The following is a 115,343-nucleotide window of genomic DNA, read 5'->3' as shown; positions in this document are numbered from 1 at the left end:
TTCGCCGACTACCCGCTCTGGATCGCCGACTACCGCGGCAACGACGAACCCGAGGTCCCCGGCGGCTGGTCCACCTGGACCTTCTGGCAGACCACCGACAGCGGCACCATCCCCGGCATCTACGGACGCACCGATCTGAACGTATACAGCGGAGCACAGGGCGATTTCGCGGCATACGCGAACATGTCCGGCGGCACCGGCAGCGGCTAGGTAATGGCGGACCGCTACCCGCCCAGTCGAGTAGCGGTCCACCGGCACCGGCTAGACGCCGATGCGGCCGTTGGCCTTCCATACCACCGCGACCGCGGGCCGCGGCTGGGCGTCGCCGCCGTCGGGCCAGTGCGACAGCGGCTTCTCCGGGGTCGCGTCGTCGGCTTCGCCGGGATGCTGCACGCACACGATGACGCGGTTCTCGGTGACGATGGGCCCGCAGGTCTCCGCGCCGCGCGGAACGGTGAGGAACTGCTTGGTCTGGCCGCGGTTCGGGCCGTCGAGCACCACCGAGAACAGGCCGTCGTTGCTCTTGAGCGCATTGCCGTCGGTGGAGATCCACAAGTTGCCGTACACGTCGAAGGCCAGGTTGTCCGGGCAGGAGATCGGGCTCACCTTGGTCTTGTCGTAGCCGCCGAAGTAGGTGTCGGCGGCGGCGGGATCACCGCAGACCAGCAGCAGCGACCAGGTGAAGTCGGTGCCCGCGTGGTTGTCGTCGATCTCGAGGATCTGCCCGTTCTTGTTCAGCTTGCGCGGGTTGGCCTCGTCCGCGCCGGCGACCTTCTCGTCCTTGCCGCGATTGTCGTTGTTGGTCAGCGCGACGTAGACCTTGCCGGTGTAGGGGTTGGCCTCGAAATCCTCCGGGCGGTCCATCTTGGTGGCGCCGACCTTGTCGGCGGCCAGCCGGGTGAACACCGCGACCTCCTCGGCGGACATGCCCTCGACCAGCGACTTGCCCTTGCCGTCGGCGCCGGTCTCCAGCAGCGGGATCCAGGTGCCCTTGCCGGTGAAGCCCTTGTCGGAGGGGACCGCGCCGGAGCCGTCGATCTTGTCCGGGTGGTCACCGGTCAGCTTGGCGACGTAGAGCGTGCCCGCGTCCAGGATGGTCATGTTGTGGCGCATGCTGGCCGGACCCGTGCCGGACTGGATCTTGCGCGAGGAGACGAACTTGTACATGTAGTCGAACCGCTCGTCGTCGCCGGTATAGGAGACGACCTCGCCGTTCTTGGTCACGTAGATGGTCGCGCCCTCGTGCTTGAGCCTGCCCATCGCGGAATGCTTCACCGGAGTGGAGTTGGGATCCCACGGATCGATCTCGACGACGTAGCCGAAGCGGTTGGCCTCGTTGGGCTCCACCGTCATGTCGAAGCGCTTGTCGGTGCGCTCCCACTGATTCGGGGTGCCGCCCTTGGCGAAACCGTAGCGCTTGATGCGCGGCTTGCCGTTCGGATCGCTGACCTTGTCGCCGTTGGCGAAGTAGCCGTTGAAATTTTCCTCACCGGAAAGCACCGTGCCCCAGGGGGTTACGCCGCCCGCGCAGTTGGCGATGGTGCCGCGCACCTTGGTGCCGCTCGGGTCGGCGGTGGTCTGGGTGAACATGCCGCCCGCGGCCGGGCCGGTGAGCAGGAATTCGGTGTCGGCGGTGATGCGGCGGTTGTACTTGCCGAATACCGGAGTCAGCTTGCCGCTGCCGGATTCGCCCTTCACCTCGATCACCGTCAGACCGTGCGCGGCCTTGGTGATGGCGATCTGCTCGTCGGTCGGCGCGTCCTTGTTGTAGCCGCGGAACATCTGCGGACCGGTGGTGTACTCGTGGTTCACCACCAGCAGAAAGGAATTCGGCTGACCCTCGATAGGCAGCAGCGCGGCGAAGTCGTTGTTGTAGCCGAACTGCTTGGCCTGGGCCGCTGCGGTCTGCTTGTCGAAGTCGAAGGCGGGCGCGTCGGCGAAAACCGGGTCGCCCCAGCGGATCACGACCGACTGCTGGTAGCCGTCGGGTATCACCAGCGCGTCGTCCTTGTTCGGCGCGACGGCGGTGAAGTCGGTTCCGGTGCCCGCGGCGCCCGCGGGGGTGTAGGTGGGAGTGACCGCGGTGGCCGATTCGTCGTCGTCACCGCAGGCGGCGAGCGCGCCGCCGACGCCGACCGCGAGCACCGCGGCGGCGCCGCCCTTGATCAGGCCGCGCCGGTTGAGGGAGTTGACGATATCGCCGAAGTAGGTGTTCTCCGAGGTGTTGGGAACCTCGTGGAAGCAGGCGTTGGCGCACTTGTATTCACAGGTCACCCCGGCACGACCGGACTGGCCGTCGTGCTTCACGAAGAGGGCGAGGGGTTTCGACATCACGATGACTCCCGGGTTCGGTCCGACGCGCCGCACGCTAAACGTCTCAGACGATCCACAGGATAAATACGGGTGAACGAATGACCAATTAGCTAACCCTAGGTTAGCTGGGCGGCTCGGACATACGAGAAAACCCGGCATCCGCACTGGTCGGACACCGGGTTCGGGTGGTGCTCTGTCGTCGGGGCTTGTCGATTCGAAGCGTCGGATGTCAGGCATTGACCGGCAGCGAGAGCACCACCTCGGTCTCGTTCTCGGGCAGGTAGTGCACCTGCACGATCCGGCCGACCTGGACATGTCCGACCGCGGTCGGCGGCAGGAACTTCTCCACGCGGGTCAGGAAAGTGCTGCCGTCCGGGCGGGTCACCGCGAGGGCGAGCTCGATCTTGGAATGTCCGTCGCGGATCTCGCCGGGCACCGTGAGTGCCTGCACCACCGCCTGCGCCCGGATGCCGCGTTCGGCGATGTCGAGTTTGGCGGCGGTCGTGAAGCCCTTGCGGATCATGGATTCGTTCATCGCCCGCTGCGCCTCGGCGCCGTCGCCCGACAGGTCGACCTCGACCTTGTCGGTGCGCCCCGGCAGGTATCGAACCGGCAGCACCACACCCGGGCGCAGCAGGGCGAGCTCGGTCAGCGGCACGATCATGCGGGCCGAGGACCGGAAGACCTTGCCGTCGGCGCCCTCGACACTGAATTCGATGTGCACCTGCGGCTGGTCGTTGAGGGTGACGCCGGTGTGCCGGAACGACCGCACGGTGCCGAGTCCCATTGCGCCGCCACGGAATTCACCGGTGTTGAGACCGGTCAGCGCGGGCAGGATGCCGTCGCCGGTGAATGCGAAGGCGATCGGGACGATGGTCAGCGCCATGATCGGGAGCGAGAGCTGCCAGCCGACCCAGCCCATGTAGTCGGGGAAGAAGTCGTCTTCGTAGGTGAGTCCGTTCCAGAGGTAGTAGCCGACGGCGAGTACGGCGAAGGCGACCGCGAGACCGCGCACGGTGTTCTTCATGATGGTCCTTCCACAGGTGTGCGGGGAGTTCGAGGATGGGGGTGAATGATCCGATCGCACTCGAATCCGCGCTCCGCGGCCCGGCCGGGAGCGCGGAATTCGAGGCGTGCGACATCAGCCGACGATGGTCGAGCAGGCGAAGGTGATGTCGAATTTGGAGGTGGACGGGCCCGCGAGCGGGTTGGTCAGGTCGGGAGTGCCGACGCCCTCGCCGGTCACCTTGAAGGTGTTGCCGTCCTTGACCAGCTTGGCCGAGCCGCCCGGCTGGCCGTTACCGTATCCGACCGCGTAGGGCAGGCCGTTGGAGCCGCCCTTGGAGCCCGCGATGCCGACCGCCTGGACCGTGTCGCCCACGATGGTGGCGCTCACGCTGAGCTGACCGTAGGTCGCGTTGCCGGTGTCGGTCAGCGCCAGCGCCAGCGTGCCGCCCTGCTTGGCGCAGGTGGTGTCGAACTTGGCTTCCAGCGCCTTGCCGTCGACCGAGGCGACCGACTTGCCGCCCGCGGGCGCCGAGGGACCCGCCGACGGTGCGGAGGTGGCCGGGCTCGGCGCCGAGCTCTTGCCCGAGTCGTCGCTGCATCCGGTGACGAACAGGGCGAGCGCGGCGGCGGTGGCGGCGACCGCGGTGGTGGCGAAGCGGGTGGTGTTGTTCATTTCGGTGTCCTTGTCTGTCGTGTTCGTTCGGCTCCTCGGTGGCGCCGTTGACACAAAGCTATGGACGACGATCGCCCTACCGATCCCAGGTTTCGGCGGAACTATTTCGCCGAAACTCCGTTAACCTGGTCGAATGCGACGACCGCGCGCCATGGTGCTCGATGAGGTGTGGCGCAGACTCGACGGTGTCGAAGCGCTCAGCGGACCCGCCGGAGGGCCGTTGCGCCGCACCGTGAAACTGCTGCTCGACCCGCTGGTGATCCGCCCGGTGCAGAATCCGAGCTGCGCGGGAACCATCCTCGGCGCCGACGGGGCGACCCTGCTCGCCACCCGCATCCACGCGAGCGCGGATGTGCTGCGCGCCACCGCCGCCTGGTTCACCTTGCTCAAACAGGTGCGAAGGGCGTTGCGGCTGACCGAGGGCAATCCGCAGGACCTGTACTTCCAGCGCTGTTTCGAACTCGCGACCACGAGGGGCGGACCCGATCCGGTGGCCGACCGCGCCGTCGCGGAGGAAACCCTGCGCGATATCCACGAATTCAGCGCGGGCCGCACCACCGCCGCGCTGCGGCGGCACCTCACCGACGAGGCGCGGGCGAACGAACTGGGCGCGCTCATCGAATTGGCTTGGCGCAGAAGGCCCGCGGCGGGCACCCCGAGCGGAACGCATACGGCCGCGCTCACCGAACTGCTCGACGCCGCCGCCGGCGCCCGCTGGGAGGGCGACGGCGGCGACGGTCAGCGGCGGTTCGACGAACTGGTGGCCGCGCACGCGGGCACCCACTCCGGTATCGCGCTGTGGCAGCGCGAATCCGGTCCAACCGCTCGCGAATTGGGGCTTACGGCGCATCCGCTGCCGCGGCAGCCCGCGCTCGGGGCGTCGGCGTCGACGGCGAATCTCGGTCTGCCCTTCGACCGGACCGTCTACGAACGGGTCTTCACCGTCCTACAGGGTTCCAGCGAACGCGCGGAACTGCCGCCGATCGCGGAACTGGTCACCACCGAGATCGCGCGCAGTTGCGCGCCGTGGGCGCTACTGGACGAATCGCTGCGTGTCACCGCGGCCGCGGGCGCCGCACTGGCCGAGGGACTCGCGCCGATCGGCGCGGCACCGCTCGGTCCGCGCGCGGTGCCCGACGGTCCCCGCCTCACCGCGGTCGACGGCGCACCCGTGCTCACCGCCGCGCGACCGGTCCGGCCCGCGGGCGGATTCGGCTCCGGGACCGAGACCCCCGCGCAGCGCGTCGTCAACGGCCGGTGGCAGCGCGAGGCGTACGTCCTGCAAGCGCGCCGCCTCGTCATCGACACGAATGCCGAACTCGCACCGGATAATCCGCTGGCCGTGATCGCCGCCGAACTGCGCACCCCCTGGCGGCCCTACCTGCGTCGGCTCTGGGTGCGGCTGCACGGGCGGGATGTGCGCGAGGCGGGGGTCTACGAACCGGACGAGCTGTGGGATCTGCTCGACGGGGTCGCCCGGTCGGTGATCCTCGACCACCGGACCAGGGTGAAGAACGCGCTCAGCGCGGACGCCGCGGCGATGGAACCGACCGAGAGGGCGGGCTGATGACCGAGATCCACATCGGGACGGCCGAGGCGACACTGGTGATCGCGCCGCCGGGCGCGCCGACCGTCCTTGATGACGCGTCCGGTGCCGAGGTACTGGTGCTCGAGGTGTCGGGTGGCCATCTGACCTGGAATCTGCTTGCCGCCGAGCGCATTCCGGCGGCGGTGCTGGACGACGCGGACGCGGCGGGCGACTGGTTGTGGGCCGTGTACGGCGAACGGGCCGCCGTCGCCGCGGCCGACCGGCGCGACGGCGACCATCCCGCCGAACCCGCGCTGCCCGACCTCCTCGGGCACGCCTGGCGGCTCGCCTACGCGCACTGGGCGGCGCGCTGGTGGCCCGCCTCGACCATCGACGGCATCGCCGCACTCGATCCGTACCTGCTGGAATCGGAGATCGCGGCACTCACCGAACAGTGCGACCTGCTGGTCGACGGCGCGGATGCCTCGGTGCCCGACCTGGGCGCGACGGTCGCCGCGGCGCGTCAGGAGGATTACGCGCTGGCCGCGAGCGGTGGGCGCGAAGGCTCCGGGCTGACGCTCGCCCGCGGTGTCGGGGGATGGGATTGGGCGAACTGCCCGCCGGGTCTGGTGGACGCCTCCGAACGCGCGGTGTCATGGGAGATGAGCCGGGAATTCGGGGCGACGCTGGTCACGGTGCGCGCGGCGGCGGCGCCGCGACTGGACGCGCCGGTGCCGCCGCATCTGCGTCCGCGCGCGGTGCTCGACGCGGACCGGCCGGACGCGCTCGCGGCCGAAATCGATCTGAGCCTGATCGGCGACACCTGGATCGGCGCGGCCACGGTGTCGACGGATTCCATCGCCACCGTCGACCTTCGGGTTCCAGGTGTCGGATCGCCCGAGGGCCGCGACGATGCCGGGACCAGACAGCGGATACGCGAGTTCGCCGCCGCACGGCTCGACCGCGCCGCCCGGGACCCCGGTACCGGATTCGATGCCCCGCTGTCGGCCGAGATCGCCGCCGCGACGGATACGGACTTCTGATGGGGTGCGCGCCATCCGGCGCGTCGTCACACCGTCGGCGGATCACCGTGGCGGCACGACGGCCGGAATCAGTTCCGCCGCGACGGAAACGGACCTCGAGTGAATGACGACGAAGCCCGCGCGATCCTGCTCGCCGGTGCCGAGGCATATCAGCGCGGCGAGGTCGCCGAAGCGCTGCGGATATTCGAGCACGCCGCGCGCACCGGCGATGGCGGGCTGCGGCAGAGCGCGCTCATCAATGCCGCGAGCATGGCCGACGAACTCGGCGAGCACGCCACCGCACTCGGCTGGTACCGGCAGGCGCTGGCCGAACTGCCCGAGGCCGCGGTGGAGAAGCGCGTCTCGGCGCTGATCAACTATTCGCAGGCGCTCCAGCACGTCGGCGATCTCGGGCAGGCGCAGGACGCGCTGGAACGAGCGCGGGAGCTGCTCGGCGGCGGCGAGGAGTTCGGGTCGCTGCGGGTGGCCTGTCTGCTGTCGCTGTGCGCGGTCGCCTTCCATCGCGGCCGCTGGACCCGCACCATCGAACTGGCGACCGAATCACTCGACGCCGCCGTGCGTTTCGCACCGCATCTGGCCGGACATCCGCTGTCGAACCTGGCGGGCGCCTACTTCGAGACCGGCAACCGTGATCTCGCCGTCGACTTCGCGCGACAAGCGCTCGCGGCCTTCGAATCGGCGCGGGACGCCAACGGCGTGGCCGAGACGCGACAGAATCTGGCGACCATGCTGCTGCGCATGAACCGCCCCGACGCGGCCGAACCCCTGTTGCGCGCGGCTCAGGAGTATTTCGAACGGGCCGGACTCGGTCACCGCGCCGGAATCGGCCGCAAGACCCTCGGCTTCCTCGCCGAAGGCCGCGGCGACCGCGCCGCCGCGGGCGACTGCTACAGCCGGGCGCACGAGTACTTCCGTTCCTCCGGCGCGGTTCTCGACGCCGCCGATGTCGAGGTCCGACTCGCGACACTCGCCTTCCACCGCGGCGACATCGCCCGCGGCGAGGAACTGCTCGCCACCGCCTTCCGCGCCTATGCCGAGCGCGGGCTCGGATTGCACTGCGCCCAAATCGATTTCTGGCACGCCGCACTGCTGGAGACCGTGGTCGACGCCGCGCCCGCACCGGACCCCGTCCTGCTGAGCGCCGCAACCGACCTCGCGGTGACGGCCGCGGTCGCCATCGACGCCGTCCGTCACACCTTCGGCAACGGCGGTCAGCGCGAACAATGGAACCGGGCCGTCGCCGATCCGGCCATGCGCCTTGCTTTCCGCTTCGCCTACCTCCGCGGGGACGCCGCCCTGCTCGTGGACCTGATCGAAACCCAATGCGCCGGTGCGACCTTGAACATCAGCGCGCCTGCCGACGACCGCGCGCCCGCGCGACTGCCCCTCGATCTGCTGGAACCGCCCGCCCCCGGCCCTCCCGAAGACGATGGCGTCGCGACCCTCATGGCGGGCACCGCGTCCCCGGCCGACCCGCGGGCAGGCGCGAACGCCCTGCAACTCGGCGCGGCGCTGGCCGAGGTGGTCGCGAGCGCGGGTCTGCCGGTCGCGCCGCCGCCGAGGCTCGCGGTCGGGTCGGACGGCCACATCGCCCTGGCCGCCTACATCACCGCCGCCGAACAGCGATACGGACGCGCGGTGCGCGACGACCTGGTGGTGACCGTATGACGGCGCGGCAGCCGACCGTGCTGGTGCGGATGGCGGACGCGGGCGATCTCTACATGTCGTGGCGCTGGGAGGGCGACACCGCACCGCCCGGCGCGGCCATGCTGCCGGGTGCGCCGATCGAGGAGGCGGTGCGCGCACTGGCCGAAGCACTGCCCGATCCGACCGCACCCGGCGGCGTCGAATACCCGCTCACCGCAGGGGCCTTCGCCGACGAGAAGTCCGAATATGCGTTGGCGCGACAGCTTTCACGCGCACTGCTGCCCGCGGCATTGGCCGAACAGCTCGCGGCCTGTTACCGGGACGGTATGCGACCGCTATTGCGTGTGCAGCCATCCCCACGGGTCGCGCAGGTGCCGTGGGAGATCATCGCGCCCGCACCGGACGTGCGGCTCATCGACATCGCCGATATCGGCCTGCTCGCCCCGTCGGGCATCGCGCACGCACCCGGGCGCACCGTCCGGCACTGGGAACGGGACCGGAATCTGCCGGTCGTGGCGGTTCTCGACCCTCGGATTCCGAGTTTTCGCGCCGACTCCGAGCTGGGTTCGGTACTCGGCCGCGTAACCGCTGCGACCCCGTTGACCGAGCGCGTAGCCGCCTACGCCGCCCAGCGGCGTCTCGTCCCCGCCGTCACCGAACCCACCGAGATCTTCCGCCGCACCGATGTGGACCGCGAATGGCTCGGCGCGGCACTGCGCGCGGGCGCGAGCCGGCTGCTCTACGTCGGCCACGTCACCGCGGCCGCTCTCGGTTCCGGTCGCAGCGAGAATGCCGCATTGCATCTGGCCTGCACCGCGGAATCCGCGGGCTTCGCCGAACCGCTGCGCGACCACCGCCCGTTCTCGGCCAAGGACCTGCTGCTCGGCACACACACCCGAGCCGACGATCCGATTCCCGGCAACCTACTGTGGCCGATCCCAGCCCGCGTCGCCCTTATCGCCTGCGAAAGCGGCGGCGACCTGCGCTTCTCCGAGGCGCTCGGCCTCACCGCGGCCATGCTCAACGGCGGCGCGGAACTGCTCACCGCCACCCGCTGGCCCCTGCCCACCGACCACGCCTTCCACCGCGTCGCGGGCGCCGACCCGACCGCGACGCCACTCACCGACGCGATCTGCGCCATCGACGCCGCGCACGAACTCCCCGACCCGCTCACCGCCCTCGCGGATTGGCAACGCACCCGCCTCGCCGCATGGCGCACCACCCCGGCCATCGAGAACTCGCCGGTCCTGTGGTCGGCCATAGCCACCGTCACCACGTGAGGTCGCGGCTCGGTCCCGGTGGGCGAGTGGTGCGACCGCAGCCCGCACCCGCGGGGCTCAGCCGGCAGTGGCCGGCTCAGTGTTCGTCGTAGTGACCTTCGTGTGCCGCGTGCCGGTGCCCGTCGTGGACGTAGTCGACATGGTCGCCGTGCGGGACCGCCACATGGCCGCATCCCTCACCGTGCACGTGATCGTGGGCGCCGTGTTCGGTGTGACCAGTCGGCTCGCACTCATCGAAATGACCGTCGTGGGCGCGGTGCAGATGGCCGTCGTGGACGTAGTCGACATGGTCGCCGTGCGGGACCGCGACATGGCCGCATTCGGCGCCGTGTACATGCGCGTGACCAGTGTGCTCGACGTGTGCTGTGGTCATCAGAAACCTTCTTCCATACCGATGGACAGGTGAATCTGTGAACATCAGACACATTAGCAGGGATGCATCAATGCAGGTAGCTGCCTATGTGCTCCGGGAATTCGGCCCGCGCGGTTGTCAGGCGATGCCCGCGACCGGTTCGGGGTTGAATTCGTCACGCCAGGCCACGGCCCGCTCGACCGCGCTCAGATCGTAGGCCGGACCGCTGACCCCCACCGTGAAGGTGGTGACGCCCGCCCGGACGAATTCGGCCGCCTGCCCGACGCCGGGCCACGGCACCGAACGCTCGATCCGCGCGTCGTCCGCGCCGATGGCGGCGCAGTGCTCGGCGAGCACCTTGTTCTTGTGCGCGAGGGTGTCCAGGTCGGAGAAGCTGTGCCAGATATCGGCGTACTCGGCGACCAGGCGCAGCGTCTTGCGTTCGCCGCCACCGCCGATCAGGATCGGAATCTTCCGCGTCGGAGGCGGATTCAGCGCTTTCAGCCGGGCGGCGATGCGGGCCATGCTCTCCTTCAGCAGCGCCAGTCGGGTGCCGGGCGTGCCGAATTCGTAGCCGTACTGGTCGTAGTCCTTGCGGAACCAGCCCGCGCCGATGCCGAGAATGAGCCGTCCGCCGCTGATGTGGTCGACCGTGCGCGCCATATCGGCGAGCAGATCGGGATTGCGGTAGCCGCCACCGGTGACCAGTGCGCCGATCTGCACCCGCTCGGTCTGTTCGGCGAAGGCGCCGAGCATGGTCCAGCATTCGAAATGCGCGCCCGCCGGATCGCCCGCGAGTGGATAGAAGTGGTCCCAGTTGAAGACGATGTCGACGCCCGCGTCCTCCGAGCGCAGCACCGCATCGCGGATGAGCCCGTAATCGGGCGCGTGCTGGGGCTGCAATTGAACTCCGATACGAACAGGACGGCTCATGCGGCGCTCCTCGTCACTCGGGCGGATTCCCCGACCGAGGCTACCGCCGCCCCGCGCGCCCGGCCCGGCGGCGCGGGTGCCGCAACAGGGTTCGTGCCTCGGCGCACGAGAACCGGGTCGTGCACGAGCGGACCGATCCGCTTAGCATGATCGCCACGAAACGCCCGGGTCACACTCAGCCGATGATCAGGTCCGCTCGATAGGCTCGCCGAGGTGAACGCGCACTCCGATCCCTCAGCCCGCGGCTCCCTCGACCGCGACGGCGCCGACGGCGACGCCACGGTCGGCGGCGCGCGCGATGCCCTCGTCGACGTGCCCGCCGACCTGGACGCGGTGACGACGACCGGTCACGAGGACGACCCGGCCGAGGCCGGGTTCACGCGCGCGGACGTCGAGTCGCTCTGGGCGGCGGTGCGCGCGTGGTATCGAATGGGGACCACGCCCGCCATTCAGATCTGTCTGCGCCGGGAGGGGCGGATCGTCCTGAATCGCGCCATCGGGCACGGCCGGGGGAACGGCCCGGCCGATCCGCCGGACGCGGAAAAGGTGCTCGCGACACCCGACACGCCGTTCTGCGGGTTCTCCACCGCCAAAGGCGTGACCGCCGCGATGATGGCGATGCTCATGGAGGACGGCGCGTTCGCGCCGGAAGATCCGGTCTGCCGCTACATCGCGGAGTTCGCCGCGAACGGCAAGCGACGCATCACCATCGGCGACGTGCTGTCGCATTCGGCAGGCGTTCCCTTCCTGAGCAAGCCCTACCGCGGATTCGACGTGATCGTCGACGAGGAACTCGCCGTCCGCGCGCTCGCGGATCTGGCGCCGAGCTGGCCACCCGGCCGATTCCGCGTGTACCACGCGCTGACCAGCGGATTGATCCTGCGGCTGCTGGTCGAGCGGGCCACCGGCACACGTCTGCGCGACCATCTGCGCGAACGGGTGCTCACGCCGCTGGGGTTCCGCTGGACGAACTTCGGCGTCGATCCGGCCGATGTCGACAAGGTGGTCCCGGGCGTGGCGACCGGCCCGCCGCCGTCGCGGATCTCGACCTTCCTGGCGCGCAAGGCGCTCGGCGGCGGCATGGGCCGCGCGGCCCGTTCGGACGCGGCCACCGCCGCCTTCCTCACCGCCGAGCTGCCGTCGGGCAATCTCGTCACCACCGCCGCCGAACTCTCCCGTTTCTACGAGATCCTCGCCCGCGGCGGCGAACTCGACGGCGTGCGGGTACTCGGCCCGGACGCGCTGCGCGCGGCCATCGGACCCGCGCCGTGGCTGCCCGGGGTCGCGGGACGGGTCAGCCGCGCGGGCTTCGAACTCGGCGGACGCGTCTCGAAATTCGGCCGTGACACCCGCGCCCACTTCGGGCGCAGTGGTCTCACCACCCAGTACGGCTGGGCCGACCCGCGCCGCGGACTCTCCGGCGCGATCCTCACCAGCGGCAAGTCCACCGTCGACACCGACCGCCCGTGGCGGCTGGTCTCGCAGATCTCCGAGACCGTGCCGGTGCTGGCTCCCCCGGCCCGGCGGTTCGATCCGTGATCGAGCGTTTAAGATCACCGACCAACCCTGTACTCGGATCGTCCGGCACGTTCCTGCCGGGATGGGATGTGGATTTGCCATGGCTACGGTGACCTTCGACGGCGCCACCCGGATCTACCCGGGCGCGACCGAACCCGCGGTCGACCAGTTGAATCTGGAGATCGACGACGGGGAATTCCTCGTCCTGGTCGGCCCTTCGGGCTGCGGGAAATCGACCTCGCTGCGAATGCTCGCCGGTCTGGAGGAGGTCAACGGCGGCCGCATCCTGATCGGCGCGAACGACGTGACCCACGCCGAGCCCAAGGCGCGCGATATCGCGATGGTGTTCCAGAACTACGCGCTATACCCGCATATGACGGTGGCCGAGAATATGGGCTTCGCGCTCAAACTCGCCAAGGTGGCCAAGGCCGAGAAGCAGCAGCGGGTGCTCGAGGCCGCCAGACTGCTCGATCTGGAACCGTATCTGGATCGCAAGCCCAAGGCGCTGTCCGGCGGTCAGCGTCAGCGGGTCGCCATGGGACGGGCGATCGTTCGGCAACCGCAGGTGTTCCTCATGGACGAGCCGCTGTCGAATCTGGACGCCAAACTGCGCGTGCAGACCCGCACCCAGATCGCCCAGTTGCAGCGGCGGCTCGGCACCACCACCGTCTACGTCACCCACGACCAGGTCGAGGCCATGACCATGGGCGACCGGGTGGCGGTGCTGCGCGACGGCCTGTTGCAGCAGTGCGCGGCCCCGCGCGATCTGTACCGCGACCCCGCCAACGCCTTCGTCGCCGGATTCATGGGGTCGCCCGCCATGAATATGTTCACCCTTCCGGTTGAGCACGGCACGGTCTCCCTCGGCGGTCACGCGCTGCCGGTGCCGCGTTCGGTGACCGCCTCGAGCGCGGGCACGGTCACCGTCGGCATCCGCCCGGAACATTTCGAGCTCAGCGATACCGCCGTCTCCGGTATCCGCATGGAGGTGGACGTGGTGGAGGAACTCGGTTCCGACGCCTACGTCTACGGCCGCGCGGCCACCGCGGGTTCGGCCCCCGGCGCGGGCGAAACCATTGTGGCGCGGGTGGATTGGCGCAAGCCCCCGGTTCGCGGTGCGGTCCTGCGCCTGAACACCACGGCCGAACGCGTCTACTTCTTCGACGCGAACGACGGCAGCAGGTTGAACTGACGCGAGCGCGGATCGGCGGCGCGCGCCGCCGATCCGCTACTCGCCGTTCTCGCGCGCCGCACGGCGAGCGCGCACGAACTCGTCGTTGCGACGCATACCGAGTTCTTCGAGCGTGATCTCGTGACCGGCCGCGCTGCGCACCTCGACGCGCACCGGCGCGCCGGTGGCCGCCTCGACCATCAGCAGCGGCGCCGGTCCGGGCTGGAGGTAGGTGTCGCCCCACTGCATGAGGGCCAGCACCGCGGGCAGCAGATCGCGGCCCATCTCGGTGAGCACGTATTCGTAGCGGGTGCGCTGCCCCTGCTCCCGGTACGGCTGTTTGGCGAGCAGCCCGGCGTCGGTGAGTTTGCGCAGTTGCGCGCTGGCCGCGGCGTCGGTGATGCCGACCCGCGATGCGAAGCCGTCGAAGCGGCGGGTGCCGTAGTAGGCCTCGCGCAGGATGAGGATCGCCGAGCGGGTGCCGATCAGGTCCATGGCCTTGGCGATGGAGCATTCGGAGGGCTTCCACGAACTCAGATCGGCCAGTGGCCCTTCCATCACGGCTGCCATGACGAACATCATAGCCATTTCTGGCTTGAGTCGATCATATTCAGGTGTTTGACTATAGATAGGTAGAGTCAGGGCGGATGGGCCCGGCTCGCTCCGAAAGGGAAGCACCATGAGAGACGCGGTGATCGTCGAGGCCGTACGCACCCCGATCGGCAAGGGCAAGCCCACCGGCGCCCTGCACGAGGTGCACGCCGTCGATCTGCTCGCCCACAGCCTGCGGGAGGTGGTGCGACGTCCGGGCGTCGACGCGGCACTCGTCGACGACGTGATCGGCGGCATCGTCACCCAGGTCGGCGAACAAGGCGCGAATATGACCCGGCGCGCGGCGCTGGCGGCGGGCTACCCGGAATCGGTGCCCGCCACCACCGTCGACCGGCAGTGCGGCAGCAGTCAGCAGGCCATCCACTTCGCCGCCCAGGGCGTCATCGCGGGGGCCTACGACATCGTGGTCGCCGCCGGCGTGGAATCGATGGGCCGGATTCCGATGGGCGCGAACATGTTCGGCGGCGACCTCGCCGGGGTCGGTTTCGCCGAACGCTATCCCGAAGGTCTGGTCTCCCAGGGCATCAGCGCCGAACTGATCGCCGCGCGCTGGGATCTGACCCGCACCCAACTCGACGAATTCGCCCTCGCCAGCCACGAGAAGGCCGCCTCGGCGACCAAGAACGGGTCCTTCGCCGCGGAACTCGCCCCGATCGCGGGTCTGGAGACCGACGAGGGCATCCGTGTCGGCTCCACCCTGGACACGCTCGGCGCACTCCGTCCCGCCTACTACGACGAGGCGATGGCCGCTCGCTTCCCCGAAATCGGCTGGCGGGTCACGGCCGCCACGGCCAGTCAGGTCAGCGACGGCAGCGCCGCGGTGCTCATCACCACCAGCGAGAAGGCCCGCGAACTCGGGCTGACCCCGCTGGCGCGACTGCACAGCTTCGCCGTCGCGGGCGACGACCCGCTGCTCATGCTAACCGCGGTCATCCCGGCGACCCGAAAGGTGTTGCGGCGGGCCGGACTCCAGCTCTCCGATATCGATCTGGTCGAGATCAACGAGGCGTTCGCGCCGGTCGTGCTTGCCTGGGCGCGCGACACCGGGGCCGATCTGTCCAAGGTCAATGTCAACGGCGGCGCCATCGCCCTCGGCCACCCGCTCGGCGCGTCCGGCGCGCGGCTGATGACCACGCTGGTGCACGCCATGCGCGAGCGCGGCGCGCGCTACGGTCTGCAAACCATGTGCGAGGCGGGCGGTCTGGCGAACGCAACCATCATCGAACGGCTGTGACGCACCGGAGGTACCCGCGGGCGGGTACCTCCCTCACACAGTGACCAGCACCAACGCCGCCAGCAGCCCCGCCAGATAGGATTCGGCCAGCACCGGCACGGCGACCAGCGGGGCCCACCCGACCGGTCGACGAGCCCGGACGCGGGACAGCACCCGCTCGACGGCGACCACCACCGACACGATCACCCCGAGACACGCGATCGCGTATGCGACGATCATCGACGCGTCGCCGTCGCGGTCGAGCAGTTCGTAGAGCGGGATGAGGGTGACCACGAATATCCCGGCCGACACCGCGAGCAGCGAAGCGACCGCGACACGCAGGATTTCGAGCGGCCCTCCCCGCGGATACCCCATGTATCGAGCATGACGCGAGATCCGGGCCGCGGCCACCCGTAGGCTGAGACCCGATGACCGCCGAAGGAACCGAACCCGTCGTCTACGCGATACCGCTGCGGACGCGCTTCCGCGGCATCACCGTGCGCGAGGGGATGCTCTTGCCCGGCCCGCTCGGCTGGGGCGAATTCTGTCCCTTCCCCGAATACGACGACCGCGAGGCCGCGGGCTGGCTGGCCACCGCCCGCGAACAGATCGGTGTCGGCTGGCCCGCGCCGGTGCGCGACCGCGTACCCGTCAACTGCACCGTGCCCGCCGTCGATCCGCGACGCGCGCACGCCATCGTCGTGGAGTCGGGCTGCCGCACCGCGAAGGTGAAGGTCGCCGACCATCCCGATTCGCTGGCGGAGGATTTGGCCAGGGTCGAGGCGGTCCGCGACGCACTCGGTCCGCGCGGCCGGGTCCGGGTCGACGCCAATGCCGTCTGGGACGTCGACACCGCGGTCGCGCACATCACCGAGATCGACCGCGCGGCGGGCGGATTGGAATACGTCGAGCAACCCTGCCGCACCATCGAGGAGTTGGCCGCGGTGCGCCGCAAGGTGGACGTGCGCGTCGCCGCCGACGAATCGATTCGCCGCGCCGAGGATCCGCTGCGCGTCGCGGTGGCGGGCGCCGCCGATATCGCGGTACTCAAGTGCACTCCCCTCGGCGGTGTGCGCAAGGCGCTGCGGGTCGCCGCGGCCGCCGGCCTGCCGTGCGTGGTCTCCTCCGCCTTGGAGACCGGCGTCGGCCTCGCCGCCCAGCTGGCTCTGGCAGGCGCGCTCCCCGAACTCGACTTCGCCTGTGGGCTCGGCACCACCGCCCTGTTCACCGGCGATATCGTCGCCCCGTCCCCCCGCCCGGTCGACGGCTACCTCCCCGTGCCGCGCACCCCACCTGTCCCCGACAGTGACATGCTCGAGCGTTACCGACACCCCGACCCGGCCCGGGTCGCCTGGTGGCACGCGCGCCTGGCCCGAGTCTCGGCGCTACTCGACGCAGGCTAATCGACGCCGGCTAGTCGGCGCTGCTATCCGAAGACGACGCCGCAGCCGTGCATGGTCGAGCGCAGCAGGAGTCCGGCCTCGGGTCCGATGACGCCTTCGACCAATTCCACGTAGCGCGTACAGAATTCGGGTCCGTGGGCGGCGAGGTCGCCGGCGGGCGCGAGGTGATGGGCCAATTCGTGCAGTATCACCAGTTCGCGCAGCGCCCAGGTGGTCGCGCCGGTGGGCGGCGGAACCGCGAGCACGCCGTCCTCGGGTTCGTAATGGGCCGCGGCGGTTCCGCGTCGCGCCCGGACCCGCACCGGTCGCGCGGCGCGCGGCCCGCTCGCGCGCACCCAATCCAGCGCCAAGACCTTGTCCACATAGACCTGCACCGAATCCACCGAGGCGAAGCGCCGTTCCACGGGCAGGGTGAGCCGCGAACCGTACAGATCCACGGTGCGCGCGGAACTCTCGTCGGCGCGGTCGAACATCGCGCGCACCAACTGTTCGGCGTCGTACACCCGCGCGCGCCGGCCGTCGCGCGCGCTCACGCGGGACCGCTCATCGGCCGTCGGTCACTTGTGCGCGGGCGGCGCCGAGTTCGGTGGACGGGCCGAGTCGCGCGGCGCGACCCGCGCGGTCACCCGCCCGCCGCGCACCGGCCGAATGTCCCGCCGACGCCTGCGGTCCGCGCCAGGTGCCGCGCGCCTGCGAGGTGCGCCGGTAGAAATCGGTGAGCGCCACCTCCTTGTCGCGCAGCGCCAACGCCGTCCCGGTCGCCGCCGCGGCCTGCGCGACGGCCTCGGCCTCGACCTCGGATTTCACCTCGGCGAGTCTGCGGCCGATCCGCGCGGCGAAGGCCATCTGGAAGTTGAGGCGGGCGGTCACCGGCGCGGCGGGCACCCGCACGCTGCGGCGCACCCGCCTACCCCATTCCGTCTTCTCGACCACCTTCTCCACGGTGGCCGTGCGGTACTGCCCGGATTTGATGTAGTGATCGGAGGCGCGCACCATCTGCACCAGCAGACTCGCGTACAGCGCCTCGCAGGTGTCGATATCGGATTCGAAACCGAAGGCGAACACCTGGGTCGAGGTCCGCGCGACATCGCAGCGAACGTCGTTGGCCGACGCTATCGCCACGAACAACTGCACGTAGGTGCGCAGCCCCTTCTTCCCGGGTTCGCCGATCGCGATCACCCGCTGCGTCGGCGTCGCCCGGCGCTCCCGTCCGGCGATGTGCGCGCGGGCCACCGCGAGATCGATCGAGGTCTTCGTCGCCAGACGCTGCGCGGCGGCCATGAACGCCTCGGCCTCGTGTTCGTTGTCGGTGGCCTCGGCCTTGCGCAGCAGCCCGCCGATCCGCGTGAGCATTCGATCGGGTACCGCATTCGGCGACGTCATCGACCCCAGCCTAATCTCGGCGGCCCGCCGCGGCGGCACCGGGATGGTTCGTGAAGCCCGCGTGAACGTGCCGTGTCTCACCATCGAAAGCGATACGTAATCGGGCGTGCCAGGTGAACACGATGTATCTTGCGTTGTGCACCGCAGGGTGTGCCGCTGCTCACGTCGTAAACCACTTGGAGTGTCCGCGATGGCTTTGAAGAAGGTGTCGTCCCTACGTTCGTCGCTCGTACCGCGAGCCGCGTTGGCGGCTGCGTCGGTGGCGCTGCTGACGGCGACGTTCACCAGTGCGTGCTCCAGCGACTCCGGCGGCAACCCGACCTCGCAGAACCTCACCGGCCGTGGCCCGATCACCTACGTCGAGGGCAAGGACACCACCGAGACGGGTGTGGTCAAACAGCTCATCGAACGCTGGAACGCGTCCCATCCCGACGAACAGGTGACATTCAAGGAGCAGTCGAACGACGCTTCGCAGCAGTACGACGACCTGGTCGAGCACATGAGCTCCAAGCAGGCCGGTTACGACGTGGTCGCGCTCGACGTGCCGTGGACCGCCGAATTCGCGGCCAAGGGCTGGATCCAGCCGCTCGAGGACGCCTTCTCGCTCGACACCTCGACGCTGCTGCCGCCGCCGGTGGCGAGCGCCACCTACAACAACACCCTCTACGCCGCGCCGCGCAACACCAACGGCGGACTGCTGTTCTACCGCAAGGATCTGGTGCCCGAGCCGCCGACGACGTGGGCGCAGATGCTGGGCCAGTGCCAGATCGCCAGGGACAACAACATCGGCTGCTACGCGGGCCAGTTCGCGCCGTACGAGGGTCTGACGGTGAACACCTCCGAGGTGATCAACGCCTTCGGCGGCAGCTTCGTGGGCCCCGACGGCAAGACGCCGACGGTGAACAGCCCGCAGGCGAAGGCCGGGCTGAACACGCTGGTCAACGGGTTCAAGACCGGCGACATCCCGGCCGAGGCCATCACCTTCAAGGAGCCCGAATCCGGCAACGCGTTCGCACAGGGCAAGCTCATGTTCCTGCGCTCGTGGCCGTCCACCTTCGGTGACGTCGGCTCGGAATCCTCGGCGGTCAAGGACAAGTTCGGCGTCGCCCCGCTGCCGGGCGAAACCGGTGTCGGCGCCTCGACGCTCGGTGGATACAACGCCGCGATCAGCGCCTTCTCCAAGAACAAGGCCACCGCGCTTGATTTCCTGCGCTTCCTGATCAGCGAGGACGCCCAGCACATCGTCGCCTCGGGCGCGCTGCCCTCGGTGCGCGCCTCGATGTACGACGATCCGGCGCTCATCGCGAAGATGCCGTACCTGCCCGCGCTCAAGGATTCGATCGCCAGTGCCGTGCCGCGCCCGGTGACGCCGTTCTACACCGCGGTGTCCAAGGCCATCCAGGACAACGCCTACGCCGCGCTGAAGGGCAACAAGTCCGTCGACGACGCGATCGCCGGGATGCAAAAGGGTATCGAGACCGCCGGATCGTAACCGCGGTTTGTGGACCAGCGGACCCGACCAACCCGTAGGAGTGAGATAACGGTGTCGGATCCTTCGGGAACGGCTACACGCGTGCCGGACGACGAATTCCTTCCGCGCCGACGCGGATTCGGCGAGCGCGTGGCGTCGGAGATGCGCAAATCGGCCAAGGCGTGGATGTTCGTCGCGCCCGTGCTGATCACGCTGGCGATCATCATCGGATATCCGGTGGTGCGGGCGGTGTGGATGTCCTTCCGCAAGGACTCGGGACTCGACCGGTCCACCGGCATGTTCGTCGAGGGCGGCAGCGCCGGGTTCAGCAACTACACCCACTGGCTGCTGCAACAGTGCCAAGCGGGCGGGCAGACGATCTCCTGTCCGACGGGCAATCTGGGTTCGCAGTTCTGGATGGCCGTCGGCGTCACGCTGTTCTTCACCGTGGTCACGGTCGCCCTCGAGGCCACCATCGGCCTCGGTATGGCGGTGGTGATGGGCAAGACCTTCCGTGGCCGGGCGCTGCTGCGGGCCGCGGTGCTGATCCCGTGGGCCATTCCGACCGCGGTGACAGCGCGGTTGTGGGAGTTCATGTTCCAGTACGACGGCGTGGTCAACCGCGTGTTCGGCACCCACATACTGTGGACCGCCGACGAATGGCCGTCGCGAATCGCGGTGATCACGGCCGATGTCTGGAAGACGACACCGTTCATGGCACTGCTGCTGCTCGCGGGTCTCCAGGTGATTCCGGCGGATGTGTACGAGGCCGCCAGGGTCGACGGCGCGTCGGCCTGGCAGCGCTTCACGCACATCACGCTGCCGCTGCTGAAGCCCGCGCTGCTGGTCGCCGTGCTGTTCCGCACCATGGACGCGCTGCGCATGTACGATCTGCCCGCGATCATGACCCTGGGCAACCCGTCCACCCGCACGATGTCGATCCTGGTGGTCGACCAGGTCCGCCAGGGGCCAAACAGCGCCGCCGCGCTGTCCACCATCACCTTCCTGCTGATCTTCGCCGTCGCCTTCGTGCTGGTGAAGATCCTCGGCGCCAACGCGGTACGGACACAGGAAGAACAGCGGGAGGCGCACTGATGACCGCCACGACGACGACGAAGCCGCGGCCGCGCCAGACGTCCGCGCAGCCGGTGCCATGGACCAAGCGGCTCGGCACCGTACGCCTCTACCTCGGCGCGCTGATCGTGCTGGTATGGGGGCTCGCGCCGTTCTACTGGATGGCCGTCACCGCACTGCGCGATCCCGATTACACCTTCGACAACACGCCGTGGCCGACCCACGTCACGTTCGAGAACTTCCGCAATGCCTTCGACACCAGTCGCGGCAACGATTTCGGCAAGGCGCTGATCAACAGCCTCGTCATCGGTTCGATCACCACGGCGCTCGCCCTTGTGCTCGGCATCTTCGCCGCATACGCGCTGGCCCGGCTCACCTTCAAAGGTCAGTACGTGGTGGCCGGACTGATCCTGAGCGCGTCCATGTTCCCGGTGGTGGTGCTGGTCACCCCGCTGTTCCAGCTGTTCACCAATCTCGGGTGGATCGGCCGATACCAGGCGATGATCATTCCGAACATCTCCTTCGTACTGCCCATGACGGTCTACATCCTGGCCTCGTTCTTCGCCGAATTGCCCTGGGAACTCGAAGAAGCCGCGCGCATCGACGGCGCGACCAAGATGCAGGCCTTCCGGCTGGTCATGCTGCCGCTGGCCGCGCCTGCGGTGTTCACCACCGCGATCCTGGCCTTCATCGCCGCGGTCAACGAATATCTGCTGGCCCGGCTGCTCTCCAGCGGTTCGACCGAACCGGTGACCGTCGCCATCGCGCGGTTCTCGGGTAACAATCCGCTGGTGCAGCCGTACGCGGCGATCATGGCGGCGGGCACGATCGTGACGATTCCGCTGGTCGTCATGGTTCTGGTGTTCCAGCGCCGGATCATCTCCGGTCTCACCGCGGGCGGCGTCAAGAGCTGATACTCCCCGTCGATCGGGGGTATCCGCCGGTCGAATACTCCGCCGGACACCGCTACGCGAGTAGAGTCCGGTCCACGGCTCGATGGTCACGTCTCGTGCGTCCGGCACGGTTGGCCGGTCGGACGTGTGTTCGACGCAGGTGGGGTTCGACCGAAGCTCCGAGAGGAGACAGACCGTGCGCTCGTTCGGCAAGCGACGCGATGGCAAGGGCAAACCCGAGACCGCTCCCTATGCCACGATCGCGGGGTGGAAACCGCGCGCCACACCCGAGACCGACGCCCGGGACACCGCGGGCGCCGAAGACGCGATTCGAACCGGTTCGGACGGAAGCGGTTACGGCGGCGGCGCGCCGGGGATGGACGAACGCGACGGCAAGCGTCCCCGCTCCCCCCGCGCCGCGGGAGGCCCGCCCGCGGTCCGGCTCGGTCCCGAGACGGAAGCCGAACGCCGGGAACGCAAGCGCCGCAACCGCGGTCAACGACTACGCAGGCTGGTCCTCGCCCTGTTCATCCTGTTCGTCGCGCTGCCGTCACTGCTGTTCGTCCTGGTCTACTGGAGCGCCGAGATCCCCGATCCCTCGGCCGTTCAGACCGATCGGACCGCCACCATCCTGGCCTCGGACGGGTCCACCGTCATCGCGAAGGTCGTTCCGCCGGAAGGCAATCAGATTTTCGTTCCACTCGCGGAGGTACCCGTCACGGTCCGCGACGCGGTACTGTCGGCCGAGGACCGCGACTTCTACACCAACCCCGGATACTCGACGTCGGGATTCCTGCGCGCGGTCCGCGACAACATGCTCGGCAAGGACGACGCGGGCGGCGGATCGACCATAACCCAGCAGTACGTGAAGAACGCCTTCCTCGGCTCCGAACGCACAGTCACCCGCAAGACGCGCGAATTGATCATCGCGGCCAAGATGGCGCGGCAGTGGAGCAAGGACGACATCCTCGCCGCCTACCTCAACACCGTCTACTACGGCCGCGGCGCGTACGGAATCGCCGCCGCGGCACGCGCCTATTTCGGCAAACCGACCACCGAATTGACCCTCGCCGAGGGCGCGGTGCTCGCCGCCGTACTTCGCACTCCGTCGATCCTCGACCCCGAAACCCATCTGCCCCAGCTGCGGGAGCGCTGGCGCTACGTCCTCGACGGCATGATCGACATGGGCGTGCTGGCTCCCGGCGACCGCGACGCGACGATGTTCCCGGATATCGTGCCCGCCACCGACATCCCCGACAACAGCGAGTCACGCGGACCCGAGGGTCTGATCCGCACCCAGGTACTGCGCGAACTGCGGGAATACGGAATCGGCGAACGGGATCTGAAAACCGGTGCGTTGCAGATCACGACGACCATCGACGCCAGGGCGCAGCAGGCGGCACTCGACGCGATCGCGGGCAGGCTCGGCCCGCAACCCGACCAACTGCGAGCCGCGATCGTCTCCATCGACCCGCGCTCGGGTGCCGTGCGCGCCTACTACGGCGGCGCGGACGGGCTCGGCTACGACTTCGCCCAGGCCCCGCTGCAAACCGGGTCCGCCTTCAAGGTGTTCGCCGCCATAGCCGCCCAGCAGCAGAGCATTCCGCTGTCCAGGGTCCTGGACAGCGCGCCGGTCACCGACCGGGGCACGACGATCACCAATGTCGACGGCGAGTCCTGCGGTAAGTGCTCGATGGCCGAAGCGTTGAAACGATCGCTGAACACCAGCTTCTACCGGCTCACCATGTCGATGTTCGACGGGCCGCAGGCCATCGCCGACGCCGCGCACCAAGCGGGCATACCCGAGGAGATCCCGGGCGTCGCGGGTAAATCCCTCACCGAGGACGGCGGCGCCCCGCTCAATGGAATCGTGCTCGGCCAGTATCTGGTCCGCCCCATCGATATGGCCTCGGCATACGCCACCATCGCCGATTCCGGGGTATACCGACAGCCGTATTTCGTCCAGCGCGTCGTCACCGGCGACGGACGCGTACTCCTCGATCGCGGTGAACCGCAAGTCGGGCGTCAACTGCCGCCGGGCAAGCAGCGCATCTCGCGCACGATCGCCCAGAACACCGTCGCGGCCATGCTCCCCATCGCCGCCTACTCCAACGGCCACGCCCTCGCGGGCGGACGCCCCTCCGGCGCGAAGACCGGCACCACCCAGCTCGGCGAGACCGCGCTGAACAAGGACGCCTGGATGATCGGCTTCACCCCCTCGCTGTCGACCGCGGTGTGGATCGGCACCGAACATCCCCAGGCCATTCGCACCGCCCGCGGCGCCGACATCTACGGTTCCGGCCTGCCGTCCGATATCTGGAAACAGGTCATGGACGACGCGCTCGACGGCACCCCCGTCGAGCAGTTCCCCGCGCCCGGCACCGGCACGGGCGGCGGCACCGGTCCGGGCATCGGCCCCGGCGGCGGGAACGCACCCGCCCCCACCTCGCGGGCGCCCTCCGGCGGCCCGTACGACATCCTCAATCCGCCGCAGACCACCGGGTCGAAACCGCCCACGACCAGCGCTCCGAGCCCGGGCCCTTCGACAACGGTCGAGATATTCCCCGGTCTGAGCGTCCCGGTACCCCGTTGATGGCCTCAGCGCGCCATCTAGTGTCGATCTTGTGACCTACGACGCCACCGGGGAACGCACGACATGGCAGCATCGTTTTGCCAGAGTGGGCGTGTCGGCGCGAAGCGTTTCGGGCCGATGCCGAGACTCGGGCGACGATGCGGGAGGATGTGCGCTCGAGCGACGACAACGCGGCGAGCGTCACGGGCCCGCCCGCGACCGTCGGAGGCGCTGAGCCTGCGCGGCCACGAGGCGCGGCAGCGCCGCACAGTGGAAGACAGACTAGACATAGGGGCTACGCCGGTGGATTTCAATGTCGTTGACCAACCCGAGACGCTGGTGGCGGGCACGGTTCTGCGCAGCCCCGCGCTCGCGGTCGAAGGTCCGCGCCGCGCCAAGGTCGAGGAGGCGTGGAAACACACCCTCGCCCGCCGCCTACCCGGCCCGCCGACCACCGCGTACGTCGATCACGCACCGGAAATCAATTCGTACCTGACCCACATCGTCGGCTACCGCTGCCGCAACCTCGACGACCTGCTGCCCGGCGACGTCCTGGCCCGAGTCCCCGCGGGCCGCTTCGCCCGTTTCACGGCCAGCGGCGACAACCTCGGCGACACCATCGTCAGCATCTGGCGCGCGGTGTGGGACGCCGAGGCGGCAGGCAGGATCACCAGGTCCTACACCGGCGACTGGGAGCACTATCCTGACTCCCGAACGGTGGAGGTCTTCGTGGCGCTGGCGGACGAACCGAGCGACGGGTAGGAACGGACTGTGGACTTCGAGATCGTCACATTGGACGAATGCCTGGTCGCCGGACTCACCATCCCCCTGTCGGGCCGAGAGGTGGCCGCCCGCGATCTCGACCTGGTGAATTTCACCTGGGATCGCTACCTGGCCAGGGAGAAGAACGTACCAAGGGTCGCGGCCTACATAGGCCAGAACGACCACGCCGTAGCCGTACTCGGATACGGAATCGAAGGTATGGATGAATTGGACGCTGGCGACGTCCTCACCAGAATCCCCCAGGGCCGCTACGCGAAATTCGTAGTCTCCGACAAGCCCTACGACCTCCTGCGCACAGCCTGGGCCCAGGTAGCGAAAGCCGAGAGCGCCGGAATAATCACCCGCTCCCACACCGCCGAATTGGAACGCTACACCGGCCCCACCTCGGTAGAGGTCTACGTCTCCCTGGACTGACCCCCAAGCACCCCAAGCCCGCACCTCCCCCACACGCACCACCGGGGTCCTCCCACCCCCACCGCGAATACCCAAACAAGTCACGCAACCACCAAACCCACCCCCACCCCGCCCAGAGCGCAGCGAACCCGCAGGGAACCCCGAAACTTACGACCGACCGTTCGCGAGACCCAAAGGGCCGCGAACCCCGCCGTGCCGGAGGCACGGCCAGAGATACAGTTCGCGGCCGTCTCGCGTCCGAGCGGTCGAGACAATGCGACGAAGGAGCAAGTATCGGCCGCCCGGACGCGAGACCCAAAGGGCCGCGAACTCCGCCGTGCCGGAGGCACGGCCAGAGATTCAGCCGATGATGAACTCCTCGAGCTGAGTCCGAGCGACATCGTCCGGCAACTGCTGCGGCGGCGACTTCATCAGATACGCCGAAGCCGGAAGCACCGGCCCGCCGATCCCGCGATCCAGCGCGATCTTCGCCGCCCGAACCGCGTCGATGATGATGCCCGCCGAGTTCGGCGAATCCCACACCTCGAGTTTGTATTCCAGGTTCAGCGGCACGTCACCGAACGCACGTCCTTCCAGGCGCACGTAGGCCCATTTCCGGTCGTCGAGCCAGCCGACGTGGTCCGAAGGACCGATGTGCACGTCGTTGGCGCCGAGTTCCTTCTTGAGGTTGCTGGTGACGGCCTGGGTCTTGGAGATCTTCTTCGATTCCAGCCGCTCCCGTTCGAGCATGTTCTTGAAGTCCATGTTGCCGCCGACGTTGAGCTGCATGGTGCGGTCGAGTTGCACGCCGCGGTCCTCGAACAGTTTGGCCATGACCCGGTGGGTGATGGTCGCGCCGACCTGGCTCTTGATGTCGTCGCCGACGATGGGGATGCCCGCGTCGGTGAACTTCTTCGCCCACACCGGGTCGGAGGCGATGAAGACCGGCAGGGCGTTGACGAAGGCGACGCCCGCGTCGATGGCGCACTGCGCGTAGAACTTGTCGGCCTCTTCCGATCCCACCGGCAGGTAGGAGACGAGCACGTCGGCCTTCGCGTCTTTCAGCACCTTGACGACGTCGACCGGCTCGGCTTCGGACAGCTCGATGGTCTGCGCGTAGTACTTGCCGATGCCGTCGAGGGTGGGGCCGCGCTGTACGACGACGTCGCACGGCGGCACGTCGGAGATCTTGATGGTGTTGTTCTCACTGGCGAATATGGCCTCGCCGAGGTCGAAGCCGACCTTCTTGGCGTCCACGTCGAACGCGGCGACGAATTTGACGTCGCGGATGTGGTACGGGCCGAATTTGACGTGCATGAGGCCGGGGACGGTGGAGTTCTCGTCCGCGTCCTGGTAGTACTGCACGCCTTGGACCAGTGAGGAGGCGCAGTTTCCCACGCCGACGATGGCCACGCGCACTTCGGTGGCGCTATCAGCCTGCTTGCTGTCAGCTGCGTTCAATTCACCGCTCATGGCCGATGTTTCCTTCTTTCTGTGGTGCCGCCTTCGTTGACTGCTCCGCGGCAATCAACTCGTTGAGCCAGCGCACTTCGCGCTCGCTTGATTCCAGACCGAGCTGGTGGAGCTGGCGGGTGTAGCGGTCCAGCGAGCCGCTGGCTCGTTTGATCGCTTCCCGCAACCCCTCTCGACGTTCTTCGACTTGCCTGCGCCTGCCTTCCAGAATCCGCATCCGCGCCTCGGCGGGGGTGCGGCTGAAGAACGCCAAGTGGACGCCGAAGCCGTCGTCGGTGTAGTTCTGCGGTCCGGTGTCGGCGATCAGTTCGTGGAACCGTTCACGTCCGACCGGGGTCAGCTGGTAGACCCGTCGGGCACGGCGGGTGACCGCGCCCTCGGGGTGCTCCTCGGCGATCAGTCCGTCCGCCTGCATACGACGCAGGGTGGGATAGAGCGACCCGTAGGAGAAGGCCCGAAACGCCCCGAGCAGGCCGGTCAGCCGCTTGCGCAGCTCGTACCCGTGCATGGGCGATTCGAGGAGCAGCCCGAGTATTGCCAGCTCGAGCACCGGGCTTCACCCCCTGACATATCTACAGACCTAACCAATGGATGCAATACCAAACTATATCGCGCCGATACATCTGTACATGCCGAGGCCCCGCGGCGGACGCCGGACGCCGCGCGTCGGGGGGTCGGCTCTACTCGTGCGGCGGACGCACGTCGAGGATCTCGCCGCCGAAGGTGACGGTCATGAATCCGTTGTCCTGCGCCTCGTTCTGCACATAGATCCGCACGTAGGGCGACGGGTCCTTGGTCGATCCCGGGGGAAACTCGAACTTGATGTAGTTGATCTGCCCGTTGGGCACCTTCAGCGACTGGACGGCACCCGCCAGCAGTCGGGCGAACAGAAGTCTGTCGATCGTCCCGAAATCGAAGGTGGGGGTGCTCGGCTTGCGCGCGGATTCCGAACCGAAGGTGCTGAAATCGCCGTCGTAGTGGTAATACTGCGACTTCACCGGATTGCCGGGAGTGCGGTGATAGACCGCGTAACCCGGGTAGACGGTGAGATCGTCGGCGACCGTGTCGCCGTATTCGGCGCGATAGCTGTCGATGAACTGGGCCAGGCCGGCTCCGGTGGTCAACGTCGGCAGCGACGCCCGTGCCGTGTGATCGGTCGCGGCACGGCCGACACAGCCCGCGCCCGCGCCGAGCAGCGCCGCGACCAGCAGTATCGAAACCGGGACCCACCAGCGCCTGGTGCGGAGCGGCCCGCCGCGCACCACCGGGGTGTCCACCATGTCGCCGGGGATCTGGAGGTCGCCGACGAGTCGGTCCAGCTCGGCGAAGGACGCGGCGCGCATGGCCGATTCGGTGCGTGCCGCGTGTTCACCGGCGGTGAGCTGACCGTCGGCGAGCGCGGCGTCGAGCAAACCGCAGACATCGGCGCGGTCGCTGTCGCGGGCCCGTAGCCGGGATGTGGACGAGGCCATCACGGCCGCACCTCCGTGACCTTCAGCACCTCGCCGGTCGGCGCCAGCAGGACTTCGCCGTACTGCTGGCGCTCATTGCGCACGGTGATCTCCACGGTCGGAACACCCTTCTGCGACCCGAAATCCGAGACCTCGAAAGAGAAGGATGAGACCGTGCCCTCCGGGACCTTGGTGAGCGCGGGCGCGTTGGCGGCGACCGCGGCGATGGCCGCGAAATCGGCGGTGGCCAGGTCGAAGGCGACCGTGTCCGACCGCCGCGTCGACAGCGCCGGGCCGCTCGCGCGCTGGAATCCGCCGCGATAGTCGTAGCCGACCGACCATTGCGCGCCGTCGGGCGCGATCCGCTTCAGCGAGGCGTAGGTATCGAAGGCCCGCAGTTCGTCGACGAGGGTGTCGCCGAATTTCGCGCGGTAGCGCTCCCGGAACACCGTCATGCCCTCGGCGGTGGTGAGCTTCGGGGTCGCGATCACCAGCGGCTCCACGACCGACAGGTCCGCTGTCGGGGCGCTCGCCCGCGCGGGTTCGGCATCGTCGGGTCCGGTCAGCGCGTATGTCCCGGTGGTCGCCAGTACCGCGATCGCGACGACGACGGCGGCGAAGAACTGGCGCCGATGCGAGCGCGGAGGACGCGGCGGCGGTGCCGCATCGGCGCGTCGTTGCAGGTCGGATACCAGTTCGGCCAGATCGCCGATGGTGCGCGCCTCGGCGGCGAGTTCGGTGAGCGCCCGGTGTTCGTCCTCGGTGAGCTGTCCGTCGGCGCGCGCGGCGTCGAGTGCGCGTACCGTCTCGGCGCGATCGGTGTCGCGGGCGCGGGTGTGATCGGGATAACCGCCGGAGAATCGGCGGCGGTTGAGCGGATTCCGCGTCCGGGCGGCGCGCTGGCCGGTGAGATCCTTTACCGCTGTTGGCGATTGCAGGTCCGAAATCAGACCATCCAGTTCGCCCAGTGTCTTGGCGGTATCCGCCTTCGCGGTTCGATCGTGGTATTCGTCCGCGCCGAGCTGACCCTCCGCGTACGCGGCGTCCAGCACAGCGGACACATTCGCGCGGTCTAGGTCACGCGCTCGCATGCGCCCGGAAGCCGTGGTGGACACAGCAGAATCCTAGACGGAGAACGACCCGAACGCGCCACGCCGCAGCGCACTCAATCGGTCACCGCTACTCTGGTTCTCGTGCGAATTCAGCGGCAGGTTGTCGACTATGCGCTCCGGCGCAAGTCGCTGCTGGCCGACGTCTACGCGGGCCGGGTCGATGTCGCCGAGGTATGTGACGCCAATCCCTACCTCCTACGCGCGGCGAAGTTCCACGGCCGGGGGAGCGAGGTCACGTGCCCTATCTGCCGGAAGGAGCAGTTGACCCTCGTATCCTGGGTCTACGGCGATGGGCTCGGCGCGATGGCGGGATCGGCTCGCACACCGGAGGAACTGGCCCGCCTCGCCGAGACTCGCGAGGAGTTCTCGGTGCACGTCGTCGAGGTATGCCGGACCTGTAGCTGGAACCATCTGGTGCAGTCCTATGTACTCGGCTCGACGCCCGCACCCCCGCGGCGCGCCAGAGCGAACCGGCGTACCGCCGCCGAATGATCTGCCCGTCCGATGACACGCGGAGCCACGACGTGTCCGCGGCGGCGTACACGGCCGCACCGCGAAACGTTGTCCGATACGAGTTATGGAGATCTTGTCAGTGAATTCGCCCTACGAGACTTCCCCCTACGGCGATGAACCGCGCGGTGGCCGTGCTCAGCGAAGTTCACATCCGGGTCCCGATCCGTATCCCGATCAGCGGCAGGCGCCGCCGCCTGGCTACCGTCCGCCGCCGCCCGGCGCACCGCGCCAGGGCGGCAGGCCCGGCGGTCCCGGCGGTCCCGGCGGTCCCCAAGGGGGGCCGCCGCCGCATACCGGGGGTCAGCCGCGCGGGCCGCAGCCGCCGCAGCGCCAAGGACCGCCGCAGCAGCGTCCGCCCCAGGGCCGCCCGCAGCAGCCCCCCGGCGCGCAGGGCACCCAGCGCATCGCCCGACCCGGTCAGAATCCGCCGCCGGGCGAACGGCGTGCGGGCGCGCTGAGCGAGGCGGTCGCCGATCGCGACCGGCGCACCGGTCCGAATACCGGATCGCGACCGGTCGCGGGCGGTCGCCCGGCCACCGGCTCAGGAGCCGCTGTCGATGACCGTCCGGGCGTCCGCCGCGCCAACGGCGCCCAGACCGGTGAGCGCAGGGCCGCCGCCGCGGGCGGTCCGCCCTCGGGTCCGCCGCGCCGCGGCGCGGGCAATGGCAGCGGACCGGGCGGTCCCGGTAGACGCGGTCCGGCACAGAAGCGGAAGTTCCCGTGGAAGATCGTCCGCCGGACCCTCTACGTGCTGACGGCACTGGCCATCGTGCTGCCGAGCACGATCTTCCTGATCGCGTACAGCACGGTTTCGGTGCCCCAGCCGGGCGATCTGAAAACCAATCAGGTCGCGATGATCTACGCCAGCGACGGCACAAGCGTCATCTCCAAGGTCGTCCCGCCGCAGGGCAACCGCACCGACGTCACGATCGAGCAGATCCCGCCGCATGTCCGCAATGCCGTGATCGCCGCCGAGGACCGCGACTTCTACACCAACCCCGGCTTCTCCATCACCGGCTTCATGCGCGCGGCCCGCGACAACGTCCTCGGCCGCGAGAGCGCGGGCGGTGGTTCGACCATTACCCAGCAGTACGTGAAGAACGCGCTCGTCGGTGACGAACGCTCGCTCACCCGCAAGATGCGCGAACTGGTGATCTCGGCCAAGATGGCGCGGCAGTGGAGCAAGGACGAGATCCTCGCCGCCTACCTGAACACCATCTACTTCGGCCGCGGCGCCTACGGCATCGACGCCGCGTCCAAGGCGTACTTCGGCAAGCCGGTGCAGGATCTGAGCGTGGCCGAGGGCGCGGTGCTCGCCGCCACCATCCAGCTGCCCTCGCTGCTCGACCCCGAGAAGAACCCCGAAGGCGCCAAGACCCGCTGGGGCTACGTCCTCGACGGCATGGTCGACGGCGGCAACCTCAAGGCCACCGAGCGACAGGGCATGCAGTATCCGGCGGTGCAGCCCGGGGCGGCGACCCAGGACAAGACGCTCGACGCGGGCCCCGAGGGTCTGGTCAAGACTCAGGTACTCAGGGAGCTGTCCTCCGCGGGCATCAGCGAACAGCAGCTCAACACCGCCGGATTGCAGATCACCACCACCATCGATCCGAAGGCGCAGCAGGCCGCCGTTGACGCCGCGACCTCCAAGATGCAGGGCGAACCGGAGCAGTTGCGCACCGCGGTGGTGTCGATCGACCCGCGCACCGGTGCGGTGCGCGCCTACTACGGTGGCAGCGACGGCCAGGGCTACGACTTCGCCAACGCGGGTCTGCAAACCGGTTCGTCGTTCAAGGTGATCGGTCTGGCCGCGAACCTCGAACAGGGCGTGCCGCTGTCGCAGATGTACGACAGCTCCCCGATCACGGTGAACGGCATCAAGATCACCAACGTCGAGGGCGAACAGTGCGGTACCTGCACCATCGCCGAGGCATTGAAGCGGTCGCTGAACACCAGCTTCTACCGCATGCAGCTGGATATGGGCAACGGTCCGCAGAAGATCGCGGACATGGGTCACAAGCTGGGCATTCCTGAGGAGATCCCGGGGGTGGGCCGCACGCTGACCGAACCCGACGGCTCCGGTCCCAACAACGGCATCGTGCTCGGCCAGTACCAGGCGCGCCCGCTGGATATGGCTTCGGCCTACGCCACACTCGCGGCTTCGGGTGTGTACCACGCGCCGCACTTCGTGCAGCGGGTCGTGACCGCCGACGGCCAAGTGCTGCTCGACCGCGGCGATGTCGCGGGTGAACAGCGCGTCTCCGCCGCCGTCGCCGACAACGCGACCGCCGCCATGAAGCCGATCGCGGGCTATTCGCGCAATCACGGACTCGCGGGCGGACGGGAATCGGCCGCCAAGACCGGCACCGCCCAGCTCGGCGACACCGGTGAGAACAAGGACGCTTGGATGGTCGGTTACACGCCGTCGCTGTCGACCGCGGTATGGGTCGGGTCCGTCGACAACTCGGCGCTGCGCAACTACGGCGGCGCGATGATCTACGGTTCCAGCCTGCCCTCCGACATCTGGAAGGCGACCATGGACGGCGCGCTGTCGGGCACGCCGAACGAGACCTTCCCGAAGCCCGCGCCGATCAAGGGCCAGTCGGGCGTTCCCGAGTGGACCGCGCCCTACACCCCGCCGGAGACCACCGCGCCGTCGTTCGTGCCGCCGGTGGTGGTCACCACGACCCAGGTCGAGGTGTTCCCCGGTTTCCGCATTCCGATGCCGGGCGTGCAGCCGAATCCGCAGTCGCAGCAACAGCAGCCGCAGCAGCGGGAGAACGAGCCGGGTCCGCTGCCGGGTCAGCCGATCGCGCCGAGCAGCGGCGCGCAGCCGACCACCCGGCCCAACTCCGGCAATGCGAACAGCAACAGCGAAGGCGAATCCAACTACGGTCGCGTGCCATCGACCCGCTGATCGCCCGAGCACTCCCGCGGCCCCGGGCCCTTCGGACCGGGGCCGCGGCGTCTCCGCCCTCGCCGGATGATCGCCCGCCAACGTGCTCCGCGCCCGCACCGCCGGAAACGGTAGCCTCGGGTCCGTGAGCGATCAGCGACTGGTGGACGAGCGGGCGGAGGCTCTCGCACCGCACACCGGCGGGGGGCAGACCGATGGACCGCGATACGTGTCGCCCGAGCCGCTCGCGGCCGATCTGCGTTCGGCCGACGAACGTGACAAGCCGAGTCGCACCGATCAGCTGACCTCGGAATTGTGCACGGTCGTCGGCGGTCCGGTCGGCGATCACGCGCTCATCGGACGTGTCCGTTTCTGGACACCCCTGCGGGTGTTGTTCGTGTTCGCGCTGATCTTCCTTGCCCTCGGTTGGGCCGGTAAGGCGGGCTGTATCCAGCAGACCCCCGGCGCGGACGGGCGGCCGACGCTGGACTGGCACAACGGCAGGCAGTACATCGCCATGTGCTACTCCGACACGGTCCCGCTCTACGGGGCGGAGCGGCTCGACGAGGGCGCGTTCCCGTACAAGAAGTCGTGGGTCGAGGACACTTCCGACGGGGGGACCGAGACCAGGTACATGGAATATCCGGTGCTGTCGGGCCTGTACCAGTACCTCGGTATGCAGATCGCCAAGACCTGGGACGCCTCGCCGCTGCCCGGCGCCTTGCAGGTGGTCATCTATTTCAATGTGATCGCCGTCGGTCTGGCGCTGGCCTGGCTGGTGACCGTGTGGGCGTCGGCGATGCTGTCCGGTCGCCGGATCTGGGACGCCGCGCTGATCGCCTGTTCTCCGCTGGTGCTGGTGCACGCGTTCACCAATTTCGACGCCATCGCCACCGCGTTCGCCGCGACCGGTCTGCTCGCGTGGTCGCGCAGGCGTCCCGCGCTGGCCGGTCTGCTGCTCGGCCTCGGCGGCGCGGCGAAACTGTATCCGCTGCTGCTGCTCGGCCCGATCGTGGTGCTGTGCCTGCGCACCGACTCGATGCGCGGCGGCCCGGCTCTGTTCGCGCGTCTGCGCGCCGACGAGACCTTCGCCGATCGCCTGCGGGGGCTGCCCGCCTCGATCCGCCGACTGAGCGAGCGCCCGCTTGGCGCGGCGGCGGTCGCGGTGGGTTCCGCGGTGGGCACCTGGGTGTTGGTGAACGCGCCGATCGCCGTCCTCTATCCCGATGGCTGGCGCGAATTCTTCCGACTCAACACCACCCGCCACGCCGATCCGGATTCGATCTACAACGTGATCACCTCGTTCACCGGATGGCAGGGTTTCGACGGCTATCTGGTGCACGGCGAACCGCCCACCATCCTGAACGCGGTGTCGCTGCTGTTGTTCATGGCGGCCTGCCTGCTCATCGCCTACATCGGCCTGACCGCGCCGCGCCGACCCCGTTTGGCCCAACTCTGCTTCCTGCTGATCGCGGCCTTCCTGCTGACCAACAAGGTGTGGAGCCCCCAGTATTCGCTGTGGCTGGTCCCGCTCGCCGTCCTCGCCCTACCCCAACGCCGAATCCTGTTGGCCTGGATGACGATCGACGCCCTGGTCTGGGTTCCGCGCATGTTCTACTACCTCGGCACCGACCGCAAGGGCCTGCCCGAACAGTGGTTCACCGGCACGGTCATCCTGCGCGACTTGGCCGTAATCGCCCTCTGCGCTCTCGTGATTCGCCAGATCTACCGTCCCGGCGAAGACCTCGTCCGCCACGACTACGCGGACGACCCGATAGGCGGCGTCCTCGACCGCGGCCCCGACCCCGACCGTCCCTGGCTCCCGGAACCTTTGCGCCCCCGCAGATCCCGCGTCGGCGCGGTCCGCGGCGGCTTGTCGGGGTGGGGGCGGTGATATCGGACGGTTATCGGTAACCCTGTTCTCCAACGGGACCGACCGGGTGGCATGATTTCGAGGAATGCTTGTCCCGGAAGGAAATTCGTGAACGTTCAGCCGGCCGCACGTGGTGTTGTGAAGTGGTTCAACATTGCCCGCGGCTTCGGTTTCATCACCATCGACAACGGGCACGACATCTTCGTGCACTCCTCCGCGATTCCGCAGAACCGGCGGGTCGACGACCTACCGGCGCTGTTCCCGGGGGAGCGAGTCGAATTCACCATCGGTCCCGGCTCGGTGGACCGCCTCCAGGCCAACGACATCCGCTTACTCCAATCGGGGGGCTGACTCAACGCCCTTCGGGTGCCCGCCCTCGCGGACCCTCCGCCAGAACCGCACGGGCCTCGGCGATGTGCGCGCCGAGGTCGCCGCCATCGGCCAGCGATGCCTCGAATCCGGCGAAGAACGCCGCCAACCCACGGGACTCGCGCGCGACGCGAGTCCGGCCGCGCGCCTGCTGTGGCGCACGATCGCGAAGGCCATGTTGCCGCTCCCCGGCGTCAACACTCCCGAGCGCTCCGGCGCGGATCTCGCGCGACTGGTCACCGATCCGGCGCTGGAATCCACCACGGGGCGTCATTTCGTCGGTCGGGCGGACCGCCCGTCCTCGGCTGCCTCCTACGACCGCACCACCCAACGCGAACTCTTCGAGGACAGCGCGGAACTTCTCTCGGAACTGCGCCGCCGGTCAACGGAGCAGACGGGCGCGGCGTTCGGGGTCGAGGGGCAGTAGGTCCAGTTCGAGTTGCCAGGCGCTGCCTGTCCACGGGTCGAAAAGGGGAGTGTCCTCGACCGTGGGCAGGTGCCGACAGGATTGGGACAGTGTCGCCACCGTGCTGTCGGCGGATTCGGACTCGTCGGTGCCGACGATGACCATGGACAGGCCGATGAGGTCGCCGCGAGTGATGAGGGAGCCGATGCGCAGCGCGTCGGAGGCCTGGTATCCGTGCGGGAAGTCCGCCGCGAGCAGCACGCGGTGCATATCAGGCGGTACGAAATTGCCGCTACTGTAGGCGATTTCGGCGATTTCCGCAGCGTCTACCAGTGCTTGCAGGCGCGGGGAGATGTCGGCGTGGTCGGTGACCACGGGGCCGTTGAGCACCGCGCCGAGCGGGGCGAGGAGACTCGTGAAAGCGCCGGTGAGATCGATGACGTCCATGCGGGTGCGGCGTGCCGGATCGGCGACGAGCAGCCGGGCCAGCAATGCGCCGACGACCGGGACGACCGCGGCGGATGTGTCGGTGTCGATCCACAATGGCCTGGTCATCGGCACCGGCACGCAGTACGGCACCCGCAGCGGTCCGCGTTCGACCGCGTACAGCTCGCCGAGGCGGATACCGTCGCTCGGGCGCGGCGGACCGTCCCACGCGGGGGAATTCCACGAAGCGAGCGCGGCGGGCAGTTTGCGATCGGAATCGGCGAGTTCGCGCATGAGATGTTCCGAGTCGCGCCGGTGGTTGCTTTCCGCGGTGGCGATCAATTCTTCACTGCGCCTTTGGGCTTCGCGGCGCGCGGCCTCGGCGGCGGGAGTGTTGCGGGTCGCCGGATCGGCGACCGATGCCGACAGTTCGTTGTCGAGCCGGTCGGCGGCGTAGTCGCGCGCGGAGATCAGGGCGGCAGCGGATCGGGCGGCGTCCTCGAAGATCATCCACAGCCGTTCCAGACCGTGCGCCACCTCCACCGGTGCGGCCTGGGCGTGCGCGCCCCGCTGCGGACCGGAGATGGTGTCGCGCCCGTGGTCGGGCGGGGGGTCGGTCGCGCCGTCGACCTCGACGCCGTGCGCGGCCAGCAGCACCGCGAGTCCGCCCGCGTAGCCCTGGCCGACCGCGCGCACCTTCCAGTCCGGCCCGCGCCGGTATACCTCGAGGCAGATGAGCGCGGTCTCCCCGTCGGTCGGCGAGACCGCGAATTCGACCGTATCCCTGCCGCTTTCGCTCAGCGATACGGTGACCCGCCCGAGTCCGGCATCCGCGGGAGCGCCGACGACCAGCAGTACCGCCTTGGCGTCGGCGCGCACCCGGTCGAGGGCGATCTCCACCCGGTCCCCGAGTAGCGCCACCCCCGACGTCGAAGGCCGGTCGGCGCACACGTGATCCGCGACGTCGCGGACCCGCAGATTGTCGCCGACGACCAGGGCCGACACCTCGAACGCGGTGTCGGCCCGCGCGCTGAACCCGATCACGTCCCCGGTCAGCGGTGTGTTCTGACCGGCCTTCAACTGCATCACGTGCTCAAGCCTGCCGTGCGGACTCAGTTCGCGAGAAACCGGCCCAACTGCGGAATCGCCTCTCCGGGATGTTTGGCCTGGAATCCCTCACCGATCGCCTGGAGTTTCCAGTCGCCGCCGACCCGGAAGACCTTGGCCATCGCCATCGCGGTGAACGGCATGCCGCCCGCGAGCGTGTAGCGGGCGAGTTCGCCGTTGTTGGAGCCGTCGACCAAGCGGCAGAACGCATTCTTCACTTGTTCGAAGGTGTGGCCCTTGTAGGAGGTGACGATGAAGATCAGCGAGGTGATGTGCGCGGGGATACGGGTCAGGTCGACCAGGATCACCTCGTCGTCGCCGTCGCCCTCGCCGGTGAGGTTGTCGCCCTGGTGGCGCACCGAACCGTCCTTGGAGGACAACTGGCCGTAGTAGGCGTAGTCGGCCGGATTCATATCGGCGAACATGATCACCGACGCGTCGAGGTCGATATCGACGGTGCGGTTGCCGAACATGCCCCTTGACTGCACGGGATCCCAGCCGAGACCCATCTTGACGAAGGTCAGCGCGGTGCCGCCCTCCTTGCGCAGCGTGACCCGCTGTCCCTTCTGCAAACTGACCGGGCGGTCCTTGCTCAGGCTGACCTCACCGGTCGGCTGCGCGGCGGGCTGCGGCGGCGGGTAGCCCGCACCCGACGCGGGCGGTGGCGGGTAGCCGCCCGCACCCTGCGGCGGGTAGCCCGGACCGGGCGGCGGCGGATACGACCCGGTGGCCGCCACGTACTGCGGGGCCTGCTGCTGGACCGGCGGCACCTGCTGCGGCGCCGGGGGCTGCTGCGGCGGTTGCTGCTGCGGCGGTTGCTGCTGCGCGGGAGACTGATCGACGGTCACACCGTGATCGGTGACCAGCGCGGCGAAACCACCCGCGTACCCTTGGCCGACCGCGCGCACCTTCCAGGCGCCCTGGCGCCGGTACAGTTCCAGCGCGATCACGATCGACTCGTTGCTCAACCCCTCGATCTGGTACTCGTACAACCGGTTACCGGCCGCGTCGGAGACGACCGCGGTCGGCGGCTGGAACTGCCCGAAGCTGCTCGACGCGTCGTCGAGGGTGATCACGGCGCGGATCTGGTCGATCTCGGCGGGCACCGCGTCCAGCGACACCGCCAGCGAGGCGGACTGACCCGCGGGCCCCGGCTGCAACCGCACGCCCGGACCGCTGGGTTGATTGAAGAAGACGAAGTCCGCGTCGGATCGCACCTTCCCCCGCTCGGTCACCAGCAGCGCGGACAGATCCGCCGGTGCCGTGAGCTGGACGGAGATCACCAGATTATTGGAGTCCAACGGGCCGTTCTGGCCTTTGGCGAGTGTTGCGGACAAGATCGACCCTTCGCTTGTCGGTGCTTTCGCTTGCCACTTTACGAGAAACGGGCTGCCCGCGACCGCAGTAAACGCCGCGTACGACACCGACTCGAGGCGATCGATCGGCTACTGTGACCGCACACGAGAGAGCTCGGGGATACGCTCGCGGCGTCCCTCGCGATCTTCGGGGTGCGGGAACCCCCGCGGCACAGGGTTGGAAAGTGGTCGACGATGGCCACATTCCCGGACTAGACAGCAGGCAGAACTCCCCCATGGCGCAACTGTTCGAACAGTCGAAGAAGGTGATCGAGGCGCACCTCGCCGGAACCAGTGTCCGCGCGATCTCCGGCTCGATGATCGCCTACGAAGGAAATGTCCAGTTCAAGTCGGCGGGCTTCGGCGGCGGCGACGGCGTGATCGCCGGTCTCAAGCGCCGGGCCACCGGCGAGAAGTTGTCGCTGATGGAATGCGGCGGCAACGGCAGGGTCTTCTTCGCGGTGAACGGCCAGAACGTCACCGTGGTCAACCTGAACGGCGACACGCTCCAGGTCGAGTCGCAGCAATTGCTCGCCTTCGCCGGGAATCTGCGCACCGACGTGCGATTCGCCGGCCTGCGCGGCGCGTCCACCGGCGCGGGACTGTTCACCACGACGGTGTCGGGTCAGGGTCAGGTAGCGCTGCTGTCGGCGGGCGGGCCGCTCATCCACCTCGAGGTGTCGCCGCAGTACCCGCTGATCGTGGACCCGGACGCGTTCGTCGCGGCGCAAGGCAACCTCCAGCAGTCCTTCGTCACCGACGTGTCGTGGCGTTCGCTCGTCGGTCAGGACGCGGGCGAGGCGTTCTCGCTGCGCTGGGACGGTCAGGGCGTCGTGTTGATCCAGCCGGCGGAACGGTAGGGAACGGGTCGATGTTCGAGAAAGTCAACGGCAAGGTCGTCAAGGTCGATGTCGGTATGGCGGGCGGCGTGGTCGCCCGCAACGGCGCGATGCTGTTCTACACCGGCGACATCTCCTTCTCGCCGCATCAGATTCCGGGTGCGCAGGGCATGGGCGGCATGGGCGGCGGCATGATGCGCATGGCGGGCCGCATGATGGCAGGCGAGCACGAGCGCACCATGTTGGCCCAGGGCAATGGCGAGGTGCACTACGGTCTGGCCGGACTCGAGGTGCACGTGGTGCAGATGCAGCCGGGCGCGACCCTGCGGGTCGAGGCGTCGCGGCTGCTGGCCAACACCGCGAATCTCCAGAGTTCGATCGTCTCGGTGATGAGTTCGGGCGGCGGTGGCGGTGGCGGCGGCGGCATCATGGGCGCGCTGCGCGGCGCCGCTACCGGCGCGCTCACCGGTCAGGGCATGTTCACCACCCAGCTCAGCGGACAGGGTTCGGCGGTGCTGCTCGCGCACGGCGGGTTCCTGGAATTGCAGGTGGGCGGCCCGAATCCGATCGTGGTCGACCCGCAGGCGTTCGTGGCCGCCTACGGCAACGTGCAGACCGAATTGAAGACGGCGCTCAGCTGGCGTGACGCGGTTGGCCGCGGCGCGGGCGAGGCGATGCAGTTGCACTGTGTCGGACAAGGTGTCGTCTACGTGCAGGCATCCGAGGAGAAGTTGTAAACCATGGCCCAGGTCTTCAATCCCATGAATCTCGGTGAGAGCGACAATATCCCGGGAAACGACTACGCCTACTGCATCGACCTGACCAAACCCTGGTTCATGCGCAAGGGCGCGATGATCGCCTACTACGGGCAAATGAATTTCCAGACCCTCACCCACGGTCTGCACGGCGGCCTGATGCACATGGTCTCGCAGCAGTTCTCCGCGCCGCTGTTCACCGGTGACTACGTGGTGGTCGAAGGACACGGCAAGCTGATCATCGGCGACCGCGGCTACAACATCAATTCCTACGACTTGGAGGACGGCAATCTCACGATTCGCGCGGCGAATCTGCTGGCCTTCGATCCCGGACTGTCGCTGAACCAGTCCATCGTGCCGGGATTCCTCACCCTGATCGGCACCGGCAAATTCCTGGCCTCGTCCAACGGTCCGGTCATGTTCGCCGAACCGCCGTTGCGGGTCGACCCGGAGTCGCTGGTCGGCTGGGCGGACTGCCCGTCGCCAAGTCACCACTACGACCACCGGTGGGTGTCGAACTTCCTGGCGGCGGGCGCGGCGCGTTTCGGCGTGAATTCCGGTGAGGAACGGCAGTTCGATTTCACCGGCGCGGGCACCGTGCTGATCCAGTCCAGCGAGAAGGTGTTGAGCGACGCGGCGCTGGTGCGCACGATCGAGGGTCAGTTGCAGAGCGGGATGACCGTCGGCGGTCTCCAGCGCATCCAGGCCATCGTCACCCAGCAGCTCGCCGGTCAGCAACAGTACTGACCACGCTCGCCTCGCGACTCGGCGGGCCGGTCGCGCCCCGCGACGGACGGTCACCGGAGCGCCCGCCGAGCCGCGGCTTATGCGAAATATGGATGAGTAACACATGCGCCGTGAATCTCGATCAGCCCCGTGGACCAGTCGGTCGCACGCCACCAAACACCTCACAGAAGTCACGGAGGGGGAGCGGATGTCGCACCACCGAATCAGGAGACATATCGCGCTTGCGGCGGTCGCGACCGCGATATCGCTCGGGATCGGAGTGTCCCCCGCATCCGCCGACCCGGCGACGCCCGCGGGGGTGGTCATGCCCTCGGTCAAGGCGCCCGACGGATCGTATGTCGCGCGCATCGAGCCCAAGGACAGCCGCAATCTGCGATTGCAGGTGTTCTCCGCCGCGATGAACAAACTCGTGGCCGTCGACATCCTGCGGCCGGGCGACACCTCCGAACCGCGACCGGCGCTGTACCTGTTCAACGGTGCGGGCGGCGGTATGGACGACGCCTCCTGGCAGCGCAATACCGACGCGCTGGAATTCCTCGGCACGAAGAACATCAATGTCGTGCAGGTCGTCGGCGGCGCGTGGAGTTTCTACACCGACTGGATCGCCCCCGATCCGGTGCTCGGCGTGAACAAATGGCAGACCTTCACCACCGAGGAACTGCCCCCGCTCGTCGACGCGGCACTTGGCACCAATGGCGTGAACGCCATCGCCGCGCTGTCCATGACGGGCACCTCGGTGCTCAACTTCGCCATCGCCAAGCCCGGACTGTTCCGAAGCGTCGCGGCCTACAGCGGTATCGCGCAGGTCAGCGACCCCGTCGGCCAGGAAATGGTGAAGCTGACGGTGGAGACCTGGGGCGGCGGCGACACCCGCAACATGTGGGGTCCGACCGACGGTCCGCTGTGGGCCGCCAACGATCCCATGGTGAACGCCGAGAAATTGCGCGGCACCCGCCTGTTCTTCTCCACCGGAACCGGCATCCCCGGTGAATTCGACCAGGCGGGCGGCAAATTCCGCATGGAGTCGCCCGCGGAGACCCCGCAGGTCGTAGCCATCGGCGCGGTGATCGAGAGCGGCGTCAACTGGTCGAACCACAATATGAACAACCGCCTCAACGAACTCGGCATCCCCGCCAAATTCGTCTACCGCGCCACCGGGACCCACTCCTGGGGTTACTGGCAGGACGACCTCAAGTCGTCCTGGCCGGTACTGGCCGAGGGCCTGTTCAGCGCACCGTGATCCGCTATTCGGCGGGGGCGGAGTCGATGAACCAGTCGACGATCTCCTCCCCCGCCAGAATGCCGGTGGCCCGCGTGACGGTCAGATTCGGACTGGTCCAGTTCAACTGTTCGAGTTCGCCGTGCCGCGGGCGAATGGCCGAATCCGCGGCGCGCAACATCTCCGCGTCGAGTGCGCCGTCGCCGGCCGCGAGAGTCCGTGCGCTTTCGGCGAGTTCACCGGATTCCAGCAGCCGCCGCCGCACCTCGGCGACCGCGTAACTCTTGCACACCGCATTCGGCATGGTGTAAATCTTGCGGCCCTGCTGCGAGGCCGACCAACCGCGTTCGCGGCACCATTCGCCCCATTCGGCGAGGAAACCGTCCGGCACCGCCTTGGGTTTGACCACCAGATAGCAGAACAGGTGGTCGGCGATGCGGAACTTCGAGACCCACGAATCGTCCACGCGCGAACGCAATTCGGCGCTGACCTCCGACAGCGTGGCACCGCTCGCGCGCACCTTGGCGTCGATATCGATGCGCCAGCGCATATCGGCGACGCCGTCGACCAGGATATTGCCGCCATTGCTGGTGACGGCGTAGCGCCACGGCGCACCCGGCAACTGAATCCTGTTGAACTGCTTGATGGTTCGGGTTGTCGTCGGAATCACCGCGGCGGGTTGGGTCAGGGTCTGCATACGTAGCGCCGCCGCGGTGGTCATGAACGACAGCGGCGCGCCCTCGAGATGTTCCACGCAGACGGTCGGCACCTCCGCGGTGGTGCTGAACGCGTTGCGCGAGTAGATCATGGTCCGGTCCAGGTCGGTGGCGATCAGCGCCTGTCTGAGGCGATGCCGGTGACCGAGCGTCCAGCCGTGCTCGCGCGCGCCGTCCGCGTCGTGGATATCGGGGCCGAGGGCCTCGGGTAGAACGACCATCCCACTTACCGCACTTCCTTGATCAATCCCATGCACGAATAGGCAAGATCGGGGACCACTTCCACCGGAACGCCGCGCGCTTCGGCGAGCAGGCGCAGGTGGGCGTGTTCGGGCGCGTCGGCCTCGCGGACCAGCACCCGCCACGGCACGCGGCGCAGCAGCACCCGGGTCGTCTCCCCCACCCCGGGCTTCACGAAATTCACGCCGGCGATGCCGTATTCGGCGCGCACCCGCTCCACCGACGCCCAACCGGACCAGGTCGGTGTGCGGTCGGCGGCGGTGACGGCGGCCAGTCCGGCGGGCACCCGCTCGCGCACGGCGTCGAATTCCGCGGCGACGGTGTCGAGCATCCGCACCGACACGTCTTCGGCGGCGAGCTCACGGTAGAACTTGGCGCCGTGGAAATCACCCGGTCCGATCAGGGTGTCGTTCAGTACGGTGCGCGAGATGAGTCCCGAGACGGTCGAATTGAGGCAGGCCGAGGCGATGAGGAAATCGTCGCGGGTGCCGTAGGTGCGCACGCAATGGCCCGGATCGGCCAGCACCGCGAGTTCGTCGTCGAACCGCGCGCCGCCCGCCGCGTGGTATGCGGCCAATGCCGCGCTCAACTCGCGGGTGATCGCGCCCTTGCCGGTCCAGCCGTCCACGAACACCACCGACGCGGGGTCGTGGTGATGCGCCAGGTAGTCCAGTGCCACGGCGTCGATCCCGCGATCGCGCACGATCGACACCGCGTAGTGCGGCACGTCGAGGCTCGCGGGCCGCGCGGCCAGCCAGCGCTTCATCAGAATGCCGACCGGGGTGCCCGCTCGTGCCAGCGAGACCAGCACGATATCGCCGCCGCGTTCGGCGACGACGAGTTCGGCGACGATGCCCACCGCGAGCGCCAGCCGCTGCGCGCTCTCGGCGAGCACCCGCTCGAACAGTTCGCGATAGGCCCGGCCGGGCTGGTACTCGATGGGCAGCGACTCCGCGTAGTGCGCGGCGCCGGCCTGGATGCGGCGCTCCCGCTCGGCCACGTCGGCTTCGAGGTCCACCCCGGACAGATCCTTCAGCAGCCACGAAACCTCGTGTGCCGCATATGATCCGAAATCCGGGCCGGACAGCGGGGCGGGCAGCGCCGTGGTGGCCGCGGGCGATGGGTTCGATACGTGCGTCAACGGGACTCCACCGGGCTCGAGTACAGGCAAACCCCGGCGTCATCGACGGGAACTATTGTGGCGCCGCCGCGTTCGGCGTGCAGTATGCGCGGATCGACATCGGCCAGCACCGCCACCATGACGTCCGCGCCCGCCGCCGTTAGCACGTCGACGAGCCCGCCCTCGGCGACCAGTTCGGCGGTGTCGGCCGGGGAGTCGATCACCAGCACCAGGACCGGCGCGGCGTCCTGATCCTCGGGCCAGCGCGCGTTGTAGAGGTAGCGCGGTTCGGTCTGACCGGATTCCGGTGCGGTGAAGCGGAATCCGCGGCGCAACGGGTATCCGGGTTCGTCCAGGACGTAGGCAGGCGACCTGGTCGTGGTCTGGAACAGCGTCGGTATGCCGGAATCGGCCAGCTCCGCCGCGATCCGCAGCGGCAGGTACATCAGCTCCTCGTGGCCGATCACGATGACCGGCCGACCGTTGGCCGTGGCGAGCAGACGTTCGCGCAGTTCGCCCACGGCCAGGATGACCGCGGCGTCGTAGGCGGCGGCGTCGGTGTCGAGGATGCCGTGCCGTCCGCCTTCCGGCACCGAATCCGGCCACGGCAGCTCCATGCGGGCGTACGAACCGCGTTGCGCCGCTGTGGGATTCATTTCGGGCTCGGGCAATGCCAGTACCGATTCGACGATTCCGTCCGGCAGCCGGGTGCGGCCCGAGGTCAGGCAGACCGTGTCGACGCGCACACCGAGTTCGGCGGCCAGCTCATCGAATCGGGCACGATCGTCCGCGTCGCGCATATCGACCAGCGAGGCCAGCACATAGCGCGAGCGCGGGACCGAGGCGTGCAGCGCCCGCAATGCGTCGATGGCCGTCGCTCCCGTCGAGATCTCGTCATCCACCAGCACCAACGGCAGATCGTTGACGAAGATGGCTGCGGGCGCGGGTTGCAGCAGATGGGTGGTGGCGTGCGAGTGTCCCTCCTCGAATCCGGCGAGGGTCGGCGCGTCGGCCACCGCACGGCGGGTGGAATGCAGATAGCAGGCCGCGCCGATGCGCACCGCGACCGTATGCCCCAGACCCGTCGCGGTCTCGGCGAAACCGAGCACCACCGCGCCCGGACTCGACACCGCCCGGTCACCGAGCACCGCCCGCACCAGGTCACCGAGCCGGTCCCCCGCACCGAGCACCACCCGGGGATCGGTCGGCAGATGTTTACCCAGCACCGTGGAGACCAGCAGATGCGCCCGCTTGGGATTTCGCCGCAGACCCGGCTGCACCAGCGCCTCGATCCGCAGTTCCGAAGAGAACATCGGCAACGCCGAATCGACCGCGCCCACGTGCGATTCGCGATGGTGCAGTTCGATGCCGAGTGTCCGTGTCGCCCACGGTCGCTCGTGCGCGCTCACACCTGCACCGACGCCGTCAGCAGATCCACGAAGGACACTCCTTTGTTGGCGACCCCGAACACCCGCGCCCGCAACAACGTCTGCCCGGCCCAGCTGCGGTGCGGCCGCATCTCGTTCATCTTGTTGCGGTATTCCGAGGCCGCGACGCCGCCGACGTCGACCTGGAGGATGTCGAGCGCGTCGGAGTACTCCTCGTGGGTCACCACCGACAGCGCGTGCACCGCGGCCACGTGTGAGGGATGGATCACCGTCTTGCCCTGTATACCGTTGGCGCGGTCGAGGGTGATCTCGCGCAGCAGGCCGTCGAGGTCCCGCGACACCAGGTACCGCCGGAACGGCACCGCGTCGGACTCCTCGAACGGCGCGGTCCGCAGCAGGGGTCGGAACATGCGCTCGTGATCGGCGAAGTACTCCCACACCGGACCCGTGATCACGAATCCCGTGCCGTCGGTGCGCCCGAGGTAGTTGACGATATCGGCGATGACATCGGCGACCACCCGCACGTCGTAGATCGTCAGGTCGCGATCGCGGCGGATGCCGAAGGTCGAGCACATGTCCGTCGCGCCTATCCGCACCGCGAGCACCCGCTCCCGGTGCCGTGCGAGCATGGCCGCGATCCGGTCCAGTTCGTGGTCGCGGGTCTGCCGGTGCACCAGCGCCGCCGATTCCAGCACCGGCATGCCGTAGAGGGGCCGGTCCAACCGCGCGGCCGCGGCCTCCAGCGCGTCCAGGTACTTCTGACCCGAGATGCTGTCGAATTTCGGGAACACGAACCCGAGCAGCGCCGACGCACCCGGTCCGATTCGTTCGACGATCTCACCGATGGTGTCGGCGTCACGCACCCGAATGAACAGCAGCGGATTCGGATCGGGCGAGGTCGCCAGCAGGTCCAGAGTACGAACGGCCTGGAATTTGGCCGTCTCGACCTCGTGGTCGGCGACGGCGTCCTCGAGATCGATCACCATCGAGCACACGCCGCGATCGGCGCGCCTGCGGATCGTCTCGGCGAGATCGGGTCTCGTCGCTGGCGCGTAGAGCGTCGCACCCAGCGCGTATGCCAGCATTTCCCGATCGGTGTGCGCACCGAAATCCTCGGGCTGACGATAGAACAGGTGCCGTGCGTCCGGCCCCTGTAGCTGCCGAAAATGGCGCAGCGGCCCTCGCTTCCACAGGGAAATCTCCTGCTGGACGGCGACGCCTGCGGTCATCTATTGCCCATCCTCATTCTCGTCGTTGTCCTGCATGCTTCCTCATTCGGTCCACCACACCGGCAATGAATTCGGCGACGGCATCCAATTCCGCCACATAGGCCAGGTAGTCGGGATGTCTCCCCGACAGTGTTTCGGAAATACGGTCGATCCGGTCGACCTGCGCATCGAGCACGGAGCCCCATTCCGCGACGAGTCCGCGGCTCACCGCGAGCATCTGCGCGTCCCGCAGCCGGAATCGTACGGCCTCTGCCTTGGCCCGCGGATCCGCGCGGACCTCACGCAGCAGCGCGAGCCGCTTGGTGACGGCATCGACCTGCTGTTCGGCCTCGGCCAGTTTGCCTCTGGCAGAAGTGGTCAGTTCAAGTGCGGACTCCGGGTTTTTCTCGGCCAATGCCGCACGCGCCCGCGCTAGGGCGGCGTCGGCGGCATCCATGGCTCGCTGGCTGTCCCGCTCATTGTTAGCCAAGTCGGCCGAACTCGCAGCGTTGAACTCGCGCAGCAGTGCCGAGTAGGCGGGCGCGAGTCCCGCGGCGCGGTTGCGCACCGCCGATGATCTGGTGTTCACCGAGGCCAGAGCGGTTTTCGCGGCGTCGAGCCGAGACGGGGCCTGCGCCAAGGCGTCAGCCAGCTCGCGGGTGGCCGCCTCGAGCCGGTTGGCGGCCTGTCGCTGCCCGCCGACACCCAGTTGCGGACCCGCGGCCTCGAGTGTGAGCAGAGCCTCATCGACCGCGGCCGCCCGCCGGGCCACCGACGGGTATGCCGCGTACTCCGAGTTCGCCGCCTGCCCCCGCACGCTCGCGGCGGCCGCCTTCACCTGCTGAACCAGTTGCGGCACCGAGGCGCGTATCGCCAGCGCCTCCTCGAGGACGGCTTGGTTGCCACGGTAGAACTCGTCCACCGCGCGCGCGGCCTCACCGAGGGCGCGGGTCACCGTGGCGGCGCGTTCGCGCCCCTGCGGTAGCCCGGTGTTGTCCCGCTGCGCCGCCTCCAGTTCGTCGGCCAGTGTGAGATACGCGCCCGAGGCGTCGTAGCAGCGGGCTCGCACCGCACCCCATGCCGTGCCGAAACCGCGTTCGGGAAACACCTCCTCGGAGGCGAGCACGGCGGCCTCGGCCGCGCTCTGTCGCCGGTCCATATCGAGGAACGCGTCCGCGAGCTGGGCCCGAGCCTGATCGATCCATTCGCTGTCCCGGGACGACCGGAACCAGCCACGCCTACGGCCTGCCACGCCCCGATGGTAGGTCGTGAACACGACCTCGCAGCGCCGAAGTCCGACCGCGCACCATAGGAGAAGGTCCCGTTCGCCGGGGGTTACCCCAGTTCCTACGCAAGTTCGCCGAAACCTACTACTGTCGTAACTCGTACCCGGCGATTCGGACATGCTGGGACCACAGACGGACTAGTTGAAAGGGAATCCCGCATGGGTGTCAGTTTGTCCAAGGGCGGCAACGTTTCGCTGACGAAGGCCGCGCCGAACCTCACCGCTGTATCCGTCGGGCTGGGGTGGGACGTTCGCACCACCACGGGCACCGACTTCGACCTCGATGCCAGCGCCATCGCCACCGGCGCGGACAAGAAGGTGGTCTCCGACCAGCACTTCGTATTCTTCAACAACCTGAAGTCCCCCGAAGGCGCCATCGAGCACGTGGGTGACAACCGGACCGGTGAGGGCGAAGGCGACGACGAGGTCATCAACGTCGACCTGGCCAACACCCCGCCGACGATCGAGAGCATCTTCTTCCCGGTCTCGATCTACGATGCCGAGACCCGTCAGCAGTCCTTCGGTCAGGTGCGCAATGCCTACATCCGCGTCGTGGACCGCAGCAACGGCAGCGAACTCGCCCGCTACGACCTCAGCGAAGACGCCTCCACCGAGACCGCCATGGTCTTCGGTGAGCTGTACCGCAACGGCGCCGAGTGGAAGTTCCGCGCCATCGGCCAGGGCTACGCCTCCGGCCTGTCGGGCATCGCGCGCGACTACGGCGTGAACGTCTAGGACGCGACCGGTTCGGCGCGGGAGGGGGCTCGGCGACGAGCCCCCTCCTCGCGCATGGCGACAACCGCGTCGGCGCAGGTCGGCGCATCGTTGGACATACGGCGGTTCAACGGCCACGCTGGTATCGATTTCGCCGATTCAGTTCCCAAGTAACGAAAGGTCCCCGCGTGGTCCTGCGTATTTTCGGCCTCTCCGGCGTCGTCACCGTGGTGTCGCTGGTTGTGGCACTGCTCTACGGTGGTCCCACGGCCCTCGTGTTGTGCGCCATCCTCGGCATTCTCGAAGTCTCGCTGTCCTTCGACAACGCTGTCATCAATGCCACCGTCCTGGAGCGGATGAGTGAATTCTGGCAGAAGATCTTCCTCACCATCGGCGTTCTGATCGCCGTCTTCGGCATGCGGTTGGTGTTCCCGCTTGCGATCGTGTGGATCACGGCCGGACTCGACCCGGTGCAAGCCTTCGACCTGGCACTCAACCCGCCCGCGAACGACGCGGCGTACTTCGCCGACGGCAGCCCCAGCTACGAGACACTGCTGACCGACGCGCACCCGCAGATCGCGGCGTTCGGCGGCATGTTCCTGGCGCTGCTGTTCCTGAACTTCATCTTCGAGGAGCGCGAGATCACCTGGCTCAGCTGGCTGGAGAAGCCGCTGGCCAAGGCGGGCAAGCTGGATATGCTCTCGGTCGTCGTCGCCGGTACGGGCTTGGTGCTGGTCGCCGAACTCATCGCCCACGAGGACGAGCGCGCGACGGTACTGGTCGCGGGACTGCTCGGCATGATCACCTACATCGCCGTCGACGGACTCGGTTCGATGTTCCACACCGAGGAGAACGAGGGCGGCCCTTCGGAACTGGTGAAGGCGACCGGTAAAGCGGGCTTCTTCCTGTTCCTCTACCTCGAGGTCCTCGACGCCTCCTTCTCCTTCGACGGTGTGATCGGCGCCTTCGCCATCACCTCGGACCCGATCATCATCGCGCTCGGCCTCGGCCTCATCGGCGCCATGTTCGTCCGGTCCATCACCGTGTTCCTGGTGCGCAAGGGCACCCTGTCGGAGTACGTGTACCTCGAGCACGGCGCCCACTGGGCGATCGGCGCGCTGGCGGTGATCCTGCTGGTGTCGATCGGCGTGCACATCAACGAGATCGTCACCGGTCTGGTCGGTGTCGCGTTCATCGGCGCGGCGTTCGCCTCCAGCATCATCCGCAACCGCCGCACGGGCGATGCGGACGAGGTCGAGACCAAGACGGTGCAGACCCCGGTAGGCTGATCCGCGGCACGCAGCCGACGAACCGTGGTGGCAGCGGCCCCGTCCCCCCGACGGAACCGCTGCCACCTTTTCTTTTCTGGCACAACGATTCACGAAGGGGGACCGCGCCGATGAGCCAAGCCGGGGGCGTCAACCTGGCCAAGGTGACCCTGTCCAAGGCGACACCCACCATCAACCTCACCAAACCCGGTGAGTCACAGGGGGTGATGCGGGTGAACCTGAACTGGTCCAGCGGTCCGCGCGGATTCTTCCGCCGCGTCAAGCCCGTCGACCTCGACCTCGGCTGTCTCTACGAACTGGCCGACGGCTCGAAGGGCGTGGTGCAGGCCATCGGCAAGAACTTCGGGTCGCTCGAGGCCGCGCCGTATATCCGGCTCGACGGCGACGATCGCAGCGGCGCCGACAGCGCGGGCGAGAACATGCACATCGACCTCACCCGACCCGAATTGTTCAAGCGCATACTGATTTTCGCGTTCATCTACGAAGGCGTGCCGAACTGGGCCGCCGCCGACGGCGTGGTGACCCTCTACCCCTCGCAGGGCCCGCAGGTCGAGGTGCGGTTGGATTCCCCGGTCAACGGTGTACGGTCCTGCGCTGTGGCGCTTTTGCAGAACAACGGCCACGGCATCACGGTGAGCCGGGAAGTGAACTACATCGACGGCACCCAACGCCATATCGATCAGGCATACCAGTGGGGTATGCAGTGGCACAGTACGACCAAGTAGCTCAAGGGTTTCCGGCTCGCGCGGGTTGATCCGCTGCGAGCCGCGGGTCCGCCGTGCGTCCCCCGGTGTCGAGGTGCGACGCGGCGGTGGACAACGGCCGCACCCCGCGCGGTTCGACCCGCACGAACACCACGAACAGCACCACCAGTAGCAACGCGCGCCCCCAGACGCCGAACTGCACGACGCTCTGCACCGCCTCCACCGGGTCGCCCACCGTGATCGCGTGGAAGTACCGGAACACCCCGACCCCGACCGCGGCATCGGCCAGCAGGTATCCGCCGATCAGCGACCACGGCACCGCGAGCAGCACCAGGAACGGAATCAGCCACAGCGTGTACTGCGGCGAATGCACCTTGTGGAACAGCAGGAATCCGCACAGCATCGCGCCGCTGACCCCAACCCACGGATAGCCGCCCGTCACCGAGTACCGGCGCCACCCCAGCCACATCGCCAATGCGAACGATGCCAGGATCAGCGCGGGCGAGGCGATGGAGACGGTCTGCTGGAACGCCGATTCGCTCTCGGCATCGGTCCCGAACAGCGGCCGCAGGCCCCAATACCAGATGGAATTGGTGGTGATGTCGGCCTGGCGCATCTGCTGGAAGGTGATGGAGGCGCGCCACCCGTCGTATCCGGCCAGCGCGAACGGCAGGTTCACCGCGACGATGGTGACCACGGCCGCCGCCGCGCTCAGCAGGGCGCCGCGCACATCCAGCGGCCGCATCTCCGCGCGCGACCGCCCCCGGGTCAGGACGTAGACCGCGAGCGGCAGTACGAAAATGCCGGGGTAGAGCTTGAGACAGAAACCGAGTCCGAGCAGGACCGCGGCCACGATCCCCCTGGTCCTGACCGAATACCGCGGCAGGTAGACCATGACGTACACCGCGCCCACCGCCGCGCACACCACGGGCAGCTCCCAATTGTGGAAGGCGTAGAGCACCAGCGGCGGACCCGCCGCCCACAGCAGCGCCGCCCGACCCGCCATTCGAAACAGCAACCAGGCGGTGAGCAGGGCGAACGGCGCGAGGATCAGCGCCGAGTAGGCCAGGAATTGGGCGTCGTTGTCCGCCCCGAGCGCGCCCAGCCACATCAGCACGCCGCTGAGCACCGGATATTCGACCGCGCCCCCGGTCAACGTGCCGTCGTCGGTGATCCCACCGTCGATATAGGGAAATACGTGCCGGTCGATATCGCGGCCGAGCCACAGCAGCTGTATATCGGAATAACAGACATCGGAATCCTTGATCACGTCGAAGACCACGCTGCGGCCGTTCTCCTCGAACGGCGCGCTCGCGCAACGGGCCTTGTTCGCATATCCGAATGCCAGGGTGAGCCCGCACAGCAGTAGGACCGCTGCGGCGAATAACCTGCGGCGGGCCACTGCTGACATGGAATCCACCCTAGAGCAGGGCGGATTTCGAAGGTGACGGCCCGGTCATGTAGCCTGTTCGGGTTGCTGACGCAACGACCCTCCTGCCACGGACCGTCCGTGGCCGTTTCCTAGTCCACAGGAGGTGATTGGTCCGTGCGTCATTACGAAGTGATGGTTATCCTCGACCCGAGCCTGGACGAGCGCACTGTTGGTCCGTCGCTGGACAGCATGCTGAACGTCGTGAAGTCCGAAGGCGGCAAGGTCGACAAGGTCGACATCTGGGGCCGTCGCAGGCTCGCCTACGAGATCCGCAAGCAGGCCGAGGGCATCTACGCGGTGGTCGATCTCACCGCGACCCCGGCCACGGTGAGCGAGCTCGACCGCCAGCTCGGACTGAACGAGTCGGTGCTGCGCACCAAGGTTCTGCGCCACGACAAGTAGTCCTCACCACCTCGTGCGCGTCGGTGCCTGGCTCTAGGCTCGAGCGCGACGAGCGAGTGTAGGGCGGACTGCACCCCGAGCAGGAGGAACCACATGGCAGCAGGCGATACCGTCATCACCGTCATCGGTAATCTGACGGCCGATCCCGAGCTTCGATTCACGCCCGCGGGCGCCGCGGTGGCGAATTTCACCGTGGCATCGACTCCCCGCGTTTTCGACCGTAATACGAACGAATGGAAAGACGGCGAAGCGCTTTTTCTGCGCTGCAACATCTGGCGTGAAGCCGCGGAAAATGTCGCCGAAAGCCTGACCCGAGGCGCCCGCGTGATCGTGAGCGGTCGACTGAAGCAGCGCTCCTACGAAACCCGCGAGGGTGAGAAGCGCACCGTCTTCGAACTCGAGGTCGACGAGGTCGGTCCCTCCCTGCGTTACGCGACCGCCAAGGTCAACAAGGCCAATCGCAGCGGTGGCGGCGGTGGTGGATTCGGATCCGGCGGCGGCAATTACGGCGGCGGCTCCGGCGGCGGCGGTAATTCCAACGCTTCCTCTAGTGGTGGCGGCCGATCCGGCGCCGACGACGATCCGTGGGGCAGTGCGCCCGCGGCGGGCTCCTTCGGGGGCGGCCGCGTAGACGACGAACCGCCGTTCTGAGAACGGCTCACATCGGTCCGCTCGACCGGACCAACACATGTAATGGAGTAACAGACCATGCCTAAAGCGCCCGCGCGCGAGAAGGTGCTGAAGAAGAAGGCGTGCTCTTTCTGCAAGGAGAGCAAGGCCGGTACCGTTTCGATCGACTACAAGGACACCACGCTGCTGCGCAAGTACGTCAGCGACCGGGGCAAGATCCGGGCCCGCCGGGTCACCGGCAACTGCGTACAACACCAGCGCGATATCGCTGTCGCCGTCAAGAACTCCCGTGAGGTGGCGCTGCTGCCCTACGTGTCGACGGCTCGCTGAGAAAGGGAGACACGCACATGAAGCTGATTCTGACTGCTGATGTCGACAACCTCGGCGCCCCCGGCGATACGGTCGAGGTCAAGAATGGTTACGGCCGCAACTACCTGCTGCCCCGCGGCCTCGCGATCGTCGCGACCCGCGGCGCCCAGAAGCAGGTCGAGGGCATCCGCCGGGCCCAGGACGCGCGGCGGGTGCGCGACCTCGACCACGCCAACGAGCTGAAGCAGGCCATCGAGGGTCTGGAAGCGGTCACGCTGAGCGTGAAGACCGCGGGTACCGGCAAACTGTTCGGTTCGGTAACCCCGTCCGACGTCGCCGCGGCCATCAAGTCCGCGGGTGGGCCCGTGGTCGACAAGCGCAGCATCGAACTGCCGAAGTCGCACATCAAGACCACCGGTAAGCACCGCATCGCGGTGCACCTGCATCCTGATGTGGCCGCCAAGTTCGACTTGCAGGTCACGGCCGCGAGCTGATCCCCGGATCTCCGCGGCGCTGAGCGATTCGCATCGGTCCAGGACCACTTCCGTGTTCGGCACGGAAGTGGTCCTCGGCTGTGCCCGCATGTCGTCGGCCTGCCATTCGGAAAATTAGCGACATATTTGCCGGAAGCCTCGTGGCTATGCGGACCCGCGTTCGGGTATGCACTGGAACACAGTCGGGCGAATCCGTTGTGCGTTCTACCTCCCGTTATTCGGCCTGTGGATTACCGACGAAACCGACCGATCGAAATGTGATCCAGCTCATACTCCGTCTACGCGCCGTTAACCCAACACGCCCGACTGTTCAACTTGACCGACACGCCGAGAGTTCCTTAATCCACACGTGGATAGATGTCTAAATCGCTATCTATCTGCAAGTTCGATGTATCCGACCTGGTTTTTCCCCAAGTTGTACACAGGGGGTGCACACGGTTGGGTAAACAGTCCCCAGGTTATCCACAGGTGTGTACACAACCGAGGTTGGCGCGTCCGTCTCGCGTCGCCTAGGTTCGTCGCATTGTCGTGAGCGAACCGGGGGACACCGGGTTCGGGGCAACTCATGACGGTTTGCTGGATCCGGGGTACAGGCGGCCGAAATGTGTCGGTACCCGGTAGTAGAACTATCCCGGGCAAGAACCCGCTCCGGGCGTCGAACCCGATCGTGGGGCAGAGAGGACGGTCGAGTCTGGTGACAACCACCGATGACCGCGGGCACGTCGACTATCCGCCCGATCCTCCCGGTGAAGATTTCGGGCGCCAGCCGCCGCACGATATGGCCGCCGAGCAGTCGGTGCTCGGCGGCATGCTGCTGAGCAAAGACGCCATCGCCGATGTCGTGGAAGTCATTCGGCCCGGCGATTTCTACCGCCCGGCGCATCAGGCCGTCTTCGACACCATCCTGGACCTGTACGGTCGCGGCGAACCCGCCGACCCCGTCACCGTCGCCGCCGGTCTCGACCGCCGCGGCGAACTCAAACGCATCGGCGGCGCGCCCTACCTGGTCACCCTCACCCAGACCGTCCCCACCGCCGCCAACGCGGGCTACTACGCCGAAATCGTCGCCGAGAAGGCGATCCTGCGCCGCCTCGTCGAGGCGGGCACCCGCATCGTCCAATACGGCTATGCAGGCGCCGACGGCCAGGACATCGCCGAAGTGGTCGACCGCGCCCAGGCCGAGGTATACGAGGTCACCGAACGCCGCGCCACCGAAGACTTCCTCCCACTCGAGGAACTCCTCCAACCCACCATGGACGAAATAGATTCCATCGCCTCGCGCGGCGGAATCTCCCTCGGCGTCCCCACCGGCTTCACCGAACTCGACGAACTCACCAATGGCCTGCACCCCGGCCAGATGATCATCGTCGCGGCGAGACCCGGTGTCGGCAAGTCGACCCTGGGAATGGATTTCATGCGGAGCGCTTCCATCAAGCACGGGTTGGCGAGCGTCATCTTCTCGTTGGAGATGAGCCGGACCGAGATCGTGATGCGATTGCTCTCGGCCGAGGCGAAGATCAAACTCGGGGATATGCGCTCGGGCCGGATGAGCGATGACGACTGGACGAAACTGGCGCGGCGAATGAGTGAGATCAGTGAAGCGCCGCTGTTCGTGGACGATTCACCGAATCTCACCATGATGGAGATCCGCGCCAAGGCCCGGCGACTCAAACAGCGCCACGACCTCAAACTCGTCGTCGTCGACTACCTCCAGCTGATGACCTCCGGCAAGAAAGTCGAATCCCGCCAGCAGGAAGTCTCGGATTTCTCCCGAAATCTCAAACTCCTCGCCAAGGAACTCGAAGTCCCCGTGGTAGCCATCAGCCAGCTCAACCGCGGCCCCGAACAACGAACAGACAAGCGCCCCATGGTCTCCGACCTGCGCGAATCGGGATGCCTGCCCGCGTCGACGCGGATTCTGCGCGCCGATACCGGTGGTGAGACCACACTCGGGGAACTGATGGCCAGCGGCGAGCAGCCGCTGGTCTGGTCGCTGGACGAGCGAATGCGCCTGGTGGCCCGGCCGATGGTGAAGGTATTCCCCAGCGGCCGTAAGGAGGTCTTCCGCGTACGGCTGGCTTCCGGGCGCGTCGTGGAGGCCAGCGGCAACCATCCGTTCCTGACGGTCGACGGCTGGATTCCGCTGGAGAAACTGTCGAAAAACGACCGCGTCGCGATCCCGCGTGCCGTACCCGAACCGGCGAATACCACCGTCATGGCGGATGCCGAGATCATCTCGCTCGCTCACATGATCGGCGACGGATCATGCGTCGCCCGCCCGCCGGTCAGGTACCACGAGAAGTTCGTTCCCTCCGCGATATTCGCGTTGCCCAACGATCAGGTCGCCTTGTTCCTGAAACATCTCTGGGCGACCGATGGGTCGGTTCGATGGGATGCTCGCCACCGGCAGGCCCGGGTGTACTACGCCTCGACCAGCCGCCGATTGATCGATGACGTCGCCCAGCTCCTGCTGCGTTTCGGAATCCACAGCCGAATCGAGCGCGTCGGCGAACAGGGCCGTAGTGATCGCTGGCGTCTGCTCATCGACGCGGCCGCGAACCAGACGATCTTCCTGCGAGATATCGGAGTGCACGGCGCACATGGCCGATCGGCCGACACCGCGCTGGCGGCTCTGCGAATCGTCGCGTCCGATACCGATGTCGACACCGTCCCGAAGGACGTGCGCTCGACAGTGCGCACCCTGTTGGCCACGAAGCACATGACCCACCGCGAGTTCTCCTCCGCGATCGACTCTCGTTCCCGCGGCAGCACCGGATGGAAACACGCACCGAGCCGCGCGCGCCTGGCCCGTGTCGCGGCGGTTCTCGACGACGCCGACATCGACATGTTGGCGACGAACGACGTCCACTGGGACCCCATAGTCGAGATCACCAGCCTCGGCGAACAGGATGTCTACGACGGAACCGTCCCCGGCACCCACAATTTCGTGGCCGACGGCGTCGCCGTGCACAATTCCCTGGAACAGGACGCCGACATGGTCATCTTGTTGCACCGTCCCGACGCCTTCGAACGCGACGATCCGCGGGGCGGTGAAGCAGACCTCATCGTCGGCAAACACCGAAACGGCCCCACCGCCACCATCACCGTCGCCCACCAACTCCATCTCTCGCGGTTCGTGGATATGGCGCGGGGGTGAGAAGCTGCCGCTCGCGGCAAATGTTGGGACAGATGGGCACAATGTTGGGATGTTGGGACGCGGACCTGCGGTTTTGCGGTCGTTGAGACGAGGGCATTCTGATACGCGACAAACCCAGCAGGACAAGGTCAAGCTGTCACCGGCCGGATGTGCGGCGAGAGCTGCGGCGCTGTGACTGCCACAAGGGCATCCAGGGAGGTATTGGCGAAGGCCGCTCGGCAGGCCGGGCTCGAGCTGCATCGACCGGAGGTGATCCGCGAAGGATCCCACACCATTTACCGGGTTGGCGACATCGTCGCGCGGATCGGCAAGTCCGGCAGTCTGAACGAGGCCGCGCGGGAACTGCGAGTTTCGCAGTGGCTCAACAGTTCCGGCATCCCAACCGTGGAGGCGGTATCGGAACTGCTTCAACCGATCGTTGTCGACGACCGACCCGTCACCTGGTGGCACCTCATCCCGGACCATCGACCGGCCACACCCACCGAGCTCGGAGCCACACTACGGGTACTCCATTCGTTGGCACCGCCGGCCGATCCCGACCTGCCGAGATACGACCCCTTCGGTGATCTTCGCGCCAGGTTGGCGACTGCGGGCACGGTGGACGATGGTGACCGAACGTGGCTGCTGACACGCTACGACGAGCTGCGTGAACACTATGACAATCTGCCGGATCCCCTACGGCTCACGGTGATTCATGGCGATGCCTGGCAAGGCAACCTGGTCGTGCCGCCATCGGGTATTCCGACGGTGCTGGATCTCGACAAGGTGTCACTTGGCCGTCCGGAATGGGATCTCGTGCAACTGGCCGTCGACTACACGGACTTCGCGAGAATCCCCGACGCCGACTACCTGTCCTTCGTTGACGCCTATGGTGGCTACGACGTCACGACCCGGCCAGACTTCCGCGTCTTCGCCGACATCCAGGAACTCAGATGGGTCGGTTTTGCCCTTGAACGCGCCTGTGCGAGCAAAGCCGCTGTGAGTCAGGCCAATCATCGAATTGCATGCCTCCGGGGAGCAGTGCCGCTGCCGTGGCAATGGGAAGCGCTGTAAACGGTGGCAGTGTGGCGAGTACTGAACGACGACAGGGCGAGCTACCGTCGATTTTTCCGACTCCGCACCACAACAACGTAGGGATCTTGGTGCTAGCGCCGCGCGATGGTGCCGATTGTGCGGTTCTCGCAACAGATCTGCTTCCTGAACTGTCCTTCTTCACCTACACCGCCCAGTTCTTCCCTCGCTGGACCTACGTCCAGGCTGGCTCGGCCGAAGGTGAGCTGGACTGCATCTCGGCGGACGCAGGGTGTCGAAGATGAAGTGGGGCAAGAAAAATTCCCCGAGACCGGAAAGCAGGTCGAGGACCGCACCGCCATCGTGTACAACCCGAAGGTCATCATCGCCGGCATCCCGGAGGACGCCGAACGTTACCTGCTCGGATCCCGCTCGGCGTTGGCGTGGATCATCGACCGTTACCAAATCAAGACTGACTCGGTGTCGGGGATCGTGAACGACCCCAACGACTGGTGCGACGAACGCAGCGACCCGACCTACATCGTCGACCTGATCAGTCGGGTTACGACGGTCGCAGTCGAGACGATGAGAATCGTATGCCTGGTAGCGTGCGCTACATAGAACATACGTTCGAGCACAGGAGTGATATATGAGTCTCGAAGGCGCTCGAAACGCGCCGATGGTTCTGCCCAGCCATCCGACGAGTTCTAAGCTGTCTGTCATGGGTGATGTGGACGCGAATGAGCATGTGGCTCTCCTCGCCCTTCTCGACGAACGGCCTGGAAAGATGACGTGGTCAGCGATCGCCTCCGAGGTGGCCCTGCGCGGCTCAGCGATTGCGCTCTGGGACGAGATTCATCCGGCAGCCCTCGATGGCATGAGCGACGATCGCGACCGGCTCGCGCGCGCCTGCGAAAACCTTGATGCGTGGCGCAACTCGGACTTCGATCTGGTGACGGTCTTAGACCCGGAGTATCCGGTCTCTCTGCGAGAAATCCACCAGCTACCGCCGATCTTGTTCGTCAAGGGCAAGCTGCACCCCGAAGAGATCGGTGTGTCTGTAGTTGGGTCGCGGGCAGCGACCGACCGCGGGATATCCGTGGCGACCCATGTTGCCCGTGGCCTCGCGGATCGCGGCATCTCTGTCCTGTCGGGCCTGGCCGCGGGAATCGACACCGCAGCTCACACAGCCGCCATTGAAGCCGGTGGTCGTCCGGTCGGCGTGATCGGAACCGGTATCAACAAAACATATCCGGCCGCAAACCGAGACCTGCACGCGCAGGTTGCCGCCCACGGCGCGCTCATCTCGCAGTTCTTGCCCGATGCGCCACCTCAACAGCACAATTTTCCTATCCGAAACGCGACAATGTCTGGTTTAGGACGCGCATCGGTTGTGATCGAGGCCGGTGAGCGCAGCGGTGCGCGCATCCAGGCCCGTCTGGCCATCGATCACGGGCGACCCGTAGTCCTGACCGATCTCGTCGTGCGCACGACGAGCTGGGGGAAAGCCCTAGTTGGCCGACCCGGCGTCCACGTCGCTGGGAGCACTGCAGAGGTCATGAACATCGTCGAACGCGTGGTCGCGACTGACCTCGGTCGATCAAATGTTCCGACACTGATTCCCAGTCCGGCTGGAAATGAAAATTTGGGCTAACCTTGGGCGCAACCGATCCTAAATCGCTACTTGTCCAACTAGCGGGCGGATACCTCCGTAACACGATCAGGGAACCACAAGTCACCTGCAGTGTATGCGCAACGCCAACTTTCGGATATTTGAAATGCTATAAGTGCAACGCCATCAAGTCGATGCCCGATATCGCCACCGTGGTGGCGCCGCTTGTATATGCGGTTTCTGGCGCGCAATCCGGCACCCTGCTGCGCCACTACAAAGATGACATATCCCCTGCAGCACGGAAGAGACATACCGCAATTCTGACGCTCGTGCTGTTCAACGGAATCACGCTCCACGAACGGTGCATTGGGGTCGCCGCAGGCGTACCCGTCACACTCAGGGTGACCATCCCCTCCCTCAGCGGTCGGCGCGGTGTCCACCCGTTCACGGCCATATCGCACGACATCGGGGCGATTACCGATGCCGTTCAGCTCGTACCAGCACCGACTTCGACGTCTGACCGGGTAGTAGTGCCAACACAGTTCGCCCTCAATCCGCCGACCAACCTCGCTGGGCACCACGTGCTGGTTCTCGACGATACCTGGACGACTGGCGCTAGAGCTCAATCAGCTGCGATGACGTTGCGGGCCGCAGGAGCGAGCGCCGTCAGCATCATGGTCGTCGGCAGGTGGATCGAGCCTGGCTTCGGTAGTAATGCAGCGTTCATTCGCGAGCGACTCACGACCGACTTCGACCCTGATCGTTGTCCCGTCACAGGTGACTCGTGCCCGAGCGCGCAGTGAGGTTCGGCCACACGAGCTGATGGGTCCACGGTCGGGGATGAGTGCCCTGGGTTTCGAACGCCGTTCCGGTGGTGGGCAGGGCTGGGCCATCGTCTGGATACGGCCGGTCGCTGGTGTGGCAATGGGAAGCGCTGTAAACGGTGGCAGTGTCGGGGCGAGTACGGACGGGTGGTGTAGGAGGGATGGTCACCGCTGATCCGGTTTCGCCGCTCGGCCTATTCGCGACGCCAGTGGCCACGGCTTTCACCGGGCGAGCGTTTTCCGCCGCTGACGGTATGAGCTGAGCAAATCTTGTCGCGGGTGGCGCTGCCGACGGCGGTAGCGCTGAGCGCGAGCTGCGGGCGCGGTCTCGGGCGAGCGAGCCTCCGGGACGGATCGCATGATGTGTCTTCTATCGCACTGGAGTAACGCGTAGGGCCGGTACCACGACGTGTTCGGTGAACATGGCCCTCGGGGGGGCCTTGTCCGTCCGTGTATCGATCGATGGATTGGGGATGACGGCATGGCCTTCGGTGAGTACCTCGTGAAACCTCGGGCGTTTCTCGCACAGCACAAGATCGCCTCGGCTGTCGCCGCGCCCGCGGCGTTGGGGTTGGCGGCTGTGGTGGCGGGTTCGCTGGTGTTGACGACCTCGCACCCGCGGACCGCGGATACGCGGCTAACGACCTCGGTGACCGAGTGCCGGGACATGGTGACGATCTCGGTGGCGGGGCGGGGGGACACGCCGGTCGAGGGGACGACCAGGATGCTGGTCGACGCCAATGGGAACGAGTTGCCCGCGGCGATGGCGGGAGATCACAACAGCGAGTGGGTGGACCCGGTGGTCAACGCGCCCGCGGGCGCCGTCGATCCCGACGCCTACGCCGCCATCTATATCGCCTATCCGGCGAATATGGACAGCTACGAGGACGCGGTGAACACCGGCGTTCAGAACACCGAGCGGGTCATGCGGGAGATCGCGCAGGCATGTCCTGACACCCGGTTCTCCATCGTCGGCTACAGCGAGGGCGCCGATGTGGTGCGCCGCGTGGCCAAGCAGATCGGGAATCAGCAGGCGGGGGCCGACGGCGGCTACGGGATCGTCGACCCGGACGACGTTGTCGGCGTGGTGATCCTCGCCGATTCGGGGCGCTCGGCGGATGAGGGACCGTTCCCGGGCGCGAAGGACCCCTACGGCAGCCCGGACAATTTCGACCAGAAGTACCAGACCGGCATGGACGCGGCCTCGGGTCGGGGCGCGCTGCCCGGCAACAGCGGCGACTTCGGCGCGCTGAACGGCAAGATCGCCTCGTTCTGCTCCGACGGCGACCTCACCTGCGCCGCGCCGCAGAACATCTCGCTGCTGCAATTGGCGGTCAACGTCGGCAGGCAGTTGAACGTGGACGGCCTGGAGAAGGAGGGGCTCACGCCCGCGACCGGTCAGGACGTCGCGGTCACGCTCGGCAAGATCGCGCTGCTCGCTTTCGCCGACATCCAGTCGCAGGACAATTGGATGGCCGGTGACGAGACCTTCCTCGATGTGCTGCTGCGGGTGTCGGATCCGGCGTACAAGCCGGGTGAGGCGAAGAAGACGCCCGCGAAGGCGGACACGATCGCCTCGGATCAGATGTCGCCGCTGGCCTACCTGCCGCAGAAGGTGTTCAACGAGATCGTCGGCCTCATCGTGACGAATCAGAACACGATCCCGGTGATCATGAGCGACCCGTACCAGCTGACGCTCGGACCGAACCACACCGGGCATCATTTCGACTACTGGCAGGATTCCGACGCCGCCGACGGCAAACCGCTGACCTCGGCCGAATACGCGGCCGCGTGGCTGACCCATCTGGCGAAGCAGGCGCAGGCGGGCGAGCCGGTCGACAAGTCGGCCAAGCCGGATCAGACGGATTTGGCCGCGGTGCAGCGGGCGGCGATCGAGAGCACGACGAAGCCGTCGGCCTCGGCGCGGCCGAGCACCACCGCGCCGTCGACCATCGCGAAAGCCACGACCACCACCGCCAAGCCGACGACCACCGCGCCGAACACCACCGCGCCGAACACCACCGCGCCGAACACCACCGCGCCGAGCACGACCGCGCCCACGACGACGGCCCCGATGACGACGACAACGCCGCCGACCACGCCCGCCGCGCCGAAGAACGAGACCACCGACGCGACGACGCCGCCCGCACAGGGTCCGGCCCGCAATTCCGTCGCAGCCGAGTCCCCGGCCGCGATCACCGCCGCGCCCGCGACCCCGACTACCACAACCACGGAATCCGTACCACCGTCGCCCACCCGGTAACCCCGCGCCGACCGCGCACCCGTCCCGGCCGTTCCGGGTGGGTGCGCGAGCGCGGATCACGCCCCCGGTCGAGCACGGCTGTCGACCGCGGGCCCGAGAGACCGGGTCCGCACGAGCAGCTATGCGCGGTGCGGCCCGCCACGGCGCGGTCGATGCGAGCGCACGCTCACTACCGAACGCGACCCCTGAAGGTGCGGCGCAGATCGCTGACCCACTCGTCCGGTATCTCCCACGGAATGAAATGGCCGCCGCGATCGTGCGCGGTCAGCTCGACGTGGTTGTACCAATCGGCGCGATCGCTGTCGAGGAAGTGCCGGACGCGCTGGTCGGTGCGCACACCGGGCGGATTCTCGTACCCGACGAAGGTGACGCCGGTGGGCGCTTCGATGGGCGGCCGCCTGTCGTGCGCGGGCCGCCACGGGTAGCGGTTGTTGTTGGCGTAGGTGCGGATCGAGGTGCCGATGCTGTTGGTGACCCAGTAGATGGTGGCATGGGTGAGCAGTTCATCGGGGGTGAAGACGGTGTGGATGTCGCCGCCGCAATCGCTCCAGGCGGTCCAGCGTTGCAGCAGCCAGGCCAGCATGCCGACCGGCGAGTCGGTCAGACCGTAGGCGAGGGTGCTCGGCTCGAGGACCTGCACGGCCAGGTGCACGGCGAAACGGCGTTCGAGTTCGACGACCCTGGCGTGGGTTTGCGCCGGCAGTCCGGGCGGAATCGGCTTGCCCCCGCTGAGATCCCAGGCGCGGTCGCCGTCGAATAGGGTCAGCTTCTGGCCGGAGCCGATGTGGATGCCGTACAGCTCGTCGGCGTACTTGTGGCCGAGCTGGCCGGTGACCAGCGCGCCGACGTCGCATCCCGCGGCCGCGTATCGCCGGTGCCCGAGCACCTCGGTCATGAGGGTGTGCCACACGTCGGCGACCTTCCAGAAGTTCATGTCCGGCCGGTCGGGCAGCGGCGTGGAGAAACCGAAGCCGGGGAAGGACGGCACGATGACCTCGAACGCTTCGGCCGGATCGCCGCCGTGCGCGCCGGGATCGGCGAGCGGTCCGATGACCTTGGACCAGTGCCAGAAGGTCCAGGGCCAGCCGTGGGTGAGGATGAGCGGGACGGGGTCGGGGCCGACGCCGGGGCGGCGCAGGAAGTGCACGGGAACGCCGTCGATCTCGACGCGATGATGCACATCGGCATTGATGACGGATTCGACTGTCCGCCAGTCGTATTCGGTCCGCCAGTATTCGGCGAGCGCCTGGAGGCGGACACGGTCGACGCCGTAGTGGCCGTCGCGGTTGCCCGCGTCGTCGGGCCAGCGGGTGCGGGCGAGACGGTCGCGCAGGTCGTCGAGCACCGCGTCGGGTACGTGGATCGGGTACTGGGCCAAAGGTTCTCGGGGGGTGTCGTGTGCCACCTCGCGGCTCCCGTTCGTCGCGCCGATGCGGCCGCGCGCCACATCGCATAAGCAATTTACATAAGTTACTTAAATAAGTCACCCGATATATTCGGCGGGTGGACGAGACGACTCCCGACCTCGACGCCGATGCCTTCGCCGAGGCCATCGAGCGCTTCAATCGCTTCTACATCCGCCTGCCCACCACGGAAACGCTGCCTTTCACCACACTTTCGGTCCTCGACACCCTCGCCGCGAGCCCGCACCCACTGCGCCTGTCCGAACTCACGCGCACCGAACAGATCACCCAGCCCGCGATCACGCAGCTGATCACCCGGCTGGAGCGCGACGGTCTCGTGCGACGCCGACCCGATCCGACCGACGGCCGCGCCGTGCTGGTACACCTCACCGAGGCCGGACGCCGTGTCGGACGCGCCCGCCGCCGCGATCGCCTGCGCCATCTCACACCGCTGCTGGCCGAATTGAGCACCGAACAGCGCCGCGCCCTGGCCCGCGCGCTGCCCGCACTGACCCGGCTGGCCGAACTCGGCCGCCGCTGAGGAGGGACGATGACAGACGACACACCCACGACCGACGTGGGCGCGGCCTACGACGCGGTCGCGGAGCTGTACCTCGAAGTCACGCGCGGCGTGCTCGCGGCGCAGCCCTTCGACCGCGCCATGCTCGATACGTTCACCGAAAAGGTGGGCGCGGGTCCGGTGGCCGATCTCGGCTGCGGACCGGGCCGAATCACCCGCTATCTCGCCGATCGCGGACTCGAGATCACCGGCATCGACGTGTCGGCGCGCATGATCGAACTCGCCAGGCGCGACCATCCGGATCTGGATTTCCGCGAGGGCTCGGTGGAGCGGCTCGATTTCGCCGACGGCTCGCTGGCGGGAGTGATCGCCTGGTACTCGCTTATCCATCTTCCGCCGGCCCGGGTGCCGGGAGTGTTATCCGAATTCGCCCGGGTACTCCGTCCGAAAGGGCTCGCACTGCTCGCCTTCCAAGCGGCCGAGGAATCGGTCGACGCCTTCGACCATCGGGTGACACTCGCCTACCGTTGGCCGCCGCAGCGACTCGCCGAGTCGGCACGCGACCACGGATTGCACGAGGTGTGCCGGATGATACGGAGACCGGATACGGATGAGCGGTTCGCGCAGGCATATCTGTTGATCTCCAAGGATCAGTGATTCCCTGGGTCACCGGACTACGGATCACCGCATTCCGAAGTCGCCGTTTCCGAATCGCCGAACGGTGCTCTCGCGGTCGTGCGTGCCCATCCGACAACGTGGTCGATCAGCCATCCGAATACCCACCACCGCCAGGGGGCGACCATCCCATGGAGTTCGTGTCACCGATCGATGCCTTGTTCCTACTCGCCGAATCCCGCGAGCATCCCATGCACGTGGGCGGGCTCATGCTGTTCGAACCACCCGAGGACGCGCCACGGGATCAGCTGCGCGGACTGCATGAGCGACTCCTGCGGCACGACGGTTTCCATCCGACCTTTCGCAAGCGTCCCGCGACCCTGTTCAGCACCCCGCAACTCGCCTGGACCAGCGATAACGACATCGATCTCGGTTATCACGTGCGCCGCGCGGCGCTGCCGGGGCCCGGCGGGCCGCGACAGCTGCTGGATCTGACGTCCCGACTACACGGCTCCCTGCTGGACCGGCACCGTCCGCTGTGGGAGATGCATCTGATCGAAGGGCTCGCCGACGGCCGGTTCGCGGTATACACGAAGATGCATCACGCGCTCATCGACGGTGTGTCCGGTCAGCGGTTACTGCGCCGCGCCATGACCGAGGACCCGGCCTCGGCCCATCTGGGCGCACCGTGGAATCCGCCGCGGGCGCGGCGTCCCGAACCGCAGGCGTCGCCGGGGTCGAGGAAGGGTTTCGCGAAGCAGTTGTGGCACACCGCCGCCGCGGCGCCCGCGCTGGTGCGCACGATCGGCGACGCACTGCTGCGCCAGCAGTGGGCGATGCCGTTCGAGGCGCCGCGCACCCTGTTCAACGTGCCGATCGGCGGCGCGCGTCGGGCGGCGGTGCGCTCGTGGCCGCTTGAGCGACTCGAACAGGTGGGCAAGGCGACCGGGGCGACGCTCAACGATGTCGTGCTGGCCATGTCCTCGGGCGCGTTGCGCGGCTATCTGGCCGAGCGCGACGCCCTGCCGGACAAGCCGTTGATCGCGCTGGTGCCGATGTCGCTGCGCGGGCACGACGATATCGAACCCGGCGGCAACAAGGTCTGCGCGATCCTGTGCAATCTGGCCACCGATATCGCCGATCCGCTGGTCCGGCTGGCGACCATCCGGGAGTCGACGCGGCGCAACAAGGAGGTCTATCACGGCCTGTCGCCGGTGCAGGCGATGGCGCTGTCGGCGCTGATGCTGAGTCCTGTCGCGATGTCGCTGCTGCCCGCGCTGACCTCGGTGGCCGCACCCCCGTTCAACCTCATCATCTCCAATGTGCCCGGACCGCGCTCGCCGCTGTACTGGGGCGGCGCCCGGCTGGATGCGGGCTATCCGTTGTCGATTCCCTTCGACGGCCAAGCCGCCAACATCACGCTGACCACCGTCGGCGACAACCTCGATTTCGGCATCGTGGGATGCCGACGCAGCGTCCCGGAGTTGGACCGGCTACTCGGACACTTGGAGAACGGACTTGCCGAGCTGGAGGAATCGATCTGATCGCGCACCGCGAATGTCAACCTCTATTCCGATAAAACTAGAACGTGTTACTGTCTGAATATGGTGCATTCGCCGGTCGAACGACCCGCCGCCCCGGCAGGATGCCACCACCATCCGCCTCGGCGTGCGCACACCCGACGGGGCGGTCATGTAACTCGTTCTAGAGCGTCGTCGGTCCGCGGTCCGCGACCGCGGAGCCAGTAAGGGAGACCAGCACCGATGCGTACCGAAATCTGCGACCGGCTGGGGATCGAATTCCCCATCTTCGCCTTCACTCATTGCCGCGACGTCGCGGCCGCGGTCAGCAATGCCGGTGGCATCGGCGTGCTCGGCGCGGTCGGCTTCACGGCCGAGGAGTTGGAGGTCGAGCTCGCGTGGCTCGACGAACACGTCAACGGCGTGTACGGCGTGGACCTGGTCATCCCCTCCAAGTACGAGGGCAAGGGCATCGACGGCCTGTCCCCCGAGGAACTGGAAGCCAAGCTGGCCGAACTGGTTCCGCAGGGTCACCGCGACTTCGCCGAGAAGCTCCTGGCCGACCACGGCGTGCCGCCCCTGCCCGAGGACGAACACCACAACCAGCTGCTGGGCTGGACCGCCACCACGGTCGCCCCGCAGATCGAGGTGATCCTGCGCCATCCCAAGGCCAAGCTGGTCGCCAACGCGCTCGGTACCCCGCCGCCGGAATTCGTCAGCAAGATCCAGGAGTCGGGCCGCCTCATCGGCGCGCTCTGCGGGTCGGTCAAGCACGCGCTCAACCACAAGAACGCCGGACTGGACTTCGTGGTCTGCCAGGGCACCGAGGGCGGCGGGCACTGCGGCGAGGTCAGCTCGCTGGTGCTGTGGCCGCAGGTGATCGATGCCGTCGGCGATCTGCCGGTGCTGGCCGCGGGCGGTATCGGCAACGGCCGCCAGGTCGCCGCCGCCATGGCGATGGGCGCGGCGGGCGCGTGGACGGGTTCGGTGTGGCTGACCGTCGAGGAGGCGAATGTGCCGCCGGCTCAGATGCAGTCCTATATCGACGCGACCAGCCACGACACCGTGCGTTCGCGCGCGTGGACCGGCAAGCCCGCCCGCATGCTCAAGAACGACTGGACCGAGGCATGGGAGAACCCGGACAACCCCAAGCCGCTGCCCATGCCGTTGCAGATGATGGTCGCCCTCGACGGCGTCAAGCGCGGTCACCGGTATCCGGAAGCCGCCAAGGACGTGAACTTCAACCCGGTCGGTCAGGTCGTCGGCATGATGAACAAGGTCGAGCGTTCCGCCGATGTGGTCGCGCGGCTGATCGAGGAGTACGTGGAAGCCTGCGAGCGGCTCAACAAACTCAACGGCGCCTGAGACTCACTCCGGCCACCGCGGGTGCGCCGGCTCCAGGATCGGATCGGTGATACCGCCCCAGCACGCCAGCCGGGCGGTATCCCATCCGGCCAATTCCGCACCCGCGGCGTAGACCGACTGGTAGAACGCGAGCACCGTGCCGACGGGATCGTCGGCACGGCGCGCGGCGTCGTAGTCCAGATAGGCCGAATGCCCCGAACCCGCCGTCACCCAGTGCCCGCCGCCCGCGAGCGGACGTTCGGCCAGGCCTTCGGGTTCGGGTGCGACATAGGAGTAGAAGGTGGGCGCGGGCACCTTTGGATCGCCGAACCAGAACCCGGCGCTGATCTCCTCGCGCGAATAGGCTTCGCGGGTCACCGAATCCACCGTCGGCGGCAGTTCGACATGCCGGTCCGAGAAGCGCTGTACCGCGAGATCGAAGCTGTGCCAGAAGAATTGGACCGGACTGATCTTGCCCGAATAGGTGGCGCTGAACTCCTCGAGTATCCGACCGACCTGGCTGAGCACCCGGAATGCCGTGCGCACCCGCGCCGGATCGTAGGCGGCGTGTTCGGTGTCCTGCGCGAAGGGCCGTCCGGCATCGGGTAGGTCGAATGGATGTGGATGCGGCAGAACGACTTCAACGCCGAGATCGCCGAGGGCGCGCATGACGGCGTCGTAGAAGTCGGCGACGCTGCGCCCGGACAATTCGATCTCCACGGTGGTGCCGCGAACATCGGCGATGCGGAGCACGTGGTCGACGAAGTCGAAGGCGCAGTCGAATACGGGTCCGCGGCGGGCGGTGCCGAGCGGCACGGTGGTCATACCGCGGGCGGTGAGCCGGTAGGTGATGTGCCACCAGTGATTGCGGCGGATGCCGGTGGCGAGGGCGAGCTTGCCGACGATCTGCGTGAACCGGTGCAGTGTCTCCTTGGTCGGACGCCACGACTCGTAGGGTAGGGCAGGCAGCAACTCGGAGGAGTCGGTCATAGCGTCACGGTACGTTCACCCCGTGACGAATGCCAACTGTTTGCCCCTACCGGGAGGTAGATCGAAATACCTGGTACGATCGTCTCAGACAATCAGTGCTCGCGGCGCAGATCACGCCGTGGTGGCATGCCCTTCCTCGGCCGTTTCGACCACTCCGAGCAGATCGGCGAATCTCGCGACGACTTTCTCGTGATACATGCCGAAAAGGTCGTCGAACAGCGCCAATTGCGCATCCGACGGACCCGAATCCGATTCCCATACCGCCACCATCGCCCGCCATACCAGCACGTGCAGATCCGCCGCGCCCGCGAAGAACGCCTCGATCGCCTCCGGCACCTCCAACACCATCTCGCCGATGGAATTCAGAATTGCCCGCTGCATACTCGCACCCTGGACGGTGAGCAGCTTGCGCACCAGCACGACCTCGATGGCCAGAATCCGGTGGTAGGGCGGAACCTCCAGCCGCGCAAGCGTTTCCAGCTCATCTATGGCGGCCCTGAGCTCGGCCGGGTCGATACCCCGCGGACTGTCCGTGTAGGCGAGCAGCGCGCTCATGACGATGCCGCGCTCAACCTCGATGACATCGCGGAACATTTCGACGGCGACGTCCGGCATGGAGATCGAGTAGCGGAACAGGTGCCGGTATACGTCGATGCCGCCCGCCTCGCGGACGTCGCGAATGGTGAAACCCTTACCCCGACGCGCTTCGACGAATCCGTAGGACTCCAGTCGGCCGAGCGTCAGTTGCGCGGTCGCCCGGTTCATCTCGAATTCCTCGGCGACCTGACGAACCGACGGCATCAGTTCCCCCGGTTGATATTCCCCTGCGGCAACCCGGCGCGCCAATTCGTCGGCGACGTCGGCGACTACCGTGTGGGATCCCATCGAAAGCCACCCTTTCGTATCTAGTGCCCGTGACAACTCGTCTCGTCTACGTCCCAGACAGTCTAGGCCGCAGCATGTGAGACCGCACCTGTGTAACACTGTTCCGCGCACAGTGTGAGGTGATTCATGACCATTCGACAGGGATTCCCCCGGGCCTCCGCACTACACGCCCGGGGGAATCCACCCGTGCGCGCCGCTGTGCGCAATGCCAAACTGGCCGCGCTGCCGGTGGCCTTCGCGGGCAGACAGGCCATCGGCTTCGGCAAACGCGCACTGGGCCGCCCCGCCGAGCAGGTCGATCGGGAGATCAGGACCCGCACCGCGCAGCACATCTTCGAGGTGCTCGGCGAACTCAAGGGTTGTGCGACCAAACTCGGTCAGCTGCTCGCCATTTACGAATTGGCACTGCTGCCGGAGTTGGCCGAGCCGTACAAGATCGCGCTTGGTCGGCTCCAGGATTCCGCTCCCGCACTGCTGCCCTCGACGGTGCGCATGGTCATGGCTCAACATCTGGGCGACGACTGGCGTTGCCGCTTCCGGGAATTCGATGACCGCCGGGCCGCGGCCGCCTCCATCGGCCAGGTGCACCGCGCGGTCTGGCACGACGGCAGACCGGTGGCGGTCAAGATCATGTATCCCGGTGCGCGCGAATCTGTGCGCGGCGATCTCGACCGGTTGCGCGGCATGTCGGGGCTGGCACAGGTCTTCGTGCCCGGCGCGGATGTCAAGGCGCTGACCGAGGCGCTGTGCGCCTGCGTCATGGAGGAACTCGACTACGCCTGCGAGGCGCGCTACCAGCGCGCGTTCGCCGCCGCTTACGCCGACGACCCCGATTTCCGGGTGCCCGAGGTGATCGAACAACAGGGTGACGTACTGATCTCGGAGTGGCTGGACGGCACGCCGGTCCCCCGTGTCGTCGCCACCGGCTCGCGCCGCGAACGCGACCGGGTCGGCATGCTCATGGTGCGTTTCGTCCTCGACGGCTGCGCCCGCACCGAACTGCTCTACGGCGACCCGCATCCGGGCAACTTCCGGGTACTGCCCGACGGCCGACTCGGCGTGGTCGATTTCGGCGCATGCTGCCGCTGGCCACCGGAGGGTTTCGAGGAACTCGCGGTGGACTACTGCCGCGCCGTCTTCGAAGGCGGTCCGCTCGAGCTGGCCGGCGTGACGCGGCGGCACGGATTCATACAGGCCGATCGCACCGTGGACGCCGACGCGCTGTTCGCCGCGGTACTGCCCTGCGGAGAACCGTTGCGACACGCGACATTCCGCATGTCCTCGCCCTGGCTGCGCAAACAGGTGGCGCGCGCGACCAAACCGCGCCTGAGCAATGTGGCGCGCGATTGCACCATGCCCGCCAACTTCACCCCGTTCGCGCGCTCCGCGCTCACCCTCGTCGGTGCACTGGCCCAACTCGAGACCGAGGGCTCCTACCGCGACGAGATCATCCGCTCGATTCCGGCCCTGGCCGAGGTGTTCGAGCGCATGGACCGAGACGGGTCCGACCCGGTGGATCTCGCCGCCGCGCGCGAACGCCGCACGTCCGCGACCCGCTGCAACGGTCTCACGAACGCGGGCGGCACAGGCCGGGTACCCGACGACTCCCCTGTCTGAGTCAGCGGATTCCACCGCGGGGTAGCCGGTGGTACGCGGACACCCGACCCGCGGTGGTCAGTACGACAACCAGCGCCGCCACCGCGGGCGAACGAGTTCGGCCAGCGCCTCGTAACCCGCCGCGCCCGGATGTGCGCCGTCGCCCGCGGCGACCTCGCGCGTCCAGGTCGGATTCGCGCACAGGGATTCATGGATACCGACATAGGGAACAGCCTGTGCGGCACAGAGTTCGGCGAAGCGGCGGTCGAGATCGGCGGTGCGTGCGGTATGGGCGGGGTCGGCGAGCGGAGGCGGTCCGACGACCAGCGTGCGCCAGCCGCGGGCGGCGGCTTCGCCGAGCATGACCGTGAGGGCTTCGACGGTGACCTCCGGTAACACTCGGGGACCGCCGTTCTCGTGGGTGGCGTCGTTGGCGCCGACCGCGAGGACCACGCCCGCGCTGCGGCTCGCGGGCAGCCGCTGTTCGCATTCGGGCAGGAAGCGGCGCAGGACGTCGACGGAGGTCTGCCGGCGGACGCCGAGGTTGTAGACGGTCGGGGCGAGACCCGCGGCGGCGGCCTCGACGGCCAGACGCCCGGTCCACCCGCGGCATTCGGGATCACCGACACCGGCGACATAGGAGTCCCCGACACAGCAGATACGCAGATCACCGACCACCGGGTCATCCTGCCAGGCCGCATCGGCGCCGATCAGTCCCGCGCCCCCACGGTGATCCCGGTCCATCGCTCGGAGGCGGTCCACAGCCTGCGCGCGAGTTCGTCGTCGAGCGCCTGCTTGTTCCGCGGCGTCTCCTCGGTGAAACGGTGGAAGTAGCGGCCGTGGATGGCCTCGGTATCCGGCGTGGTCACCAGGTGGACCAATGGTTGCGCGCCCTTCTCAGGACGAATGAAGAACGGCTTGGACAGCGGGGATCGGATGAACGCGCCGAGGCCGAGCGGCGCGTTGTCGTAGACATTGGTGGCGACGGCGCCGGGGTGGAAGGCCGCCGTGACCAGTCCGCTGCCCGCGGTGCGGCGGGCCAGTTCGCGGGTGAACACGATATTGGCCAGTTTGGACGCGCTGTACGCGCGGAGCATGGCGAACGAGCCGCTGGTGGCATTGGCCTTGTCAAGATCCAGGTCGGCGTGGCGGTAGGTCATGCTGGCGGTGTTGATCACCCGCGGCCGCGGCGCCCGCGACAGTCGCTCCAGCAGCAGACCGGTCAACAGGAACGGCGCGAGATGGTTCACCTGGAAGGTGAGTTCGTTGCCGTCGACGGTGGCGGTGCGCTTGGCCCAGGCGCCACCCGCGTTGTTGGCGAGCACGTCGATGCGCGGATAGCGCTCGAGCAACCGGTCGGCGAGTTCGCGCACCTGGTCGAGATGGGCGAAATCGGCGAGGAACGCGTCCGCGCCCGCCGCTTCGGCGACCCGGCGGGTCTTCTCCGGTGACCGGCCGACCACCGCTACGGTGGCTCCGCGCGCACTGAGTTCCACGGCCGCCACCGCGCCGATTCCCGAACTCGCGCCGGTCACCACGATGGTGACGCCCGTCAGATCTTCGCCCTGCTCTGCCATGTGGTGTCTCCTCGTTCGGTGCCGTCTGTTCGATCGTCACCGCCGCGGCCGCGTACGGCAAGAGGGTTGCCGAGACAGGCCGCCCGGGGGTATCCGCGCCGGCTCTGGCAGGCTGGTCACCGCCCGAACGGCACCGCGCGCCGTCGAACCGCCACGGCGTGTGCTGCCGATCGGGTCCGGTGGCCTGCTGCATACTCACGCTCTACGCGAGGCGGGTGGCCGGTGCAGCTCCAACTCGATCCGAAAGTGCCGATACGACATGCGAGTCGACGGGCGGGACATCCCGGTCACGGGCAACCTGCTACAACCGCTGATCCGGCGGACCAATGACATCGTCCGTGTCGTCCTCGCCGCGCTGTGGCTGACCGTTGTCATCGCGGCCTCGGTGATCACCCGGCCCGAATGGCTCGCCCTGGAGCGATCGGTCTCCGATATCGTCGGCTTCCTCACCCCCGACCAGTCCAACCTGGTCTATCTGATCTACGGCATCGCGATCCTGATCCTGCCGTTCGCGATTCTCATCGAACTGTTCATCGGCAGGCAGTGGAAACTGCTCGCCGGGTACGCGGCCGCGGGACTGACCGCGGGTCTGCTGCTGTCCATCACCGGCACCGGCCTGTCCGCGCCGAGATGGCATCTCCAGGTGCCGGAGCGGCTGGACACCTTCCTGTCGCAATTCCTCGACGATCCCCGCTGGATCGCCATGCTCGCGGCGGTGCTGACGGTGTCGAGCCCGTGGCTGCCCAACCGGCCGCGGCGCTGGCTGTGGTTGCTGTTGCTGGCCTTCGCGCCGATCCACCTGGTGGTGAGCACGGTGGTGCCCGCGCGTGCCATGTTCGGACTCGCGGTGGGCTGGCTGGTCGGCGCGGTCATCGTGTGGGTGGTTGGCACGCCCGCGCTGGAGGTGCCGCTCGACGCGGCGGTGCGGCTGCTGGCCCGGCGCGGGCACACCGTGAACTCGCTGACCGTGGTACGCCCGGCCGGACCGGGTCCGCTGACGCTGGCCGCGGCGGTCGAGGGACCAGAGCGGGAACTGATGGTCGAGCTGTACGGCAAGAACCAGCGCAGTTGGGGCGCGTTGCGCACGCTGTGGCGGCTGATGACCTTCCGCAGCAGCGAGACCGCGGCACTGCACGGTTCGATGCACCGGGCGGTCGAGCACAGCGCCCTGATGACGATCGCGGCCGACGACCTCGGGCTGGCGGCGCAGACCACGGTGGGCGTGGCCGCGCTGGACCGCGGCTGGATGCTGTACGCGCACACCACACCGCGCGGCGTCCCGCTGGCCGAGAACGACGATTCGGTGCTGCCCAACGTGTGGACCGCGCTCGACCTGCTGCACCGCGGACAGATATCGCACGGCGACCTGCGCCCGGCCGAGATCATGATCGAGAACGGCTCGACTCTGTTCGCTGGATTCGGCAGCGCCGAATTCGGTCCCTCGGAGACCCAGGTGCAAACCGATATCGCGCAACTGCTGGTCGCCACCACGGCGATCTTCGGTCGGGAGACGGCGGTGCGCGCGGCCATCGACGCACTCGGCGTGCGGACCATCCTGTCGGCCTCGCGGCGGCTCACCAAGTCCGCCATGCCCGGCGGCATCCGCAGATCGGTGGCCGACTGGGGTTCGGTGGTGGGGCAGGCGCGCGACGAGATCCGCAAACAGACCGGCCAGGACAAGATCGAGGCCGACCAGATCACCCGGTTCTCGCGCAATCGGATCATCCAGCTGGTGCTGCTCATCGGCCTCGTCTACGTGGCCTATCCGTTCATCAGCGCCGTTCCGACCTTCTTCACCCAGCTAGCGACGGCGAACTGGTGGTGGGCGCTGTTGGGGCTCGGCGTCTCGGCGCTGACCTATGCGGGTGCGGCGGCGGCCCTGTGGGCGTGCGCGTCGGGTCTGGTGAGCTACACGAATCTGGTGATCATGCAGGTCGCCAATACCTTCGCCGCCACGACGACGCCGGCCGGGGTCGGCGGTCTCGCCCTGAGTGTGCGCTTCCTCCAGAAGGCCGGACTCGGCGCGGTGCGCGCCGCCGCCGCGGTGGCCTTGCAGCAGGCGGTGCAGGTCATCACCCACCTGAGTCTGCTGCTGCTGTTCAGCATCGTTGCGGGCACCTCGGCGGACCTGTCGCATTTCGTCCCCGACGCGATGGTGATCTATCTCGCCGTCGGCGTCGCGGTCGGCATCATCGGCACCTTCATGTTCGTGCCGAAGCTGCGTCGCTGGCTGAATACCTCGATCCGGCCGCAATTACAGGAGGTGTTGGGCGAACTCGCGCAATTGGCGCGCGATCCGAAGCGCTTCACGACCATCATCGGCGGCTGCGCGGCGATCACCCTCGGTCTGGCGGGCGCGCTGTGGGCCAGTATCGAAGCCTTCGGCGGCGGCACGAATTTCGTGACGGTCACCATCGTCACCATGATCGGCGGCACGCTGGCGGCCGCGGCGCCGACACCGGGCGGCGTCGGCGCGGTCGAGGCGGCGCTCATCGGCGGTCTTGCCGCCTTCGGCGTGCCCGCGGCCGTCGCGGTGCCCTCGGTGCTGCTCTACCGGGTGCTGACCTGCTGGCTGCCGGTGTTCTGCGGCTGGTTCGTCATGCGCTGGATGACCGCCCGCGACCTGATCTGATGCGAAAGGCCCCGGCGTCCAATGGATTCCGGGGCCCCACGCGCATCGAGCGGTCAGGCGGTGACGACGACTTCCCGCAGCCGCCGCGTGATGAGCTCCTCGGCCTCGCCGACCATGCGCTCGATCAGTTCGGCACAGGTCGGGATGTCGTGGATCAGGCCCTGGGCCAGACCCGCCGTCCAGATTCCCGCGTCCAGGTCGCCTTCCTCGAAGACCTTGCGCCCGCGCGCGCCCGCGACGAGTTCGCGCACATCCTCGAATGTGCCGCCCGCCTTCTCGATCTCGACGACCTTGCGGCTGATCTCGTTGTCGGCCACGCGCGCGGTGTTGCGCATGGTGCGGAAGATCAGCTGGGTGTCCAATTCGCTGTTGGCGACGATCTGCTCCTTGACCTTCTGGTCGATCGCCGACTCCCGGGTGCACAGGAACCGGGTGCCCATGTTCACGCCGTCGGCGCCGAGCGCCAGCGCCGCGACCAGCCCCTGCGCGTCGGCGATACCGCCGGAGGCGATCATGGGGATGTCGATCACCCGCGCGGCCGCCGGGATGAGGATGAGGCCGGGGATATCGTCCTCGCCCGGGTGTCCCGCGCATTCGAAGCCGTCGATGCTGACGCCGTCGACGCCGATGCGCTGGGCCTTGAGCGCGTGCCGCACGCTGGTGCACTTGTGCAGTACCTTGATGCCCGCCCCGTGGTAGTGCGGCAGGAACGGTTCGGGATTCGATCCCGCGGTCTCCACGATCTTGATGCCGCTGTCGATGATCGCCTTGGCGTATTCCTCATACGGCGGCGGGTTGATGGACGGCAGAATCGTCACGTTGACGCCGAAGGGCTTGTCGGTCAGCTCCCGCGTTCGCTCGATCTCCTTACGTAGATCGTCGGGGGTCGGCTGGGTCAACGCCGTGATGAACCCGAGCCCGCCCGCGTTCGCGACGGCCGCCACGAGTTCCGCACGACCCACCCACATCATGCCGCCCTGCACGATCGGATGTTCGACCCCGAATGTCTCGGTGAACCTGGTACGCAGCATTGCGCTACTCCTCTATTCCGCGCGGGCGTGCCGGTCCCCGCCCTGCCGGGCTCGATCGTGACATGCGGATCGACCCCCGTACAAGCGGTAAGTAAGCCATGATTCGCATAGTTGATGGATTCGTGAAGCCGCACAGTCGGCCTGTGGCGCCCAAGACGATCGGCAAAGCACCAGATCGAAGGGTGTTTCTCACGTCGGACCGCATTTCGGTGCGATTAACGCCGATTCATCTCCCGATCTCTTGCCGGTGGTTTAAGTTAGTTGTTATTCTCGTCTCAGTCGGCGCCAGGGGCGACTGCCCCACAGTTCGCGCGGAACAGCACAGCCAAGGAGTTGGTGGCATGACCACTGGTGTACACGCGCTCGCGGAGCCGATCCGGTCCCGGCGCAACCACTGGAACAACCAGATCGCGACACACGCGCAGATGCGTCCTGACGCGGTCGCCTTGCGGTTCCGTGGCGTCGACACCACCTGGCGGCAGCTCAACGACCGCTCGCTGAAGTTCGCCGACGCGCTGGCCCGCCGGGGCGTCGGCTTCGGCGACCGCGTACTGATCCTCGCGCTGAACTACCCGGAGTACCTGGAAGCCGTCTTCGGTATCAATGCTCTCGGCGCCATCGCGGTGCCGGTGAACTTCCGGCTCACCCCGCCCGAGGTCGCCTACATCGTCAGCGACAGCGGCGCCAAGGCCGTGGTCACCGACACCCTGCTCCAGCCGCTGGCCACCGCGGTGCAGGCGCAGTCGCCCGCGCTGGAGAACGTGATCGTCATCGGCGGAACCACCGGCGACGGCGTCCTCGGATTCGACGAACTGCTGGCCGAGGAAGGCGAGGCGCACACCCCGCTCGATATCGCCGAAGACACCCCGTGCCTGATCATGTACACCTCGGGCACCACCGGCAGCCCCAAGGGCGCGATCCTGTCGCACTCGAATATGAACGCCCAGTCGCTGACCTGTATCCGGGCGCTGGCCATGGAGCAGGAGTCCGTCGGCTTCTGCACCTCGCCGCTGTTCCACATCGCCGGACTCGGCAGCCTCGCCCCCGCGTTCATGCTCGGCGCCAAGACCGTGCTGCACCCGCTCGGCGCCTTCGACGCCAAGGACTTCCTCGACGCGGTCGAGGCGGAACAGGCCACCAGCGCGTTCTGCGTGCCCGCACAGTGGCAGCTGATCTGCGCCGACCCGACCGTCAAACAGCGCAAGCTGGCGCTCGAGGTGCTGAGCTGGGGCGCGGCCCCCGCCTCGGACACCGTGTTGAAGGCCATGGCCGACTGCTTCCCGAATGCCTTCAATGTCGCGGTATTCGGACAGACCGAGATGTCGCCGATCACCTGCGTGCTCGAGGGCAAGGACGCCATCCGCAAGCTCGGCTCGGTCGGCAAGCCCATCCCGACCATCCAGACCAGGATCGTCGACGACGAGATGAACGATGTCGCCCCCGGCGAGATCGGCGAGATCGTCTACCGCGGACCGACCCTCATGCAGGGCTATTGGAACAAGCCGGAGGCCACCGCCGAGGCGTTCGCGGGCGGCTGGTTCCACTCCGGCGACCTGGTGCGCCAGGACGAGGAGGGCTTCGTCTACGTCGTGGACCGCAAGAAGGACATGATCATCTCCGGCGGTGAGAACATCTACTGCGCCGAGGTGGAGAATGTCCTGTTCGGGCATCCCAAGGTCCGCGAGGCCGCGGTCATCGGCCGGCCGCACGAGAAGTGGGGCGAGGTGCCGGTGGCCGTCGTCGCGCTGGTGAACCCGGACGATGAGCTGACCATCGCCGAACTCGAGCCGTACTTGAACGAGAACCTGGCGCGCTACAAGCACCCGAAGGACCTGGTGCTGGTGGCCGAACTGCCGCGCAACGCCAGCGGTAAGGTCGTGAAAGTACAACTGCGCAAGGACTTCTCGTCCTGATTCCAGCGTGTCTGTTCCCCCGTTTCCGTGAACTGGGTCGCGGAGAGCGGTGCGGGCGCGGCGCGAATGCGTGAGGAGCCGGCCGAGCCGGTCCGGCGCATTCGCGCCGCGGTGTTTTCGGGGGGTGGTGTTTCGGGGCCGGACTCAGCCGACGTCCGCGCGGTCGCTTCCGCGCACCAGGCGATCGAGTCCGGGCGCCACCATCTCCTCGAGTCGGCGGTAGGCGTCGGCGGCGGGCAGGGGCGGGTCGGCGTCGACGATCATGCCGAGCAGGCCGACGATCCCCCACGACAGGAACGTGATCGGGGCCGCGAGTTCCTCCTCCTCCACATCGAAGGTGTCGGTGAGGCGTTCGGCCAGGATCTTGGCGACCATGCCGCGGGTCGCGCGCAGCAGCACCGCGTTGGCCTTCGCGCCGAGCAGCGCGCGGTACAGCTCCGGATTGCCCGCCGCGGTGTCGAACAGCGTGTAGACCGGGGCGAGCGGCGCCGAAATCGGCGGAGCCGCCGGATCTTCCGGATCGGGTCGCGCGGCCATGATGGTGGCGCGCAGATATTCGGTACTGCTGACCAGCAGCAGATCATCCTTGTCGCGGAAGTGGGCGTAGAAGGTCGAGCGGCCGATGTCCGCGCGCTCGAGGATGTCGCCGATGGAGATGCGCTCGTAGCCGCGTTCCAGCATGAGTTCGAGCAGTGCCTGATTCAACAGGGCGCGGGTGCGGCGGACTCTGCGGTCGGTTCCCTGGCTCATCGGCGGCATCCCGGTTCGTTCGTCACCGTTCGCTGTCCGCCTCGTCCGTCACTGCCTGGTCGCGCACTGTGCATAGGTCCTCCGACGAAGCGGCGCCGACGCGGTGCGTCGCCGCCGTCCCGGCTCGATCGTGCGGGTGATACCCAACGATAATGAACACTTGACCCGAAACAGACAACAGTTCACCGCCGAAGCACCGGGGAATCCGAATCCGGCGCTCCGTTGCACCGGCGTGTTTCGGACACGAAAACAGCAGGCGGACAGCCCAAACCGCATACGTGTCCGGGCCCCGACTACGGCATAATCGCGGAGGAACGGCTGCCGGGCCCACCGGAGGCGTGCGAGCGGAGAGGGAGGACGCGATGCGGCCCGATCTGTCGGAGGGGCACGGCGCTGGAATCGGGAGTGTGCCGCGACGGCGCACGGTCCTGCGCACGGCGGCCGTCGGCGCTGTCGCCGAACTACTCGGCGTCGCCCCCGAGAAGGTGCCCACCGGCGTGCCTTTCAACGATCTCGGGCTGAGCTCCCTACAACTCGCCCGGTTGACGGCTCAGCTGGAGGACGCCCTCGGTGTCGAGGTGACGCTGACCGCCATCTACGACCACCCCGACATCGAACAACTTGTCGAGCATCTCGCGATGCGATGACCGCCGCCGACCCCGCTCGCACCCGTCCATCGGTCGCGATCGTCGGAATGGGGTGCCGATTTCCGGGCGCCGACGGCCCGGAGGCGTTCTGGCGTCTGCTGCTCGACGGACGCGACGCCACCGGTGAACCGCCCGCGGACCGGGCGCTGACCCGTCGCGGCGGCTACCTCGACGACATCCATCGCTTCGACAACGACTGGTTCGCCATCTCCGCGCGCGAGGCCGCGATGATGGACCCGCAGCAGCGGCTCGCACTCGAGGTCGCCGTGGAGGCCGTGGACGACGCGGGCATCGGCTACCGGGTGCGCGGCAGCGGCGCCGCGGTGATCTTCGGCGCCTGCGGCTACGACCACGGCGTCACCGTACTCGGCGACGCCGGACGCGACGCGCCCTACGCGGTCACCGGTTCCGCGCTGAGCATCATCGCCAACCGGCTGTCCTACGTGCTCGACCTGCACGGTCCGAGTCTGGTGGTGGACAGCGCCTGCTCCTCCTCGCTGGCGGCCATCGACCTGGCGACACGGCTGCTGGCCGACGAATCGGTGCCGTTCGCGATAGTCGGCGGGGTCAATCTCACGCTGCTGCCGCACACCACCGAATATCTGGCCGACAGCGGATTCCTCGCCGAGGACGGGGTGTGCAAGCCCTTCGACGCCGCCGCCGACGGCTACACCCGCGGCGACGGCTGCGGTGTGGTGGTACTGCGCCGCACCGCCGACGCGCGCGCGGCGGGCGAACGCGTATATGCCGAGATCGCGGGCGCCGCAGTCGGTTCCGATGGGCGGTCCAACGGACTGTACGCGCCCAACGGCCGCGCCCAGCGCGATACGGTGCGGACCGCGTGGGACCGTGCCGGAATCGACCCGCGCCGCGCCGGATATCTCGAATGTCACGGCACCGGAACCGCATTGGGCGACGCGGTGGAGGTCGGGGCGCTCGCCGCGGTCCTCGCCCGCGAACCCGGGGCCGAACCCGTCTGGATCGGCTCGGCCAAATCCAATCTCGGACATCTGGAGGCCGCCGCGGGCATGGCCGGTCTCATCAAGGCGGCGCTGTCCATACGCCACGGCCTCATCGCGCCGACCATCAACTTCCGCGACGAGAATCCGCTGCTGAAACTCGCCGAACGCGGTCTGCGGGTGCCGACCGAGGTCATCGACTGGAGCGCCGTCCCGGTCGCCGAACGCTACGCGGGCGTGAGCTCCTTCGGCTTCGGCGGCACCAATGCGCACGTGGTGCTTCGCGGCATCGCGACCGCACCGCCCGCACGGCAACAGTCGGGTCCGGTCCCGATTCCGGTCACCGGGCGCGATGTCGCCGAATTGCGCACGCGCGCCACGGTTCTGGCCGATCGGCTGGACGAGCCGGAGGACCTGGACACCGCGGAGTCGACGCTGCGCGAGCTGGCGGCGGCCTGCGCGCGGGCGCTGCCCGAACAGGTCCGGGCCACCGTCGTCGCCCGCGACCGCCCGGAGGCCGTGGACCGGCTGCGCGGTCTGGCCGACGGGGAAACGGGCGCCGGGATAATCGGGCCCACCGCGGCGCGGCGGCCGGGCGGACTGGTGTTCCTGTTCTCGGGACAGGGCGGTCAGCACGCGCGCATGGGCCGGGCGCTGGCCGCGCGGCACCCGGCCTTCGCACGGGCGCTGACCTCGGCGGCCGACGCCGTCGCCGCGGTCGGCGGTCCACGGGTGTGGACGCCGCGCAACGGATTCCGGGTGGACGCGCAAGCCGCGACCGCCGTGGTGCAGCCCGCGATGTTCGCGTACCAGGTCGCGCTGGCCGAACTGTTCGCGGAATGGGGTGTGCGGCCGGACGCGATCATCGGGCACAGTCTGGGCGAGATCGCGGGTGCGGCGGTGAGCGGAGCGCTGTCGCTGTCGGATGCGGCGCGGATCGCGGTGTGGCGAAGCCGGTGTCTCGGCACGCTCGACGGCCAGGGCGCGATGGCGCTGGTGGAGGCGGCCGCGGAGGTGGTCGCGCAACTGGTCGAACCCATGCGCGCGGCGGTGGGGATCGCGGCGGTGAACGGTCCGCGCTCGGTGGTGGTGTCGGGGGAACCGCGCTACGTGGAGACCGTGGTACGCCGGGCCCGGCGACGCGATATCTTCGCCCGGCCCATCGCGGTCGACTTCGCGGCGCACAGTCCGCAGGTCACGGGGGTGCTGCCGGAGATGATTGACGCGCTGTCCGCGTTGACCCCGCGTTCGCCCGATATCCGCTTGTACTCGACCGCGCGGCGCGGCACCGTCGTGGAGACCGCGGCGCTGTCGGCCGACTACTGGGCCGAGAATGCCGCGGGCACCGTCGAACTCGCCGCGGCGCTGGAATCCGCCGCCGCCGACGGCTACTCCGCCGTCGTGGAGCTCGCGCCGCATCCCGTGCTGATTCCGGCGGTGCGCGAGTACGCGGAATTCCGCGACAGCGCCTATCCGGCCGCGACCCGCGAGGACGAGGCGGGGGCCTTCCTGGACTGTGTGGCACGGCTGCACACCGAGGGCAGGCCGGTGGACTGGTCGGCGCTTGGCCCGTTCGCCGGTCCCGCGCACCGACGGCACTGGCGACGCCGTCGCTTCGACCCGGTGATCACCGAAACAGCGCCTGCCGTAGTCGAATTCGTCAGCGATGCGCTCGACGACCATGTCGTGCACGGCATCCCGACCGTGCCCGCCGCGTATTGGCTGCGCAGGCTGGCGCACCTGGCTCGCGGCGAATCCGCCACCGTCATAACGGATTTCCTGATCAGCGAACTCACCGAGCTGGACGCGCTGCCCGACGTCTCCTATCAGGCCGATGGCGCCGCGCTTCGGGTCACGCTCCGCGACGCGCATGTGCTCGCCTCCGCGCGATCCCGCGGCGGCCCGACGCCCGCCGATATCGTCGCGTGGATGCGGCTGGCCGACGCCAATCGCGCGTCACAGCATCGGATGCACCGACTCGAGGCCGGTTACTTCTACGCCCGATTGCGCGGCAGACAACTGGAATACGGGCCGAGGTTCCGTCCGCTGCGCCGTATCGCGACCGCGCCCGGTCGCGCGCTCGGCACCTTCGAGGACGCCGACCTGCACAGCACCGCGACCCTGGACGGCTGTCTGCACCTGCTCGCCGCCGCCTGCTACGACGACCTGCCCGACGACGTGGTACCGCTGCCCATCGGCATCGACACCGCGTGGCTGTCCACCGAGCCGGATCGGGTGGTGCTGGAGGGACACGCGCTGATCACCGAGCGCACCGCGTCCGCACTGGTCGGCGATATCGTCGGCACGGATCAACACGGCGCTCCGGTGCTGGCGATGACCGGTGTGCGCGTGCGTTTCGCCGATCCGGCGTCGCGGGTGCACCCGCACGCGGCCGACGCGCACGTCCGCGGCGCGACGCCCGCCTTCCGGCGCGAGAGCTGGCATCCGCTGCACCCGGACGTGATCACCGCGGGCGGGGACGCCCGCCCGCGACATGTGCGCCGCGCACTCGTGGTCGGCGAATCGGCGCAGGCCGTGCGTCTGGCGCGAGCGCTGGAATCGACACTGCCCACCGAGCGCGTCGCCCGCGAGCCCGATGCCGCCGCCGCGGTACTCACCTCGACCCTGTTGCGCCGCACCGCCGCCGAACGCATCGCCGTCGCCGTGGTCCTTCCCGCCGACACCGAACCCGGCCAGGAGACCGTTGCCGCGGTCGGCCGGATTCTCGCGTTACTGCAACATGTGCGCTCCCACGACGCCATCGCGACATTGACCGTCGTCCTGCCCCGGGGCCATTCCCGTACCGCGCACGCCACCGCGGCGCTCGTCCGATCGGTGCAGCTGGAATCCGGGCGCGCGATTCGGTTGGTCTGGGCCGATCACGACGCAGGCAACGCACCGGCCCTGGCCGAACTGGTCACCGCCGAACCCGGGGCGGCGCTGCCCGAGGAAATCCGGCTGACCGGCGCGGATTTCGCGGCGCGGCGCTTCACGCTCGCCAAGGCCGCCGCCGCGGCCCCCACCATCGATCCGAAGGGCACCTACGTCGTTACCGGCGGACTCGGCGCGCTCGGCGCGGTAGCGGTGCGCTGGCTGCTCGACGCGGGCGCGCACGACGTGGTGGTGCTGACCCGGTCACCGCGCCCGGTGCCCGCCCTGCTCGACGGTTCGGAGGATCGCGTCGTCGTGGTCCGCTGCGATGCCGCCGACCGCAGCGACCTGGACAATGCGTTGCGCGACATCCGCGAATGCGGTTCGACCATCCGCGGTGTCGTGCACGCCGCGGGCACCCTGGAGGACGCCGTCTTCGACGCCGTCACCGCCGACCAGGTGGCGCGCATGTCCGCGCCGAAGGTCACCGCCGCGGTCAACCTCCTCGACCTGACCGCGGCCGATCCCCTCGACTTCGTCCTGCTGTGCTCGTCGGCCACGGGCGCGCTCGGCGCGCCCGGCCAGGCCGCCTACGCCGCCGCGAATGCCGCCATGGACGCCGCGGCCGCCCAGGCCGCCGCGCGGGCGGCGGGTGCGGACCAACCGACGCGGCGGATCGTCAGCATCGGTTGGGGCGTGTGGGAGCACGGACTCGCCGAAGCCGCGGGCGGCGCGGCCCATCTGCGTCGCGCGGGCATCGCCGCCGTCGACACCCGACGCGGCGCGGAACTGCTCGGCGCGGCCCTGCGCCACGCCGACCCGTACCTGCTCGCGGTGGACTACACACCCACCGCCGACACCGCCCCGGTCGCGAACCGCCTCCGCGATCTCCTGTCACCGCACCGCGATTACCCGCGCCCTCCGGTGACGGCCGCGCCCGAACCACCGCGCATCCCCCTCCGGCCGACCACCCCCGAACCGCTCACCGCGACCATCCGCCGGATCCTCGCCGCCATCATCGACCAGCCGGCCGAATCCATCGAACCCACAGTGGATTTCAACGAGCTCGGCCTGAGTTCCCTGCTGGCCATCGAACTGCGCCGAGCGCTGGAGACCAGACTCAGCATCGTCATATCCACCGCCGAACTCTTCCGCCACCCCACGGTCGCCGCGCTCGGCGCGGCACTCGCGGATCGAGTCGCCGCCGCCGACGCCGGGCAGGCGTCGTGACACCGCCACCGGACGGCATGCCGGGCGCACGGACTCTCGTGAGCGCGCCGGAGCGGTTGTGCGATCGGATTGCCGGATGGGCGCTGACGAAGCCGGACGAGTCGGCGTTCACCGCGTTGAGCTATCGGGGCGCGCGGCGCAGCGCGCGAACGGTGACCTACGCGCGACTGTTCGGTGCGGCATGTGCGCTGGCACAGCGGTTGCGGGACGACAGCGCGCCCGGGGATCGGGTGGCAGTGCTGTGCGAGCACGGGCTCGACTATGTGGTCGCCTTCCTGGCCTGCCTGTACAGCGGACGTGTCGCCGTGCCGTTGCCACCGGTCGACGGATCGCGTGCGACCGAACGGCTGGATGGGGTGTTGGCGGACGCGCGGCCCGCATTGGGCGTGATCTCGCGGGGCGATGTCCGCACCGGCTCGGCACTGGGCGCGGCGGCGGGCCGGATACTGTCACCGGACCTCGACGCGCATGCGGAGCGGCCCGAACCCGAGGCAGGCGACCATGATCCGGCCTACCTGCAATACACCTCGGGATCGACCAGAAGGCCCGCGGGCGTACGCGTCACCCACGCCAACCTCGCCGCAGCGCTGACCCAGCTGTACGACGCGGTGCCACCGACCCGGGAACGACCCATCGTGACCTGGTTGCCGTTCTTCCACGATATGGGCCTGATACTGGGCCTGTCGCTACCGCTCTACTGCGGTGTGCACGGCGTGACGCTCGCGCCGCAGGATTTCGCGAAGCGGCCGATCCGCTGGCTGCGCGCCTGCGACGACTACCGCGCGGGCACCACGGCGAGCCCCGATTTCGGCCTCGCTCTTACGGTTTCGGCCACCTCACCGCACGAGCGCGCGGGTCTGGACCTGTCCGTACTCGAAGCGATGCTCAATGGCGCGGAACCGATACGCGCCAAGGTCCTCACCGAATTCAGCCGCACCTTCGCCGAATACGGCTTCCGACACCGCGCGCACACCCCCGGATTCGGTTTGGCCGAGGCGACCCTCACGGTGACCGTCGCCGACCACCGCGCCGAACCGGTCACCCACCACTTCGACCGCCAGGCACTCGGCGCGGGCACGGCCGTGCCGGTGGCCGCCGGTGACGCGAATGGTATCGCGCTGGTCTCGTGCGGATTTCCCGCCGGACAGCAGGTGGCGGTGGTCGACCCGAACCGGCGCACGGAACTCGCCGACGGCGCGGTGGGCGAGATCTGGGTATCCGGCCCGAATGTCGGCGACGGCTACCACGGCGATCCGCATTCGTCCGCGAACACCTTCGGCGCCATCCTCGACGGCCGCGCCGAACGGTGGTTGCGCACCGGCGATCTCGGCTTCCTCTTCCGCGGCGAACTGTATATCGCGGGTCGTCGCAAAGACATGATCATCATCGACGGACGCAACCACTACCCCTCCGACATCGAGGCCACGTCCGCCGCCGCGACCCCGTACATCCGCCCCGGCCGCCTCACCGCCTTCGGCCACGACGACGGCGCACGTGAGTGCCTGGTGATAGTCGCGGAACTACACGCCTCCGACCTGCCCGAATCAATGCCGACCGACGGGATCGCCCGACACATCCGCACCGCCGTCGCCGTCGCCCACCAGGTGATGCCGTTCGCGGTCCTGCTGGTCGAACCCGGCACTATCCCCAAGACCTCGAGCGGAAAGATTCGCCGCGCCGAAACCCGCACGCGATATGCCGCGGGCCGACTCCCCCTGATCGCGACCGCGGGCCGCCCGTCGCCCGGGTGACGGGCCACCCCCGGATATCCGGGAACCGCGCCGGGTCGCCAGACAGCTCTTCGCCATCAACGACGGATTCCTCGCGCCGCTGTTCTTCATCCGGATGGGCGCTCGACTGAATCTGCGCGAATTCGGCGAACATCCGGGGCTGATCCTGCTCGGCCTGATCCTGCGCCGCAGCGATCACGGCGCACCTGGTGAACCGAATGAGCGGACAGCCGTTCGGATACGGGGCACTCGCCGCGGCGCAGATCGGAGTTCCGGTCGCGGCGGTGACCGTGGGCAGTCAACTGCGCGTACTCGTCCCGGGGGAATCCTCGGCCATCATATTGGGCGCGCTGGTCACCATCGGCACCGCGACCTGGGCGTCGAGCCGAATCGCCGCTCGGCAGGGCGATTCGGCGAAACGCCGAGTCTAGGGATTCGGAACGTCGCGACCGAGGAGACGGTCGGTTTCGCGACGTTCGCGCTTGGTGGGTCGTCCCGATCCGCGATCACGACGCGGCATGGCGGCCAGGATCTCGCGTGGCGGCGGAGGTGGACTCCGGTCGATCAGACATTGCGCCGCGACGGGCGGGCCGACCCGTTTGGTGACGATCCGCTCCACGACGACGATGCGTTCGACACCGCCCGCGCGAATACGGACCTCGTCACCGACGCGGACCGGCTGAGCGGGTTTGGCCGTGGCGCCGTTGACGCGCACGTGCCCGCCCCGGCATGCCTCGGCGGCAGCGGATCTGGTTTTGAACAGGCGAACCGACCACGTCCACGAATCGACGCGGGCCTGAGTCGGTGCCGCCTGCTCGACCAAGGGCTACCGTCAGGCGACGCGCCGCGCGGTGACGACGTCGTCGGGATCGAGGTGGGTGTAGGAGACCGGGGTGCCGGACTGTACGGCGTTGAGCAGCTTGCCGTCGCCCGCGTAGATGCCGACGTGACCGCCGCCATTGGTGATCACGATGTCACCCGGCTGGAGGTTCTTGAAGGCGACGGGAGCGCCGACGTGCGACTGCTCGAAGCTGGTGCGCGGCAGTTCGATACCGGCCTGACGGTAGGCCCACTGCACCAGACCGGAGCAGTCGAAGCTGGCCGGACCTGCGGCACCCCAGGAGTACTGGGCGCCGACCTTGGTCTTGGCGGCATCGAGGGCCTTGGCGGCCGGGGAGTGATCCTCCATGACATTCGGGAACAAACCGCCCTGCGGCACCTGGGGCAGAGTGCCCAGCGCGGCGGGAGGCAGCGCGGGCGCGGCGGTAAGGGCCTGCTCCAGCTGCTTGTTGAGTTCCTGAACCGGCGCATCGAATTCCTGCGGAACCGGGACGTCGAAACCGCCCAGGCCGGGGATATTGATGGTGGCGGCCATCGCGGGAACCGCGGGCATGGCACCGGTAGTTGCGGCCACTGCACCCATCACGAGTGCACCCTTGACGGAATTCGGCAACCGAGATTCCCGCTGCAAGCTATGTTTACCCACCGAGCTGAGTCTCCGATCTTCCTGCTCATCCCGCCGACCGAGTTAGCTGACGGGTTCGGGCCGGGAAGATCGGCCCTACCGCGACGGCGACTATACCGTTGCGGATTCACCCCAGACGAACCTGTGGGTCCCCGGCTCGACAGCCGGAACGGGGAGTCCCGACCGCCGATTAGGCGGTGACTCAGTGGCGCCGATTCCTGGACGAAGCGACAGACTCCACTAAGTCACGAGAAGATTACGATGCCGATGCACTGTTGTCCAGCGCACAGACCTGCGAATTCCCGAACCTGTGAAAATTCACTGGACATTCGTGCGCGCGACCTACCCCGCCGTCTGATCACGATTCGGTATCGGAGCGCAGCGAACGACTCATAGCAAATGACTGGCTAGCGATCACGTTCGGCGAGCGCGCGTTCGAGTTCGGCAATCCTTCGCCGCGCGTCGGCCAGCGCGACCTCGACTTTCCCCAGCGCCATAACGAGTGGCCCGACCGCGAGATCCGCGACGAGCTGCGGATCGTCATACCCCTTTTTGATTGCCATAAGGATGCTCGATCGAATCCGGGCCGCCTGTACCGCGGTCTCGGGCACATCCCACGCCGCGACCACCTCGGCGGTGGTCCGTAGATCGGCCGACTGAGGATCTTCGGACATGACACCCCTCCTGCTCACCCGCACCCGACCGGCACCGACACGATCAGCCTAGAGAGCCGTGACCCGCGATGACAAAGCAGACATATCGATATCTATGACATGCCGTAGATTGCCCCAGATTCCGATGACGGCAGGGGCTACGGTATTAGGGCATGGACCCCGTGCGGAATCCGTATGCTCCCGGAGCCGGACAGCGCCCACCCGAATTGGCTGGCCGCGACAAGCAACTCACCGCCTTCGACATCGTGCTGGAGCGGGTCGCCCGCGGCAGGCCGGAACGCAGCGTCATGCTCACCGGATTGCGGGGCGTCGGCAAGACGGTCTTGCTCAATCAGCTCCGCTCGGCCGCGATCTCCCGCAACTGGGGCACCGGCAAGATCGAGGCCCGCCCGGATCAGGACCTGCGCCGTCCGCTGTCCTCGGCGCTGCACATGGCCGCGCGCGCGATCGCCATGTCGCATCGCAATACGGAACGGGTCGATGATTTCCTCGGCATTCTCAAGGCATTCGCCCTGCGCGCCACCGCCGACAAGGGCATGCGGGAACGATGGCAGCCCGGCATCGACGTCCCCGCGGTCTCCGGCCGCGCCGATTCCGGCGATATCGAGATCGATCTGGTGGAACTGCTCAAGGAGGCCGCGGCGCTTGCGGGCGATATCGGCGTCGGCATCGCCGTATTCATCGATGAGATGCAGGATCTGGGGGCCGCGGACGTCTCGGCCATCTGCGGCGCGTGCCACGAATTGAGTCAGGACGCCGCGCCGCTGATCGTGGTCGGCGCGGGTCTGCCGCATCTGCCCGCCGTGCTGTCGGCCTCGAAGAGCTACTCCGAGCGGCTGTTCAGCTACCACCGCATCGACAGACTCGACCGCGACTCGGCCGATCAGGCGCTCATCGCGCCCGCCAAGCGCGAGGACGTCGAATTCACCGCGGGCGCATTGGACACCCTTTACGAAAAGGCCGATGGTTACCCCTATTTCGTGCAGGCGTACGGCAAGGCCGCCTGGGATCAGGCGCCGGAGAGTCCGATCACCGCCGAGGATGTCGAGGTGGCCTCCCCCACCGCCGAGGAGGAACTCGCGGTCGGGTTCTTCGGTTCCCGCTACGAGCGGGCGACGCCCGCCGAGCGCGAGTACATGCGCGCCATGGCCGATCTGTCCGGTGACGACGGTCCGGTCGCCACCGCCGCCGTGGCCGCCGAACTCGGACGCAAACCGGCCTCACTGTCCCCCGCGCGCGACGGGCTGATCAAGAAGGGCCTCATCTACTCCGCGGAACGCGGCACGATCGGCTTCACGGTCCCCCACTTCGGCCGCTACCTGCGCGGCGTGTGAGGACACTATATCGCTATCTATCGCCCTCTCTAGATATCGATAGAAAACTATCGCGACCCGGGCGCTACCACCCGCCCGGCAATCGCCGCCGCCCGGCCACCAGATCGTCGGCGAGATCCTCGTAGCCGACCGCCGTTTCGGCCAATAGCCGCCGCACGTCATCGAGTTCGTGATCGGAACCGCGCACGAGCGCGGCATAGGCGACCGCGGTATAGGCGGCGATGCGGTCGATGACCGCGCCAATGGTCTCGGTGTGCGGGGCGGCGGGTCCTCGGCTCGGTGGCAACTGGCCGCGCACCCATCGGTCGATCTCGCGGATCAGCCCGGCGCTGCGGCCGTCGATGTGGTCGTCGCGACCCCCGGTCAATCGCCGTTCGTGCAGCCCGGTCAGCGCGTGGGCGGCCCGAAGCACGGGATGTCCGGCGTAACCGACTCCGCGACAAGCACTCAGCACTTCCTCCTTCGTCGGAAACCGTTCGTTCCGCACGAATCCTCCCCACGGTCGATATGCGTCCGCGCCGATACGGCGAGGCCCAACTCGGTTCGCGGCTACCGCGACCCGCCGCGGACCGGAATATTTTCACACCCGAATGGCACCGGACCGGAATCGACATCGCCGACAGGCCACGGGAACCGCTCGTTCATCCGTTTCGAAACCCGCACGGGCAGTGCCGACTTGGCGGCCGACATGCTCACCCGCGGCGATCACCGACCACCGATCGCTAAATCTTCATGAATCTAGTTGATTCTCTAGATATGTCCATAGATCCGATAGTGGGCGCCATGCGGAGCCGGTAGGGAAATCTAGCCGACTCTAGGAAAGGCGCTGAAAGCGCCTACAGATTCCGAGACCGGAGGCCGCGCCGCCGTCGGTCGACCGCCGACATCGGTTGGGCAACATGTGCATAACGCCTGGTATGGGCCGATAACACCGGGGAACTAAGCACCGACAACCGGACAGAATGCTCCGTCCGCGGGTCAGCGACAGGAGGAATCATGTCAACGACTATCGCTCGTCGGGCCGCCGATCACGACGGCCACCGCGTTACGGTGACAGCCGAGGATGGTGTGCCCATCGCGGTCAAGATCTTCGGGTCGGACCGGGCGCCGCTGACCGTCGTATTCGTGCACGGACATTGCCTGCGTACCGAGTCGTGGTCGTATCTGCGCGAGCATCTGCTGCGGCGGTGGGGCGAGGACACCAGGATGGTGTTCTACGACCATCGCGGTCACGGCGAATCAGGACTCGCCGACGCCGCTACCTACACCATCGACCAACTCGCCCACGATCTGGACGCGGTCCTGCGCACCATCGCGCCCATCGGACCGATCGTGCTGGTGGGGCATTCCATGGGCGCGATGGTGACCCTCGCCTACGCCCGGCTCTACCCGCACGCGATCGGCGCCCGCGTCGTCGGGCTCGGTTTGATCGCGGGCGCCGCCAACGGTGTGTTCGAAGTCGGCATCGGTCGATTCCTGCACCGGTACGCCGTGACCACCTTCCAGGTGGCGGTGGCGCGGGCGCCGCGCATGATGCGGGTCTCGCACCGCGTGACGCGGCGACTGGTCGAGCCGATCGTGCGGGAGGCGCAATTCGGGACGCGCCGGGTGAGTCCGCGCATGGCCGCGGTCGCGACGGCCATGCTCAACGACACACCGCTGCTCACGATGGCGAGCTTCCTGACCTCGCTCATCGCCTTCGACGAGACCGCCACCCTGCACCGGCTCGGCGCGATCCCCGCGCTGGTGCTGGCGGGTTCGGCCGACATCGTGGTGCCCTACGCCCATTCGGTGGTGCTCGCCTCGCAGTTGGCGGGCGCGGAACTGGTGCGAGTCGATGGGGCTGGACACGGTGTGATCCTGGAACGAGCGGAAGAGGTGGCATTCTCGATCGCCGCACTGGTCGAGCGGGTCGCGGCGGCGCCGATCACCCGCGGTCCCGGACTCGCCGTCGCAGGCTGAAGCCGTATTCGCGCGCCGGGTTCGGGGCGGCCGGGTTGCGCGTCCCGGCGCGCGGGCACAGGCTGGGTGCGGCGCACTAAACGAATGGGCAAAGGTTGGGCAACTACACAACGTTTGCGATCGCGCGAGCCTTATCCACGATTCTTCTGTACTGTGTTGTAGATCACGTTGTGTGGTGGATCACACGACCGGCGACGCGCGCCCGCAGGGCGGGATCCCCGCCCCCGGAGGGGTCGCCGGTTCGCGTATCCGCTGACCATCACAGGAGGTAACGATGACACGCAGCGACATCGCGGAACTACGCTACGCGGTCGGACAGCTCCGGCAATCCATCGGCGCACTGCGGTCGCACTACGGTGACGCGCGGACCGTGCGTCGACTGGAAAACGACCTGGAGCGGCTCGCCATCGACGCCGACGAGTTCGAGCAGTCGCCACCGCCGGAGGTGCCACGGCGGGCTCGAGAGACCATCTACGTACCCGACAGCAAATCCGACGAGGCGGCCTGGATGGGCGCGCAGGACGAGGGTCTCGGCTTCCACTCGCGCCCCCGTACGAAGTGACGCGGGCGATGGGCGGCCGTGCCTGCCCATCGCCAGGAGTCAGCCGGGATCAGGCCCGGTGCCGACCCGGCCTGCGCGCGGCCCGCACACCGTGGAAGCGCGCACCGCGCGGCGCTTCCACCGTCGGGCCCGTATCCGCCGATTCGAACAGCGCCGCAATCCCGTGATCGTGCCCGAGCGCGATGGCCTCGAGGCCGTAGCGCCCTTCGGTGCGCGACAGCTCGTGCAGCATCGTCGTCATGATGCGCAGTCCGGTCGCGCCGACCGGATGACCGAGCGCGATCGACGATCCGTTCACGTTCAGTCGGTCGCGCGGGTCGATGTCCCATTCGCGCGCGAGCGCAAGCACCTCGACCGCGAAACCCTCGTTGACCTCGATGAGGTCGATCTCGTCGAGATCGAATCCGGTGCGCCCGAGTAGTTTCGCCACCGCGGGCGCCGCGCCGAGCGTCGCGGTGTCGGAGGAGCAGCCCGCCGCGGCCCACCCGACCAGGAATGCCATCGGCGTCAGTCCCAATTCCTCGAGCCGATCCTCCCCGACTACGAGACAGCCCGACGCGCCGTGCCGGTGCGAGCTCATATTCCCCGCGGTGACCACGCCGTCGGACAGCAGTGGCCGCAGCGCGGCGAGAGTATGGGTCGAGACGTCGTCGCGCACGCCTTCATCGCGCAGGATCCGGTGGCCCGCGGTGTCGAAACCCGGTTCGGCCCAGCCCGGCGGCGCGGCGGTGACGCCGACCGGAATGACCTCCGCCGAGAAGGTGCCCTGCCGCCATGCCCGCGCCGCCTTTCGATGGCTGGCCACCGCGAATTCGTCGGCCTCGGCGCGGCGGATGCCGTAATAGCGCGCCACCTCTTCGGCATTCGCGAGTTCGACCGAACGTGCCCGGTCGACGGCGAAGGGATCGGACGCGCATTCGACACCGCCCGCGACCACCACGTCGGCCGCGCCGGTCTGCACCATCATGGCGGCGGTGATCACGGCCTGTAGTCCGCTGCCGCTGCGGCGGTCGGTCAGGAATCCGGGCACGGTGAAGGGCAAGCCTGCGCCCCGTGCGGCGACGCGGCCGAGTTCCGGTGCGCCGAGTGCGCTGCCGTCGACGCAGGCCATCGCCACGTCCTCGATGCGCCACGGGTCGATACCCGAACGCTCTATCACCGCGGACAACACGGTGGTCGCCAGCCATTCCGGCGGCATACCGGTCAGTGCCCCACCTTCCACGCCGCTCGGTGTGCGGACCGGTGCGACGATCGCGGCTCGTCTCATGTGGTGACTCCTTCCCCGGCCGAGGCAGGGTCCGATCGGCGGTGTCCGAAGCCCACCGGCGACATCGGCGTCCACCCGGCGGGACATCGTCGACACCGCGGCGCGACGTACGCATCGGCGCACGTCAGCAGGTAAATCTCCAGAGAATGTGACCACGGGATTGTTGCCTGCGTGTGACGATCCTGGACCAAGAAAACGGACACCGACTCGCACTCGCGGGCCCCCCGCGCGAATCCTGTTCTGCTTTAGTCGAGTTCGCCGGATCCCGGTTTACGGACGGGTGCGGACGGGTACGCGCGCAAGGCAGGAATGTGGCGCAAATCATACACGGTCCGGCCGGTCGGGATTGCCAGTACTCCGTTCAATCGATAGCGGCGTTGTCGTAAGGTGCTCAGCATCACATTCGATTTGCGGAGGTAATGATGACCACCCGCACAGCAGATCAGCGAGGCATCCACCTGTGAGTGCCGCACCGACCGCCACCCCGAAACCGACAGAGCCGACCCAGCCGGGACCAGGCGTCTTCAGTCAGACGAGGGCCCGAATCTCGCAACGCACCCTGCGCACCGACCGCTGGTGGCTACCGCCGGCGATCACGGCGGTGGGCCTGGCCGCCTTCGTCATCTACGCGACGATCAGATCCTTTGTGCGCACGGCGTATTGGGTCAACGAATACCACTACCTGACGCCGTTCTACTCGCCGTGCCTGAGCACCTCCTGCGTCGAGGGCTCGACGCATTTCGGCACGCCGTTCGGCGACCTGCCGATGTTCATACCGCTCGGTTTCGTGGTGCTGCCGTTCCTGCTCGGATTCCGGCTGACCTGCTACTACTACCGCAAGGCCTACTACCGCGCCTTCTGGCTGTCCCCGCCCGCGTGCGCGGTCGCCGAACCGCACGGCAAGTACTCCGGCGAGACCAAACTCCCGCTGATCATCCAGAACGCGCACCGCTACTTCTTCTATGTCGCCGTGGTGGTCTCGTTGATCAACACCTACGACGCCGTCTACGCCTTCCACGGCAAGACCGGCGGCTTCGGATTCGGACTCGGCAATATCGTGCTGCTGGTCAATGTCGTGCTGCTGTGGGCGTACACCGTGTCCTGTCATTCGTGCAGGCACATCATGGGCGGCAAGCTCAAGCACTTCTCCGCGCATCCGGTGCGGTACTGGTTCTGGACCCAGGTCTCCAAACTCAACACCCGCCACATGGCGCTGGCGTGGACCACGCTCGGCACCCTCGTGCTCACCGACTTCTACGTGATGTTGGTCGCCAGCGGCACGATTTCGGACCTTCGGTTCGTCAACTGACCCCCACCTAGGAGATTTCGCGGCAATGCCAGAAGTTGAACGGCACAAGTACGACGTCGTCGTGATCGGTGCCGGAGGCGCCGGACTGCGCGCGGTGATCGAAGCGCGCGAGCACGGCCTCTCCGTCGCGGTGGTGTGCAAATCGTTGTTCGGCAAGGCGCACACCGTCATGGCCGAGGGCGGCTGCGCCGCCTCGATGGGCAACGCCAACGACAAGGACAGTTGGCAGACCCATTTCAGAGACACCATGCGCGGTGGCAAATTCCTGAACAACTGGCGCATGGCCGAACTGCACGCCCAGGAAGCGCCGGACCGGGTGTGGGAGCTGGAAACCTACGGCGCGCTGTTCGACCGCACCGCCGACGGGCGCATCAGCCAGCGCAACTTCGGCGGGCACACCTATCCGCGCCTCGCCCACGTCGGCGACCGCACCGGACTCGAGATCATCCGCACGATGCAGCAGAAGATCGTCTCGCTGCAACAGGAGGACTTCGCCGAATCCGGCGACTACGAATCGCGCATCAAGGTCTTCGCCGAATGCACGATCACCGAACTGCTCAAGGACGGCGACCGGATCTCCGGCGCCTTCGGCTACTGGCGTGAGTCCGGCAAATTCGTCCTGTTCGAAGCGCCCGCTGTGGTGCTCGCGACCGGTGGTATCGGCAAGTCCTACAAGGTGACCTCCAATTCCTGGGAGTACACCGGCGACGGCCACGCGCTGGCCCTGCGCGCGGGCGCGACCTTGATCAATATGGAGTTCCTGCAATTCCATCCGACCGGCATGGTCTGGCCGCCCAGCGTGAAGGGCATCCTCGTCACCGAGGGCGTGCGCGGCGACGGCGGCGTCCTCAAGAACAGCGAGGACAAGCGGTTCATGTTCGAGTACATCCCCGCGGTCTTCAAGGGGCAGTACGCCGAGACCGAGGCCGAGGCCGATCAGTGGCTGAAGGACAACGACTCGGCCCGCCGCACCCCGGACCTGTTGCCGCGCGACGAGGTCGCCCGCGCGATCAACTCCGAGGTCAAGGCCGGTCGCGGCACCGAGCACGGCGGCGTCTACCTCGATATCGCCTCCCGGCTGCCCGCCGAGGAGATCCGCAGGCGGCTGCCCTCGATGTACCACCAATTCAAGGAACTCGCCGACGTCGACATCACCAAGGAGCCGATGGAGGTCGGCCCGACCTGCCACTACGTCATGGGCGGGATCGAAGTCGCGCCCGACACCGGCGCGGCCACCGTGCCGGGACTCTTCGCGGCGGGCGAATGCTCGGGCGGTATGCACGGCTCCAACCGGCTCGGCGGCAATTCGCTGTCGGATCTGCTGGTCTTCGGCAGGCGGGCCGGACTCGGCGCGGCCACCTACGTCGAAGGGCTGGAGCGGCGGCCGACGGTGTCCGACGACGATATCGCCAAGGCTTCGGCCGCCGCGGTGGCGCCGTTCGATCCGCCTACCGTTGACACCGGGGAGAACCCCTACACCCTGCACACCGATCTCCAGCAGGCGATGAACGACCTGGTCGGCATCATCCGCAGGGAGCACGAACTGCACGAGGCCATCGAGCGACTCGCCGCCCTGCGCGCGCGGTTCGCCAATGTCGTGGTGGAGGGGCACCGGCAGTTCAATCCCGGCTGGCATCTGGCCCTCGACCTGCGCAATATGCTGATGGTCAGCGAATGCGTGGCCCAGGCCGCGCTGCTGCGCACCGAGAGCCGCGGCGGACACACCCGCGACGATTTTCCCGCGATGGACCCGGACTGGCGCAACAAGCTGCTGGTCTGCTCGATCGATCCGTCGGTACCCGCGTCCAACTCCGCGGTGCCCGCGGTGCGGGTGGTCAAGCAGGACCAGATTCCGATGCGGGCGGATCTGCTCGAGCTGTTCGAGCTGTCCGAACTCGAGAAGTACTACAACTCCGCCGAACTCGCGTCGCATCCGTCGAGTTCGGCCTCTGCCACGGAAGGTGAGGCGTAGCGATGGGTTACGACGCCAAATTCCGCGTGTGGCGCGGTGATCAAGACGGTGGTGAGCTCACGGACTTCACGGTCGCGGTGAACGAGGGCGAGGTCGTCCTCGACATCATCCATCGTTTGCAGGCCACCCAGGCGCCCGACCTCGCGGTGCGCTGGAACTGCAAGGCGGGCAAATGCGGATCGTGTTCGGCGGAGGTGAACGGTAGGCCGCGGCTGCTCTGCATGACCCGGATGTCGACCTTCGAACCCGACGAACTGATCACCGTGACCCCCATGCGCACCTTCCCGGTCATCCGGGACCTGGTGACCGACGTGTCCTTCAACTACCAGAAGGCCAGGGAGATACCCTCTTTCACGCCGCCGGTGGATCTGAAGCCGGGTGAGTACCGCATGAAGCAGGTCGATGTGGAGCGCTCGCAGGAGTTCCGCAAATGCATCGAATGCTTCCTGTGCCAGGACACCTGTCACGTGGTGCGCGACCACGAGGAGAACAAGCAGTCCTTCGCCGGACCTCGATTCCTCATGCGGATAGCGGAATTGGAGATGCATCCGCTCGACGTGGCCGATCGCCGCGATCTCGCGCAGGAGGAACAGGGTCTCGGCCTGTGCAACATCACCAAGTGCTGCACCGAGGTCTGCCCGGAGAACATCAAGATCACCGACAATGCGTTGATCCCGATGAAGGAACGGGTCGCCGACCGCAAGTACGACCCGCTGGTCTGGTTGGGCAATAAGCTGTTCCGCCGCTGAAATGGACGTCGACCGGCCGAGTTTCGAGGAACCCGGCCGATCGACGCACCCGAATCACAACATCGCCACCACACCGACGGCGACCGCCCACACCAGGACTCCGACGAACAAAGACGACAGCAACGAGCCGGTGAGCACGTAGACGCCGATCGATGACACCGCGAACAACAGCGCGACGATGAGCCATTCCACCCAATCGCCGGGCCGCAGTTTCTTGTACCGGGGTGGGACATTTTTCAACCCACGGTCCACGTGAATTCGATTACCCGACAACGGGAACGATAAACCCGCTTCCGCCGCCGCGTCGCACCTCAGCCGCCGGGGCGGTCGAACTCACCGTCCGCCACGCCCGCGGTGAACGCCGCCCACTCGCCTGGCGTGAAAACCAGCACGTGGCCGTCGGGGTCCTTGCCGTCGCGCAGGCCGACGTGACCGCCCGCCAACAAGGCGACCTCGACGCTGTCACGCCCGCCGCCACCGCCGGCCTTACGCCAGACCGCGGAACTCAGATCGATCTCGGCGCCGCCATCGACACTCATACTCGAGTCCTTTCCCCACCGGTACAACCCGGATTCACGAAGCAATCGAACAATTGCGGAACTGTGTGCGAACACCGAAATCTAGGCGGCGTACTCCTTGGCGATCTGGCGCAGCAGATGCCGACTGGTCTGAATATCCAGGGCATGCCGCCGCAGGCATTCGTGGGCCAGATCGTAGCGTCGCACATCGGAACGCTTCTCGAGATACAGATCGCCGGACAGGCCCTGCGCGTACACCACCGGCGGTTCCAGTGCCCGCCCTTTGCCGTCGGCGCCGAAATCCAGCACGGTGAACGGCCCGGCCGCGATTCCCAGCGGCGCGCCCGCGGTGAACGGCAGAATGCTCAGTGAAATATTGGCGCGGGTACTCATATCCGCCAGATGACGCAGTTGTGCCCCCATGACCCGCGCGCCGCCGACCACGCGGCGCAGTACCGATTCGTGCAGTATCACGTCGATGGTCGCGGGCGCCGCCTTACGGGTAAGGAGCGTCTGGCGCTGCTGGCGCAGCTGCACCCGGCGCTCGATCTCGGCGTCCGAATCGTCGGGATAGCCGCAGTGATTCAGCGTCCTGGTGTAATCCGCGATCTGCAACAGACCGGGCACCAGCTCGGATTGGTAGACGCTCAGATGCCGCGCCACCGCCTCGAGTCCCAGGTAGACGTCGAAACTCTCCGGAATGAGATCGCCGTGGCCGTGCCACCAACTCTTGACCGCGGCCTGTTGGGCCAGCCCCTTGAGACCGGCGGCCAGATCGTCGGGAATGCCGTAGATGCGGCAGAGTTCGCCGATATCGATGGTCCTGATGCGATCGGCCTGCCCCTTCTCCAGGCGTTGCAGCGTACTGGCGCCCCACTCCATCAGACGCGACGCCTCGGCGATGGTGAGCCCCGCCTGCGTCCGCCAGTCCCGTAGGTAACGGCCGAGCTGGCGACGGGGCAGAGTGGACACACTGTCCTCGGCGTCGGCGGGCGACACACCGGCCACTCGGATCACACGTGACGAACTCGCCGAGGTTTCGGCCGAACTCGTTGACACGGCACGCTCCGTTCTACTCGGGCAAGCGGCGCTACGGCGGCCATGCGAATCGGCTCCCCGTCACTTCGCTCGGTCGACAGGTATTGGGCATAGGCGCTTCGAGATTCCGTGCACTACCACAGCTTCGAGCCCCGATGACGACGGGCCCGTTCATCCACTATGGAGAATCCTCCCCTCCCGCGTGGATCTTATGCTGGGAATTCGCTCGAAAATCTCTCGAGATCCACGAACTCCGTTGCCCGAGCCGGTCGTCGGTGGTGTGCTGAGGGTGTGCCCGGAGCCCAGCAGCGTGGCCCCCTCCCCCCTGCGAAAACCTCCGGGCACACACAATATTCGATGGCGACACCCCGCGGGCGTGTCACGCACACCTCGGGAATCGCACGCAGGAACGAGGAGTCATGGCTGTACATGTCATTGCGTCGTCGTTGATGACCAGCGATCCAGCGGCACTCGAGGTCGCTGAAGTTGTGCCGGGCCGACTGGATTCGGTGGGTGAACTCGCCGAGCGGGTCGGCCAGACCGCGCGTCTGGCAGCCGGCATGGCGATCCATCGGGCCCCCTTGGACGAGCGGCTACGCAGACATGCCGGAGGGTTACGCAAGGCGCACCCCGCGCCGGTGTGCTCCGAGGCGGAGGTCGCCTGATGCAACTCCCCTATCCGCATATGCGCGTCTCGTCCCTGTTGAACTGCGCGGGCGATCCCGGCGTACTCACCGACGAACAAGCCCACACCGCAATGCAATTACATCTGGACTGCACCGTCGACCGTTGTCTGGTCCGTCGCCGGGCCCGCACCACACTGGTCGAGGCGGGCAAGTGCGTACTCGACGCGAGGGCACTGCAACCCTGATCCGCTCACGCGAGAGAACCTGATCCGCTCGCGCGGGGCCGCGCCGCCTACGCGGCCCCGAGCCAGGCGACCGGGCGGTTTTCTTCAGTGCCAGGTGTGATCGGTACGGGGAGTGCGTGGGCCGAACTTGGGTTTGCGGGCGTGACCGCTCACCTCCAACAGCCGAATGGCCCGATACCTGTGCGGGCGCAACGGTTCCAGATATTCCACCATCGCGTCGTCGTCGATGGGATGCCCCAGCAGGGTCCAGCCGACGATCGCGGCCAGGTGATAGTCACCCACCGACAGCGCGTCGGCGTCGCCGTAGGCGCGCTGCGCGATCTCCGCGGCGGTCCACACCCCGATACCGGGTACCGAGCGCAATCGCCGCGCGGCCTCGACCGGATCGGCGGTGGCGGTGCGCTCGAGCGAATCGGCCACGCGGGCGGCGCGCACAATGGTCTGCGCGCGTTCCGGGCCGACATCGGCGCGGTGGAAGGTCCACGACGGAATCCGCCGCCAGGTCTGCGCATCCGGCGCCAGCAGCAGTCCGGCCGGGGCGGGACCAGGGGCGGGAGTGCCGAATCCGCGCACGAGCATGCGCCAGGACGCCCGGGCCGACACCGTATGCACCTTCTGTTCCAGCACCGCGGGCACCAGCGCCTCGAATACCTGTCCGGTGCGCAGCATCCGCAAACCGGGAAAGCGGCGGTGCGCGTCCACGACCTTGGGATGGTCGGGCAGGAATCCTGACACGTCCTCGTCCAGGCACAGCATGTGATCGAGGCGATCGAGGAATTCGGTCGCGCCCGGACCCCAGGCGCGCGCGTCCACCGCGCACGGTCCGGCCTGCGCGAGCCGATAGGTGACCGGTCCGCTCGACATGCGCGAGGCTCGCCAGTGCGCGCCGTCGGGTGTCACGCGATGGCAGGGGTCGGCGCTGCCGCGCCGCAGCGGCGCCAGGGTGAGGGCGAGATCGATCGGCCGGTCCGCGGTCACCGTACGGGCCGAGCCGCGGGCCGCGTCCGTATTCGTCGACTCACGCACCGGACCATTGTGCTCGACCGCCGCCGGAGGCCAGGAATTGAGCCAGATGCCAGGCTCGCCGATCGGCGAGCTGACGCAACTGGGTGCGGCACGAGAATCCGTCGGCGAGCACCACGATATCCGTGCCGACATTACGCAATTCGGCCAGAATGCCATTCTGGGCTATCGCCACGGAAATGTCGAAATGTCCGTTCTGCATTCCGAAGTTACCGGCAAGTCCGCAACAACCCGTGACCTCAGTCACATTCACTTGCATTCTGGCTAATATCTGGCGATCAGCCTGCATTCCGGTTACGGCGTGCTGGTGGCAGTGCGGCTGTAGCACCACCGACGCGCCGGGACGCGCGGGCGGAACCCAGTCGGGCGCCGCGACGAGGAACTCCGCGAGTGTCCGCACCGCCGCCGCGACCGGAGCCGAGCGCGGGTCGTCGGGCAGGAGTTCGGGGAGGTCCGCGCGCAGGGCGGCGGTACACGACGGCTCGAGTCCGACGACGAGACCACCCGCGCGGACATGGTCGTCCAGCGCGTCGAGGGTCGCGCGCAGACGGGCGCGCGCGCCGTCGAGTTGACCGGTGCTGATCCAGGTCAGCCCACAGCAGACCCGGCGCCGCGGCGTCACCACCCGGTAGCCGAGCGATTCGAGCAGCCCGACCGCGGCCATCGCGATATCGGGGTCGAAGGCATCGGTGAAGGTGTCTATCCACAGCATCACCGTCTCGGTCCCGGTGGACGCGATCGGCCGTTTCCGCCACCGGCGGCGAAAACTGCGCTCGGCCAGTACGGGGACAGCGCGCCGGGAGTCCATACCCGCCGCGCGCAGACCCGCGCGGCGCAGCGGGCCGACTCGGCCCAGCGCGTTGACCAGCCGCGGCGCCAGGGTCGCGGCGGCCAGCCAGCGTGGCAGCCGGCCGAGGGTGTAGTGATCGACCGGCCGCAGCCGACCCCGATAACGCCGATACAAGGCCTCCGACTTGTAGGCGGCCATATCCACCCCCGCCGGACAGTCCGCGCGGCACGCCTTACAGGACAGACACAGGTCGAGGGATTGTTCGACAGCCTCCGACGACCATTCCAGCGACCCGCGCACCACCTCTTGGAGCACGCGGGCACGTCCGCGGGTGCTGTCCTTCTCGTCCGCGGTCGCCAGATACGACGGGCACATGAAACCGCCCGCGGCCCGGCACTTGCCGACCCCGACGCAGCGGTGCACCGCCGCGCCGATATCGCCGTCGTCGTGCGGAAAGGCGAAGCCCGCGAGAGGGATCGCGGGCAGTCCCGCGACTCGCAGGTCGGCGTCGACGGGCCGCGGATCGACCAGCACACCCGGATTCAGCACATTGTCGGGGTCGAACAGGGCCTTGTACCCGGCGAATACCTCGAGCACGGCGGGGGAGTACATGACTTCGAGCAGTTCCGAACGCGCCCGGCCGTCGCCGTGCTCGCCCGACAGCGATCCGCCGTGGCGCACCACCAATTCGGCGGCGTCGAACAGGAACGCCCGGAACCGTTGCGGCGCATCGGCTATCGGCAGATCCAGGCGAACGTGGATACAGCCGTCGCCGATGTGGCCGTACAGCAGTCCGTCCACACGGTGCGCGGCGGTGAGGTCGGCGAAATCCCGCAGATAGTCACCGAGACGTTCGGGCGGTACCGCGGCATCCTCCCAACCCGGCCAGGCCGGGCGTCCGTCCGGGGTGCGTCCCGCCAGGCCCGCGCCGTCGGCCCTGATCCGCCACAGCGCCGCGACCGCCGCGCGGTCGGTGACGACGCGCGCGTCCACCGCCCCCGCCGCCCGGCACAACGCGCGAGCGGCGTCGACCGCCTCGGCCTCGGTCGCGCCCGCGGTCTCGACGAACAGCCAGCCGTCACCGCGGGGCAGATCCGGCACCGCGCCGCGGCGGACGCGCACGGCCCGCACCAGCCGCGCGTCCAGCCCCTCCACCGCGATGGGCGCGCACGCCATGATCGCGGCGATGTCGTCGGCGGCCTCGGCGAGTCCGGGATAGCCGAGCACGGTGAGGACGGTGGCGGCCGGCACCTCGGCAAGTCGGACTGTCGCCTCCAGCAGCAAACCACAGGTTCCCTCGGTGCCGACGAAGGACGCGGCCACCGCGGAGCCACGCTCGGGTGTCAGGTGCTCCAAACCGTATCCGCTGGCCTGACGGTCGAATCTGCCCAGGTCCGTGCGTAGTACGGCGAGATTGGCGCGGGTGAACTCGGGGAGTCCCGGGATGGCGGTGAGGTCGTCGGCCAGCTTCCGCTCTACTCCGTTACCATCCAGCACACGTAGCGAGGCAGTATTGTCGGACGTGCGCCCCCAAGCCACGGCGTGCGGTCCGCAGGCGTTGTTGCCGATCATCCCGCCGAGGGTGCAGCGGTTCTGCGTGGACGGGTCGGGACCGAAGCGAAGCCCGCGCGGACCGAGTACGCCCTGGAGCCGCGACAACACCACCCCCGGCTGCACCCGGGCCGTCCGGCGCTCGGGATCGACGTCGAGAATGCGATGCATATGCCTGCTGAAGTCCAGCACGATGCCGGAACCGATGGCGTTGCCCGCCACCGAGGTTCCCGCTCCGCGCGCCGTGATAGGCAGACCGTGCGCGCGGGCGAAGTCGAGCGCGGCCCCGACATCGTCGTCATCACGCGGGAAGACCACCGCGGCGGGCAGCACGCGGTAGTTCGACGCGTCCGAGGAGTACTCGACCCGGCGACGTTCGGAGAGGTCGACCTCGCCGCCGACGCGGGTCCGCAAAGCCGTCACCATCCGGTCGTCGATCATCCTGCCAGCCTAAACGCGCAGATTTCACCCCGAGCGAATTCGGGAACGGCTTGCCCTCGAGCTTGGTTCAGGTTCTAACGTCGGTGGCCTGAGGTTGGATGACGGGAAACGAGAGGACCGGAAGGTGAGCATCGAATCGGTGGCGTGGAATCAGATGTACAGACAGGCGAACGCGCCACGCGAGGAGCGGCCGTTCCGTCTCGCCACCGCGCGCCGCATCCTGGGCTTCGCCCGCCCGCACCGGCGCCGGATCGCCGGATTCCTGGTGTTCAGCGTGCTGTCGGCGCTACTGGCGGTGGCGACGCCCGTGCTGGCCGGGCGCATCGTCGACGACATCGTCGGCGGCGCGGCACCGCGCGTTGTGGTCACACTGGCCGTGCTCATCGGCATGCTGGCGGTGTTCGACGCCGGACTCGGACTGGTGATCCGGTGGATGTCGGCCCGCATCGGCGAGGGGCTCATCCTCGACCTGCGCACCGCCGTCTTCGACCACGTGCAGAAGATGCCGGTCGCCTTCTTCACCCGCACCCGCACCGGTGCGCTGGTCAGCCGCCTCAACAACGATGTGATCGGCGCGCAGCGCGCATTCAGCGACACCCTGTCCGGCGTGGTCGCGAATCTGGTAACGCTCGCGCTCACCCTCGCGGTGATGCTGACCATCTCCTGGCAGATCACCCTGCTCGCGTTGGTGCTGTTGCCCGCCTTCGTGCTGCCCGCGCGTCGCATGGGCCGCCGCCTCGCCGACATCCAGCGCGAGGCCGCGGGATTGAACGCGGCGATGGGCACCCAGATGACCGAACGGTTCTCCGCCCCGGGCGCGACCCTGGTGAAATTGTTCGGCAGGCCCGCGCAGGAATCCGAGGAATTCGCGGTCCGCGCCCGACGGGTGCGCGATATCGGGGTGCGCACCGCGATGTTGCAGACCGTCTTCGTCACTTCGCTGACCCTGGTCTCGGCGCTGGCCGTCGCGCTGGTGTACGGACTCGGCGGCTGGTACGCGCTGCGCGGGCAGTTGGACGCGGGCGCGGTCGTGGCGCTGTCACTGCTGTTGACCAGGCTCTACGCCCCGCTCACCGCGCTGGCGAGCGCGCGCATGGAGATCATGTCGGCGCTGGTGAGTTTCGAACGCGTCTTCGAGGTACTCGACTTGACGCCGCTCATCCAGGACGCGCCCGACGCGGTCGCGGTCCCGGAGGGTCCGGTCGCGGTGGAATTGGACGAGGTGAGTTTCGCCTACCCGTCGGCGGACAAGGTTTCGTTGGCCTCGCTCGAGGATGTGGCGACGCTGGACACCCGCGGCGGCGTCGAGGTGCTGCACCGGGTGTCGCTGCGGGCCGAACCGGGTCAGCTGGTCGCGCTGGTCGGATCCTCCGGTGCGGGCAAATCGACCGTGGCCCAATTGGTCTCGCGGCTCTACGACGTGGATTCGGGCGCGGTCCGGCTCAACGGCACCGATGTGCGCGACCTGAGCACACCGTCCCTGCGCGACACCGTCGGCCTGGTGACCCAGGACGGTCACCTGTTCCACGAGAGCATTCGCGCCAACCTGCTGCTCGCGCGCCCGCTCGCGAGCGAGGCCGAGCTCTGGGACGCGCTGGAGCGGGCCCGATTGCGCGAACTGATCGAATCGCTGCCGGACGGACTCGACACCGTGGTCGGCGAGCGCGGATACCGACTGTCCGGCGGCGAACGTCAGCGCCTCACCATCGCCCGCCTCCTGCTCAAACAGCCGCGCGTGGTGATCCTGGACGAGGCGACCGCATCGCTGGACTCGACCTCCGAGGCCGCCGTGCAGGAAGCGCTCACCGAAGCGCTCGACGGTCGCACCGCCCTGGTGATCGCCCACCGCCTGTCCACCATCCGCGCCGCCGACCAGATCCTCGTCCTCGAGCAGGGCCGCATCGTCGAACGCGGCACCCACACCGAACTGCTCGCCGCCGAAGGCCGCTACACCGAGCTCTACCGCACCCAGTTCGACGACGAACCGGCCACGGCGGCAAGCTGATTCGCCGGTCACGGGTGCAGGCGCGGTCTACGCCCACCGCGTCCGACGGTCGGAATGACCCGACCGCCGGTGGCGGTGAGGTCAGAATTCGCCGGAGACGCCGAAGATGGTGCGGCCGGAGTGGGTGCCGGAACGCAGGGAGTGCAGGACGGATTCGGCTTCGGTGATGGCGGCGAAGTTCGCGATGGTGGACAGGTGGGCGGGGCGCAGTTCGCCCGCCAGGCGGGTCCACAGCTCGCGGCGCTTCTCGATGGGCAGTGCCACCGAATCTATGCCGATGAGGGCGACGGCGCGCAGGATGAAGGGCAGGACGGTGGCCGGGAGGGCGGAGCCCCCGGTGAGGCCGCTGACGGCGACGGTGCCGCCGTAGCCGATGGCGCTGAGGATGTAGGCGAGGGAAGCGCCGCCGACGCTGTCGACCGCGCCCGCCCAGCGCGTCTTGGCCAGCGGACGGGGTTTGGCGTCGGGATCCTCGGGGAGCCTGCCGATCACCTCGTTCGCACCGATCTCGGCGAGCAGGTCGGCGGCGTCGGTCTTACCGGTCGACGCGACGATCTCGAATCCGAGTACGGACAAGATGTCGACGGCCACGCTGCCGACGCCGCCGGTCGCCCCCGTGACCAGGATCGCGCCGGTCTCGGGGGTCAGTCCGCGGTCGAGCAGTGCCTGCACGCTCAGCGCCGCGGTGAAGCCCGCGGTGCCGATGATCGCGGCGTCACGGGTGCTCAGCCCGTCCAGTTTCACCACCCATTCGGCGGGCACCCTGGCGTATTCGGCGAATCCGCCGTTCTGCGCGACGCCGATGTCGTAGCCGTGCGCGACGACCGGATCGCCGGGGGCGAAGTCGTCATTCCCGGACTCGACCACCTCGCCGGTGATATCGATGCCGGGCACGATCGGATACTTGCGGACCACCCCGCCGCGGGGGGTGATGGCCAAGGCGTCCTTGTAGTTCGCACTCGAGTAGTGCACTTTGATCGTCACATCGCCCGGACCGAGGAACTCCTCGGAAACCCGCTGCTTCGTGAGAACGATCCCGCTGTCCGATTCGTGTGCCACCATCGCCCAGAAGTCCATGCGGTCGAGCATACGAGCGTCCGCCCGCGCCACGGTGGATGCTTGAGCAAGCGCACAACGGCGCCTATTCGGGCAGTAGTTCCAGGCGCACACCGAGCAACCGCACCGGCCGATCCAACTCGAATCGGTCGACCACGGCCAGCGCGGTCTCCACGATCTCGGCGACATCGGCGGTGGGTGCGGGCAGTTTCCGCTGTTTGGTGCGGGTGAAGAAGGTGTTGCTGCGCACCGTCACCGAAACCCTGGTGCTTGTCCGGCCCGCCGCCGCCATCTCCTCGGCGACCTCGCGCGCCAACCGCGCGACCTGCGCGTCGATCTCGGCGCGTTCGGTGAGATCGCGCGGGAAGGTCTCGGATCTGCCGCGCCCGACCGGAACCCGCGGTTCGGTGCTCACCTCGGTGTCGCCCTTGCCGTGACCGAGCACCCACAGGTAGGGGCCGGTATTGGGGCCGAATTCGGCGGCCAGCCGATTCCGGTCCGCGGCCATCAGATCCCCGACCGTCACGATGCCGAGTTCGGCCATGCGCGCCGCGATACGTTTGCCGACGCCCCACAGCGCGTCCGTCGGGCGGTGGGCCATGACCTCGGACCAGTTGGCGGCGGTGAGCCGGAACATGCCCGCGGTCGCCGCGGCGGCATCGGCGGGCGCGGCCGAGGACTTGCCCGCGGATTTGGCGAATCCGGTCGCGAGTTTGGCGGTGAGCTTGTTGTCACCGATTCCGATCGCGCAGGTCAGATCCAATTCGGCGATGGCGCCGCGTATCTCGGCGGCCAACCGTTCGGGATCGGCGGTGTCGGCGGCCAGGAACGCCTCGTCCCAGCCCCACACCTCGACCCGGCCGGGAAAGGTGCGCAACAGGGCCATGACCTCGTCGGACGCTTCCTCGTATGCGGCCATGTCCAGCGGCAGGAAGACGCCCTCCTGACATTTGCGCCGCGCCGTACGCAATGCCATGCCTGCGCGCACACCGTAGGCCCGCGCCGAATAGGACGCGCAGGTCACCACCTTGCGCGGTTCGGTGGGGTCGCCGTTGCCGCCGACGATGACCGGCAGTCCCCGCAGTTCGGGATGACGGCGGAACTCGACCGCCGCTTGGAACTGGTCGAGATCGACGTGCAGCAGCCACCGAGCGACCGGCGATTCACCGGCGGGCACCCGGTGGTCGTGGGATAACGGCGGTTCGTTCGACATCGACGGACACCTCCGCGATTCACGTGCTGTGCTGCGCATACCGTCGCGACTCATCGTAGAGACCGAGTGTGACGCGGGATCCGCCGCCGCGCCCACGCCCGAGCTTGCGTATTCGGTCGGAACAGAACTAAATTCTGTCTGTGAAGATTCGAGATCGGTTGCTGTTGGCGGCCGAGCGCCAGTTCGCCGAACACGGCGCCCTCGACGCGACACTGACCCAGATCAGGTCCGCCGCGGGGGCCAGCGTCGGCGCCCTCTACCACCACTTCCCGGACAAGTCCGATCTCTACCGCCAGGTGTGGGCGCACGCGCTCACCGACTATCAACAGCACTTCTGGGTGGTCGTCGGGCAGAGCGCCGACGCACGCGAAGGGATCACCGCCGGGGTGCGCGAACATCTGCGCTGGGTCGGCGACAACCAGTACCGCGCGCAGGTACTGCTCTCGGCCCGTCCGCCCGGGGTACGCGAGGACGAGTCCAATCGCACGTTCCTGCGCGACATCTGGCGTTGGTGGCGAACCCACGCGAATTACGGCGCGGTTCGCGACCTGCCGTTCGACCTGGTCTACGCGCTGTGGCTGGGACCGGCCCAGGAATACAGCAGGCAGTGGCTGGCGGGCGATATGGCCGCCACGCCGTCGGCCGTCGCGGGGGAGCTGGCCGATGCCGCCTGGCTCACCCTCGGCGTCCACCCCACGACGAAAGGGATGCGATGACGACCTCCACCTTCGACCTCGATTCGGCCCGGCGGATACTCGCCGCCCAGCCGTTCGCGAACCTGGTCGGCACCGAGATCACCGCGTTCGGCGGCGGCCGCGCGACGCTGGTCATCCCGATCCGCGAGCAGCTCGGCCAGCAATTCGGCTATGTGCACGGCGGTGTGCTGTCCTACGCCGCCGACAACGCCCTCACCTTCGCCGCGGGCACCGTACTCGGACCCAATGTGCTGACCGGCGGATTCACCGTCACCTACCTGCGTCCGGCGGCGGGGGATCGGTTGCGCGCCGAGGCCGTGGTCACCGGGTCGACCCGCAGGCAGGCGGTGGTCAACTGCGAGATCTACGCCGAGAGCGCCGGAAAGGATCCGGTGCTGTGCGCGGTCGCCCAGGGCACCACGCGGGCGGTCGAGCGCGCACTGGCCGGATAGTCGCGTATCAGGCGCTGTCCGCACGGCTCGACCGCTCGACGCGAGAACTACGCCGTGGCCGCGAAGGCCGGGCGTTCCAGCGACGCCTCGGTCACCGGTTCGATCGCGTAGGACAGGATGTCGGCCACGTCGGCGACCGGGCGCACGTCGAGTGCGGCCAGCACCTCCGCCGGCACATCGTCCAGATCCGGCTCGTTGCGCGCCGGAATGAACACCGTGCGCAGGCCGGCGCGCTGGGCGGCGAGCAACTTCTGCTTCACCCCGCCGATCGGCAGTACCCGGCCGTTCAACGTGACCTCACCGGTCATGCCGATATCGCCGCGCACCTGCCTGCCGAGGGCGAGCGACACCAGCGCGGTCACCATCGTGACGCCCGCCGACGGTCCGTCCTTCGGCACCGCGCCCGCCGGGAAGTGGATATGGATATCCCGGTCGAGCACCGACGGTTCGATGCCGATCTCCTCGAGGTGCGAGCGCACGTAGGTCAGCGCGATCTGCGCGGATTCCTTCATGACATCGCCCAGTTGGCCGGTCAGGGTCAGTGAGCGTTCGCCCTCGGCGGCGTTGGCCTCGATGTAGAGGACGTCGCCGCCTGCACCGGTGACCGCGAGTCCGGTGGCGACTCCCGGCACCGCCGTGCGTTCCACCGAATCCGGGGTGAAGCGCGGACGGCCCAGGTAGTCGACCAGGTCGCCGAGACCGATGGTCAGCTTCCCGGAGTTCACCACCGCGCCGTCGTAGCCGAGTTCGGTTTCGTAGCCGAGGGATTCGATCCCGGGTTCGGACAGCTTCGTCGCGGCCTTGCGCAGCGCCTTGGCGATCAGGCGTTCCATCTGCCGCACACCCGCCTCGCGGGTGTAGTTGGCGGCGATCTCGCGCAGCGCCTCCTCGGTGATCGAAACCTCCTCGGCGGTCAGCGCGTTGCGCTCCAACTGGCGAGGCACCAGGAAGTCACGGGCGATGGCCACCTTGTCGGCCTCGGTGTAGCCGTCGACGGTGATCAGCTCCATCCGGTCGAGCAGCGGCCCCGGAATGGTGTCCATGACATTGGCCGTCGCGATGAACAGCACATCGGACAGGTCGAGGTCCAGATCGAGGTAGTGGTCGCGGAAGGTGTGGTTCTGCGCCGGATCGAGCACCTCGAGCAGGGCGGCCGCGGGATCACCGCGGAAATCCGAACCGACCTTGTCGATCTCGTCGAGCAGGACGACGGGATTCATCGAACCCGCCTCCTTCATCGCGCGCACGATCCGGCCCGGCAGTGCGCCGACATAGGTCCTGCGGTGACCGCGGATCTCGGCCTCGTCGCGCACGCCGCCAAGGGCGACGCGCACGAACTCGCGGCCGAGGGCCCGCGCGACGGACTCGCCGAGCGAGGTCTTGCCCACACCGGGCGGACCGACCAGCACCAGTACCGCACCGGAACCGCGTCCGCCGACCACCTCGAGTCCGCGCCGGGCGCGCCGGGCGCGCACGGCGAGGTATTCGACCATGCGGTCCTTGACCTCGTCCAATCCGTGATGATCGGCGTCGAGCACTTCCCGAGCGGCCGAGATATCGGTGCTGTCGGTGGTCTTCACCGTCCACGGCAACTCCAGGACGGTATCGAGCCAGGTGCGGATCCAGCCCGACTCCGGGCTCTGATCGCTGGCCCGTTCCAGCCTGCCGACCTCGCGCAGCGCCGCCTCCCGAACGGCGTCGGGCAGATCGGCGTTCTCGACGCGGGTCCGGTAGTCGTCCGCGCCGTCCGGCTCGTCCTCGCCGAGTTCCTTGCGAATGGCGTTGAGCTGCTGGCGCAGCAGGAATTCGCGCTGACTCTTCTCGAGCCCTTCGCGCACGTCGTCACTGATCTTCTCGGTGACCTCGGTCTCGGCGATGTGCGCCTTGGTCCATTCGATGAGCGTGGTCAGCCGCTGCACGACATCCGGTGTCTCGAGGAGCTGACGTTTCTGGTCGCCGGTGAGGTAGGAGGCGTATCCCGCGGTGTCGGCGATGGCCGAGGGATCGGTCAGTTGGCTGACCGCGTCGATGACCTGCCAGGCTTCCCGCCGCTGCAGCACCGAGACGACGAGCTTCTTGTATTCGGCGGCCAATTCCTTGGTCCGGCCGTCGGCCGGGGGCGTTGGCACCGGCTCCGCCTCGACCCACAGCGCCGCGCCGGGACCGGTCACTCCGTGGCCGATCCTGGCGCGGCGTTCGGCCTTGAGCACGGCGGCGGGCGCGCCGCCGCGCATCCGGCCGACCTGTTCGATGGTGGCGACGACGCCGTAGGAGGCATAGCCTTCCGGCAGCCGTGGCGCGAGCAGAACCGCGTCCGTCTCGCCCGCGCGCGCGGCGTCGACGGCGGCCTGTGCGGATTCGTCCAGTTCGATGGGCACGACCATGCCCGGCAGCACGATCGGATCGGTCAGGAACAGCACCGGCAGATTCTGAGGTGTAGTCACGTGTTCGACCCTTCCAAAGTTGAGCAATACCCACTCAACCGCGCCCCCGGACCCGTTTGTTCCGCCACGAATGCCGCTTCGCTCACAGCGAAGATGGGTCGGCCGTCGGGGCTCAGCCGGCGAGCATGGACTCGAGCTGGAGCGGATCGCCGAGGTAGACCTTGCCCGCGTGCGCCGACGCGTCATCGGGCCAGACGATCTCCTGTCCGGCCTCGACGCCCGCGAGGATTCGCTCGGCGACGACGGCCGGATCGGCTTTGTCGGCGTCGACGCCCGCGAGCATGTCGGTGTCGATTCCGCCGGGATAGGCGCCGATGACCTCGATGCCGTCGATGCGAAGCGCGGCCCGCAGCGCCTGGGTCATCGAATGCGCGGCCGCCTTGGAGGCGCAATAGCCCGCCATCTGTTCGACCGGAGCCAGCGCGACGAGGGTGAGCACATTGACCACCGCCGCGCCGCCCGCGCCCGCCGCGGCCGTGCGCAACGCGGGCAGGAAGGCCCGGGACACCCGCAGCGCGCCGAGGTAGTTGGTGACCAGGTCGCGCTCGAACAGCGCGAGGTCACCGGTCAGCACGTCGCCGAATCCCAGCGCACCCGCGTTGTTGATCAGGAGGTCGACATCCTTCGCCGCGGCCGCGGCCGCTGTGACGCTGTCGGGATCGCTGACGTCGATGGTCAGCACTCGTACTCGCGGATCGAGGCGGACCTCCTCGGCCACGGTCTCGGGGTCGCGCGCCGCCACATAGATCGCCGCGGCGCCACGTCGCAGCAGTTCGGCTACCAAGCGGGCGCCGAGTCCGCGGTTCGCGCCGGTGACCAGTGCGGTGGATCCTGAAATTTGCACGTGTAGCTCCATGAATCGGAATTTCGGGGACCGCATAAACCTATTTGCTCGCCGATGCGATGGACGATACCTAAATAGCGCAAATAGTTGGCCGATACGCTCACTGGCTAGACTGCTCGGCATGGACCCGCTCGCAGACGTGCTCGCGGTGACCGGCGCGCGCGGCACCGTGGCCGCCACGGTGCACGCGGGCAGGCACTGGGGCCTGGACATCGCGGACGTACCCGGCGCCGCATTCCACGCGGTCAATACCGGTACGGCGTGGTTGATGCTGGACGGGCGAGCGCCGCGCCAACTCGTACCCGGCGACGTGGTGCTGCTGCCGTCCGGCTCCCGTCATCGTTTGGCCTGCGATCCGCACCACCCCTGTCGGCCGTTCGACCATGCCGCGGCCCGCGAAGCACTCGCCAACGGAGGCATCCTGCGGGTCGGCGAGCAGCCGAGCCGTACGCGAATCCTCTGTGCCTCATATCATCTCGACCCGGCCACGACCACGCCGCTGCTGGCCTTGCTGCCCGAACTGATCCAGTCACCGCCCGATCCCACGAGCACACTCGGCGATCTGGTCCGGTTGCTCGGCCACGAGATCCAGCAACCGCGTCCCGGGTCGACCACCGCGCTCAACCGGCTACTCGACCTGGTGCTCATCCATATCCTGCGGTACTGGCTGAGCACCATCGACCCGAACGAGACACCTCCGTCCTGGCTGGCCGCGCTGCGCGATCCCGCTATCGCCGCCGCGCTGGCGGCGCTGCACGCCGACCCGGCTCGCCCGTGGACCGTCGCGGCGCTCGCCGCCCACGTCGCGGTCTCGAGAGCGACCCTGGCCCGGCGCTTCACCGCACTGGTCGGCGACACCCCGAACAGCTATCTCATCCGGTGGCGAATGGAACTCGCGGCGCATCGCCTGCGCACGACAACCGACCCGATCGCGCCGATCGCCCGTTCGGTCGGCTACACCAGCGAGCACGCCTTCAGTCGCGCGTTCGTCCGCGCGCACGGATGTTCCCCCGGGCGATACCGCACCGCCCACGTCGGCGCGCACTCGAATACGCCGATCACCCACTGACCGAGCACGCCTTTCACCGGTCGGGGATACCGAGGTCCTTACGAGCCTGGTCGGTGAACCTCGTCAGTAGGTCGGTGGTTCCGCCGATCATGCGGTCTATAGCGACGATGAGCGGCGGACCGTCTCGGCGGATGTCGTCGGCGGTCGTCCCGGCGGGACCGAAATGGCTCATCCAGAATGGACTGAAATGGTCGTTGAGAAATGGAAGATAATAGTCGTCGCTGAATTTCTGAAGCGCAGGCCCCAGCGCGTTGCTTCCCATCAGGCTCATGGCGACCATGGCGCGTCCGAGCACGTCCACCTTCTCCTTCACGGCGAAGAACTGCCCGCCGAGTTCACCCATATCAGGCGGGTTCTGTATCAACTCGCCTTTCAGGCGGCTTACTCCTTCCGTGTAGTCCAGGAGCGCGTCCGCGAAATCGACGTACACGGGTTTGCGATTGTCCCGCACCATCTGCGCGGCGGTGGCGGTCTCTTTCCTCGACAGTTCGCTTCTGCTGACGTAAACAGCCGACCCGGCCGAGACCCCGCTGGATATCACAGCCGCGCACAGCGCCGTGATGAGCGCGTACCGGGCGCTGCGCGTCGCCGACCGCACATCGCGCTCGAGATTCGACGGCTCGGCCGCGGCCTCCGGTGGCGGTTGGTCCGACCGCCGCGCCGCGTCGCTGTCCGAACTGTGCTCCGACTGTGGTCTGCCGAGGGTGTACATCACGCCGATCCCGTTCCGACCTGGGTCTTGATCAGTAGTCCCCGGTATCGAGAGTTGTCGGGTCATCGGCGGCGCGAAAGCGTAGCGGACTACTCGAATCCGGGTTCGGCCCGGTGGTACGGGCGGGCGCGCGGACGGGCGTCCGGTTCCGATGGTGCGCGGCGGAGTCGGATCGCGTTGACACCCAGGTCGCGCTGATGAGACGGTGGGGCCCTGACATCTCAGATCAGGCATGTCTCGCACCTGACCGCGGTAGGGGGATCCCACGATGACGGCACTCGCCTCCGGCGTGTTCATCGATTGGGAAGCATTGACGGGGCAGTCGAAATTCGTGGTCGACCTGATCACCTTTCCCGTCTTCAGCGCGCTGGCGGGGTGGCTGACCAACTGGACCGGCGTGTTGATGCTGTTCTGGCCGGTGCGATTCCGCGGGGTTCGGGTGCCCGGGTTGGCGGTGCTGTATCCGTACTTCCCGCGGCGGGTGCAGGTGCTGCCGACATTCTCGGGGGACG

104 protein-coding genes, 1 pseudogene and 1 riboswitch (2 of these 106 cut by a window edge) are annotated in these 115,343 nt (G+C 67.9%); of the genes and pseudogenes, 62 read left to right on the top strand and 43 right to left on the bottom strand.

What is annotated here, in order from left to right:
- Positions 1-210 carry the end of a glycoside hydrolase family 25 protein gene (locus APZ21_RS22825; protein WP_054815333.1) on the top strand. Its footprint begins 537 nt before the window's first position, so the window shows 210 of its 747 coding nt (coding positions 538-747); its start codon lies beyond the left edge, outside the window; its stop codon occupies positions 208-210.
- Positions 211-261: 51 nt separating this feature from the next.
- On the opposite strand, the gene APZ21_RS22820 is transcribed toward APZ21_RS22825, so the two are convergent.
- From APZ21_RS22820 to APZ21_RS22810, 3 genes are all read right to left on the bottom strand, one after another.
- Positions 262-2,334, bottom strand: a complete 2,073-nt coding sequence (locus APZ21_RS22820; protein ID WP_156371264.1) for a PhoX family protein — start codon at positions 2,332-2,334, stop codon at positions 262-264.
- Positions 2,335-2,542: 208 nt separating this feature from the next.
- Entirely contained in the window at positions 2,543-3,340 is a 798-nt protein-coding gene (locus APZ21_RS22815; protein ID WP_054815332.1) for a hypothetical protein, read from the bottom strand.
- Between the two features lie 114 nt (positions 3,341-3,454).
- Entirely contained in the window at positions 3,455-3,994 is a 540-nt protein-coding gene (locus APZ21_RS22810; protein ID WP_054815331.1) for a lipoprotein LpqH, read from the bottom strand.
- Between the two features lie 151 nt (positions 3,995-4,145).
- Here APZ21_RS22810 and APZ21_RS22805 point away from each other — a divergent pair, with 151 nt between their 5' ends.
- From APZ21_RS22805 to APZ21_RS22790, 4 genes are all read left to right on the top strand, one after another.
- Positions 4,146-5,561, top strand: coding sequence for a hypothetical protein (locus APZ21_RS22805; protein WP_054815330.1), 1,416 nt, complete (start codon positions 4,146-4,148; stop codon positions 5,559-5,561).
- The gene (locus APZ21_RS22800; RefSeq protein ID WP_054815329.1) at positions 5,561-6,565 is read left to right on the top strand and encodes a hypothetical protein; all 1,005 of its coding nucleotides are present in this window, start codon (positions 5,561-5,563) and stop codon (positions 6,563-6,565) included. Before APZ21_RS22805 ends, APZ21_RS22800 begins: the two co-directional genes overlap by 1 nt.
- A 99-nt stretch (positions 6,566-6,664) precedes the next feature.
- On the top strand, positions 6,665-8,233 hold the full coding sequence (locus tag APZ21_RS22795) for a tetratricopeptide repeat protein (RefSeq protein ID WP_054815328.1): 1,569 nt from the start codon (positions 6,665-6,667) through the stop codon (positions 8,231-8,233).
- Positions 8,230-9,492 carry a CHAT domain-containing protein gene (locus APZ21_RS22790; RefSeq protein WP_054815327.1) on the top strand — a complete coding sequence of 421 codons (1,263 nt, stop codon included), beginning with the start codon at positions 8,230-8,232 and terminating at the stop codon, positions 9,490-9,492. The genes APZ21_RS22795 and APZ21_RS22790 overlap by 4 nt, the downstream gene beginning before the upstream one ends.
- Before the next feature lie 76 nt (positions 9,493-9,568).
- On the opposite strand, the gene APZ21_RS33240 is transcribed toward APZ21_RS22790, so the two are convergent.
- Together APZ21_RS33240 and APZ21_RS22780 are read right to left on the bottom strand one after the other, a co-directional pair.
- Positions 9,569-9,865: a hypothetical protein gene (locus tag APZ21_RS33240; protein WP_082393374.1), complete on the bottom strand. Its 297-nt coding sequence runs from the start codon at positions 9,863-9,865 to the stop codon at positions 9,569-9,571.
- Between the two features lie 117 nt (positions 9,866-9,982).
- Positions 9,983-10,777, bottom strand: coding sequence for an LLM class F420-dependent oxidoreductase (locus tag APZ21_RS22780; RefSeq protein WP_054815325.1), 795 nt, complete (start codon positions 10,775-10,777; stop codon positions 9,983-9,985).
- A gap of 213 nt (positions 10,778-10,990) precedes the next feature.
- Here APZ21_RS22780 and APZ21_RS22775 point away from each other — a divergent pair, with 213 nt between their 5' ends.
- Positions 10,991-12,316: a serine hydrolase domain-containing protein gene (locus APZ21_RS22775; RefSeq protein WP_082393373.1), complete on the top strand. Its 1,326-nt coding sequence runs from the start codon at positions 10,991-10,993 to the stop codon at positions 12,314-12,316.
- Positions 12,317-12,395: 79 nt separating this feature from the next.
- On the top strand, positions 12,396-13,487 hold the full coding sequence (locus tag APZ21_RS22770; RefSeq protein WP_054815324.1) for an ABC transporter ATP-binding protein: 1,092 nt from the start codon (positions 12,396-12,398) through the stop codon (positions 13,485-13,487).
- A gap of 36 nt (positions 13,488-13,523) precedes the next feature.
- On the opposite strand, the gene APZ21_RS22765 is transcribed toward APZ21_RS22770, so the two are convergent.
- Positions 13,524-14,048: a winged helix-turn-helix transcriptional regulator gene (locus APZ21_RS22765; RefSeq protein WP_054815323.1), complete on the bottom strand. Its 525-nt coding sequence runs from the start codon at positions 14,046-14,048 to the stop codon at positions 13,524-13,526.
- A gap of 97 nt (positions 14,049-14,145) precedes the next feature.
- Between APZ21_RS22765 and APZ21_RS22760 the strand changes: the two genes are divergently transcribed.
- A complete protein-coding gene (locus tag APZ21_RS22760) occupies positions 14,146-15,312 on the top strand; it encodes an acetyl-CoA C-acyltransferase (RefSeq protein ID WP_054815322.1) in 1,167 nt (388 codons plus the stop codon).
- Positions 15,313-15,345: 33 nt separating this feature from the next.
- On the opposite strand, the gene APZ21_RS22755 is transcribed toward APZ21_RS22760, so the two are convergent.
- Entirely contained in the window at positions 15,346-15,666 is a 321-nt protein-coding gene (locus APZ21_RS22755) for a hypothetical protein (RefSeq protein ID WP_054815321.1), read from the bottom strand.
- 53 nt (positions 15,667-15,719) lie between these two features.
- On the opposite strand from APZ21_RS22755, the gene APZ21_RS22750 reads away from it, so the two are divergent.
- Positions 15,720-16,694 (top strand): o-succinylbenzoate synthase, encoded by a 975-nt coding sequence (locus tag APZ21_RS22750; protein ID WP_054815320.1) that lies wholly within the window; start codon positions 15,720-15,722, stop codon positions 16,692-16,694.
- Positions 16,695-16,717: 23 nt separating this feature from the next.
- On the opposite strand, the gene APZ21_RS22745 is transcribed toward APZ21_RS22750, so the two are convergent.
- Positions 16,718-17,227 (bottom strand): TIGR04338 family metallohydrolase, encoded by a 510-nt coding sequence (locus APZ21_RS22745; protein WP_054815319.1) that lies wholly within the window; start codon positions 17,225-17,227, stop codon positions 16,718-16,720.
- Between the two features lie 10 nt (positions 17,228-17,237).
- Positions 17,238-18,077, bottom strand: a complete 840-nt coding sequence (locus APZ21_RS22740; protein ID WP_174553607.1) for a DUF2786 domain-containing protein — start codon at positions 18,075-18,077, stop codon at positions 17,238-17,240.
- A 190-nt stretch (positions 18,078-18,267) separates the two neighbouring features.
- On the opposite strand from APZ21_RS22740, the gene APZ21_RS22735 reads away from it, so the two are divergent.
- The 6 genes from APZ21_RS22735 to APZ21_RS22710 all read left to right on the top strand — a co-directional run bounded on the left by APZ21_RS22735 (position 18,268) and on the right by APZ21_RS22710 (position 25,284).
- The gene (locus APZ21_RS22735) at positions 18,268-19,569 is read left to right on the top strand and encodes an ABC transporter substrate-binding protein (protein WP_054815317.1); all 1,302 of its coding nucleotides are present in this window, start codon (positions 18,268-18,270) and stop codon (positions 19,567-19,569) included.
- Positions 19,570-19,710: 141 nt separating this feature from the next.
- Positions 19,711-20,643 (top strand): carbohydrate ABC transporter permease, encoded by a 933-nt coding sequence (locus APZ21_RS22730; protein WP_054815372.1) that lies wholly within the window; start codon positions 19,711-19,713, stop codon positions 20,641-20,643.
- Positions 20,643-21,536: a carbohydrate ABC transporter permease gene (locus APZ21_RS22725; protein WP_082393372.1), complete on the top strand. Its 894-nt coding sequence runs from the start codon at positions 20,643-20,645 to the stop codon at positions 21,534-21,536. Before APZ21_RS22730 ends, APZ21_RS22725 begins: the two co-directional genes overlap by 1 nt.
- 355 nt (positions 21,537-21,891) lie before the next feature.
- The gene (locus tag APZ21_RS22720) at positions 21,892-24,108 is read left to right on the top strand and encodes a transglycosylase domain-containing protein (protein ID WP_371852332.1); all 2,217 of its coding nucleotides are present in this window, start codon (positions 21,892-21,894) and stop codon (positions 24,106-24,108) included.
- A 282-nt stretch (positions 24,109-24,390) separates the two neighbouring features.
- Complete coding sequence (locus tag APZ21_RS22715) at positions 24,391-24,849, top strand: GyrI-like domain-containing protein (protein ID WP_054815315.1); 459 nt, start codon at positions 24,391-24,393, stop codon at positions 24,847-24,849.
- Between the two features lie 9 nt (positions 24,850-24,858).
- Positions 24,859-25,284, top strand: coding sequence for a GyrI-like domain-containing protein (locus APZ21_RS22710; protein ID WP_054815314.1), 426 nt, complete (start codon positions 24,859-24,861; stop codon positions 25,282-25,284).
- Between the two features lie 339 nt (positions 25,285-25,623).
- On the opposite strand, the gene APZ21_RS22705 is transcribed toward APZ21_RS22710, so the two are convergent.
- The 4 genes from APZ21_RS22705 to APZ21_RS34845 form a co-directional block, all read right to left on the bottom strand.
- Positions 25,624-26,736 (bottom strand): inositol-3-phosphate synthase, encoded by a 1,113-nt coding sequence (locus APZ21_RS22705; RefSeq protein WP_054815313.1) that lies wholly within the window; start codon positions 26,734-26,736, stop codon positions 25,624-25,626.
- Positions 26,726-27,286, bottom strand: coding sequence for a PadR family transcriptional regulator (locus APZ21_RS22700; RefSeq protein ID WP_054815312.1), 561 nt, complete (start codon positions 27,284-27,286; stop codon positions 26,726-26,728). The genes APZ21_RS22705 and APZ21_RS22700 overlap by 11 nt, the downstream gene beginning before the upstream one ends.
- Positions 27,287-27,416: 130 nt before the next feature.
- Positions 27,417-28,208 carry a DUF1707 SHOCT-like domain-containing protein gene (locus APZ21_RS22695; protein WP_054815311.1) on the bottom strand — a complete coding sequence of 264 codons (792 nt, stop codon included), beginning with the start codon at positions 28,206-28,208 and terminating at the stop codon, positions 27,417-27,419.
- Positions 28,208-29,302, bottom strand: a complete 1,095-nt coding sequence (locus APZ21_RS34845) for a DUF1707 SHOCT-like domain-containing protein (RefSeq protein ID WP_162240376.1) — start codon at positions 29,300-29,302, stop codon at positions 28,208-28,210. The genes APZ21_RS22695 and APZ21_RS34845 overlap by 1 nt, the downstream gene beginning before the upstream one ends.
- A 78-nt stretch (positions 29,303-29,380) precedes the next feature.
- On the opposite strand from APZ21_RS34845, the gene APZ21_RS22685 reads away from it, so the two are divergent.
- From APZ21_RS22685 to APZ21_RS22665, 5 genes are all read left to right on the top strand, one after another.
- The gene (locus APZ21_RS22685; RefSeq protein ID WP_054815309.1) at positions 29,381-29,791 is read left to right on the top strand and encodes a DUF5318 domain-containing protein; all 411 of its coding nucleotides are present in this window, start codon (positions 29,381-29,383) and stop codon (positions 29,789-29,791) included.
- A 748-nt stretch (positions 29,792-30,539) separates the two neighbouring features.
- Positions 30,540-32,729 (top strand): transglycosylase domain-containing protein, encoded by a 2,190-nt coding sequence (locus APZ21_RS22680; protein WP_054815370.1) that lies wholly within the window; start codon positions 30,540-30,542, stop codon positions 32,727-32,729.
- Positions 32,730-32,853: 124 nt separating this feature from the next.
- Complete coding sequence (locus APZ21_RS22675; protein ID WP_371852329.1) at positions 32,854-34,602, top strand: glycosyltransferase family 87 protein; 1,749 nt, start codon at positions 32,854-32,856, stop codon at positions 34,600-34,602.
- 87 nt (positions 34,603-34,689) lie between these two features.
- On the top strand, positions 34,690-34,932 hold the full coding sequence (locus tag APZ21_RS22670) for a cold-shock protein (RefSeq protein ID WP_239476769.1): 243 nt from the start codon (positions 34,690-34,692) through the stop codon (positions 34,930-34,932).
- A 64-nt stretch (positions 34,933-34,996) separates the two neighbouring features.
- Positions 34,997-35,377 carry a Rossmann-fold NAD(P)-binding domain-containing protein gene (locus APZ21_RS22665; RefSeq protein ID WP_054815307.1) on the top strand — a complete coding sequence of 127 codons (381 nt, stop codon included), beginning with the start codon at positions 34,997-34,999 and terminating at the stop codon, positions 35,375-35,377.
- Here APZ21_RS22665 and APZ21_RS22660 read toward each other — a convergent pair.
- Both APZ21_RS22660 and APZ21_RS22655 read right to left on the bottom strand, forming a co-directional pair.
- Positions 35,333-36,868: a TerD family protein gene (locus APZ21_RS22660; protein ID WP_239476772.1), complete on the bottom strand. Its 1,536-nt coding sequence runs from the start codon at positions 36,866-36,868 to the stop codon at positions 35,333-35,335. The genes APZ21_RS22665 and APZ21_RS22660 overlap by 45 nt on opposite strands.
- A 26-nt stretch (positions 36,869-36,894) precedes the next feature.
- Positions 36,895-38,226 carry a TerD family protein gene (locus APZ21_RS22655; protein ID WP_054815305.1) on the bottom strand — a complete coding sequence of 444 codons (1,332 nt, stop codon included), beginning with the start codon at positions 38,224-38,226 and terminating at the stop codon, positions 36,895-36,897.
- A gap of 254 nt (positions 38,227-38,480) precedes the next feature.
- Here APZ21_RS22655 and APZ21_RS22650 point away from each other — a divergent pair, with 254 nt between their 5' ends.
- The 4 genes from APZ21_RS22650 (at position 38,481) to APZ21_RS22635 (ending at position 41,825) form a co-directional block, all read left to right on the top strand.
- Positions 38,481-39,104, top strand: coding sequence for an AIM24 family protein (locus APZ21_RS22650; protein ID WP_054815304.1), 624 nt, complete (start codon positions 38,481-38,483; stop codon positions 39,102-39,104).
- Between the two features lie 11 nt (positions 39,105-39,115).
- Complete coding sequence (locus tag APZ21_RS22645; protein WP_054815303.1) at positions 39,116-39,820, top strand: AIM24 family protein; 705 nt, start codon at positions 39,116-39,118, stop codon at positions 39,818-39,820.
- Between the two features lie 3 nt (positions 39,821-39,823).
- Positions 39,824-40,585 (top strand): AIM24 family protein, encoded by a 762-nt coding sequence (locus APZ21_RS22640; protein ID WP_054815302.1) that lies wholly within the window; start codon positions 39,824-39,826, stop codon positions 40,583-40,585.
- A 187-nt stretch (positions 40,586-40,772) separates the two neighbouring features.
- Positions 40,773-41,825, top strand: coding sequence for an alpha/beta hydrolase (locus tag APZ21_RS22635; protein WP_054815301.1), 1,053 nt, complete (start codon positions 40,773-40,775; stop codon positions 41,823-41,825).
- 4 nt (positions 41,826-41,829) lie between these two features.
- Here the strand turns inward: APZ21_RS22635 and APZ21_RS22630 are convergent, their stop codons facing one another.
- The 5 genes from APZ21_RS22630 to APZ21_RS22610 form a co-directional block, all read right to left on the bottom strand.
- Entirely contained in the window at positions 41,830-42,612 is a 783-nt protein-coding gene (locus tag APZ21_RS22630; protein WP_054815368.1) for an HAD family hydrolase, read from the bottom strand.
- 134 nt (positions 42,613-42,746) lie between these two features.
- Complete coding sequence (locus APZ21_RS22625) at positions 42,747-43,859, bottom strand: cysteine protease StiP family protein (RefSeq protein ID WP_054815367.1); 1,113 nt, start codon at positions 43,857-43,859, stop codon at positions 42,747-42,749.
- Between the two features lie 38 nt (positions 43,860-43,897).
- Positions 43,898-45,289: a phosphoribosyltransferase family protein gene (locus tag APZ21_RS22620; RefSeq protein ID WP_054815300.1), complete on the bottom strand. Its 1,392-nt coding sequence runs from the start codon at positions 45,287-45,289 to the stop codon at positions 43,898-43,900.
- Positions 45,286-46,497 carry an HpcH/HpaI aldolase/citrate lyase family protein gene (locus tag APZ21_RS22615; protein ID WP_082393369.1) on the bottom strand — a complete coding sequence of 404 codons (1,212 nt, stop codon included), beginning with the start codon at positions 46,495-46,497 and terminating at the stop codon, positions 45,286-45,288. The genes APZ21_RS22620 and APZ21_RS22615 overlap by 4 nt, the downstream gene beginning before the upstream one ends.
- Positions 46,498-46,510: 13 nt before the next feature.
- Positions 46,511-47,728, bottom strand: coding sequence for a hypothetical protein (locus tag APZ21_RS22610; RefSeq protein WP_239476767.1), 1,218 nt, complete (start codon positions 47,726-47,728; stop codon positions 46,511-46,513).
- A gap of 192 nt (positions 47,729-47,920) precedes the next feature.
- Here APZ21_RS22610 and APZ21_RS22605 point away from each other — a divergent pair, with 192 nt between their 5' ends.
- From APZ21_RS22605 to APZ21_RS22595, 3 genes are all read left to right on the top strand, one after another.
- Positions 47,921-48,496, top strand: a complete 576-nt coding sequence (locus tag APZ21_RS22605; RefSeq protein WP_054815299.1) for a TerD family protein — start codon at positions 47,921-47,923, stop codon at positions 48,494-48,496.
- 167 nt (positions 48,497-48,663) lie between these two features.
- On the top strand, positions 48,664-49,764 hold the full coding sequence (locus APZ21_RS22600) for a DUF475 domain-containing protein (protein WP_054815298.1): 1,101 nt from the start codon (positions 48,664-48,666) through the stop codon (positions 49,762-49,764).
- A 110-nt stretch (positions 49,765-49,874) separates the two neighbouring features.
- Positions 49,875-50,489 (top strand): TerD family protein, encoded by a 615-nt coding sequence (locus APZ21_RS22595; RefSeq protein WP_054815297.1) that lies wholly within the window; start codon positions 49,875-49,877, stop codon positions 50,487-50,489.
- A 1-nt stretch (position 50,490) separates the two neighbouring features.
- On the opposite strand, the gene APZ21_RS22590 is transcribed toward APZ21_RS22595, so the two are convergent.
- Positions 50,491-51,879 carry a glycosyltransferase family 87 protein gene (locus APZ21_RS22590; protein ID WP_082393380.1) on the bottom strand — a complete coding sequence of 463 codons (1,389 nt, stop codon included), beginning with the start codon at positions 51,877-51,879 and terminating at the stop codon, positions 50,491-50,493.
- A gap of 135 nt (positions 51,880-52,014) precedes the next feature.
- Between APZ21_RS22590 and rpsF the strand changes: the two genes are divergently transcribed.
- The 11 genes and pseudogenes from rpsF to APZ21_RS22545 all read left to right on the top strand — a co-directional run bounded on the left by rpsF (position 52,015) and on the right by APZ21_RS22545 (position 62,602).
- Positions 52,015-52,302: a 30S ribosomal protein S6 gene (gene rpsF, locus APZ21_RS22585; RefSeq protein WP_054815296.1), complete on the top strand. Its 288-nt coding sequence runs from the start codon at positions 52,015-52,017 to the stop codon at positions 52,300-52,302.
- A 93-nt stretch (positions 52,303-52,395) separates the two neighbouring features.
- The gene (locus APZ21_RS22580; protein ID WP_054815295.1) at positions 52,396-52,953 is read left to right on the top strand and encodes a single-stranded DNA-binding protein; all 558 of its coding nucleotides are present in this window, start codon (positions 52,396-52,398) and stop codon (positions 52,951-52,953) included.
- A gap of 57 nt (positions 52,954-53,010) precedes the next feature.
- Positions 53,011-53,262 (top strand): 30S ribosomal protein S18, encoded by a 252-nt coding sequence (gene rpsR, locus APZ21_RS22575; protein ID WP_054815294.1) that lies wholly within the window; start codon positions 53,011-53,013, stop codon positions 53,260-53,262.
- A 17-nt stretch (positions 53,263-53,279) separates the two neighbouring features.
- Positions 53,280-53,735 (top strand): 50S ribosomal protein L9, encoded by a 456-nt coding sequence (gene rplI, locus APZ21_RS22570; RefSeq protein WP_054815293.1) that lies wholly within the window; start codon positions 53,280-53,282, stop codon positions 53,733-53,735.
- Between the two features lie 694 nt (positions 53,736-54,429).
- Entirely contained in the window at positions 54,430-56,892 is a 2,463-nt protein-coding gene (locus APZ21_RS22565) for a replicative DNA helicase (RefSeq protein ID WP_054815292.1), read from the top strand.
- 201 nt (positions 56,893-57,093) lie between these two features.
- Entirely contained in the window at positions 57,094-57,945 is an 852-nt protein-coding gene (locus APZ21_RS22560) for a phosphotransferase enzyme family protein (protein ID WP_239476766.1), read from the top strand.
- Positions 57,897-58,208: a type ISP restriction/modification enzyme gene (locus tag APZ21_RS35775; protein WP_307588035.1), complete on the top strand. Its 312-nt coding sequence runs from the start codon at positions 57,897-57,899 to the stop codon at positions 58,206-58,208. The genes APZ21_RS22560 and APZ21_RS35775 overlap by 49 nt, the downstream gene beginning before the upstream one ends.
- Positions 58,193-58,524 (top strand): annotated as a pseudogene (locus tag APZ21_RS35770) (type ISP restriction/modification enzyme); the annotation flags it as partial. The gene APZ21_RS35775 and the pseudogene APZ21_RS35770, both read left to right, overlap by 16 nt.
- A 28-nt stretch (positions 58,525-58,552) precedes the next feature.
- Positions 58,553-59,557: a DNA-processing protein DprA gene (locus tag APZ21_RS22550; RefSeq protein WP_204249138.1), complete on the top strand. Its 1,005-nt coding sequence runs from the start codon at positions 58,553-58,555 to the stop codon at positions 59,555-59,557.
- A 152-nt stretch (positions 59,558-59,709) separates the two neighbouring features.
- A complete protein-coding gene (locus APZ21_RS34315) occupies positions 59,710-60,318 on the top strand; it encodes a ComF family protein (RefSeq protein WP_156371262.1) in 609 nt (202 codons plus the stop codon).
- 502 nt (positions 60,319-60,820) lie between these two features.
- On the top strand, positions 60,821-62,602 hold the full coding sequence (locus APZ21_RS22545; protein WP_054815288.1) for a cutinase family protein: 1,782 nt from the start codon (positions 60,821-60,823) through the stop codon (positions 62,600-62,602).
- A 169-nt stretch (positions 62,603-62,771) separates the two neighbouring features.
- Here APZ21_RS22545 and APZ21_RS22540 read toward each other — a convergent pair whose 3' ends face one another.
- On the bottom strand, positions 62,772-64,007 hold the full coding sequence (locus tag APZ21_RS22540) for an epoxide hydrolase family protein (protein WP_174553606.1): 1,236 nt from the start codon (positions 64,005-64,007) through the stop codon (positions 62,772-62,774).
- A gap of 98 nt (positions 64,008-64,105) precedes the next feature.
- On the opposite strand from APZ21_RS22540, the gene APZ21_RS22535 reads away from it, so the two are divergent.
- From APZ21_RS22535 to APZ21_RS22520, 4 genes are all read left to right on the top strand, one after another.
- Positions 64,106-64,546 (top strand): MarR family winged helix-turn-helix transcriptional regulator, encoded by a 441-nt coding sequence (locus APZ21_RS22535; RefSeq protein ID WP_054815287.1) that lies wholly within the window; start codon positions 64,106-64,108, stop codon positions 64,544-64,546.
- 9 nt (positions 64,547-64,555) lie between these two features.
- Positions 64,556-65,182 (top strand): class I SAM-dependent methyltransferase, encoded by a 627-nt coding sequence (locus tag APZ21_RS22530; RefSeq protein WP_054815286.1) that lies wholly within the window; start codon positions 64,556-64,558, stop codon positions 65,180-65,182.
- Between the two features lie 149 nt (positions 65,183-65,331).
- On the top strand, positions 65,332-66,684 hold the full coding sequence (locus APZ21_RS22525; protein ID WP_054815285.1) for a WS/DGAT/MGAT family O-acyltransferase: 1,353 nt from the start codon (positions 65,332-65,334) through the stop codon (positions 66,682-66,684).
- Between the two features lie 219 nt (positions 66,685-66,903).
- Entirely contained in the window at positions 66,904-68,025 is a 1,122-nt protein-coding gene (locus tag APZ21_RS22520; RefSeq protein ID WP_054815284.1) for an NAD(P)H-dependent flavin oxidoreductase, read from the top strand.
- Positions 68,026-68,028: 3 nt separating this feature from the next.
- Here the strand turns inward: APZ21_RS22520 and APZ21_RS22515 are convergent, their stop codons facing one another.
- Both APZ21_RS22515 and APZ21_RS22510 read right to left on the bottom strand, forming a co-directional pair.
- A complete protein-coding gene (locus APZ21_RS22515; protein ID WP_054815283.1) occupies positions 68,029-68,994 on the bottom strand; it encodes a DUF5996 family protein in 966 nt (321 codons plus the stop codon).
- Between the two features lie 111 nt (positions 68,995-69,105).
- The gene (locus APZ21_RS22510) at positions 69,106-69,879 is read right to left on the bottom strand and encodes a GntR family transcriptional regulator (RefSeq protein ID WP_054815282.1); all 774 of its coding nucleotides are present in this window, start codon (positions 69,877-69,879) and stop codon (positions 69,106-69,108) included.
- A 126-nt stretch (positions 69,880-70,005) separates the two neighbouring features.
- Between APZ21_RS22510 and APZ21_RS22505 the strand changes: the two genes are divergently transcribed.
- Positions 70,006-71,496 carry an ABC1 kinase family protein gene (locus APZ21_RS22505; RefSeq protein WP_239476763.1) on the top strand — a complete coding sequence of 497 codons (1,491 nt, stop codon included), beginning with the start codon at positions 70,006-70,008 and terminating at the stop codon, positions 71,494-71,496.
- Positions 71,497-71,553: 57 nt separating this feature from the next.
- Here APZ21_RS22505 and APZ21_RS22500 read toward each other — a convergent pair whose 3' ends face one another.
- The gene (locus APZ21_RS22500) at positions 71,554-72,153 is read right to left on the bottom strand and encodes a GDSL-type esterase/lipase family protein (RefSeq protein ID WP_054815363.1); all 600 of its coding nucleotides are present in this window, start codon (positions 72,151-72,153) and stop codon (positions 71,554-71,556) included.
- A gap of 32 nt (positions 72,154-72,185) precedes the next feature.
- Positions 72,186-73,052 (bottom strand): SDR family NAD(P)-dependent oxidoreductase, encoded by an 867-nt coding sequence (locus APZ21_RS22495; protein ID WP_239476762.1) that lies wholly within the window; start codon positions 73,050-73,052, stop codon positions 72,186-72,188.
- Between the two features lie 259 nt (positions 73,053-73,311).
- Between APZ21_RS22495 and APZ21_RS22490 the strand changes: the two genes are divergently transcribed.
- Positions 73,312-75,684: a lysylphosphatidylglycerol synthase transmembrane domain-containing protein gene (locus tag APZ21_RS22490; RefSeq protein ID WP_054815281.1), complete on the top strand. Its 2,373-nt coding sequence runs from the start codon at positions 73,312-73,314 to the stop codon at positions 75,682-75,684.
- Positions 75,685-75,737: 53 nt separating this feature from the next.
- Here APZ21_RS22490 and APZ21_RS22485 read toward each other — a convergent pair whose 3' ends face one another.
- A complete protein-coding gene (locus APZ21_RS22485; protein ID WP_054815280.1) occupies positions 75,738-76,715 on the bottom strand; it encodes an NAD(P)H-dependent flavin oxidoreductase in 978 nt (325 codons plus the stop codon).
- Between the two features lie 341 nt (positions 76,716-77,056).
- On the opposite strand from APZ21_RS22485, the gene fadD5 reads away from it, so the two are divergent.
- The gene (fadD5, locus tag APZ21_RS22480) at positions 77,057-78,628 is read left to right on the top strand and encodes a fatty-acid--CoA ligase FadD5 (RefSeq protein WP_054815279.1); all 1,572 of its coding nucleotides are present in this window, start codon (positions 77,057-77,059) and stop codon (positions 78,626-78,628) included.
- Positions 78,629-78,772: 144 nt separating this feature from the next.
- Here fadD5 and APZ21_RS22475 read toward each other — a convergent pair whose 3' ends face one another.
- The gene (locus tag APZ21_RS22475; protein ID WP_082393378.1) at positions 78,773-79,378 is read right to left on the bottom strand and encodes a TetR/AcrR family transcriptional regulator; all 606 of its coding nucleotides are present in this window, start codon (positions 79,376-79,378) and stop codon (positions 78,773-78,775) included.
- Positions 79,379-79,740: 362 nt separating this feature from the next.
- Between APZ21_RS22475 and APZ21_RS22470 the strand changes: the two genes are divergently transcribed.
- The 4 genes from APZ21_RS22470 to APZ21_RS36470 all read left to right on the top strand — a co-directional run bounded on the left by APZ21_RS22470 (position 79,741) and on the right by APZ21_RS36470 (position 87,246).
- Positions 79,741-80,025 carry an acyl carrier protein gene (locus tag APZ21_RS22470; RefSeq protein WP_054815361.1) on the top strand — a complete coding sequence of 95 codons (285 nt, stop codon included), beginning with the start codon at positions 79,741-79,743 and terminating at the stop codon, positions 80,023-80,025.
- Positions 80,022-85,085 carry a type I polyketide synthase gene (locus APZ21_RS22465; protein ID WP_054815277.1) on the top strand — a complete coding sequence of 1,688 codons (5,064 nt, stop codon included), beginning with the start codon at positions 80,022-80,024 and terminating at the stop codon, positions 85,083-85,085. The genes APZ21_RS22470 and APZ21_RS22465 overlap by 4 nt, the downstream gene beginning before the upstream one ends.
- Positions 85,086-85,123: 38 nt before the next feature.
- Positions 85,124-86,836 (top strand): fatty acyl-AMP ligase, encoded by a 1,713-nt coding sequence (locus APZ21_RS22460; protein ID WP_239476761.1) that lies wholly within the window; start codon positions 85,124-85,126, stop codon positions 86,834-86,836.
- Between the two features lie 197 nt (positions 86,837-87,033).
- Positions 87,034-87,246: a hypothetical protein gene (locus APZ21_RS36470; RefSeq protein WP_054815276.1), complete on the top strand. Its 213-nt coding sequence runs from the start codon at positions 87,034-87,036 to the stop codon at positions 87,244-87,246.
- Here the strand turns inward: APZ21_RS36470 and APZ21_RS22450 are convergent.
- The 3 genes from APZ21_RS22450 to APZ21_RS22440 form a co-directional block, all read right to left on the bottom strand.
- The gene (locus APZ21_RS22450; RefSeq protein WP_054815275.1) at positions 87,243-87,638 is read right to left on the bottom strand and encodes an RNA-binding S4 domain-containing protein; all 396 of its coding nucleotides are present in this window, start codon (positions 87,636-87,638) and stop codon (positions 87,243-87,245) included. The genes APZ21_RS36470 and APZ21_RS22450 overlap by 4 nt on opposite strands.
- A 9-nt stretch (positions 87,639-87,647) precedes the next feature.
- Positions 87,648-88,238, bottom strand: a complete 591-nt coding sequence (locus APZ21_RS22445) for a C40 family peptidase (RefSeq protein WP_054815274.1) — start codon at positions 88,236-88,238, stop codon at positions 87,648-87,650.
- Between the two features lie 79 nt (positions 88,239-88,317).
- A riboswitch (cyclic di-AMP (ydaO/yuaA leader) is annotated at positions 88,318-88,487 on the bottom strand.
- Positions 88,488-88,687: 200 nt separating this feature from the next.
- Positions 88,688-88,954: a hypothetical protein gene (locus APZ21_RS22440; RefSeq protein WP_054815273.1), complete on the bottom strand. Its 267-nt coding sequence runs from the start codon at positions 88,952-88,954 to the stop codon at positions 88,688-88,690.
- A gap of 152 nt (positions 88,955-89,106) precedes the next feature.
- On the opposite strand from APZ21_RS22440, the gene APZ21_RS22435 reads away from it, so the two are divergent.
- Positions 89,107-90,288 (top strand): ATP-binding protein, encoded by a 1,182-nt coding sequence (locus APZ21_RS22435; RefSeq protein ID WP_054815272.1) that lies wholly within the window; start codon positions 89,107-89,109, stop codon positions 90,286-90,288.
- Between the two features lie 64 nt (positions 90,289-90,352).
- Here the strand turns inward: APZ21_RS22435 and APZ21_RS22430 are convergent, their stop codons facing one another.
- Entirely contained in the window at positions 90,353-90,742 is a 390-nt protein-coding gene (locus tag APZ21_RS22430) for a DUF4254 domain-containing protein (RefSeq protein ID WP_239476760.1), read from the bottom strand.
- 542 nt (positions 90,743-91,284) lie between these two features.
- On the opposite strand from APZ21_RS22430, the gene APZ21_RS22425 reads away from it, so the two are divergent.
- Both APZ21_RS22425 and APZ21_RS22420 read left to right on the top strand, forming a co-directional pair.
- On the top strand, positions 91,285-92,250 hold the full coding sequence (locus APZ21_RS22425; protein WP_082393366.1) for an alpha/beta fold hydrolase: 966 nt from the start codon (positions 91,285-91,287) through the stop codon (positions 92,248-92,250).
- A gap of 274 nt (positions 92,251-92,524) precedes the next feature.
- Entirely contained in the window at positions 92,525-92,812 is a 288-nt protein-coding gene (locus APZ21_RS22420) for a hypothetical protein (RefSeq protein WP_054815269.1), read from the top strand.
- 49 nt (positions 92,813-92,861) lie between these two features.
- Here the strand turns inward: APZ21_RS22420 and APZ21_RS22415 are convergent, their stop codons facing one another.
- Positions 92,862-94,079 carry a thiolase family protein gene (locus tag APZ21_RS22415; protein ID WP_054815268.1) on the bottom strand — a complete coding sequence of 406 codons (1,218 nt, stop codon included), beginning with the start codon at positions 94,077-94,079 and terminating at the stop codon, positions 92,862-92,864.
- A 460-nt stretch (positions 94,080-94,539) separates the two neighbouring features.
- Here APZ21_RS22415 and APZ21_RS22405 point away from each other — a divergent pair, with 460 nt between their 5' ends.
- The 3 genes from APZ21_RS22405 to APZ21_RS22395 are packed head-to-tail and all read left to right on the top strand — an operon-like array spanning position 94,540 to position 98,109.
- Positions 94,540-95,388, top strand: coding sequence for a hypothetical protein (locus tag APZ21_RS22405; protein ID WP_054815266.1), 849 nt, complete (start codon positions 94,540-94,542; stop codon positions 95,386-95,388).
- A 25-nt stretch (positions 95,389-95,413) separates the two neighbouring features.
- On the top strand, positions 95,414-97,360 hold the full coding sequence (locus APZ21_RS22400; protein ID WP_054815265.1) for a fumarate reductase/succinate dehydrogenase flavoprotein subunit: 1,947 nt from the start codon (positions 95,414-95,416) through the stop codon (positions 97,358-97,360).
- Positions 97,361-97,362: 2 nt separating this feature from the next.
- Positions 97,363-98,109, top strand: a complete 747-nt coding sequence (locus APZ21_RS22395) for a succinate dehydrogenase/fumarate reductase iron-sulfur subunit (RefSeq protein ID WP_054815264.1) — start codon at positions 97,363-97,365, stop codon at positions 98,107-98,109.
- A gap of 54 nt (positions 98,110-98,163) precedes the next feature.
- Here the strand turns inward: APZ21_RS22395 and APZ21_RS22390 are convergent, their stop codons facing one another.
- From APZ21_RS22390 to APZ21_RS22380, 3 genes are all read right to left on the bottom strand, one after another.
- A complete protein-coding gene (locus tag APZ21_RS22390) occupies positions 98,164-98,349 on the bottom strand; it encodes a hypothetical protein (protein ID WP_239476759.1) in 186 nt (61 codons plus the stop codon).
- Positions 98,350-98,420: 71 nt separating this feature from the next.
- Positions 98,421-98,648 (bottom strand): DUF397 domain-containing protein, encoded by a 228-nt coding sequence (locus APZ21_RS22385; RefSeq protein ID WP_054815262.1) that lies wholly within the window; start codon positions 98,646-98,648, stop codon positions 98,421-98,423.
- An 81-nt stretch (positions 98,649-98,729) separates the two neighbouring features.
- Positions 98,730-99,686 carry a helix-turn-helix domain-containing protein gene (locus APZ21_RS22380; RefSeq protein WP_443093696.1) on the bottom strand — a complete coding sequence of 319 codons (957 nt, stop codon included), beginning with the start codon at positions 99,684-99,686 and terminating at the stop codon, positions 98,730-98,732.
- A 398-nt stretch (positions 99,687-100,084) separates the two neighbouring features.
- Here APZ21_RS22380 and APZ21_RS22375 point away from each other — a divergent pair, with 398 nt between their 5' ends.
- A complete protein-coding gene (locus APZ21_RS22375) occupies positions 100,085-100,330 on the top strand; it encodes a hypothetical protein (RefSeq protein WP_156371261.1) in 246 nt (81 codons plus the stop codon).
- On the top strand, positions 100,330-100,536 hold the full coding sequence (locus tag APZ21_RS22370; RefSeq protein WP_054815259.1) for a hypothetical protein: 207 nt from the start codon (positions 100,330-100,332) through the stop codon (positions 100,534-100,536). The genes APZ21_RS22375 and APZ21_RS22370 overlap by 1 nt, the downstream gene beginning before the upstream one ends.
- Positions 100,537-100,620: 84 nt before the next feature.
- On the opposite strand, the gene APZ21_RS22365 is transcribed toward APZ21_RS22370, so the two are convergent.
- Both APZ21_RS22365 and APZ21_RS22360 read right to left on the bottom strand, forming a co-directional pair.
- Entirely contained in the window at positions 100,621-101,562 is a 942-nt protein-coding gene (locus APZ21_RS22365; protein ID WP_054815258.1) for a DNA-3-methyladenine glycosylase family protein, read from the bottom strand.
- On the bottom strand, positions 101,555-104,341 hold the full coding sequence (locus APZ21_RS22360) for an FAD-binding and (Fe-S)-binding domain-containing protein (RefSeq protein ID WP_054815257.1): 2,787 nt from the start codon (positions 104,339-104,341) through the stop codon (positions 101,555-101,557). Before APZ21_RS22360 ends, APZ21_RS22365 begins: the two co-directional genes overlap by 8 nt.
- Before the next feature lie 124 nt (positions 104,342-104,465).
- Here APZ21_RS22360 and APZ21_RS22355 point away from each other — a divergent pair, with 124 nt between their 5' ends.
- On the top strand, positions 104,466-106,346 hold the full coding sequence (locus APZ21_RS22355; protein WP_054815256.1) for an ABC transporter ATP-binding protein: 1,881 nt from the start codon (positions 104,466-104,468) through the stop codon (positions 106,344-106,346).
- 81 nt (positions 106,347-106,427) lie between these two features.
- Here the strand turns inward: APZ21_RS22355 and APZ21_RS22350 are convergent, their stop codons facing one another.
- Both APZ21_RS22350 and APZ21_RS22345 read right to left on the bottom strand, forming a co-directional pair.
- Positions 106,428-107,423 (bottom strand): oxidoreductase, encoded by a 996-nt coding sequence (locus APZ21_RS22350; RefSeq protein ID WP_054815359.1) that lies wholly within the window; start codon positions 107,421-107,423, stop codon positions 106,428-106,430.
- Between the two features lie 64 nt (positions 107,424-107,487).
- Positions 107,488-108,615, bottom strand: a complete 1,128-nt coding sequence (locus APZ21_RS22345) for a DNA polymerase IV (RefSeq protein ID WP_082393365.1) — start codon at positions 108,613-108,615, stop codon at positions 107,488-107,490.
- Between the two features lie 140 nt (positions 108,616-108,755).
- On the opposite strand from APZ21_RS22345, the gene APZ21_RS22340 reads away from it, so the two are divergent.
- Together APZ21_RS22340 and APZ21_RS22335 are read left to right on the top strand one after the other, a co-directional pair.
- Positions 108,756-109,331: a TetR/AcrR family transcriptional regulator gene (locus APZ21_RS22340; protein ID WP_054815255.1), complete on the top strand. Its 576-nt coding sequence runs from the start codon at positions 108,756-108,758 to the stop codon at positions 109,329-109,331.
- Entirely contained in the window at positions 109,328-109,762 is a 435-nt protein-coding gene (locus tag APZ21_RS22335) for a PaaI family thioesterase (protein ID WP_054815254.1), read from the top strand. The genes APZ21_RS22340 and APZ21_RS22335 overlap by 4 nt, the downstream gene beginning before the upstream one ends.
- A 47-nt stretch (positions 109,763-109,809) precedes the next feature.
- Here the strand turns inward: APZ21_RS22335 and lon are convergent, their stop codons facing one another.
- Together lon and APZ21_RS22325 are read right to left on the bottom strand one after the other, a co-directional pair.
- A complete protein-coding gene (gene lon / locus APZ21_RS22330; protein WP_054815357.1) occupies positions 109,810-112,146 on the bottom strand; it encodes an endopeptidase La in 2,337 nt (778 codons plus the stop codon).
- 172 nt (positions 112,147-112,318) lie between these two features.
- On the bottom strand, positions 112,319-113,050 hold the full coding sequence (locus APZ21_RS22325; RefSeq protein ID WP_054815356.1) for an SDR family NAD(P)-dependent oxidoreductase: 732 nt from the start codon (positions 113,048-113,050) through the stop codon (positions 112,319-112,321).
- 121 nt (positions 113,051-113,171) lie between these two features.
- Between APZ21_RS22325 and APZ21_RS22320 the strand changes: the two genes are divergently transcribed.
- The gene (locus tag APZ21_RS22320) at positions 113,172-114,119 is read left to right on the top strand and encodes an AraC family transcriptional regulator (RefSeq protein ID WP_054815253.1); all 948 of its coding nucleotides are present in this window, start codon (positions 113,172-113,174) and stop codon (positions 114,117-114,119) included.
- 13 nt (positions 114,120-114,132) lie between these two features.
- Here the strand turns inward: APZ21_RS22320 and APZ21_RS22315 are convergent, their stop codons facing one another.
- Positions 114,133-114,717, bottom strand: coding sequence for a hypothetical protein (locus APZ21_RS22315; RefSeq protein ID WP_156371260.1), 585 nt, complete (start codon positions 114,715-114,717; stop codon positions 114,133-114,135).
- 382 nt (positions 114,718-115,099) lie between these two features.
- Between APZ21_RS22315 and APZ21_RS22310 the strand changes: the two genes are divergently transcribed.
- Positions 115,100-115,343: the start of a DUF445 domain-containing protein gene (locus tag APZ21_RS22310; RefSeq protein ID WP_054815251.1), read on the top strand. Its footprint extends 1,112 nt past the window's final position; the window shows 244 of its 1,356 coding nt (coding positions 1-244); it begins with the start codon at positions 115,100-115,102; its stop codon lies off the right edge, out of view.

Source organism: Nocardia arizonensis, from assembly GCF_001310275.1.
Classification (GTDB): domain Bacteria; phylum Actinomycetota; class Actinomycetes; order Mycobacteriales; family Mycobacteriaceae; genus Nocardia; species Nocardia arizonensis.
Note: the sequence above shows the minus strand (reverse complement) of the source record. Positions and strands in the feature narration are given on the sequence as shown.

What these genes read in the sequence shown, in the direction of transcription:
- APZ21_RS22515 (WP_054815283.1), bottom strand. Translation starts at nt 68,994, where the DNA reads ATGACCGACTCCTCCGAGTTGCTGCCTGCCCTACCCTACGAGTCGTGG.
- APZ21_RS22435 (WP_054815272.1), top strand. Translation starts at nt 89,107, where the DNA reads ATGGACCCCGTGCGGAATCCGTATGCTCCCGGAGCCGGACAGCGCCCA.
- APZ21_RS22375 (WP_156371261.1), top strand. Translation starts at nt 100,085, where the DNA reads ATGGCTGTACATGTCATTGCGTCGTCGTTGATGACCAGCGATCCAGCG.
- APZ21_RS22765 (WP_054815323.1), bottom strand. Translation starts at nt 14,048, where the DNA reads ATGATGTTCGTCATGGCAGCCGTGATGGAAGGGCCACTGGCCGATCTG.
- APZ21_RS22345 (WP_082393365.1), bottom strand. Translation starts at nt 108,615, where the DNA reads ATGTCGAACGAACCGCCGTTATCCCACGACCACCGGGTGCCCGCCGGT.
- APZ21_RS22595 (WP_054815297.1), top strand. Translation starts at nt 49,875, where the DNA reads ATGAGCCAAGCCGGGGGCGTCAACCTGGCCAAGGTGACCCTGTCCAAG.
- APZ21_RS22400 (WP_054815265.1), top strand. Translation starts at nt 95,414, where the DNA reads ATGCCAGAAGTTGAACGGCACAAGTACGACGTCGTCGTGATCGGTGCC.
- APZ21_RS22755 (WP_054815321.1), bottom strand. Translation starts at nt 15,666, where the DNA reads ATGGGGTATCCGCGGGGAGGGCCGCTCGAAATCCTGCGTGTCGCGGTC.
- APZ21_RS22790 (WP_054815327.1), top strand. Translation starts at nt 8,230, where the DNA reads ATGACGGCGCGGCAGCCGACCGTGCTGGTGCGGATGGCGGACGCGGGC.
- APZ21_RS22730 (WP_054815372.1), top strand. Translation starts at nt 19,711, where the DNA reads ATGCGCAAATCGGCCAAGGCGTGGATGTTCGTCGCGCCCGTGCTGATC.
- APZ21_RS22805 (WP_054815330.1), top strand. Translation starts at nt 4,146, where the DNA reads ATGGTGCTCGATGAGGTGTGGCGCAGACTCGACGGTGTCGAAGCGCTC.
- APZ21_RS22415 (WP_054815268.1), bottom strand. Translation starts at nt 94,079, where the DNA reads ATGAGACGAGCCGCGATCGTCGCACCGGTCCGCACACCGAGCGGCGTG.
- APZ21_RS22445 (WP_054815274.1), bottom strand. Translation starts at nt 88,238, where the DNA reads ATGGGTGCAGTGGCCGCAACTACCGGTGCCATGCCCGCGGTTCCCGCG.
- APZ21_RS22525 (WP_054815285.1), top strand. Translation starts at nt 65,332, where the DNA reads ATGGAGTTCGTGTCACCGATCGATGCCTTGTTCCTACTCGCCGAATCC.
- lon (WP_054815357.1), bottom strand. Translation starts at nt 112,146, where the DNA reads ATGGTCGTGCCCATCGAACTGGACGAATCCGCACAGGCCGCCGTCGAC.
- APZ21_RS22815 (WP_054815332.1), bottom strand. Translation starts at nt 3,340, where the DNA reads ATGAAGAACACCGTGCGCGGTCTCGCGGTCGCCTTCGCCGTACTCGCC.
- APZ21_RS22495 (WP_239476762.1), bottom strand. Translation starts at nt 73,052, where the DNA reads ATGGCAGAGCAGGGCGAAGATCTGACGGGCGTCACCATCGTGGTGACC.
- APZ21_RS22770 (WP_054815324.1), top strand. Translation starts at nt 12,396, where the DNA reads ATGGCTACGGTGACCTTCGACGGCGCCACCCGGATCTACCCGGGCGCG.
- APZ21_RS33240 (WP_082393374.1), bottom strand. Translation starts at nt 9,865, where the DNA reads ATGACCACAGCACACGTCGAGCACACTGGTCACGCGCATGTACACGGC.
- APZ21_RS22660 (WP_239476772.1), bottom strand. Translation starts at nt 36,868, where the DNA reads ATGCAGTTGAAGGCCGGTCAGAACACACCGCTGACCGGGGACGTGATC.
- APZ21_RS22440 (WP_054815273.1), bottom strand. Translation starts at nt 88,954, where the DNA reads ATGTCCGAAGATCCTCAGTCGGCCGATCTACGGACCACCGCCGAGGTG.
- APZ21_RS22740 (WP_174553607.1), bottom strand. Translation starts at nt 18,077, where the DNA reads ATGACGTCGCCGAATGCGGTACCCGATCGAATGCTCACGCGGATCGGC.
- APZ21_RS22465 (WP_054815277.1), top strand. Translation starts at nt 80,022, where the DNA reads ATGACCGCCGCCGACCCCGCTCGCACCCGTCCATCGGTCGCGATCGTC.
- APZ21_RS22510 (WP_054815282.1), bottom strand. Translation starts at nt 69,879, where the DNA reads ATGGGATCCCACACGGTAGTCGCCGACGTCGCCGACGAATTGGCGCGC.
- APZ21_RS22580 (WP_054815295.1), top strand. Translation starts at nt 52,396, where the DNA reads ATGGCAGCAGGCGATACCGTCATCACCGTCATCGGTAATCTGACGGCC.
- APZ21_RS22420 (WP_054815269.1), top strand. Translation starts at nt 92,525, where the DNA reads ATGACACGCAGCGACATCGCGGAACTACGCTACGCGGTCGGACAGCTC.
- APZ21_RS22545 (WP_054815288.1), top strand. Translation starts at nt 60,821, where the DNA reads ATGGCCTTCGGTGAGTACCTCGTGAAACCTCGGGCGTTTCTCGCACAG.
- APZ21_RS22780 (WP_054815325.1), bottom strand. Translation starts at nt 10,777, where the DNA reads ATGAGCCGTCCTGTTCGTATCGGAGTTCAATTGCAGCCCCAGCACGCG.
- APZ21_RS22350 (WP_054815359.1), bottom strand. Translation starts at nt 107,423, where the DNA reads ATGGACTTCTGGGCGATGGTGGCACACGAATCGGACAGCGGGATCGTT.
- APZ21_RS22485 (WP_054815280.1), bottom strand. Translation starts at nt 76,715, where the DNA reads ATGCTGCGTACCAGGTTCACCGAGACATTCGGGGTCGAACATCCGATC.
- APZ21_RS22395 (WP_054815264.1), top strand. Translation starts at nt 97,363, where the DNA reads ATGGGTTACGACGCCAAATTCCGCGTGTGGCGCGGTGATCAAGACGGT.
- APZ21_RS22705 (WP_054815313.1), bottom strand. Translation starts at nt 26,736, where the DNA reads ATGAGCGGTGAATTGAACGCAGCTGACAGCAAGCAGGCTGATAGCGCC.
- APZ21_RS22695 (WP_054815311.1), bottom strand. Translation starts at nt 28,208, where the DNA reads ATGGCCTCGTCCACATCCCGGCTACGGGCCCGCGACAGCGACCGCGCC.
- APZ21_RS34315 (WP_156371262.1), top strand. Translation starts at nt 59,710, where the DNA reads ATGCCCGATATCGCCACCGTGGTGGCGCCGCTTGTATATGCGGTTTCT.
- APZ21_RS22605 (WP_054815299.1), top strand. Translation starts at nt 47,921, where the DNA reads ATGGGTGTCAGTTTGTCCAAGGGCGGCAACGTTTCGCTGACGAAGGCC.
- APZ21_RS22725 (WP_082393372.1), top strand. Translation starts at nt 20,643, where the DNA reads ATGACCGCCACGACGACGACGAAGCCGCGGCCGCGCCAGACGTCCGCG.
- APZ21_RS22720 (WP_371852332.1), top strand. Translation starts at nt 21,892, where the DNA reads ATGGACGAACGCGACGGCAAGCGTCCCCGCTCCCCCCGCGCCGCGGGA.
- APZ21_RS22760 (WP_054815322.1), top strand. Translation starts at nt 14,146, where the DNA reads ATGAGAGACGCGGTGATCGTCGAGGCCGTACGCACCCCGATCGGCAAG.
- APZ21_RS22630 (WP_054815368.1), bottom strand. Translation starts at nt 42,612, where the DNA reads ATGATCTACTCGCGCAACGCGTTCAGCACCACCGCGGAGGTGCCGACC.
- APZ21_RS22590 (WP_082393380.1), bottom strand. Translation starts at nt 51,879, where the DNA reads ATGTCAGCAGTGGCCCGCCGCAGGTTATTCGCCGCAGCGGTCCTACTG.
- APZ21_RS22385 (WP_054815262.1), bottom strand. Translation starts at nt 98,648, where the DNA reads ATGAGTGTCGATGGCGGCGCCGAGATCGATCTGAGTTCCGCGGTCTGG.
- APZ21_RS22425 (WP_082393366.1), top strand. Translation starts at nt 91,285, where the DNA reads ATGTCAACGACTATCGCTCGTCGGGCCGCCGATCACGACGGCCACCGC.
- APZ21_RS22490 (WP_054815281.1), top strand. Translation starts at nt 73,312, where the DNA reads ATGCGAGTCGACGGGCGGGACATCCCGGTCACGGGCAACCTGCTACAA.
- APZ21_RS22650 (WP_054815304.1), top strand. Translation starts at nt 38,481, where the DNA reads ATGGCGCAACTGTTCGAACAGTCGAAGAAGGTGATCGAGGCGCACCTC.
- APZ21_RS22735 (WP_054815317.1), top strand. Translation starts at nt 18,268, where the DNA reads ATGGCTTTGAAGAAGGTGTCGTCCCTACGTTCGTCGCTCGTACCGCGA.
- rplI (WP_054815293.1), top strand. Translation starts at nt 53,280, where the DNA reads ATGAAGCTGATTCTGACTGCTGATGTCGACAACCTCGGCGCCCCCGGC.
- APZ21_RS22645 (WP_054815303.1), top strand. Translation starts at nt 39,116, where the DNA reads ATGTTCGAGAAAGTCAACGGCAAGGTCGTCAAGGTCGATGTCGGTATG.
- APZ21_RS35775 (WP_307588035.1), top strand. Translation starts at nt 57,897, where the DNA reads ATGCCTCCGGGGAGCAGTGCCGCTGCCGTGGCAATGGGAAGCGCTGTA.
- APZ21_RS22635 (WP_054815301.1), top strand. Translation starts at nt 40,773, where the DNA reads ATGTCGCACCACCGAATCAGGAGACATATCGCGCTTGCGGCGGTCGCG.
- APZ21_RS36470 (WP_054815276.1), top strand. Translation starts at nt 87,034, where the DNA reads ATGAGCGGACAGCCGTTCGGATACGGGGCACTCGCCGCGGCGCAGATC.
- APZ21_RS22360 (WP_054815257.1), bottom strand. Translation starts at nt 104,341, where the DNA reads ATGATCGACGACCGGATGGTGACGGCTTTGCGGACCCGCGTCGGCGGC.
- rpsR (WP_054815294.1), top strand. Translation starts at nt 53,011, where the DNA reads ATGCCTAAAGCGCCCGCGCGCGAGAAGGTGCTGAAGAAGAAGGCGTGC.
- APZ21_RS22800 (WP_054815329.1), top strand. Translation starts at nt 5,561, where the DNA reads ATGACCGAGATCCACATCGGGACGGCCGAGGCGACACTGGTGATCGCG.
- APZ21_RS22750 (WP_054815320.1), top strand. Translation starts at nt 15,720, where the DNA reads ATGACCGCCGAAGGAACCGAACCCGTCGTCTACGCGATACCGCTGCGG.
- APZ21_RS22550 (WP_204249138.1), top strand. Translation starts at nt 58,553, where the DNA reads ATGAGTCTCGAAGGCGCTCGAAACGCGCCGATGGTTCTGCCCAGCCAT.
- APZ21_RS22320 (WP_054815253.1), top strand. Translation starts at nt 113,172, where the DNA reads ATGGACCCGCTCGCAGACGTGCTCGCGGTGACCGGCGCGCGCGGCACC.
- APZ21_RS22615 (WP_082393369.1), bottom strand. Translation starts at nt 46,497, where the DNA reads ATGACCGCAGGCGTCGCCGTCCAGCAGGAGATTTCCCTGTGGAAGCGA.
- APZ21_RS22640 (WP_054815302.1), top strand. Translation starts at nt 39,824, where the DNA reads ATGGCCCAGGTCTTCAATCCCATGAATCTCGGTGAGAGCGACAATATC.
- APZ21_RS22505 (WP_239476763.1), top strand. Translation starts at nt 70,006, where the DNA reads ATGACCATTCGACAGGGATTCCCCCGGGCCTCCGCACTACACGCCCGG.
- APZ21_RS22530 (WP_054815286.1), top strand. Translation starts at nt 64,556, where the DNA reads ATGACAGACGACACACCCACGACCGACGTGGGCGCGGCCTACGACGCG.
- APZ21_RS22370 (WP_054815259.1), top strand. Translation starts at nt 100,330, where the DNA reads ATGCAACTCCCCTATCCGCATATGCGCGTCTCGTCCCTGTTGAACTGC.
- APZ21_RS22470 (WP_054815361.1), top strand. Translation starts at nt 79,741, where the DNA reads ATGCGGCCCGATCTGTCGGAGGGGCACGGCGCTGGAATCGGGAGTGTG.
- APZ21_RS22810 (WP_054815331.1), bottom strand. Translation starts at nt 3,994, where the DNA reads ATGAACAACACCACCCGCTTCGCCACCACCGCGGTCGCCGCCACCGCC.
- APZ21_RS22520 (WP_054815284.1), top strand. Translation starts at nt 66,904, where the DNA reads ATGCGTACCGAAATCTGCGACCGGCTGGGGATCGAATTCCCCATCTTC.
- fadD5 (WP_054815279.1), top strand. Translation starts at nt 77,057, where the DNA reads ATGACCACTGGTGTACACGCGCTCGCGGAGCCGATCCGGTCCCGGCGC.
- APZ21_RS22335 (WP_054815254.1), top strand. Translation starts at nt 109,328, where the DNA reads ATGACGACCTCCACCTTCGACCTCGATTCGGCCCGGCGGATACTCGCC.
- APZ21_RS22475 (WP_082393378.1), bottom strand. Translation starts at nt 79,378, where the DNA reads ATGAGCCAGGGAACCGACCGCAGAGTCCGCCGCACCCGCGCCCTGTTG.